Source organism: Pseudoalteromonas nigrifaciens (assembly GCF_002221505.1).
GTDB classification, from domain to species: Bacteria; Pseudomonadota; Gammaproteobacteria; order Enterobacterales; family Alteromonadaceae; genus Pseudoalteromonas; species Pseudoalteromonas nigrifaciens.
This window is the reverse complement of record NZ_CP011036.1, coordinates 1,211,102-1,326,444: the sequence shown is the minus strand read 5'-3', so window position 1 is coordinate 1,326,444 and position 115,343 is coordinate 1,211,102. Positions and strand designations below refer to the sequence as shown.

Annotated in this window: 105 protein-coding genes, 6 tRNA genes and 4 pseudogenes (2 of these 115 running past the window's edge); 40 read left to right on the top strand and 75 right to left on the bottom strand. The window is 40.0% G+C overall.

The window, feature by feature from the left end; translation table 11 throughout:
- The 4 genes from PNIG_RS06420 to pyrC form a co-directional block, all read right to left on the bottom strand.
- A protein-coding gene (locus PNIG_RS06420; protein WP_086993326.1) for a MotA/TolQ/ExbB proton channel family protein crosses the window boundary here: on the bottom strand, positions 1-808 show its 5' portion. Its footprint begins 557 nt before the window's first position; only the first 808 of its 1,365 coding nucleotides appear in the window; its start codon is at positions 806-808; its stop codon lies off the left edge, out of view.
- 6 nt (positions 809-814) lie between these two features.
- On the bottom strand, positions 815-1,585 hold the full coding sequence (locus PNIG_RS06415) for a DUF3450 domain-containing protein (RefSeq protein WP_058373057.1): 771 nt from the start codon (positions 1,583-1,585) through the stop codon (positions 815-817).
- Positions 1,586-3,050: 1,465 nt separating this feature from the next.
- Positions 3,051-3,254: a cold-shock protein gene (locus PNIG_RS06405; protein WP_002961702.1), complete on the bottom strand. Its 204-nt coding sequence runs from the start codon at positions 3,252-3,254 to the stop codon at positions 3,051-3,053.
- 493 nt (positions 3,255-3,747) lie between these two features.
- The gene (pyrC, locus tag PNIG_RS06400) at positions 3,748-4,800 is read right to left on the bottom strand and encodes a dihydroorotase (protein WP_086993324.1); all 1,053 of its coding nucleotides are present in this window, start codon (positions 4,798-4,800) and stop codon (positions 3,748-3,750) included.
- Between the two features lie 206 nt (positions 4,801-5,006).
- Between pyrC and PNIG_RS06395 the strand changes: the two genes are divergently transcribed.
- Positions 5,007-7,376, top strand: coding sequence for a GGDEF domain-containing protein (locus tag PNIG_RS06395; protein WP_089368024.1), 2,370 nt, complete (start codon positions 5,007-5,009; stop codon positions 7,374-7,376).
- Between the two features lie 124 nt (positions 7,377-7,500).
- Here PNIG_RS06395 and PNIG_RS20145 read toward each other — a convergent pair whose 3' ends face one another.
- A complete protein-coding gene (locus PNIG_RS20145; RefSeq protein WP_231613568.1) occupies positions 7,501-7,566 on the bottom strand; it encodes a hypothetical protein in 66 nt (21 codons plus the stop codon).
- Positions 7,567-7,944: 378 nt separating this feature from the next.
- Here PNIG_RS20145 and PNIG_RS06390 point away from each other — a divergent pair, with 378 nt between their 5' ends.
- Entirely contained in the window at positions 7,945-8,832 is an 888-nt protein-coding gene (locus PNIG_RS06390; RefSeq protein ID WP_011327866.1) for a LysR family transcriptional regulator, read from the top strand.
- Positions 8,833-8,885: 53 nt separating this feature from the next.
- On the top strand, positions 8,886-9,650 hold the full coding sequence (locus tag PNIG_RS06385; RefSeq protein ID WP_080516809.1) for a YdcF family protein: 765 nt from the start codon (positions 8,886-8,888) through the stop codon (positions 9,648-9,650).
- Positions 9,651-10,034: 384 nt separating this feature from the next.
- Here PNIG_RS06385 and PNIG_RS06380 read toward each other — a convergent pair whose 3' ends face one another.
- The 4 genes and pseudogenes from PNIG_RS06380 to PNIG_RS06365 form a co-directional block, all read right to left on the bottom strand.
- Positions 10,035-11,216, bottom strand: a complete 1,182-nt coding sequence (locus PNIG_RS06380; protein WP_086993320.1) for an MFS transporter — start codon at positions 11,214-11,216, stop codon at positions 10,035-10,037.
- A gap of 106 nt (positions 11,217-11,322) precedes the next feature.
- Positions 11,323-11,726: pseudogene (locus tag PNIG_RS19895) on the bottom strand (VOC family protein).
- Between the two features lie 107 nt (positions 11,727-11,833).
- Positions 11,834-12,157, bottom strand: a complete 324-nt coding sequence (locus PNIG_RS06370; RefSeq protein WP_011327860.1) for a YnfA family protein — start codon at positions 12,155-12,157, stop codon at positions 11,834-11,836.
- A 309-nt stretch (positions 12,158-12,466) separates the two neighbouring features.
- Positions 12,467-13,219, bottom strand: coding sequence for a Nif3-like dinuclear metal center hexameric protein (locus PNIG_RS06365; protein WP_089368023.1), 753 nt, complete (start codon positions 13,217-13,219; stop codon positions 12,467-12,469).
- A 150-nt stretch (positions 13,220-13,369) separates the two neighbouring features.
- Between PNIG_RS06365 and PNIG_RS06360 the strand changes: the two genes are divergently transcribed.
- On the top strand, positions 13,370-13,711 hold the full coding sequence (locus tag PNIG_RS06360) for a hypothetical protein (protein ID WP_011327857.1): 342 nt from the start codon (positions 13,370-13,372) through the stop codon (positions 13,709-13,711).
- A gap of 127 nt (positions 13,712-13,838) precedes the next feature.
- On the opposite strand, the gene PNIG_RS06355 is transcribed toward PNIG_RS06360, so the two are convergent.
- From PNIG_RS06355 to PNIG_RS06330, 6 genes are all read right to left on the bottom strand, one after another.
- Positions 13,839-17,021 (bottom strand): amidohydrolase family protein, encoded by a 3,183-nt coding sequence (locus PNIG_RS06355; protein WP_089368022.1) that lies wholly within the window; start codon positions 17,019-17,021, stop codon positions 13,839-13,841.
- Between the two features lie 99 nt (positions 17,022-17,120).
- On the bottom strand, positions 17,121-17,945 hold the full coding sequence (locus tag PNIG_RS06350; protein ID WP_011327855.1) for a M90 family metallopeptidase: 825 nt from the start codon (positions 17,943-17,945) through the stop codon (positions 17,121-17,123).
- Positions 17,946-18,003: 58 nt separating this feature from the next.
- Positions 18,004-20,892, bottom strand: coding sequence for a ligand-binding sensor domain-containing diguanylate cyclase (locus PNIG_RS06345; RefSeq protein WP_089368021.1), 2,889 nt, complete (start codon positions 20,890-20,892; stop codon positions 18,004-18,006).
- A 136-nt stretch (positions 20,893-21,028) separates the two neighbouring features.
- On the bottom strand, positions 21,029-21,667 hold the full coding sequence (locus tag PNIG_RS06340; protein WP_080516808.1) for a chloramphenicol acetyltransferase: 639 nt from the start codon (positions 21,665-21,667) through the stop codon (positions 21,029-21,031).
- Between the two features lie 123 nt (positions 21,668-21,790).
- A complete protein-coding gene (locus PNIG_RS06335; RefSeq protein ID WP_089368020.1) occupies positions 21,791-22,831 on the bottom strand; it encodes a Leu/Phe/Val dehydrogenase in 1,041 nt (346 codons plus the stop codon).
- Positions 22,832-23,483: 652 nt separating this feature from the next.
- Positions 23,484-25,010 carry a fumarate hydratase gene (locus PNIG_RS06330; RefSeq protein ID WP_089368019.1) on the bottom strand — a complete coding sequence of 509 codons (1,527 nt, stop codon included), beginning with the start codon at positions 25,008-25,010 and terminating at the stop codon, positions 23,484-23,486.
- Between the two features lie 165 nt (positions 25,011-25,175).
- Here PNIG_RS06330 and pabB point away from each other — a divergent pair, with 165 nt between their 5' ends.
- The 3 genes from pabB (at position 25,176) to PNIG_RS06315 (ending at position 28,585) form a co-directional block, all read left to right on the top strand.
- Positions 25,176-26,516: an aminodeoxychorismate synthase component I gene (gene pabB / locus PNIG_RS06325; protein ID WP_089368018.1), complete on the top strand. Its 1,341-nt coding sequence runs from the start codon at positions 25,176-25,178 to the stop codon at positions 26,514-26,516.
- A 16-nt stretch (positions 26,517-26,532) separates the two neighbouring features.
- The gene (locus tag PNIG_RS06320; protein ID WP_011327849.1) at positions 26,533-27,108 is read left to right on the top strand and encodes an NUDIX hydrolase; all 576 of its coding nucleotides are present in this window, start codon (positions 26,533-26,535) and stop codon (positions 27,106-27,108) included.
- Positions 27,109-27,208: 100 nt separating this feature from the next.
- Positions 27,209-28,585, top strand: a complete 1,377-nt coding sequence (locus tag PNIG_RS06315) for an L-serine ammonia-lyase (RefSeq protein ID WP_011327848.1) — start codon at positions 27,209-27,211, stop codon at positions 28,583-28,585.
- Between the two features lie 94 nt (positions 28,586-28,679).
- Here the strand turns inward: PNIG_RS06315 and cysB are convergent, their stop codons facing one another.
- Entirely contained in the window at positions 28,680-29,657 is a 978-nt protein-coding gene (gene cysB, locus PNIG_RS06310) for an HTH-type transcriptional regulator CysB (RefSeq protein ID WP_011327847.1), read from the bottom strand.
- 286 nt (positions 29,658-29,943) lie between these two features.
- On the opposite strand from cysB, the gene PNIG_RS06305 reads away from it, so the two are divergent.
- Entirely contained in the window at positions 29,944-30,702 is a 759-nt protein-coding gene (locus PNIG_RS06305; protein WP_011327846.1) for a hypothetical protein, read from the top strand.
- 75 nt (positions 30,703-30,777) lie between these two features.
- Here PNIG_RS06305 and PNIG_RS06300 read toward each other — a convergent pair whose 3' ends face one another.
- A complete protein-coding gene (locus PNIG_RS06300; protein WP_050754470.1) occupies positions 30,778-32,070 on the bottom strand; it encodes an NCS2 family permease in 1,293 nt (430 codons plus the stop codon).
- Positions 32,071-32,506: 436 nt separating this feature from the next.
- Here PNIG_RS06300 and PNIG_RS06295 point away from each other — a divergent pair, with 436 nt between their 5' ends.
- Positions 32,507-32,941 carry a SulA-like leucine-rich domain-containing protein gene (locus tag PNIG_RS06295; protein ID WP_011327844.1) on the top strand — a complete coding sequence of 145 codons (435 nt, stop codon included), beginning with the start codon at positions 32,507-32,509 and terminating at the stop codon, positions 32,939-32,941.
- 40 nt (positions 32,942-32,981) lie between these two features.
- Entirely contained in the window at positions 32,982-33,461 is a 480-nt protein-coding gene (locus PNIG_RS06290) for a YchJ family protein (RefSeq protein WP_011327843.1), read from the top strand.
- A 211-nt stretch (positions 33,462-33,672) separates the two neighbouring features.
- Here PNIG_RS06290 and PNIG_RS06285 read toward each other — a convergent pair whose 3' ends face one another.
- The 3 genes from PNIG_RS06285 to PNIG_RS06275 all read right to left on the bottom strand — a co-directional run bounded on the left by PNIG_RS06285 (position 33,673) and on the right by PNIG_RS06275 (position 36,018).
- Positions 33,673-34,593, bottom strand: a complete 921-nt coding sequence (locus tag PNIG_RS06285) for a GGDEF domain-containing response regulator (protein WP_089368017.1) — start codon at positions 34,591-34,593, stop codon at positions 33,673-33,675.
- 306 nt (positions 34,594-34,899) lie between these two features.
- Positions 34,900-35,202 carry a DUF6172 family protein gene (locus PNIG_RS06280; protein WP_011327840.1) on the bottom strand — a complete coding sequence of 101 codons (303 nt, stop codon included), beginning with the start codon at positions 35,200-35,202 and terminating at the stop codon, positions 34,900-34,902.
- A 288-nt stretch (positions 35,203-35,490) separates the two neighbouring features.
- Positions 35,491-36,018 carry a VC2046/SO_2500 family protein gene (locus PNIG_RS06275; protein ID WP_011327839.1) on the bottom strand — a complete coding sequence of 176 codons (528 nt, stop codon included), beginning with the start codon at positions 36,016-36,018 and terminating at the stop codon, positions 35,491-35,493.
- A gap of 112 nt (positions 36,019-36,130) precedes the next feature.
- Between PNIG_RS06275 and PNIG_RS06270 the strand changes: the two genes are divergently transcribed.
- Both PNIG_RS06270 and PNIG_RS06265 read left to right on the top strand, forming a co-directional pair.
- A tRNA-Tyr gene (locus PNIG_RS06270) sits at positions 36,131-36,215 on the top strand.
- Positions 36,216-36,264: 49 nt separating this feature from the next.
- Positions 36,265-36,349: transfer RNA gene (locus tag PNIG_RS06265), tRNA-Tyr, on the top strand.
- Positions 36,350-36,414: 65 nt separating this feature from the next.
- Here the strand turns inward: PNIG_RS06265 and PNIG_RS06260 are convergent.
- On the bottom strand, positions 36,415-37,101 hold the full coding sequence (locus PNIG_RS06260; protein ID WP_089368016.1) for a M48 family metallopeptidase: 687 nt from the start codon (positions 37,099-37,101) through the stop codon (positions 36,415-36,417).
- A 162-nt stretch (positions 37,102-37,263) separates the two neighbouring features.
- On the opposite strand from PNIG_RS06260, the gene PNIG_RS06255 reads away from it, so the two are divergent.
- Both PNIG_RS06255 and PNIG_RS06250 read left to right on the top strand, forming a co-directional pair.
- On the top strand, positions 37,264-40,590 hold the full coding sequence (locus tag PNIG_RS06255; RefSeq protein ID WP_089368015.1) for an MHYT domain-containing protein: 3,327 nt from the start codon (positions 37,264-37,266) through the stop codon (positions 40,588-40,590).
- Positions 40,590-41,585 carry a response regulator gene (locus PNIG_RS06250; RefSeq protein WP_011327836.1) on the top strand — a complete coding sequence of 332 codons (996 nt, stop codon included), beginning with the start codon at positions 40,590-40,592 and terminating at the stop codon, positions 41,583-41,585. The genes PNIG_RS06255 and PNIG_RS06250 overlap by 1 nt, the downstream gene beginning before the upstream one ends.
- Position 41,586: 1 nt before the next feature.
- Here the strand turns inward: PNIG_RS06250 and PNIG_RS06245 are convergent, their stop codons facing one another.
- Together PNIG_RS06245 and PNIG_RS06240 are read right to left on the bottom strand one after the other, a co-directional pair.
- Positions 41,587-42,018, bottom strand: coding sequence for a VOC family protein (locus tag PNIG_RS06245; RefSeq protein ID WP_089368014.1), 432 nt, complete (start codon positions 42,016-42,018; stop codon positions 41,587-41,589).
- Positions 42,005-42,664 carry an HD domain-containing protein gene (locus tag PNIG_RS06240; RefSeq protein WP_011327834.1) on the bottom strand — a complete coding sequence of 220 codons (660 nt, stop codon included), beginning with the start codon at positions 42,662-42,664 and terminating at the stop codon, positions 42,005-42,007. Before PNIG_RS06240 ends, PNIG_RS06245 begins: the two co-directional genes overlap by 14 nt.
- Before the next feature lie 152 nt (positions 42,665-42,816).
- Here PNIG_RS06240 and PNIG_RS06235 point away from each other — a divergent pair, with 152 nt between their 5' ends.
- The gene (locus PNIG_RS06235; protein WP_011327833.1) at positions 42,817-44,007 is read left to right on the top strand and encodes a class I SAM-dependent methyltransferase; all 1,191 of its coding nucleotides are present in this window, start codon (positions 42,817-42,819) and stop codon (positions 44,005-44,007) included.
- Positions 44,008-44,390: 383 nt separating this feature from the next.
- Here PNIG_RS06235 and PNIG_RS06230 read toward each other — a convergent pair whose 3' ends face one another.
- The 11 genes from PNIG_RS06230 to PNIG_RS06180 form a co-directional block, all read right to left on the bottom strand.
- Positions 44,391-44,687, bottom strand: a complete 297-nt coding sequence (locus tag PNIG_RS06230) for a PilZ domain-containing protein (RefSeq protein WP_086998101.1) — start codon at positions 44,685-44,687, stop codon at positions 44,391-44,393.
- A gap of 8 nt (positions 44,688-44,695) precedes the next feature.
- Positions 44,696-45,076, bottom strand: coding sequence for a response regulator (locus PNIG_RS06225; protein WP_058373030.1), 381 nt, complete (start codon positions 45,074-45,076; stop codon positions 44,696-44,698).
- A 76-nt stretch (positions 45,077-45,152) separates the two neighbouring features.
- The gene (gene hrpA, locus PNIG_RS06220) at positions 45,153-49,040 is read right to left on the bottom strand and encodes an ATP-dependent RNA helicase HrpA (protein WP_172459233.1); all 3,888 of its coding nucleotides are present in this window, start codon (positions 49,038-49,040) and stop codon (positions 45,153-45,155) included.
- Positions 49,041-49,167: 127 nt separating this feature from the next.
- The gene (locus PNIG_RS06215; RefSeq protein ID WP_089368012.1) at positions 49,168-50,202 is read right to left on the bottom strand and encodes an isoaspartyl peptidase/L-asparaginase family protein; all 1,035 of its coding nucleotides are present in this window, start codon (positions 50,200-50,202) and stop codon (positions 49,168-49,170) included.
- A gap of 122 nt (positions 50,203-50,324) precedes the next feature.
- Positions 50,325-51,029, bottom strand: a complete 705-nt coding sequence (locus PNIG_RS06210; protein ID WP_011327828.1) for a SapC family protein — start codon at positions 51,027-51,029, stop codon at positions 50,325-50,327.
- Positions 51,030-51,371: 342 nt separating this feature from the next.
- The gene (pgl, locus tag PNIG_RS06205) at positions 51,372-52,082 is read right to left on the bottom strand and encodes a 6-phosphogluconolactonase (RefSeq protein ID WP_011327827.1); all 711 of its coding nucleotides are present in this window, start codon (positions 52,080-52,082) and stop codon (positions 51,372-51,374) included.
- Positions 52,082-53,557: a glucose-6-phosphate dehydrogenase gene (gene zwf, locus PNIG_RS06200; protein ID WP_011327826.1), complete on the bottom strand. Its 1,476-nt coding sequence runs from the start codon at positions 53,555-53,557 to the stop codon at positions 52,082-52,084. The genes pgl and zwf overlap by 1 nt, the downstream gene beginning before the upstream one ends.
- 299 nt (positions 53,558-53,856) lie before the next feature.
- Complete coding sequence (gene pgi / locus PNIG_RS06195) at positions 53,857-55,503, bottom strand: glucose-6-phosphate isomerase (protein ID WP_011327825.1); 1,647 nt, start codon at positions 55,501-55,503, stop codon at positions 53,857-53,859.
- Positions 55,504-55,775: 272 nt separating this feature from the next.
- Positions 55,776-58,034 (bottom strand): aminotransferase class V-fold PLP-dependent enzyme, encoded by a 2,259-nt coding sequence (locus PNIG_RS06190; RefSeq protein ID WP_089368011.1) that lies wholly within the window; start codon positions 58,032-58,034, stop codon positions 55,776-55,778.
- Positions 58,035-58,167: 133 nt separating this feature from the next.
- Positions 58,168-59,241, bottom strand: a complete 1,074-nt coding sequence (locus tag PNIG_RS06185; RefSeq protein WP_011327823.1) for an AI-2E family transporter — start codon at positions 59,239-59,241, stop codon at positions 58,168-58,170.
- The gene (locus PNIG_RS06180; protein WP_011327822.1) at positions 59,234-59,452 is read right to left on the bottom strand and encodes a hypothetical protein; all 219 of its coding nucleotides are present in this window, start codon (positions 59,450-59,452) and stop codon (positions 59,234-59,236) included. Before PNIG_RS06180 ends, PNIG_RS06185 begins: the two co-directional genes overlap by 8 nt.
- A 146-nt stretch (positions 59,453-59,598) precedes the next feature.
- Here PNIG_RS06180 and PNIG_RS06175 point away from each other — a divergent pair, with 146 nt between their 5' ends.
- The 5 genes from PNIG_RS06175 to PNIG_RS06155 are packed head-to-tail and all read left to right on the top strand — an operon-like array spanning position 59,599 to position 63,124.
- Positions 59,599-60,264 carry a hypothetical protein gene (locus PNIG_RS06175; protein ID WP_089368010.1) on the top strand — a complete coding sequence of 222 codons (666 nt, stop codon included), beginning with the start codon at positions 59,599-59,601 and terminating at the stop codon, positions 60,262-60,264.
- Between the two features lies 1 nt (position 60,265).
- On the top strand, positions 60,266-61,723 hold the full coding sequence (gene bepA, locus PNIG_RS06170; protein ID WP_011327820.1) for a beta-barrel assembly-enhancing protease: 1,458 nt from the start codon (positions 60,266-60,268) through the stop codon (positions 61,721-61,723).
- A gap of 53 nt (positions 61,724-61,776) precedes the next feature.
- On the top strand, positions 61,777-62,124 hold the full coding sequence (arsC, locus tag PNIG_RS06165; protein WP_011327819.1) for an arsenate reductase (glutaredoxin): 348 nt from the start codon (positions 61,777-61,779) through the stop codon (positions 62,122-62,124).
- Positions 62,124-62,678, top strand: coding sequence for an NAD(P)H:quinone oxidoreductase (gene wrbA / locus PNIG_RS06160; protein WP_011327818.1), 555 nt, complete (start codon positions 62,124-62,126; stop codon positions 62,676-62,678). Before arsC ends, wrbA begins: the two co-directional genes overlap by 1 nt.
- A complete protein-coding gene (locus PNIG_RS06155; RefSeq protein WP_011327817.1) occupies positions 62,675-63,124 on the top strand; it encodes a DUF2069 domain-containing protein in 450 nt (149 codons plus the stop codon). Before wrbA ends, PNIG_RS06155 begins: the two co-directional genes overlap by 4 nt.
- 161 nt (positions 63,125-63,285) lie before the next feature.
- Here the strand turns inward: PNIG_RS06155 and PNIG_RS06150 are convergent, their stop codons facing one another.
- Together PNIG_RS06150 and PNIG_RS06145 are read right to left on the bottom strand one after the other, a co-directional pair.
- Positions 63,286-64,623 carry an ankyrin repeat domain-containing protein gene (locus tag PNIG_RS06150; RefSeq protein ID WP_089368009.1) on the bottom strand — a complete coding sequence of 446 codons (1,338 nt, stop codon included), beginning with the start codon at positions 64,621-64,623 and terminating at the stop codon, positions 63,286-63,288.
- 221 nt (positions 64,624-64,844) lie between these two features.
- Complete coding sequence (locus tag PNIG_RS06145; RefSeq protein ID WP_011327815.1) at positions 64,845-65,438, bottom strand: MlaC/ttg2D family ABC transporter substrate-binding protein; 594 nt, start codon at positions 65,436-65,438, stop codon at positions 64,845-64,847.
- Between the two features lie 245 nt (positions 65,439-65,683).
- Here PNIG_RS06145 and PNIG_RS06140 point away from each other — a divergent pair, with 245 nt between their 5' ends.
- Together PNIG_RS06140 and PNIG_RS06135 are read left to right on the top strand one after the other, a co-directional pair.
- The gene (locus tag PNIG_RS06140) at positions 65,684-66,211 is read left to right on the top strand and encodes an acyloxyacyl hydrolase (protein WP_011327814.1); all 528 of its coding nucleotides are present in this window, start codon (positions 65,684-65,686) and stop codon (positions 66,209-66,211) included.
- A gap of 94 nt (positions 66,212-66,305) precedes the next feature.
- The gene (locus PNIG_RS06135; RefSeq protein WP_011327813.1) at positions 66,306-66,452 is read left to right on the top strand and encodes a DUF2897 family protein; all 147 of its coding nucleotides are present in this window, start codon (positions 66,306-66,308) and stop codon (positions 66,450-66,452) included.
- 37 nt (positions 66,453-66,489) lie between these two features.
- On the opposite strand, the gene PNIG_RS06130 is transcribed toward PNIG_RS06135, so the two are convergent.
- A complete protein-coding gene (locus PNIG_RS06130) occupies positions 66,490-67,905 on the bottom strand; it encodes a YjiH family protein (protein WP_011327812.1) in 1,416 nt (471 codons plus the stop codon).
- Positions 67,906-67,970: 65 nt separating this feature from the next.
- On the bottom strand, positions 67,971-69,029 hold the full coding sequence (bamC, locus tag PNIG_RS06125; protein ID WP_089368008.1) for an outer membrane protein assembly factor BamC: 1,059 nt from the start codon (positions 69,027-69,029) through the stop codon (positions 67,971-67,973).
- Between the two features lie 353 nt (positions 69,030-69,382).
- On the opposite strand from bamC, the gene PNIG_RS06115 reads away from it, so the two are divergent.
- The gene (locus PNIG_RS06115) at positions 69,383-69,919 is read left to right on the top strand and encodes a glycine cleavage system transcriptional repressor (protein ID WP_011327809.1); all 537 of its coding nucleotides are present in this window, start codon (positions 69,383-69,385) and stop codon (positions 69,917-69,919) included.
- 14 nt (positions 69,920-69,933) lie between these two features.
- Positions 69,934-70,413: a thioredoxin-dependent thiol peroxidase gene (gene bcp / locus PNIG_RS06110; protein WP_011327808.1), complete on the top strand. Its 480-nt coding sequence runs from the start codon at positions 69,934-69,936 to the stop codon at positions 70,411-70,413.
- 254 nt (positions 70,414-70,667) lie between these two features.
- Here the strand turns inward: bcp and PNIG_RS06105 are convergent, their stop codons facing one another.
- The 4 genes from PNIG_RS06105 to queE form a co-directional block, all read right to left on the bottom strand.
- Complete coding sequence (locus PNIG_RS06105; protein WP_011327807.1) at positions 70,668-70,910, bottom strand: DUF2789 domain-containing protein; 243 nt, start codon at positions 70,908-70,910, stop codon at positions 70,668-70,670.
- Between the two features lie 103 nt (positions 70,911-71,013).
- Positions 71,014-71,475, bottom strand: coding sequence for a flavodoxin family protein (locus PNIG_RS06100; protein ID WP_089368007.1), 462 nt, complete (start codon positions 71,473-71,475; stop codon positions 71,014-71,016).
- 427 nt (positions 71,476-71,902) lie between these two features.
- Positions 71,903-72,646: a class I SAM-dependent DNA methyltransferase gene (locus tag PNIG_RS06095; protein ID WP_089368006.1), complete on the bottom strand. Its 744-nt coding sequence runs from the start codon at positions 72,644-72,646 to the stop codon at positions 71,903-71,905.
- Between the two features lie 194 nt (positions 72,647-72,840).
- Positions 72,841-73,506: a 7-carboxy-7-deazaguanine synthase QueE gene (gene queE / locus PNIG_RS06090; RefSeq protein WP_089368005.1), complete on the bottom strand. Its 666-nt coding sequence runs from the start codon at positions 73,504-73,506 to the stop codon at positions 72,841-72,843.
- A 146-nt stretch (positions 73,507-73,652) separates the two neighbouring features.
- Between queE and queC the strand changes: the two genes are divergently transcribed.
- Positions 73,653-74,309, top strand: coding sequence for a 7-cyano-7-deazaguanine synthase QueC (gene queC, locus PNIG_RS06085; protein WP_011327802.1), 657 nt, complete (start codon positions 73,653-73,655; stop codon positions 74,307-74,309).
- A gap of 47 nt (positions 74,310-74,356) precedes the next feature.
- Here queC and PNIG_RS06080 read toward each other — a convergent pair whose 3' ends face one another.
- Positions 74,357-74,806 carry a methyltransferase family protein gene (locus PNIG_RS06080; RefSeq protein ID WP_089368004.1) on the bottom strand — a complete coding sequence of 150 codons (450 nt, stop codon included), beginning with the start codon at positions 74,804-74,806 and terminating at the stop codon, positions 74,357-74,359.
- A 185-nt stretch (positions 74,807-74,991) separates the two neighbouring features.
- Between PNIG_RS06080 and PNIG_RS06075 the strand changes: the two genes are divergently transcribed.
- The gene (locus tag PNIG_RS06075; RefSeq protein WP_089368003.1) at positions 74,992-75,234 is read left to right on the top strand and encodes a hypothetical protein; all 243 of its coding nucleotides are present in this window, start codon (positions 74,992-74,994) and stop codon (positions 75,232-75,234) included.
- Here the strand turns inward: PNIG_RS06075 and PNIG_RS06070 are convergent.
- The 4 genes from PNIG_RS06070 to PNIG_RS06055 form a co-directional block, all read right to left on the bottom strand.
- Positions 75,229-76,275: a hypothetical protein gene (locus tag PNIG_RS06070; RefSeq protein WP_089368002.1), complete on the bottom strand. Its 1,047-nt coding sequence runs from the start codon at positions 76,273-76,275 to the stop codon at positions 75,229-75,231. The two genes, PNIG_RS06075 and PNIG_RS06070, sit on opposite strands and share 6 nt — an antisense overlap.
- A 309-nt stretch (positions 76,276-76,584) precedes the next feature.
- A complete protein-coding gene (locus PNIG_RS06065) occupies positions 76,585-77,523 on the bottom strand; it encodes a class I SAM-dependent methyltransferase (RefSeq protein ID WP_086998148.1) in 939 nt (312 codons plus the stop codon).
- A 2-nt stretch (positions 77,524-77,525) separates the two neighbouring features.
- Positions 77,526-79,520, bottom strand: coding sequence for an excinuclease ABC subunit UvrB (gene uvrB / locus PNIG_RS06060; protein ID WP_011327796.1), 1,995 nt, complete (start codon positions 79,518-79,520; stop codon positions 77,526-77,528).
- On the bottom strand, positions 79,517-80,893 hold the full coding sequence (locus tag PNIG_RS06055; RefSeq protein ID WP_011327795.1) for an MATE family efflux transporter: 1,377 nt from the start codon (positions 80,891-80,893) through the stop codon (positions 79,517-79,519). The genes uvrB and PNIG_RS06055 overlap by 4 nt, the downstream gene beginning before the upstream one ends.
- A 1,049-nt stretch (positions 80,894-81,942) precedes the next feature.
- On the opposite strand from PNIG_RS06055, the gene PNIG_RS06050 reads away from it, so the two are divergent.
- From PNIG_RS06050 to PNIG_RS06030, 5 genes and pseudogenes are all read left to right on the top strand, one after another.
- A tRNA-Asn gene (locus tag PNIG_RS06050) sits at positions 81,943-82,019 on the top strand.
- A gap of 21 nt (positions 82,020-82,040) precedes the next feature.
- Positions 82,041-82,117: transfer RNA gene (locus PNIG_RS06045), tRNA-Asn, on the top strand.
- Between the two features lie 22 nt (positions 82,118-82,139).
- Positions 82,140-82,216, top strand: a tRNA-Asn gene (locus tag PNIG_RS06040).
- Positions 82,217-82,241: 25 nt separating this feature from the next.
- Positions 82,242-82,318 (top strand) — tRNA-Asn (locus PNIG_RS06035).
- Between the two features lie 150 nt (positions 82,319-82,468).
- Positions 82,469-84,097, top strand: a pseudogene (locus PNIG_RS06030) (bifunctional diguanylate cyclase/phosphodiesterase); the annotation flags it as partial.
- A 50-nt stretch (positions 84,098-84,147) separates the two neighbouring features.
- Here PNIG_RS06030 and PNIG_RS06025 read toward each other — a convergent pair.
- Positions 84,148-85,155 carry a reverse transcriptase domain-containing protein gene (locus PNIG_RS06025; protein WP_244181029.1) on the bottom strand — a complete coding sequence of 336 codons (1,008 nt, stop codon included), beginning with the start codon at positions 85,153-85,155 and terminating at the stop codon, positions 84,148-84,150.
- A complete protein-coding gene (locus PNIG_RS20140) occupies positions 85,152-85,502 on the bottom strand; it encodes a reverse transcriptase family protein (RefSeq protein WP_244181028.1) in 351 nt (116 codons plus the stop codon). Before PNIG_RS20140 ends, PNIG_RS06025 begins: the two co-directional genes overlap by 4 nt.
- Before the next feature lie 536 nt (positions 85,503-86,038).
- Here PNIG_RS20140 and PNIG_RS06020 point away from each other — a divergent pair.
- The 8 genes and pseudogenes from PNIG_RS06020 to nth all read left to right on the top strand — a co-directional run.
- Positions 86,039-86,380: pseudogene (locus tag PNIG_RS06020) on the top strand (EAL domain-containing protein); the annotation flags it as partial.
- 263 nt (positions 86,381-86,643) lie between these two features.
- On the top strand, positions 86,644-87,225 hold the full coding sequence (rsxA, locus tag PNIG_RS06015; protein WP_011327791.1) for an electron transport complex subunit RsxA: 582 nt from the start codon (positions 86,644-86,646) through the stop codon (positions 87,223-87,225).
- A gap of 1 nt (position 87,226) precedes the next feature.
- Complete coding sequence (gene rsxB / locus PNIG_RS06010) at positions 87,227-87,781, top strand: electron transport complex subunit RsxB (protein WP_011327790.1); 555 nt, start codon at positions 87,227-87,229, stop codon at positions 87,779-87,781.
- A gap of 8 nt (positions 87,782-87,789) precedes the next feature.
- Positions 87,790-90,216 carry an electron transport complex subunit RsxC gene (gene rsxC, locus PNIG_RS06005; protein ID WP_089367999.1) on the top strand — a complete coding sequence of 809 codons (2,427 nt, stop codon included), beginning with the start codon at positions 87,790-87,792 and terminating at the stop codon, positions 90,214-90,216.
- Positions 90,213-91,271, top strand: coding sequence for an electron transport complex subunit RsxD (rsxD, locus tag PNIG_RS06000; protein WP_089367998.1), 1,059 nt, complete (start codon positions 90,213-90,215; stop codon positions 91,269-91,271). The genes rsxC and rsxD overlap by 4 nt, the downstream gene beginning before the upstream one ends.
- Positions 91,268-91,909 carry an electron transport complex subunit RsxG gene (rsxG, locus tag PNIG_RS05995; RefSeq protein WP_089367997.1) on the top strand — a complete coding sequence of 214 codons (642 nt, stop codon included), beginning with the start codon at positions 91,268-91,270 and terminating at the stop codon, positions 91,907-91,909. The genes rsxD and rsxG overlap by 4 nt, the downstream gene beginning before the upstream one ends.
- The gene (locus tag PNIG_RS05990) at positions 91,906-92,604 is read left to right on the top strand and encodes an electron transport complex subunit E (RefSeq protein WP_089367996.1); all 699 of its coding nucleotides are present in this window, start codon (positions 91,906-91,908) and stop codon (positions 92,602-92,604) included. The genes rsxG and PNIG_RS05990 overlap by 4 nt, the downstream gene beginning before the upstream one ends.
- Before the next feature lie 39 nt (positions 92,605-92,643).
- Positions 92,644-93,306 (top strand): endonuclease III, encoded by a 663-nt coding sequence (gene nth, locus PNIG_RS05985; protein ID WP_089367995.1) that lies wholly within the window; start codon positions 92,644-92,646, stop codon positions 93,304-93,306.
- Positions 93,307-93,669: 363 nt separating this feature from the next.
- Here nth and PNIG_RS20135 read toward each other — a convergent pair whose 3' ends face one another.
- The 4 genes from PNIG_RS20135 to PNIG_RS05965 form a co-directional block, all read right to left on the bottom strand.
- Positions 93,670-93,885 (bottom strand): GDCCVxC domain-containing (seleno)protein, encoded by a 216-nt coding sequence (locus PNIG_RS20135; protein WP_089367994.1) that lies wholly within the window; start codon positions 93,883-93,885, stop codon positions 93,670-93,672.
- Positions 93,873-94,262: an organomercurial transporter MerC gene (merC, locus tag PNIG_RS05975; RefSeq protein WP_024601094.1), complete on the bottom strand. Its 390-nt coding sequence runs from the start codon at positions 94,260-94,262 to the stop codon at positions 93,873-93,875. The genes PNIG_RS20135 and merC overlap by 13 nt, the downstream gene beginning before the upstream one ends.
- A gap of 65 nt (positions 94,263-94,327) precedes the next feature.
- On the bottom strand, positions 94,328-94,705 hold the full coding sequence (locus tag PNIG_RS05970) for a MerR family transcriptional regulator (protein WP_010557530.1): 378 nt from the start codon (positions 94,703-94,705) through the stop codon (positions 94,328-94,330).
- Positions 94,706-94,989: 284 nt separating this feature from the next.
- Entirely contained in the window at positions 94,990-95,607 is a 618-nt protein-coding gene (locus PNIG_RS05965; protein ID WP_089367993.1) for a cation efflux transmembrane domain-containing protein, read from the bottom strand.
- Positions 95,608-95,686: 79 nt separating this feature from the next.
- Here PNIG_RS05965 and cadR point away from each other — a divergent pair, with 79 nt between their 5' ends.
- On the top strand, positions 95,687-96,076 hold the full coding sequence (cadR, locus tag PNIG_RS05960; RefSeq protein ID WP_024606396.1) for a Cd(II)/Pb(II)-responsive transcriptional regulator: 390 nt from the start codon (positions 95,687-95,689) through the stop codon (positions 96,074-96,076).
- 362 nt (positions 96,077-96,438) lie between these two features.
- On the opposite strand, the gene tnpC is transcribed toward cadR, so the two are convergent.
- From tnpC to PNIG_RS05850, 22 genes and pseudogenes are all read right to left on the bottom strand, one after another.
- Positions 96,439-97,983: an IS66 family transposase gene (gene tnpC / locus PNIG_RS05955; protein ID WP_086960352.1), complete on the bottom strand. Its 1,545-nt coding sequence runs from the start codon at positions 97,981-97,983 to the stop codon at positions 96,439-96,441.
- 39 nt (positions 97,984-98,022) lie between these two features.
- Positions 98,023-98,376 carry an IS66 family insertion sequence element accessory protein TnpB gene (tnpB, locus tag PNIG_RS05950; protein WP_254910727.1) on the bottom strand — a complete coding sequence of 118 codons (354 nt, stop codon included), beginning with the start codon at positions 98,374-98,376 and terminating at the stop codon, positions 98,023-98,025.
- Positions 98,373-98,678 carry an IS66 family insertion sequence element accessory protein TnpA gene (gene tnpA, locus PNIG_RS05945; RefSeq protein ID WP_010555472.1) on the bottom strand — a complete coding sequence of 102 codons (306 nt, stop codon included), beginning with the start codon at positions 98,676-98,678 and terminating at the stop codon, positions 98,373-98,375. The genes tnpB and tnpA overlap by 4 nt, the downstream gene beginning before the upstream one ends.
- An 81-nt stretch (positions 98,679-98,759) precedes the next feature.
- A pseudogene (locus PNIG_RS05940) lies at positions 98,760-99,065 on the bottom strand (site-specific integrase); the annotation flags it as partial.
- A gap of 180 nt (positions 99,066-99,245) precedes the next feature.
- Positions 99,246-100,976 carry an LA2681 family HEPN domain-containing protein gene (locus PNIG_RS05935; RefSeq protein WP_089367992.1) on the bottom strand — a complete coding sequence of 577 codons (1,731 nt, stop codon included), beginning with the start codon at positions 100,974-100,976 and terminating at the stop codon, positions 99,246-99,248.
- 466 nt (positions 100,977-101,442) lie between these two features.
- On the bottom strand, positions 101,443-102,471 hold the full coding sequence (locus tag PNIG_RS05930) for an IS630 family transposase (RefSeq protein WP_004589647.1): 1,029 nt from the start codon (positions 102,469-102,471) through the stop codon (positions 101,443-101,445).
- Between the two features lie 273 nt (positions 102,472-102,744).
- Complete coding sequence (locus PNIG_RS05925; RefSeq protein ID WP_004589646.1) at positions 102,745-103,095, bottom strand: hypothetical protein; 351 nt, start codon at positions 103,093-103,095, stop codon at positions 102,745-102,747.
- Between the two features lie 50 nt (positions 103,096-103,145).
- Positions 103,146-103,517, bottom strand: coding sequence for a heavy-metal-associated domain-containing protein (locus PNIG_RS05920; protein WP_028834964.1), 372 nt, complete (start codon positions 103,515-103,517; stop codon positions 103,146-103,148).
- Positions 103,518-103,527: 10 nt separating this feature from the next.
- Positions 103,528-103,950 carry a hypothetical protein gene (locus tag PNIG_RS05915; RefSeq protein WP_004589270.1) on the bottom strand — a complete coding sequence of 141 codons (423 nt, stop codon included), beginning with the start codon at positions 103,948-103,950 and terminating at the stop codon, positions 103,528-103,530.
- Complete coding sequence (locus PNIG_RS05910; RefSeq protein ID WP_004589269.1) at positions 103,934-104,599, bottom strand: methyltransferase family protein; 666 nt, start codon at positions 104,597-104,599, stop codon at positions 103,934-103,936. The genes PNIG_RS05915 and PNIG_RS05910 overlap by 17 nt, the downstream gene beginning before the upstream one ends.
- Positions 104,600-104,690: 91 nt before the next feature.
- Positions 104,691-104,927 (bottom strand): DUF2933 domain-containing protein, encoded by a 237-nt coding sequence (locus tag PNIG_RS05905; protein ID WP_089367991.1) that lies wholly within the window; start codon positions 104,925-104,927, stop codon positions 104,691-104,693.
- Positions 104,928-104,936: 9 nt separating this feature from the next.
- Positions 104,937-105,290 (bottom strand): cupredoxin domain-containing protein, encoded by a 354-nt coding sequence (locus PNIG_RS05900; RefSeq protein ID WP_004589267.1) that lies wholly within the window; start codon positions 105,288-105,290, stop codon positions 104,937-104,939.
- Positions 105,291-105,301: 11 nt separating this feature from the next.
- On the bottom strand, positions 105,302-107,545 hold the full coding sequence (locus PNIG_RS05895) for a heavy metal translocating P-type ATPase (protein ID WP_004589266.1): 2,244 nt from the start codon (positions 107,543-107,545) through the stop codon (positions 105,302-105,304).
- Between the two features lie 101 nt (positions 107,546-107,646).
- Positions 107,647-108,060: a MerR family transcriptional regulator gene (locus tag PNIG_RS05890; protein WP_004589265.1), complete on the bottom strand. Its 414-nt coding sequence runs from the start codon at positions 108,058-108,060 to the stop codon at positions 107,647-107,649.
- 306 nt (positions 108,061-108,366) lie between these two features.
- Positions 108,367-108,789 carry a hypothetical protein gene (locus PNIG_RS05885; protein ID WP_024605466.1) on the bottom strand — a complete coding sequence of 141 codons (423 nt, stop codon included), beginning with the start codon at positions 108,787-108,789 and terminating at the stop codon, positions 108,367-108,369.
- A 401-nt stretch (positions 108,790-109,190) separates the two neighbouring features.
- Positions 109,191-109,424 carry a heparan-alpha-glucosaminide N-acetyltransferase domain-containing protein gene (locus PNIG_RS05880; RefSeq protein WP_024605464.1) on the bottom strand — a complete coding sequence of 78 codons (234 nt, stop codon included), beginning with the start codon at positions 109,422-109,424 and terminating at the stop codon, positions 109,191-109,193.
- The gene (locus PNIG_RS05875) at positions 109,415-110,290 is read right to left on the bottom strand and encodes a copper resistance protein B (RefSeq protein WP_089367990.1); all 876 of its coding nucleotides are present in this window, start codon (positions 110,288-110,290) and stop codon (positions 109,415-109,417) included. Before PNIG_RS05875 ends, PNIG_RS05880 begins: the two co-directional genes overlap by 10 nt.
- Entirely contained in the window at positions 110,287-112,125 is a 1,839-nt protein-coding gene (locus PNIG_RS05870; RefSeq protein WP_089367989.1) for a copper resistance system multicopper oxidase, read from the bottom strand. The genes PNIG_RS05875 and PNIG_RS05870 overlap by 4 nt, the downstream gene beginning before the upstream one ends.
- Positions 112,126-112,152: 27 nt before the next feature.
- Positions 112,153-112,623 (bottom strand): YybH family protein, encoded by a 471-nt coding sequence (locus PNIG_RS05865; protein WP_021032425.1) that lies wholly within the window; start codon positions 112,621-112,623, stop codon positions 112,153-112,155.
- 15 nt (positions 112,624-112,638) lie between these two features.
- Positions 112,639-113,526 (bottom strand): copper resistance D family protein, encoded by an 888-nt coding sequence (locus PNIG_RS05860; RefSeq protein ID WP_089367988.1) that lies wholly within the window; start codon positions 113,524-113,526, stop codon positions 112,639-112,641.
- Positions 113,527-113,545: 19 nt separating this feature from the next.
- Positions 113,546-113,893, bottom strand: coding sequence for a copper resistance CopC family protein (locus PNIG_RS05855; protein ID WP_008132134.1), 348 nt, complete (start codon positions 113,891-113,893; stop codon positions 113,546-113,548).
- 53 nt (positions 113,894-113,946) lie between these two features.
- Positions 113,947-115,343 carry the 3' end of an efflux RND transporter permease subunit gene (locus PNIG_RS05850; protein ID WP_016899201.1) on the bottom strand. It continues 1,768 nt past the right edge of the window, so 1,397 of the gene's 3,165 nt are visible here — the last part of the coding sequence; its start codon lies off the right edge, out of view; its stop codon occupies positions 113,947-113,949.

The window sequence follows — 115,343 nt, the reverse complement described above, 5'->3', positions numbered from 1 at the left end:
AGTATTCCATAAGTGTTGCTTTTTGAGTGTTAATACGCAAAATCGCGCCACGTGTTGGATCCACATATACACCAGCATAGTTGTCAGGTGATGTTTTTTCAAGGTCTGCAATACCGTCTAAAATGTAGCTATCAGGCTGCTTACCAAGTGGTTGAATCGACTTTGTTTCTGGTGAATAAATTAAGTAACCGTCATCTGTAACTAAGTTAAAGTTACCAATACGTGTTACTTTTTTCATTGACGGGTTACCGTCAAGACCAGCAACTTCAGTTTCAAAAGTAGAAACTTTAGCAGACTCTGTCATTTCAGTTTGAAGTGAAATCCAAAGCTCTTCTAACTCACGAACTGTAGGAAGCTCTTTAGCCGCAGCTAATGAACGTAATACTTCAGCACGACCTGGCTTTTCAGCACTTACTAATGACGCTTCGATAGAACCGATAGCATCTTGAGCTGCACGACGTACAACACCAAACATTTCACCAAGTGTACCTTGAGCATTTTGTAGTGCTTGCTCTTTCTCAGCTAGCGTGTTTTCGTTTTGTGCATATTCTTTAGTTAAACGATCGCCACGTGACTTTTCAGCAGCTAATTGGCTTTTCGCTTTATTAAGTAATGATTGCTTGTCAGCACGTTCTGATAAGAACTCTTGCTCACGTTGCTTATTGATTTTACCTTCAGAGATACGCTCTTGCTTTACTTGCTCAAGAATTTTATCTAATGCATTCGTATTTGCGTGTGCATTAAGCGCGGTACCTGCAGAAACAGTTAGTACTGCTGCAACAGCAAAACCTTTAAATAGTTTCTTCATTATTGATTACTCCGCGCCAAAAATTGGTAGTTTAACAAGTTCTAGTGTCGCTTGCTTACGTGCCATACGGATCACTTCTTTAACAGATTTTAGGTATTCTTCACCTAATTCTTTCCACTGTTTAGTGTTGTTATCCCAAACCCAAGCATGTTTTAAGTCAAAAGACTGCGCAACATAAGTAATACGACCTAAACGACCGATATCAACGTTAATGCTACGGCCATCAACATCAAGCGTACCTTGTGAAGCATTTACAGCTGAGCTGTATGATGTTTCTACTGTGTAAGCTTCAAGTACTTGACGGAATTTCTCAGACGTTGTTACAGAAGAAGAAGACATGATTTCACGTAATCTTTCAACACGACCTAAGCGCGTTTCAAGATTAAATGGAACGTCCGCTTTGATGAATTGCTCAAGCGTATCGATCATGCGATACATCAGAGGCACAACGTTTTGTTTAGTGTTATCAATAGTTGCTATTTGACGGTCAAACGATTCAATAGACGCGTTTTGGTCATCAACCAAACGTGCTACGTGATCGTTGTACACTTTCATAAGTTCAGTCTCATCAACGATGCTACGGTACTCAGCTATTAGCTCTTGAGTTTGACCATATACATTGTCAATTTTAGTTTGAGACTTAACTGCAGCCTTTTGAATTTGCTGACCTGCTTGTTGCACGTCATTCAAAGGATCTGCAATCACATTGCTGCTTGCAAATGCAAATGCGCCAACCAACGCAGTTGCTACAAGACTCTTTCTGATTTTAACAGACATAGTTCCCAACCAATTAAGTAATGTTACTTTTATAATTTAATTATCAACCTACAAGAGGAAGACAACCCTGATATCTTTTAATAGATATCAACCTTTCAATAATGCTAAATGCAGTAAGTCATGTCAACTTGATGTTTAGCATTACCTATAAATAAATATGCATATGAACTAGTTATTTAATATACCAACCCGATAACATTAACATTATTGCAACCACTTTACCGCAAATACTTTCATGAAACCCTTTTGCAATAACAACATTCATAATTAACAACTTAAAAATAAACATTATTATAACATTTCACGTTAACTATTTAGAGACTAAAAAAAAAATATAAATAACCTTCTATTATTTTATCTTTAACAACTTTTGAGCGTTTTATAGACGAAAACTCATTTGTACCATAGATAATCTACAACCCACTTCATAATAACTATTGTGTATTACATTATAAAAAACTAACCATAAAGGTAGAATTCAAACAATAAATATGGCTTATCCATTTTTTAAAATGCAAAAATAATATAAATCATTACCACCCTATTAGCACAATGTTTATTTTTAATGTTTGCTACTAAAGCGGTATCTGCAGGCTTATTTGAGAGTAGTTGATAATTACTACATCCCCTAAGGCAATAATATTAATATGCTTAATTTAAAGGGTTATTTTAATGACGAGCAAGCCTCTTGTTCTTAATCAAGGCTTTATATTTCGTTGTTCTGAATCATTACTTTGCCATCACTTTCACTTAGTACGCTCGTGTGGTGACTAAAAATTACTTTTAACGCAGCTAGTGATGATTTAATTCTATAGCCTGATCATTTTTTATTAATTTAAAGTGATGTGGATTGATTAACACAGCATTAAAGCTAAGGAGTGCTTACCCCTTAAACTATGAGGCTGGTAGTTTAATACCCTGTTGTAGCGCCTTTGTACGCTCGCAGCACTTACATACGCAACTTACATGCGTACACAAGTTACTTTTAATAACTTTGACGACCTTGTATCAGCTTATTAAAACTGCTTTAAATTCAGTGGGAGTAAATAACGAAGGGGGATTTAAATTAACTGCGCACAAACAAAAATTAGTTACTCTTTTTAAGTTACTTTCAACACAGTGAAGAAGCTATTTAATCTTTTTTAATAATATTACCATTAAACTTTATAACCCATGATTTGCTGTGTTTGTGGTTATTTAAACTACAAATAGCAAATACATAAAGAATGATTTTATTTATTGAGTAATGGAATTTTTAAAAATTGTAATTATTAAAATGACGCACAACAACAGAGTGTTTAAGTTGATAAGTGATAATTAAAATATTTAGAGGTTAATATTTGGAGGTTAATATTTGGAGGTAAAAATTTGGATTTTATTTGCGAGAATGTGAATTATTTAAAAAGAAAATTATGGTGAAACAGTAGCCTGTTTCACCACGTTGAACGAAGGTTCACATAATAAATTATGCTGCTTCTACGTTCTCAGCTTCAGGGCCTTTTTGACCTTGCTTGATGCTGAATGTCACTGCTTGACCTTCGCTAAGAGTGCGAAAACCAGAACCAGTGATTGCGCTGAAATGTACAAACACGTCAGGACCATTTTCTTGTTCAATGAAACCAAAGCCTTTAGCTTCGTTGAAAAACTTTACTTTACCAGTAACCGACATACTAAATTTTCCTGTAAGTCAATAATTAAAATTCAGCCATATTATTATGGCAATATCCTCCTTGAATCAATGCTCAAAAATATGGAGGTACAGTACAGGAAGAAGTAATAACCAAACCGGTAACCTTAAACGCAGCACAACATCCGTAAATTCATTAGGCAAAAACTCAAAGCAAGTTAAGATTAGCACATTAAATTTTATTTCGCTCTATTAATTAGAAAATATTTATCAATAATGCGTTGTTTCTGATTTTTTTTCTTAAACGGTTAATTTAAAAGCAAATAAATATAGATTTTACCCTGTAATTGTCACCTTGCTGGCAATACTATTAAACGCTTTAGTATTTTCTATAATCATCTAACAATAAATCTAAAGCGCTTTTCTAAAATTACCAGCTGATTCTACCTAAACTTTAAACTCCGTTTAAAAAATGAAAAAGCCGCTTAGCTAAGCTAAACGGCTTTAAAAATTTTAGGTATTGTGAGCAACCAGGCTACTTAACTTGCCAGTCAATTGTATCCTCTGCCTTTATAGGTACTACTTGTGAGTCGCCAAGCGTATAACTTGCAGGCACTTGCCACGGGCTTCTTTCTAAAGTAATGGTATCTTTATTACGTGCAAGGCCATAAAAGTCTGGTCCAAAAAAGCTTGCAAAGCCTTCCAGTTTGTCTAGTTTACCAGCGCCTTCAAATGCCTCTGCGTATAACTCAATAGCAGCATGTGCGGTATAAGCTCCTGCACAACCACACGCAGCTTCTTTTTTATCTTTATAATGAGGCGCTGAGTCAGTACCTAAAAAGAATTTTTTATTACCACTTACTGCAGCAGCCATTAAAGCATGTTGGTGAATATTACGTTTTAAAATAGGTAAACAGTAATAATGTGGGCGAATGCCCCCTGCCAGCATATGGTTGCGATTGTACAGTAAGTGATGAGCAGTAATTGTTGCTGCAACATTATCCGGCGCATTAGTTACAAACTCTACCGCATCTTTGGTTGTAATATGCTCAAGTACTATTTTTAGCTCAGGAAAGTCAGTTACTACATCACCTAAAATCGTTTCGATAAATATTTTTTCACGGTCAAAAATATCAATAGACGAATCTGTCACCTCACCGTGTATTAAAAGCAGCATGCCTACGTCTTGCATTGCAGCTAAAACAGGGTAAATATTTTTAATTGAGGTAACACCTGAGTCTGAATTTGTTGTTGCACCTGCCGGATATAGTTTTGCTGCAACTATTTTGCCAGTTGCTTTGGCTTTTATTATTTCATCTGGGGTTGTTTTATCTGTAAGGTATAGCACCATTAAAGGCTCAAAATTGCCTTGTGGGCCTGCAGCCATTATACGTTCTCTGTATGCTAATGCCGTATCTGTACAAGTTGCTGGCGGCATTAAATTAGGCATAATAATTGCTCGACCCATATAACGGCTAATATCACGAACCGTGTCTTTTAATTGATCACCATCACGTAAGTGTACATGCCAATCATCTGGCCTGGTAATAGTGAGTGTTGCTGCAGAGTCTGTATTTTTAACGGTCATGAGTTGGTCCCTAAGCTAAATTTATCCGATCATAGGCATAGGACGTTTTCGAGTAAAGATCTTATTATAAATAATCAACCTTTGTAGCGCTGCAATTAAACTTTACAGTTTACATAAAGCAATTGTCATTTTGTTTTGTAGGAAAGTTAATACCATGTTAAATTAGTACCCGTATTTATACTTAACTAAGAACTACATTATTTGCTATGCCTAACAAAGTAGATATCACTACAGCGCTCGAAGTTAAAACCGATCAGCTGAGTATAATTAATCAGTTCTCCTCAAGCTTGCTGCAATTAGATACGCTTGATGAGCTATTTGAATATGTAACTACCCAAGTGATTAATAGGCTTGGCTTTGTTGATTGTGTTATTTATCTTGCTGATACTGCCAATTTAACGCTTATTCAAGCCGCTTCTATGGGCGTTGCCAGTGAGCGCAAAGAATATCAAGCACAGAGAAAAGTGATCCGCTTTGATGAAGGTATCACCGGCTATGTAGCAACCACAGCTAAAGCAATCATGATTGGCGATGTAACCAAAGATAGCCGCTACATTGCTGATGAGCGCCCTGCTCAATCTGAAATATGTGTTCCACTTATATACAAAGATCATGTTTTAGGGGTAATAGATTGTGAGCACCCAATTAAAAATTACTTTACTAACTCGCACCTCGAAATACTCACTACGGTTGCTCACTTATTAAGTGCCAAAATAAACCAAGTTAATACGGTAAACAGCTTACAAACAACGGTTTTACAATTAAATAATGCCCAAAAGTTAGAAAATAGCCTGCTGCAAATTGCAAACTTAACTTATAAAGCTAAAAATTTAGACGTTTTTTTTGAATCGCTGCATTTAATTATTAATAGTTTACTCCCTGCCGATAACTTTTTTATAGCGCTATACGATAAACAAATTGACGTGTTAGATATTGTTTATATTGTTGAAGAAGGCATTAAAACCAACAGCCATCAAAAAATTTCAAAAGAGCAATTAAAAGATACTGCCTCGTATTATTTATTAGTTACGGAGCAATCTTTACTGCTCACTAATAGTGAGTTTTTACACCATGTAGAACAACAGCATTTTAAAATGGTGGGTAGGCGCGCAGAATCTTGGTTAGGTGTCCCATTTAGGGTAAACGATCGCCATAGCGGTGTTATAGTAGTGCAAAGTTACGATAAAGCGCTACATTACAGTCAACACGATAATGCGCTGCTGACCTATGTTAGCCGACAAATAAGTATGGCGATTGATCGCCAATTAGCTCGCCAAGAACTAGAGCACCGCGCCCTGCACGATGACCTCACTGGCCTAGCTAATCGCTCATTACTTATTGAGCGAATTAAGCATGCTATTTTACGCCTTGCAAGAGCAAAAAAAGGCACTAGCCACGCCTTACTCTATTTAGATTTTGATCGTTTTAAAAGTATTAATGATTCACTTGGTCATGAAGTTGGTGATCACTTTTTAATAAAAATATGCCAATTAATTAAAGGCACGGTGCGCAATACCGACACATTTTCACGTTTAGGTGGCGATGAGTTTGCTATTTTTATGGAAAACATCACTCACCGCAATCAGGTAACGGATGCGCTCAAACGCATACAACTTGCCCTTTCAAAGCCAATTAATATTGACGGCCACCTATTACAAGCATCTACAAGTATTGGCGTAGCATTAAGTGATAACGAAAACGACAAAGCCTATATTTTATTGCAACAAGCTGATGCAGCTATGTACGAAGCTAAATCGACAGGACGCGGACAAGTTAAGCTATTTAATAATATTATGCGCAAAAAGCTTAAAACACATGCCGATATTGAAAACGACTTACAACACGGTATAGAGCACAATGAGTTTGAGCTGTATTTTCAGCCTATATTTACCATTGCAACATGTGAAGTAATCGGTTTTGAAGCACTTGTTCGTTGGCATCATCCCAGTAAAGGGTTTGTACCGCCAAATGACTTTATCCCAATTGCTGAAAAAACCGGGCAAATAATTAATTTAGACTTACATTTATTAGATTTAGCCGCACAACAAATTAGCACTTGGCATCAACAAGGACACCGGTTTTTAAAAGTCACCGTTAATGTATCGTCTCGTCACTTTGCCAGTTTAGATTTTGTGGCACAAATTCACGCTATTTATAATAAATATCAGCTCCCACTGGGATCTTTGTGTTTAGAAATTACTGAATCGGGGTTAATCGAAAATTTAGACTTAGCTACGCAAATAATTGAAGGCTTATCGCCATTAAAAGTAAAGCTTTGCCTTGATGACTTTGGTACAGGTTACTCAGCGCTTGGTTACTTACATCAGCTACCTATTCATATTTTAAAAATAGATAAGAGCTTTATTGATCACTTACATGACTCAGCCAACCCACTCGTTGATGCTATTTTGTCGCTAGCAATATCACTTAATCTTGCAGTGGTTGCTGAGGGGATTGAAACTGCTGAGCAACTCGCTATTTTACAAACTACGCAGTGCAATTACGGGCAAGGCTATTTAAAATCAAAACCGGTAACAGCCCAAGAAGCTATTTTACTAATCGGCGCCCCACTATAATAAAAAAGCCAGCTAATTATTGCTGGCTTATTTTTACGATTATTTTTATATAAGTAATATACGTAAGCTACATTTTTAAGGTGTAGATCTAACCTTTAGCTCTTCACGCAGCTCTTTGGTTGTTTTAACCATGTTGGTAAGTGCTTGTCCCATGATCTGGTTTTAAACCACAATCTGGATTTATCCACAAACGCGCAACCGGTGCTTTAGCTGCTTTGTGAATAATTGCTTTTTATCCATGCAATACTGGGCATCTTAGCTGTATTAATATCCTAATACACTTGGTCAGTGTCATTCGGGTAATCAACATTTCAAACCTTTGTAATAAATCCATGCTCGCCCACAATATTTTTAGTAATCACACCAAAACCCAACATGAGCTAAACTCATGCAAAACCCATCAAATCTATTTTAAAATGACTTTCATGATTAAAAAACTTAATGTTAAGCATAGAGGTTACTAATAAAACACAATTAACAGCCTTCTAGACGTTGAAACGTTTTTTGTAAAAGCGTAATATGTGCTTACTCTGAGTTAAACTCACCTTTTTCATGAGAATTTTTAAAGATGATTGGTCTTAAACACTTAAAAACCATTGCTACCTTAAAAGAAACGGGATCTTTGGTTAATACCGCACGTGAGTTATTTTTAACGCAATCGGCTTTATCACATCAAATCAAAGATTTAGAGAACAAATTAGACTGCCAATTGTTCGAGAGAAAAACCCAACCAGTACGATTTACCCCCCAAGGTATGCTATTACTTGAATTAGCCCACGAAATATTACCAAAAGTAGAAGCAACCAAGTGCCGCTTAAAAGAAAGTTTAAACCAGCCTATTTCACAAATGCGCTTAAGTGTTGAGTGCCATGCGTGCTTTCATTGGTTATTGCCAACAATTAAAGAATTTAATAACTTTTGGCCCGATATAAAAATTGATTACGAACGCGGTTTTAGCTACGACGCCATCCCTGATTTATTAAGTGATGAACTTGACCTAGTGCTCACCTCAGATATACGCGAACCCGACCAGCTAGAATACGCCCATTTATTCGACTTTAAATTAAAGCTCATTGTTGCCCCCGACCATGATCTTGCTAAAAAAGCCTATGTAACTGCGCTTGATTTAAAAAACGAAACTATTATTTCCTACCCTATTCCGCGCGAACGCCAAGATATTTTTAAACACTTTATTCAAAATGCCCGTTTTGATGGCACACTTAAAACAGTTGACCAGGGATTACTTATTTTTCAACTCGTTAGTGCGGGCATGGGCGTGGCTGCATTACCCGACTGGCTGGTTACACCTTACGAAAGCCAAGGATTAATTAAGTCAATTCCGCTAGGAGCATTAGGCTTAACTCGCCCTATGTATTTAGCGATGAAAAAAGAAATGAAAGACAACCCTGTTTATCGTCACTTTTTAAATACCTGTAAGTTAAATAACGGTCGATAAACATCTTACACATGAGTAATATAAAGCTAACTTAGCTTTTTATATTACTCATTATGTTTGCCATTAAAAAATTATTGGGTGGTTTATTAATGCCACTGCCTTTATTGGGTCTATTTGCCCTTATTATGCTACTTTTGGCATTTAGAGGTAAAAGATCTGCTTTATTTTTATCTTTTATAAGCTTAGCGGCGCTGCTTTTAGTCAGCACACCGCTGGTTGCTAACCTAATTATAAAAAATAACGAGTCACCCGCACTGGCATTTAATTCATTAAAACAGCCAAAAATTGACAAAATAGTCGTACTCGGTTGCGACATTAACCCCAACACGGCTTTAAGTGCTAATAACCAACTTGGCAACTGCGCACTTACTCGTTTAGTCGAAGGCATAAAGCTAGCCAAACTCTACCCAAATGCACAACTTATTGTATCGGGCGGCGGATACCAAAAAGTCACTAATAGTAGCTTAATGTATAACACAGCAATAAATTTAGGCATTAATAAAAATCGCTTAGTGCAAAATCCAGCGGCTATGGATACCCCAGCCGAAGCAAGATTATTAGCCCCCACATTAGTTGACTACAAAGTGGCATTGGTTACTTCAGTTTTACATATGCCGCGCGCAAAAGATTTATTTAACGCCCAAGGTGTTGAGGTAATAACAGCGGCAACTGATTATCATAACTTTGCTGTATTACCTTGGCACAAACAACTCGTACCAAATGCCCAAGCTTTGCATGTAGTAACACAATACAGCCATGAGGTAGTGGGTAAAGCGTGGATCAGCATGCGCCGTTGGATAGACCCAGAAGCACTTTAACGTAAGTTCAACACAGTAAATTACAAATAGTGTATTAAACCGGATTACTTAAATAGGTGTCCGGTTTTGTTAATTTATAACACTTTTGCCAATGCGCCACATAACATCCCACAAAGTTACACGTGTTAGTGCACTTACCAAAGACAGCTTTGATTACTTTGTTAAGCAACAAGCAGTGACTTTCCATCGCGCTTAGAGTCAAATTCCAAATGCTAAAGCAGATACATAGGGAGCTCACTTTAGGCCATTTTGCTGCATGAACAAGCTATAACTATAACCATCATCATCCGGCACTAGAGGGAGTAATATTAGTTACACTACCTTTCAATTGGCCACTTCACTTTAACTGTATAGATTTTATTTTCTTAGTATCAATAAGTTTTTCTAAAACACTTTACTTAAAGTTTTTTTCGCAAAAAATGAGATAATAATACCCGGAATAGATAAAGCAACGGCAAAGTACACCAAGCTCATAGGTGAATAAATCCCCAGCAGCAGCCCAGCAACAGAAGATGCGATCATAACGGATAAATTAAATACCGAGGACTGAACTGAAGTAGCAACATCTTTAGCATTTTTTACCTGCCTGCTAACGGCGGCCTGCATTAAAGTGACTAAGGGACCAAATGAAAGACCCCAGATAAAAAAAGCAAAATGCCCTACACCTTTTACTTTGCCAAACATTAGTAATGTGAGCATAGAAACAATAAGTAATGCAAACATGGTTATTGTTAATAGCCGCAGGTATTTATCGATAAGTTTTATAGCTAAAAAAACAGAAATCATCGAACCTATACCAAAAAACAATAAAGCACTTTCAATCCCACCAGCTAAACCAATTTCCTCAACCAGGCTTGTAATGTAAACATAGGCACCATAATGTGCGGTTACACCAAGCAAGGTAAGCACAAGAATAACTAGTACAGCTGGATTTGTTAATACCGCAAAAGGTGAGGAGCTTTTGCTCAGCTTTTCACCGGGCGTAGAAGGCAAAGCAAAAAAGCTAATAACTGCAATAGCAATAATAACCAGCCCAAAGCCAATAAACTCACTTCGCCAGCCATATTCATTGCCAATAGTGGTCATTATGGGCATACCAAGACTAATTCCGAGCGTGGTGCCTGCCATAATAACCGCAATAGACTTGCCATGATGTTCCTCATCTACCAGTCGCATACCGTAAGCTGCAATCATTGGCCACATCACACCTGCACAAATGCCTCCGATAATTCTAAGAAAAATAATAACGTTATAATTATCAATCAGCCCAACCACAATGTTTGAAACGGCAAAGCCACTCAACAAAATCAGCAGTAAGTGCTTGCGATTAAATTGCATCGTCATTGAAATGAGCGGAATTGCAAATATCGCTGAAGCAATGGCGTAGTAGCCCACCAAATTACCTGTTTGCATCTCACTAATATTGAGATCGGCCATCATTAAAGGCATAACACCTGAGGGCATCAGCTCCGATAATATCCCTACAAAGGTCACTGACGACATCAAGATCATAATCAGCCATGGGAATAAGCTAGCGGTTTTTTGAGAAATATTTTCAGTGCTCATAATTTTTATCGGTTCTTAATTTTTTAAATTTATTGGCTTAGATGCTGCCAGATTAAGTATATGGTGAAAACAGCTGTTGTTCCTATAGTCTATTGTTAAGTGCATACTATTTGGTTGTGCTGTTGAGTTGCAGTAAATCCCATTTATTACTATATAGGTCTTGAAAAAACACTACTGCGCCATACTCTTCAACTCATGGCTCTTCATTAAATACAACATCATTTGCTTTCATTAGCTCATAGTCTCGCCAGAAATCGTTGGTCTGTAAAAATAAGAAAACACGTCCACCGGTTTGGTTACCAACAGCTTGTGTCTGCTCGTTTGTGCTCCTAGTAAATTCGTACCATTAGAATAGGGAAGATAAACCTAAACTCAGCGCTTCCCGCCACCTAAATCAGTATCTTCGAGGAGTGTAAATTGAAGTTTTTTAGTATACAACGCGATAGCACCATCGTAGCTTTTAACGATTAGAGCTACATTTTTAATGTGCGGTTGAACTGATTTAGACATGGTAATTTCCGGATATGTGCAGCTTTACTAACTACGCTGCAATTACAAACCTTAAAATAGGTGTTTTTTATTTTCCGTGATGGAAACTACCACCTCTGATACTATTGTTATACGCTACGTGGAGCAAACATTATTATAGCCATACCTACAAGTGCTACACCAGACCCCACAAGATCCCATGTAGTTGGACGAATACCATCAACAGCCCACAACCACAAAATAGCCATGAAAATATACACGCCACCATAAGCAGCATAAACCCTACCTGCAGCGGCTGGATGCAACGACAATAACCAAGCAAATATAGCCAAGCTTAGGGCTGCAGGAACCAGTAACCAAACCGATTTCCCCTCACGCAACCAAAGGTATGGTAAATAACAGCCAATAATTTCTGCCAAAGCCGTAATTAAAAAAAGACCAAATATTTTCATTTCGCTCAAAAGTGACTCCTCTCATTACTTATATTCGAGGCTCTAAAGTTTCTAGTTATAGAAAAACGGCTTCAAGCATTCCTCAAAAACGCGATCACGACTTAAATCTAAAGCAGCTCATAAATATAAAATAGCCGCATAGGTTAGTAGCTTAAGATTTATAGCTTAAGCTTTACCTGTCACTTTGTATTTAGTAAAAACCACCCAGCCGCAACCTTCACTAACACATGTATTAATATGGTTTTTTGTATTGTTTACCAAAGCCATGAGAGCTAATGATGATTTTATATTTATTGCATTTTTAACTATTTATACTGGGTTATCTATGTCAATAAATGTGACGTCAAAACCATGCTCTTGAGCGAGTAGCTCACCTAATGCTTTAATGCCGTAGCGCTCTGTGGCGTGGTGCCCTGCGGCAAAAAAATCAATATTTTGCTCGCGCGAGCTATGAATAGTTTGCTCCGAGGCTTCGCCAGTTAAGTAGGCGTCAAGGCCTTGCTCTGCAGCTAGGTCAATGTAACCTTGCCCGCCACCGGTGCATAACCCAATTGTCTCTATTTTATCGGTTCGTACTAAACTGCTCAGTGGTGTTCTGTTTAACACTTGAGCTATTTTATTGGCAAACTCTTCACCCGTTAACGGTGTTTTTAAACGCCCTTTCATTGCTACGCTGTTTGCAACAGGCTCTAAACCCGCTTCAATTTCAATATCTAGCAACAGTGCTAATTGTGCGTTATTACCAAGTACCGGATGTATATCGAGCGGTAAATGATAAGCAAATAAGTTAATGTCATTTGCTAATAACGCACCAATGCGGCGTTTTTTCATACCTGTAATTGGTTGCGATTCGCCTTTCCAAAAATAACCATGGTGCACTAATATTGCATCAGCATTTTTTTCTATTGCAGCATCAATCAGTGCTTGGCTTGCAGTAACACCAGTAATTATGGTTTTAATTTCATTTTTGCCTTCAATTTGTAGGCCATTTGGGCAAAAATCATTAATTGTGTGGGGTTTTAAAATGTCATTTAACAGCTGGTTAAATTCTCGACGTTGCATACAAGCTACCTTACTTAACACTGAATTTTGTGCAAATTTTGGCTGTTTATGAGCTAAAATGGAAGGAAAATCGCAAAAAATTGAAAAACACTTTTAAAATAGGTATAAATAGGACTTCTTTATCTGTGTTAACAACGTATAGGGTCTCTAATGAGCAAACTAGACAAAACAGCAGTGTTATCTGCCTTTGAATCAGCGTATGAAGCTGCCAACGGTAAAAAACCTGAAATCACTACAAAACCAGGCTGGTACAGCATCGATGGCGGCAAAAATTTACGCCTAGCTGATGTAGCAGAGTTAACTAAAAAGTTAACTTCTGGCAAAACTGCTAAAACGAAAAAAACTAAAGTGGCTGCGCCTGCTAAAGCACAGAAAAAAGCACCATTTACTGTTGTTACCGAAAATGAAGACGGTTATACAGCTGAAGAGTTTTGGATTGTAGAATTAGCGCGTAAAGAGCACGATTGCCGTTTACCGCGCGGTGTTGTTTAACATCCTAATGTGATTTTAAAATAAACCGCGTTAAGCGGTTTTTTTATGCCTAATAAAAGCGGCTAACTTAACACTAAGTTAGCCGCTTTTAAATGCGTTAACGTTATTTAAACTCTAACTTTAAATGTTATTTGTTGTTTTCAAAATAAAGTGGTTTACGCTGTTTTTTACCCACCTCAACCATAGTTGCGGCATTAAATAAGCGGCCGTTGATCATGGTGTAGTCAATTTTGTCTGAGTCGCGGATATTACTTAGCGGATCGCCATCAATTACCATTAAATCAGCAAGTTTACCTACTTCTAGCGATCCGACGTTTTTATCTAGCCCTAAGTACTTAGCTGGATCGAGTGTAGAGGCTCTAATTGCTTCAAGTGGGGTCATGCCACCTTGGGCAAACATCCACATTTCCCAGTGCGCACCTAAACCTTCACGTTGGCCATGCGCTCCTAAGTTAACTAGTACACCTAGGTCTTGCAGCTCAGCAGCTACGCGGGCATTGTTAAAATGGTTATAGTGATGCTCGGGTGCTTTAACGCGGCGCATTGAGCGCGGTAATAATTGGTTTTTAGGCACAAATTTACTTAACCGTGGGTGATTCCACACATCCGTTTTATCGTACCAGTAATTTTCGCCCCAAATACCGCCATAGGCTACAACAAGCGTTGGTGTATAACCTACATCACTTTGTGACCACAGCTGTTTTATATCGTCGTAAATATGCTCTACCGGAATTGAATGCTCAATGCCTGTATGCCCATCTACTATCATACTTAGGTTATGTTGTAGTAATGAGCCACCTTCGGGTACTACCATCATTTGCAGTTCACGCCCCGCTTCTATTACTTGCTGGCGTTGCTCGCGACGTGGTTGGTTGTACGATTTAACACTAAACGCGCCAACCTTTTTTAAACGCTCTAAATGAAATTTAGCATCATCTAACGAGTCAATATGCGAGGTATACCCTGGCATATTGGCGCCATACAAAATAGTACCGGTAGAGAATATACGTGGGCCAACTATCATGCCTGCTTTTTGCATTTCACTGGCGGTGAATATTTCAGAGGTGTCGTTTGATGGGTCGTGAATTGTAGTTACACCTAATGCAAGCCCTGCAAAGTTTTTCCAGTTTTGTTGTGGAATAATTTCATCACTTGCTTGCGAGCCATGTGCGTGGGCGTCGACTATCCCCGGCATAATCGTTTTGCCCGTTACATCAACTACTTTAGCACCTTTGGGAATGCTTACTTCAGCGGCTGTACCAATGGCTTTTATATGCTTACCATCGGTGATAATCACACCATTTTCAATAACTTTTTCGCCATCCATAGTAATAATTTTAGCGCCCGTTAGAGCTATCATGCCCTTTGGCTCAGCCATTTTTTTACTAAAACTAATGTTATCGCCACTTTTTACTTTAAAGTCTTTATCGTCAGCTTTATTAATAGCAAACATACCCTCAAGGCTGGCATGATAAAGCTCAGGACCTAAAGTCCAATACAGTTTATTGCTATTAGCGCTCCAGCTAATATTTTCTCCCGCACGAACAGATAACTGCTCAATAGGAAATTGGTTGTCTGTAGGGCTAATATTAAGCGTTTTACCGTTTTCTACAAACGGTGTTACAAATACTTTAAAGCGCTCAGCAAACGCAAGATATTGGCCATCTGGCGATACTCTAAATTCGGTGGCATGCTCAGATTCGTAAAGCTTACGCACTTTTTTAGTATCAAGCTCTACTACACTCAGCGTTGGTTTTGGCCACGGGCTCATGATGTACACTCGATCGTTAGCTGCGCCAAACTGTGGCTGATAGCCATTTTTTGAAATTAACTCACTTTTGCCGCCTTTAGTACTTACGCTGTAAACTCCTGGGTTTAGTGACCACTTAGGGTTTAAAATACTGCCACCGGTGGCTTTGCGATAAACCACTGTTTTACCGTCTGGGCTAAAGGTAGGCTCAACGTACTTACCCGGTTGCTCAGTTATGGTGTCACCACGGCCACTGCTCGCAGAAACCACACGTACTTGACCTTGCTCGTTATCGTCCCACGTGGTGTACACTATTTTTTTGCCATCGCGCGAGTACTGCGCAAATAACTCGTAATGATCGGTTTGTTTGGTTAAACGCTTAATTTTACCTGATTCTAAATCACGTTTATAAATGTGTCCTAACGCTTCAAAAATAGCCGTTTCACCATCGGGGCTAATTTGTACGTTACGCAGCATTTTTACATCAAACTCATCAGTATCGAGGTTTTGAGTAAAACGCACTGCTTTTTGAATTTTTTTAGTGGTTTGTACTTTAAAAGCAATGGTTTCTACCGATTTATCGCTAACATCGAGTTTATGTATTGTGCCACCAGCCCAAAATACCAGTTGTTGATTATCTGGCGTCCAAGCAATCGTGGGGTAAACACCATGAATAGCCCAAGTTTCTTGCATATCACGCTCTAACTTATCGTACAGTTTAGTGTGCTCACCGCTAGTTAAGTCGTATAAATACAGGCTAGTTTGAAAGTCGTCACGCTTTATATAAGCAAGCTTTTTACCATCGGGTGAGGGGGTTGGTCTTATTGCGCCCCCCATGCCACTAATCACCGTTTCAATTTCGCCGGTTTCACGGTCGTAACGTTTTATTTTATAAATTCCCGCTACAGAGTCTTTTGAATAGTGAAAGGTTTTACCTGGTGTTGCATCATGCGAAAAGTACACATAACGACCATCGGGCGAAAACATCGGCTCACCCAAATCTTTTTGATCGTCAGCTCGCTTGGTAAGCTGTACTCCTTTACCACCCGCTTTATGATAAAGCCATACTTCGCCTGCCCCTAATGAGCGACTTGCGGTAAAGTGTTTACGTGCAACTAGGTAGTCGCCATCAGGACTCCATGCAGGGCTGTTTAATAAGCGAAAGGTTTCGTCGGTTACTGCACTTTGGTTTTCGCCGTTTAAATCCATAATCCAAATATTATCGCCGCCACCTTGATCTGAGGTAAAAGCAATGTGTTTACCATTTGGGCTAAAGCGCGGTTGCATTTGCCATGCAATATCTGAGGTAAGTTGTGTGGCACTGCCACCACTTATTGGCATAGTATAAATATCGCCAAGCAAATCAAACACCAGTGTTTTACCATCAGGGCTAATATCTAGGTTCATCCATGTGCCTTGATCAACACTAATGGTGGCATCTACAAATTGCCCTTTGGGTGAATCTACTTGCCATTTTGGCTCATCGTCTTGTTGGGCTTGTGCGTTGCCTAGTGCCAATGACACAGATAAAGCTAGCACCGTTTGCAGCATTTTTTTCATGCAATTCTCACTTATTATTGTTGCTCTATGTAACTCTCTTACATGATTGCAACAAAAACGCCGACAAGTTGCCAGCGTTATAAGATGAAATGCCGTAAATTAATGCCAGACTATAGGGTCAAATTGATAATAGTCCACCAGCAAGCGATAAATTTCAGGGTCATATCGGCGCAGTTCTGCCGGCTTCTCTAAAAAGGTTTCGGTGATCACCGCAAAAAACTCAGCCTCATTAGTCGCGCCATAACTATGAATAACATGCTCCATACTATAAGCAACATGACTTTTTAACTGGTTAAAGGCACGACTAAATACACGCCCCCATTCTTTATACTCGGCTGCTGTTTTAAGTAACGGCGTACCGGTTGTTTTGCCGGTTTCTTGATCTAGCTGATGCGCAAATTCATGAAACACTAAATTATGGCCATCACTGGGTAATCTATTTCCCTCAAGAACGTCGTGCCAACTGAGTACTAATGTACCACCTGGCCACGACTCACCTAGCCTAATTGCATTATGATAGCTAACTAAGCCAGCGCTATCACGCGTTAACTGCGGCGCATAATAAGCACTTGGATAGAGGAGTATTTCTTTTACATTTTTGTAAAGTGGCCAAGGTTTATTGAGCACAAGCAAGCAGGCATCGGCTGCTACAATTAGCTTCATTGCACCTGTTAGTTTTAAGCCATCGCACCCTACAAAGCGCTTTTCACTTAAAAACCACATAATATGACGCTCTAACTTTGCTCTATCAGCATCGGTCATTTTTTTATAAATAGGCATACAACGCAGTAAAATATCTTTTTGCTGCGAATTAAGCTCAAGAGTTTTATATTTACGTTGCCATAATCTATTTTGAATAGCTGGCCAACGCCAAAAAATAACCACAAAAATAATTAAGATAACAATTAACAATCCATTTATCATGCTGATGCCTTCGCTCAATGTATACTCTCTATATGTGTGCGACTGAGGCACTTTTCAATTACATGATTTCGGTGCGATTACGGCCACCGTTTTTGGCTTTGTATAATGCCTGATCGGCTCCTGATAAAAGTCGGTCGTAATCGTCTATATTATTAGAATCAGAAACACCAAAACTCGCGGTTACTTGATGCAGCCCAGCAGCAATTACTGAAAAATCGTTATTTGCAATTTCTTCCCGTAATAGTTCACACATGAGTTTTGCTTCTGCTGCAGTTTTGTTAGGAAACACTAAGGTAAATTCCTCCCCGCCCCAGCGAGCTACTTGCTGCTCACCTTCGCAATGCGATTTGAGTATTTTGGCTATTTCACAAATAACTTTATCGCCAACAATATGTGACCAGCCATCGTTCACCCGCTTAAAGTGATCTATATCCATGATAGCAATAGCTAATATTTTATTTTGCTGCTTATAAGTGGCAAAATTTGCTGCTAACCAACTATCGAAAGCGCGCCGGTTTGGCATATCAGTAAGTTGGTCGTGAGTGGCTTGATAAGCAAAGGCGTTTGCCTGTTCTTGAAGGTCCTGTGTTTGCTTTTCTACTCGTTTAGTTAGCTCTGCCTCTACTTTTTTATAATGATATAAGCGGTACTTATAAATAGCATATATAGTGACTAAAAAAGTAAAAAACAGCATTAATTTAAAGCTCAACTTTTGCCAGTAATGTGCTTGAATTACAAAGCGAATTTCTTGCTCATTTTGCTGCCATTGTGTATTTGGATAACCGGCGCGCACCTTAAACGTATACTTACCTGCAGGTAAGTTGGTGTATTCTGCACCTGTCATGTGCTGGCGGTTTACCCACTCTTTATTAAAACCTTCTAACTGTGTTTGAAAACTTAAACGCTGCGGCATAATAAAACTCAAACCCGCATACTGAAAAGATAATCTTGAAACATTAGGCGGCAATAATACTGTTTCACCATCTAATGGGAGCGCTGTTGCTCTGCCGTTAACGCTAAAGCTCTCAATCATAGTAGGCAAATCTACTTTGCTTGATGCTTGCAATAACTCAGGTTTTAGCGCGCTTACTCCTTTTGCAGTAGCAAACCAAATGGTGCCATCTTTATGCACTGTTGCTGATGGGGTCGAGCCGCCATTAACTTGTGCACTGAGCATGCCATCGCCCTCGTCATAAAGTTGAAATACGAGTGGAATATTTATATTTTTTTGTTTTTCATCAAGAACATGATTAACGTGCTGGCGATCAACCTGAATAACCCCGCGGTTACTCGATAACCAAAATGAATCTTTATGAGCCACAATTTGAAATAACTTATCGACTGGCAGCCCTTGCTCCCGCCCTAAAATAGCCATTTTGCCTGCACTGTGCTCATAGCGCATTAATCCACGATCTGTCGTCATCCATGTGTAGTCGTCATCAAAATAAAAACCAAATCCATACTCGGCAGCAAATTGCGCTGGAAAGCTTATAGCACTAAATTGCTCAGTTAGTATATTAAACACCACAACCCCATTGCCGGTGCCAATCCAAACATTGCCTTTGTTATCTTCACTGAGTGCTAAAATAAAACCGCTAGGCAGCTCTTTTTCATTGGTAAATTGCACTAATGAGCCATCTTTTTCAACTCGCGTTAACCCCATAGCAGAGCCGATCCATAATCGCTGTTTGGAATCGAGTAATAGCCCTCTTACTTCGTTACTCCCAAGGCCATTACTACGATTTAAATAAGGCGTTATTTTATTATTACTGACCTTTAATACACCCGATGTATAAGTGCCTATCCATACATCGCCATCCTCGCCCTCCAGTAAACTCAATACCGAATAGGGAGAACCTTCTTTAGCACCTTCTATTTGAGTTACATTATTATTTTTAATTTTGTTAAGGCCGGCACTACTCCCTACCCATAAGCTACCATCGGAGTGCGATAATACCGTTCGCACGTAATCCCCAGCTAAACCCCGCTTAGTAGTCCAGGCGGTAAATGGCGCCTCCCTTAATCTAAACAGCCCGGCATTAGTGCCCACCCAAATACTGTTTTCTCTATCTTGTAATAAAGACAATATTCTATTAGCAGGGAGTCCGCCTTTCGCATCTAATTGCTCAAGCCCAGCCACACTGAGTCGAAAAATACCTTTATTAATAGTGCCAAACCATAAATCACCGTGGTTATCTTCTAATAAACTAGAAATAGACTCGACACTAAGCTGTGGATGGATGGCAGTAAATACTGCGTCTTTGAGAATATAAGCGCCGCGCTCACTGCCAATAATTAATTTCCCTTGGCGAGTAAGTAGTAGAGTATAAACTGCTGCATTGGGTAGCCCATCATCGGCTGTTATTAAGCTTGCTTGCTGATCAACAATTTTATATAAACCATCGCTAGTAGCAGCCCAAATAACGCCATTGGCATCCTCGAGCACACGATAGGCGCTAACATTATGAACAATGGCCTGATCGTGTTTACTATTAGCCCCGCGGTAAAATACGCCATCGTTTTCTAATGCCAGCCAAAACCCGTCATCGTTACTTTTAATTATGTGATTAACCATAGCTGAGGCACTCGGCTGAGTATTCCACTGTCTATATTGATATAAGCTGATACCACCTCTTGAACCGGCTATTAATAAGCCGCCGTCATCGGTAGGAGTAAGTGCACGAAGCCCTGAGTCGGGAAGATTATTTATTTCAGCGCGAGTAAATAGTTTAAATTCTTGGCCATTAAAGCGCGCTAAACCCTCCCATGTTGCTATCCATAAATAACCGTCTTGAGTTTGCGCTAAGCTATTAATACTATTGTGAGGCAGGCCTGAGCGGGTATTCCATGTTTCAAAAAAATAATCACTTAAAGGTAAACGAGTTTGTGACTGCACCTGACACGTGAACATGACGAAAAATACACATAAAATCCCTAAATGCTTCATCACTGCGACCTTTATAATTATTATTGATTAATTAGTATTACCCACTAAATTTAACGCAATCCTAAGTGATTAAAAACCAACCAAAACCAGCTAAACTAAGAAAATACTACCACAGCCTGCAGTAGCATTTCATTAACTAATCTTTACAAAAGTTATCAAATGTATCTTGTAAAATGTTTATAAACTTTGCTACGTGTAAACCATCCATTAAAGAGTGATGTACATCAATAGCTAAGGGCATAGTTTGCTGCTGTTTATTAAGCTGACCAAATACAAATTTAGGGATCCCTAAACATTTCCCTTCACTAAACGCATGCGAAAAAGCACTAAAATTTAGCCAAGGTAATACCGAAATATGAATTAAGTCGGCCTGCCCTTCGGTTTGTGCAAAGGCGTCAGAAAATAAAGGCTGCGATTTAGCATTAAAACTAACTGCGCTGGCATGCACGGCAAACTCAGTAAAGTTGGCCTTATCACTAAAGTAACTAAACCTGAACGAGTCATCTGCTGCCAGCTCAACCACACTAGCGCGGGTGTTACTTAGTAGCCATGGCTTATCATTAATAATACGCAGCATAATTGGCGGGTACGCATGGCACGCTTTAAGTGTGGCATAAGTATAGGCCTGAAAAAAAGACAGCTGATGCGCTTTACAGTAATTATATAAGGCCTTCGCGTTTAGCTGTACACACACATTAAAGTAAGGTTGAGAAAAGTGTTTAAACAACTCAAAATGTTGTTTACGGGGCCAGCTATCAAAATCAATAGGCTGCATAGAAACAGGCGAAGAAGACATAGATAAATAAACACATAAAATAAAAAATTAAGTTTAACGTATAAACAAAAAAAAGGCGTGCAATTGCACGCCCTAATATTTACGGTTAACTTATTTAGCCGATTAAAGACCGTTTTTAAGGATCTCTTGTGCAAGCTCATCAGCAATTAAATGCGTAGATTTTTGCTCTTTTTCACTACGCGCAAAAATTTCAGTTAGGGTATCAAAAATACCTTCAACATGTTTATTTGACGCAGCAGCACTGTACCCTTCTGGTAGCGTTTCATAATAAACATTAATAATACCACCGGCGTTAATTACGTAATCTGGTGCATATAAAATACCTTTCTCACGAATAATTTCACCATGGCGCGATTGTGCCAACTGGTTATTGGCACAGCCTGCAATTATAGTAGCTTTAAGGCGCGGTATAGTTGCATCGTTTATAGTTGCACCTAGTGCACAAGGTGCGTACACGTCTACGTCTAAATCGTAAATTTCGTCAATGCCAACGGCTGTAGCACCAAACTCATTAACAACACGGTCAATTGCTGCTTGGTTAATATCAGTAACATATAGCTCAGCGCCCGCCTCTGACAAATGCTTACATAAAGTATAAGCAACAGTCCCTAACCCTTGTACTGCTACTTTAATACCAGCAAAGTTTTGATGACCACGCTGATGGTTTAATGCCGCTTTTATACCTAAAAACGTACCGTATGCTGTAAATGGTGATGGGTTACCACTTTTGCCTTCAAGGCCAAGTACATAACTGGTTTCTTTGTTCATCATTGCAACATCGTCGCAGTTGATATTTACATCTTCAGCAGAATAGTAGCTGCCGTTTAATCGCTCTAATTGACGACCAAAAGCACGGAATAATTGCTCAGATTTAATTTCTTTAGCATTACCAATAATCACAGATTTACCGCCACCAAATGGCAAGCGCGCAACTGCATTTTTATAGGTCATGCCTTTGGATAAACGCAGCACGTCGTAAACTGCATCTTCATCATTTGCATAATCCCACATTCTACATCCGCCCACTGCCGGACCTAGGTTAGTATTATGTACCGCAATTATTGCTTTTAAACCCGACTCTTTATCAGTACAAAAAACCACTTGTTCATGGTTATCAAATTCAACTTGATTAAACACAACCACTTTAAATACTCCGAAATAGTTAACCCTAAAGGGTATGCATGCATGAAATTGCCGAGACTTTATCACTTCGGATAACGCTTCGCTATACCACGAGAGGATAAACCCAAGCGCAAAACAGCATTGAATTAAATAGCCAGCTTTAATGGTAAGTGCACATAAAAATTCCACAAAGGTAAAGCAATCAAGTATTAAAAGCTAAAAATAACAAACACCGCAAGGTTTACGCTTACGTGAACGTAACGCAACTAATAACTGTAAAGTTTAAATTACACGCAAGCATAATATGCAAACGCTTATGCTACATAGGTTTGCCTTATAAAGGGGGTGGTTTAAGAGAACTGGTCAGAGCTGTTCACTCTTTTGCTAAGCAAATTAAATTACGGGGAGTAGAACAGGTTATTTAACCTGAACTCTGGTTAAGAGATTTACTAACGTATTGAATCATAGTTATCTTTATTTTCTCTAGCCAGAGATTTTCAGTGAAAACAAGACGAATTCACGCGTCAATAGCTGGCCTATTGCAAGTGAATTCAACGCAGTTAGCGCTGAAAATAGCTGCTTGAGATAGCTTTATTATCCAGAGATCAGGTTACTTAGTTTAAGTTAAACAAAAAGCGAGCACAGGGCTCGCTTTGTATATTAGTAAGTTAGATTACTTTAGCTTGCTATCTAGCTCTTCAATTTTAGCTTTCCAAATTGCAGGGCCTTGCGTATGCGCATTAGCACCTTCGCTATCAACAGCGACTGTTACCGGCATATCTTCTACTTCAAACTCGTAGATGGCTTCCATACCTAAATCTTCGAAAGCAACAACACGTGCTTTTTTAATTGCTTTAGATACTAAATACGCCGCGCCGCCAACTGCCATTAAGTACACTGACTTATGCTGCTTAATAGACTCAACCGTAGCAGGGCCACGCTCTGCTTTACCTATCATGCCTACAATACCGGTTTTTTCTAGCATCATATCGGTAAATTTATCCATACGCGTAGCCGTTGTCGGACCCGCTGGGCCAACTGCTTCGTCACGTACAGCATCTACTGGGCCTACGTAATAAATAAATTTATTATCAAAATCTACGCCTTTAGGTAAACCTTCGCCTGAGTTGATCATGTCTTGCAAACGCTTATGCGCGGCATCTCGACCCGTTAAAATAGTACCCGAAAGTAAAACAGTTTCACCCATTTTCCACTCTTGCACATCTTTTTTGGTCAAGGTATTTAAATCAACACGACGTGTGCCTTCGCCCACTTCAAAGGTTACTTGTGGCCAATCTTCTAACTTAGGTGCTTTTAGGTTTGCTGGGCCTGAACCATCAAGGGTAAAGTGTACGTGGCGAGTAGCCGCACAGTTAGGGATCATCACGACCGGTTTTGACGCTGCATGCGTTGGTGCTGTTTTAATTTTAACATCAACAACCGTTGTTAAACCGCCTAAGCCTTGTGCGCCAATACCTAATTTATTAGCACGTTCAAATATTTCTAAACGTAGCTTTTCTTCTGTGGTTTCTGCACCGCGTTCCATTAATTCATGAATATCTACCGGATCCATTAACGACTCTTTAGCCATTACTGCCGCTTTTTCAGCCGTACCACCAATACCTATACCTAGCATGCCAGGCGGACACCAGCCTGCGCCCATTGTAGGTAGCGTTTTTTCTACCCATTCTGCCACATCGTCAGATGGATTTAACATAGCCATTTTACTTTTGTTTTCAGAGCCGCCGCCTTTAGCCGCTACCATTACTTCAACCTTACCGCCCGCTACTAAATCTATATGTACAACTGAAGGGGTATTGTCTTTGGTGTTTTTACGAGTACCTGCAGGGTCTGCAACAATAGAGGCGCGCAGCGGGTTGTCTGGATTTAAGTATGCACGGCGTGTGCCTTCATCAACCATTTGTTGAACGGTTAAATCGGTTTTATCCCAGTTAACATCCATACCTACTTTAACAAAACAGGTAATAATACCTGTGTCTTGGCAAAGCGGACGCTTGCCCTCAGCCGACATACGCGAGTTAATTAGAATTTGTGCGATGGCATCTTTTGCTGCTTTACTTTGTTCTTTGTTATAGGCTTTTTCAAGCGCTTGAACAAAATCAAGGGGATGATAGAAGGAAATATACTGCAAAGCATCTTCAATGCTATCTATAAAGTCTTGCTGACGGATTGTACTCATAGTGGTTCCTTAAGTTACCGTTACGCGGTGTCGCGTAAGCTATATCAAACCGGTGACGGTGGTTTGCACTGTTTTTAATTTGGGAAGCAACTAAACGCTGCCAAAAAAATTTGACTTATGATACCCTCCTCGCCCGTTTCGAGCCAGTTCTTAAAGGGGTAGTAAATGCTAAACAATAAAAATAATTGTATAAAATTAGCCATAACACAAAGCTGTATTGATGTATTTGCGCATTTTGCCCACTTGCCTTATGCCATTTTACTCGATTCGGCCAATAGTGAGCATGTAGACAGTCGTTTTGATATTATTGCCATCGAGCCCAAAAGCACACTGGAAGTACAAAACAACCTCAGTATTTTAAATAACCAACCCGATGCAAGAAGCTGCTTTGAAATAATGAACAGCGAACTGCTAAAACTTAATAACAACAAAGCGGCCAACAACCTACCCTTTAGTGGTGGCTGGCTGGGTTATTTGGGTTATGACTTAGGCCGCACACTTGAAAACCTCCCAAGTAGCGCTATAAACGATATAGACTTGCCACAAATGGCCGTTGGCTTGTACTTAGATGCACTCATATACGATAAACAACAAAACAGTTGGTTTTATATTGCCCAGCCTAAGGTTAATCGCTTAGCACTTTATCAGCAGTATTTAGCACAACCTGCCATTATGCCTAGCTTTGCACTTAAAACTGCGTGGCAATCTAATATGAGCCGCGCTGATTATGCGCAAAAATTTGCCGTAATTGAAGATTATTTAAAAACAGGCGATTGCTATCAAATAAATTTAGCACAACGTTTTAGTGCCCAATATGAAGGCTCGCCTTGGGCTGCCTACGTTAAATTAACAGCAGCGAATAAAGCGCCGTTTTCTAGCTTTATAAACCATCCGCAAGGCGCAATTTTGTCTATTTCTCCGGAGCGTTTTATATTAGTAAGCGATAATCAAGTGCAAACTAAGCCGATTAAAGGCACGTTACCGCGAAAAGCGGATCCGCAGCAAGACGCCCAGCAAGCACAATTATTGGCAAACTCTGCCAAAGATCGCGCCGAAAATGTAATGATTGTTGATTTATTACGAAACGATTTAGGTAAAGTAGCCAAACCAGGATCGGTACAGGTGCCCTCATTATTTGCTATTGAGAGCTTTCCGGCGGTGCATCATTTAGTTAGTACAGTTACTGCCACATTGGCAGAGGGTAAAACGGCGGTTGATCAACTCGCTGCAGCATTTCCTGGGGGCTCGATTACTGGCGCGCCTAAAGTGAGAGCAATGGAGATTATTGAAGAACTTGAACCGCATCGTCGCAGTATTTATTGTGGTTCAATAGGCTATTTAAGTGCTTGTGGTAACATGGATACCAGCATTACTATTCGCACTTTAGTATGCCACGCTCAACAAATACACTGCTGGGCCGGTGGTGGCATAGTAGCTGATTCTAAAGTTGCATTGGAATATCAAGAAACATACGATAAAGTAAATAAAATACTTCCATTATTATAAATAACAGTAGGTCGCTTTGAATAGTGAACACATTATAGCGCGGTTTCAGTTAAGCCCTACGGCAGCGCCAGATCAAGGAATAGATACCCCTAAAAAGCGTGCCAGCGCAGTCATGTTGCCGCTTATTGATGTAGATGATCATGCGCATATTTTACTGTGTAAGCGCCCTATTTATTTGCACCATCATCCCGGTGAAATTTGCTTGCCCGGTGGTAAGTTTGAAGCAAGTGATATTACGCTTCGCACTACTGCCCTGCGTGAACTACATGAAGAGCTAAATATTACGCCCAGTAATGTTAAAGTATTTGGCCAATTACCTTTGTACTCAACACTCACCGGCTTTAACATTAGCCCTTTTGTTGGCATGCTTAATAAACACACTATTTGGGAGAACGATCATAATGAGGTACAAGCTAGTTTTTTATTACCACTGCGTGATTTAACTAACGAGGCTAATTGGCAGCCCCTGCCTTTTCAGCGTTTTGGTAAAACCATTATTTTATATGGTTACAATACCCCACATGGTTTACTTTGGGGTGCAACTGCAAGCATCATTAAAAACTTTACAAAACAACTCGCCTTACCAGTTTAAATGTTCTTGATTAATGGTTACATAGTCACAATTTAGCGTTACTATACACGACCGTTCAAAAAAGCAGCCTAGTGCTGAGTAAACACAGAAGAGACACATTATGATAAGTGCATTTGATATGTTTAGTATTGGTATTGGCCCTTCTTCGTCACATACCGTTGGCCCAATGCGCGCATCTCGTTTATTTGTTAATGACCTACAAGAAAAACAATTATTAGCAAACGTTACCGACATTAAAGTAGAGCTATATGGATCGTTAGGCCAAACTGGTATTGGCCACGGCTCGGGTAAAGCAGTAATACTTGGCCTTGCTGGGTATGATCCTGAAACCATCGACGCCGATTTGGTTGATACTATTTTAGCCACAATTGAAAAAGAACAAGTTATTTATTTAAATCAAACGCATAAGGCTAAATTCCCAAAGCAAGGGGCTATTGTTTTTCACCGTCGTAAAACGCTACCTAAGCACTCTAATGCAATGGAAATTATTGCCTCTAATAATGGCGAGAAGGTTTATAGCCAAATTTATTACTCAATTGGCGGTGGCTTTATTGTTACTGACCAAGATTTTGAAAACGAAAAACAAGCAGCGCTTGATATTCGTGAAGAAAACCCTGCACCTTTTCCGTTTGGTAGCGCACAAGAATTACTGGAAATGTGTAAAGAGTCGGGTTTCAGTGTATCTACTTTAATGATGCATAACGAAAAAACACTACGCAGCGAAAACGACATTAAAGACGAGTTATTTAATATTTGGCAGGTAATGAAAGCCTGTATTGAGCGTGGTATGCGTACCGAAGGGATTTTACCAGGCGGTTTAAAAGTAAAACGTCGTGCTCCTAATTTACATTTAAAACTTAATGTTGAAGTAAGTAACGACCCCCTACGTGCTATGGATTGGGTCGACTTATTTGCTTTAGCTGTAAATGAAGAGAACGCCGCAGGCGGGCGTGTTGTAACCGCGCCTACCAATGGCGCAGCGGGTATTTTACCAGCAGTACTTATGTATTATCATACTTTTATAAAAGAAGTTGATCGCGACATAGTTACGCGTTATTTATTAACCGCCGCCGCTATCGGTATTTTATATAAAAAGAACGCCTCTATTTCGGGTGCCGAAGTAGGTTGCCAAGGTGAAGTGGGCGTGGCTTGCTCAATGGCTGCAGGCGCACTTACCGAAATTGTAGGTGGTAATGTAGTGCAAGTAGAAAATGCCGCCGAAATTGGCATGGAGCATAACTTAGGGCTTACGTGTGACCCAGTTGGTGGCTTAGTGCAAGTACCGTGTATTGAACGCAACGCCATGGGCGCGATAAAAGCAATTAATGCGTCACGCCTTGCAATTCGTGGTAGTGGTGAGCAAAAAGTATCACTCGATAAAGTGATTAAAACTATGCTCGAAACCGGTAACGATATGAAAACTAAATATAAAGAAACCGCTCGTGGTGGTTTAGCCGTTAATATAATTGAGTGTTAACACACTTAATTATAATTAAAAAAGGCGCCTGTTTAAAAACAGGCGCCTTTTTTATTAGCTACTTTTAACAGTTAAGTATTAGATACCGAAACAATTATTTAACTGGCAATTCTATATCAGCAAATAACTTATCAACATCTTCTTGGTTGCGTAATAAGTTAGCACGCTCTACTCGCTCTTTAGTTAAGTGTGGTGCAAAGCGTTCAATAAAGTCATACATATAAGTGCGTAAAAAACTGCCTTTTCTAAAACCAATTTTAGTGGTACTCGCTTCAAATAAATGGCTGGCATCAATACACACTAAATCAGTATCACTGACCTGGTCAATCGCCATTGACGCAACCACTCCAACGCCTAATCCTAAGCGTACATACGTTTTAATAACGTCGGCATCGGTGGCGGTAAATACTATGTGCGGCTCAAGCCCATGAGCACTAAATGCTTTATCTAGTTCTGAGCGGCCAGTAAAGCCAAATACATAAGTAATAAGCGGATATTTTGCAATATCAGCCACGGTTATACTATTGGCTTTTTTAGCTAATGGATGGTCTTTTGCCACCACAATACTACGGTTCCAATGATAACAAGGTAGCATAACAAGGTCTGAATATAAGTGTAGTGCTTCTGTTGCAATAGCAAAGTCGGCATCGCCACGTGCAGCTGCATCTGATATTTGCTGCGGTGTACCTTGGTGCATATGAAGTGACACTGCGGGGTATTTTTTCATAAACCCTTTAATAACATTCGGCAATGCGTAACGTGCTTGGGTATGAGTAGTGGCAATATTAAGCTTACCTTGATCAGGTAAAGTATGCTCATGAGCAACCGCTTTAATACCTTCCACTTTTGAGAGGATTTCGCGCGATATATTAATGACTTCTTCACCGGCACTCGTTACATGCGTTAAATGTTTACCACTGCGACCAAAAATTTGAATACCTAACTCATCTTCAAGCATGCGCACTTGCTTAGAAATACCTGGTTGTGAGGTAAATAAACTTTCAGCTGTTGCTGAGACATTTAATTTATGATTTTGAACTTCTACAATATATCTAAGTTGTTGTAATTTCATAGCTATGTATTTTCGTTATTATTCGTTTTTGAGGGGGTAAATACTTTATCTTTAAAAACTGACCACCCGACAAATGGTAGGTTTTAATTGATAATATCGTATTTAATAAATATAGGCTTAGGCTAGCACAATAAATATACTTCAGATAGCAATGATTATCATATAAAGCATTAAGATTTAAACGCTTTCTTAGCCTGCTTTTATAGTTAATTAGCGCAAAGTTTTCCTGTTCTTATATATTTAATGTAAGATTGAGCAATTAGGTTTAGAACCCGAGAACTGTAACATGATCGTCTCTATTATAATTATACTCATTGTTGCTCTTATTGTGATTGCGCTTTGGGTAAGTGCGGTGCAACAGCATAAAGAAAAACAAGAAGCTGATCGCCGTAAAGAACTAACCAAACAAAAAGCTATCATTGAGGAAACCGAGGAAGCGTTAATGAATAACGCTAATATCCCGTTTTCAGATAACACACTACGTGTTTTACAGCGTCGTAATCATGATGCGCTTAGTACCATGGTATCGCTTTCACCTGGTTCTAAAATATTAAAAAACCGTTTAAATGAAGCGAAAGAGCGTTTGAATAACCCAGTTCAAGGAAGCAATAGCGAATCGCTTTCACTGCCAAGTAACGATAAGCAATTGGTATCGCTAATACAGGGCATAAAAAAATTACGTATTATTCTACGCTCTGAGCACAATAAAGGTAACCTCGATAGCCAACTATTTGTAATTGAAGACAAACGAATGGAAAAACTGCAGTTACAAATAAATATTGAAAGCCAAATTAAACGTGGTTTATCGGCGCGCTCTGCAGGCATGGTAGGTTCAGCTAGGCAGTATTTTGAAAAAGCCCATGCTTCACTCAGTGCGGTATCGTATAGCGATCCATATGTAACTGCTAAATACCAAGAAGTAGAAGGCTACTTAGAAGCTATTAGTGTTGAGTTAAGAGCATCGAATGCCAATGCACTTAAAAAGAAAACTGAGCAAGAGCAAGATGACCTAGATGTTTTATTTGCTCCGAAAAAGAAATGGTAAATTAGTACTAAAACTTATAAAAAAAGCCCATACAATTTTGTATGGGCTTTTTTTATTGATAGATAAATAAGTTTTTTAAGATAAAAATGCAAACTTAACAATAAACAATGCCGTTAAAATCCACACACTAATACTTACTTGATCCTTTTTACCGCATAACACCTTAACCGCGGTGTAAGAAATAAACCCAAGCGCTATACCATGAGCAATAGAAAATGTCAGCGGGGTCATTAATAACACCACACTAACAGGAATGGCATCTGTCATGTCGTCCCAGTTTACAAACTTTAAGTTTTGTAGCATAAGTACCGAAACATATAAAATAGCACCGGCAGTGGCATACGCTGGCACCATTTGCGCTAGTGGCGCAAAAAACATCATCAATAAAAAACAAATACCCACAACAACGGCTGTTAAGCCTGTGCGTCCGCCTACAGAAACGCCAGCCACCGACTCTATGTAAGATGTAGTAGTAGATGTACCAAGCATTGCACCAGCAATAGTGGCAGTGCTATCAGCGCTAAGAGCGCGCCCTAAACGTGGCATATTGCCTTTTTCATCTGCAAGCCCTGCTTTTTGCGTGACCGCAACCAAGGTGCCTGAGGTATCAAATAAATCTACAAATAAAAATGCAAAAATAACACTCAACATTGAAAGCTCAAATGCCGCACTAAAATCAAGTTGCATAAAGGTTGGTAAAATTGACGGCGGCATAGACATAACCCCCTGATATTCAACCAAACCAAAAGCCAAAGCAATACCTGTTACCAGTAAAATACTAATTAACACACCACTTTTAAAATCGCGATATAACAATGCCGCAATCACAAAAAAACTTAAAATAGCAAGTAATGGCCCAGGTGCAGTAATATCACCTAGTTGCACTAAGGTTGCAGGGCTAGATACTATGATCCCTGCACTTTTAAGCGCAATTAGCGCCAAAAAAGCACCAATACCGGTCGCTATTGCTTGTTTTAGCACCAGTGGAATGGCATTAATAATCCACTCTCGTACTTTAAATAAACTTAAAAATAAAAATATACAACCCGACATAAACACAGCACCTAATGCCGCTTCCCAGGTATAGCCCATTCCTAAAACAACGCCATAGGTAAAAAAAGCATTTAATCCCATACCCGGCGCTAACGCTAACGGATAATTGGCCCATAGGCCCATAATAAAACAGCCTATTGCAGCTGCAATACATGTAGCTACAAACGCAGCGCCTTGATCCATTCCTGCTTGGGCAAGCATTGCTGGATTAACAAAAACAATATAAACCATAGTAATAAAAGTAGTCATACCGGCAACACATTCACGTTGTACTGAGGAATCATTTGCGCGGATTTTAAATAAGGCTTCGAGCATAACAAACTTAAGGTAGTAAAAAGTGGCGAGATTTTAGCATAAAAATAGCGAAATACCGGACATTTTACCTTGTTATGCATTAAGTTATTGAAGTAGCTGAAATAATAAATATGACACGGTAATACGTATGTACTTCAGGTTTTAAAAATAATAATTACCGTGCTTATATGCTGAGCAATCAGCTTTACTTTAACGTAAATAATAGAGCATAAAGTACTGTATAGGTGCTATTCGCCGCATAACTTTAATAAAAAATATAAATATATACCTAAAATATTAACGCTCTGTTTTTAATAGTTATTTTTGTTTTTTTATCCGTGTAAAAATTTAAAACTGAATGACTGTACAAATAATTAGCAAAAAAACACTTGCACCATAACACTGTATAAACTACTGTATATGGGTACTGTATAAAAACCCAGTGAGTGAGAAATTTATGTTACAGCCTATTACCGTAAGAACCGTTAAAAGTTATCAGCAAGACGATAAAAGTGATTGTGTAAATTTAATTCAAATTGAAGATGAAATTTCAGCAACCTTTGAATTGCTTAAAGTATTACACCAATACAACAGCTTAAATGCATGGACACTGCTGATTGCCCCTGACCATGTACCGAGTAAAGCCTTGCTTGATTCATGCTCCATTGACACCAGCAAATTACTGGTGATCAGGCAAAAACATTTAGTAAACTTAGAGTATGTACTTAGCTCGGCGCTGCACAACGGAAACTTTGCTGCGGTTATTACCTGGACTGATATTATTAATGATCAACAGCTGACACAGCTATCATTAAATTTAAGCACTACAAATACTAAGCTTTACTGTTTTACTAAAAATACTCACAACCTTGAGATACCACTAACTCAATAAGCTTGTTAAACTCGTGTTTTAAACACTTTATATTAATATTATGACCTCATTAACGACTTCTCCTTGCTTTTGTGGCAGCCAGCAAAATTATGCTGACTGCTGTGAACCACTTCATTTAGCATCAAAAATAGCTGAAACACCTGAGCAACTTATGCGTGCTCGCTACAGTGCATATGTACTTAAAAATGCAACTTATGTTTATCAAACTTATGCAAGTGAAAAACAGGCAGAAAACCCTGTAAAAGAGATTAAAGACTTTGCTGATAGCTGCCGCTTTATAAAGCTAACCGTCATCGACACTGAGCACGATGCAAGCGAAGGCTTTGTAACATTTAAAGTAAATTACTTTTACCAAAACCTATATTGCGAGTTGCACGAAAAGTCGTTGTTTATTAAACAAGATGGGCAGTGGCGCTACCTTGAAGGCACACTATTTCCGGTAGCCGATATTAAAATAAGCAGAAATGACAACTGCCCTTGCCAAAGTGGCAAAAAATATAAAAAGTGTCATAGCGTATAACAAACTGCAGCTGTGCGGTGAGTAAAGTAGGTAATTACAGGCAACTGAACCTTAAATACATCCAATAGCCATGCCTAGGGTTGGCTGTTACAGGCGATGTGTATGGCTAAAATAAAATTTTACTTTCGAGCAACTATTGGCAATTTACATACCTATAGGCCTGTGTTAATAACTGCTCTACCGTATATTTTGGTATTGGGTTCGCTGCGCTTTAAAAGCACACTGTATTTCGCCCTTGTGCTTTAGCGGCGTACATTTTTTTATCTGCGCGTTGCAAAATATCCATGTTGCCTTCGTCTGATTGCAATAACGTAGCTCCACCTATACTTATAGTGACAAATTCAAACTCTGAGTACTTATGTAAAACACCTAAGCCATATATGTTATTTTTAATTTTTTCAGCAACACAGCGAGCGCCTTCCTCGTTGGTATGGGGTAGCACAACCACAAATTCTTCGCCGCCATAGCGGGCAACAAAATCGCTTGGCCTTTGCAGGCTGTTGGCAATTGTTTGAGCAACTAAGTGTAAAACAACGTCGCCTTCTACGTGTCCATAAATATCGTTGTATTGCTTAAAGTAATCAATATCCATAAGTAATAAAGCATATTGTGTATTCTCTCTTAATGCACTCAATTGTATTTTATTAATATGAGTATCAAAATAACGACGGTTAAATACTTTAGTTAAGTCATCAAGAAACACTTTTTGACTTAATAAGTCATGTTGCAGCTTAATAGTTAAGTGCGCTCTTACTCTTCTGTATAAGGTTTCTGGGTTAATCGGTTTTTGAATAAAGTCTACCGCACCCGCTTCCCAGCAGTCCTCTTCTTGCTTTTCAAAGGAGGTAACAAATATAACGGGAATGTCTTGGGTTTGTGTCGTCGTTTTAAGTTTTAAACAGGTTTCTATACCGCATATGCCATCCATTGAAATATCCAGCAGTACGATATCGGGAGTATTAGATTTACATATTTCAACTGCTTCTTCACCGCTGTTGGCGGTGTTAACAATAAAGTGCTTTGATAATATTTTTTTCAGTACAATTATGCTAAGTAACTGATCATCAACAATGAGAACTTTTGAGGTTTTAAGGCTAAGTTTTAAATCGCTATCGGCATAATTTAATGGCATAAATACTACTGTTTTCTATAATTATCAACTAACACAGTATAATACAGTCTTATGTTATGCAAATGTATTAAAGTTGGGTTTTTAATCAAACTTACAACCAAATATAAAAATGGCGATACAGAGTTGTTGTTAATTGTTTTAGAAAATCACGGCCATAATTTTCAGGGTAATACTGAAAGTAAGCACTGCTTATAAGCTGCTTGTACTTGAATGCTCAAGGTTTAAATCGCGTTTGTATAAACGTACAAACAAAAAATGGGCCACTAGGCCCATTTTAAAAATTACGCAAATTACTTTATAAGCGTCTTATTCGTCGTCATCCAAATCTGGTTGTTGACGTTGAGCTGGGCGCGCTAATATTTCTACATAAAAAGAAGTTAAGCTTTGCTTTTCTATTTCGCTTATATGATTACTAAGCTCTGCAACGTGCACTACTTGTGCATCTTCAGCGGTATTACCAAACTTACAATCAAACGCCCAGTAATCAGCATCGAGTGGTAGAGTTTTGTTACGCTCTCTTTTCAAATATTTTTTCACTTCATGCTTTGCGGCGTCAACCATACGAGGATATTTGATTTTCTCGTGATTTAGCGTGAATATTTTCTTCATTACGTTCCTAATTACCTTGGTTTAATGATAACGGCATTTAATGTCATACCATTTGAGCCTATTATAGCAATTGCATTTAATTTTTGGATGCTTTTTTTATATTAAATCAATTATTAATCCATTAATAAAATAAAGTATCGCTAAAATGCGCTTAAGTGTAGAGAGTTAGCGGCTTTATATTACAGACAAGTAACTTAATAGTTAGAGTGATGGCGCAATCGTTTGCCAAGTTCTATTAATATGATTGGTTATTGCAATATCAAAGCAGTTACAGCGTACGCTTTATAATTAAGCGCTTACTAAATGCAATGGGTGGTGAAGCGCATCATTATTTAGGCTTTCGTAAAAGGCAGCAGCATCGAGTTGCGGGTTAGATAGTTGCGTTTGTGTGTTATTTATACGCCTGCGCACTGCTAATTCACAATTATCACGCACCTGAAGCGGAATATGGCTTACATCATCTCTTATAAACAATGGTTCAGGGTTTAAACAGTGATTTAATTTAATATCGCTCATTCCAGCGCGTTCCCCTGCTTGCATTAATAGTGAGGCGTTAAACTGCCCTATCAAGATATCAAACTTATCTGGCGCTAAAAGTTGCTTTGGACCTGCTCCTATTTGTTTGCGAAGGGTATCTTCGCCAACAGTTGAATCTTCAATTTCTGTTTTTGGTAAATGGAATTGGCTAAAATCGAGTGCATCATGAGATAGCATAGCGAGTAAAAGCGCAAACTCTCCTCGGCGCTTTTCATGCACACTTTTATTAAGTCGAGTGTTGAGCTGACTCTCTGTGATTAACAAATCACCGATTTGCATAGACTTTAGCCGATTGAAGTAAGTAATACCTATTTATCGGCTTTATTTCATTTTTCTTTAGCTTTTTTCTTTACTTAAATACGATGTTTGCTATTATCAGCGCCGTTGCATTGGAGGGGTTCCCGAGCGGCCAAAGGGATCAGACTGTAAATCTGACGGCTCAGCCTTCGCTGGTTCGAATCCAGCTCCCTCCACCACTTTTCTTACCGCTAAGTTAAGTGGGGCCAAATGTAACAAAATTAGTGTGGAGGGGTTCCCGAGCGGCCAAAGGGATCAGACTGTAAATCTGACGGCTCAGCCTTCGCTGGTTCGAATCCAGCTCCCTCCACCACTTTTCTACTTATATAGTTACTACATTCCTTGTTAGTAATCTCCGTGTTTTTTCTTAGTAAAACATTAAAATACCCATTGTAAACTCATACCATATTGTTTTAGCCATAACGTACTTGCTTTATAGTCGGGACAAAATTGTGCTACGCGCTGCCAAAATGCTTTGCTATGATTTAAATGTCGTAAATGCGCCAGCTCATGCACTATTACATAATCAATAATGCTATGTGGTGCACCAATCAATAATAAGTTAAATGTTAACGCCCTTTTACTATTACAACTTCCCCATTTGCGTTTATAAACTGCAATATTTAAATCGTTAGGCAGCGCTTCTTGCATCAGCGTGCAAAAGTCATTAAGTCGCATTTCAATGTATGCGGTTAACTGCTCTTTTAAATACGCCTCTAAAAGTAATTGGTACTTTTGCTGCTGATGCTTAACACGAGCAGAAACGGTAATAAGCAGGCCATCTTGTTGGCGCTCCACTGTAGAGGTATTGCCTTGCTGAAACGTTAAATTAATTGCTTCTGAAAAAACCCAGATCTTTTTGTCCTTAAGTGGATACTGTTTTGTATCAACCAAAGTAAGCTGTTTTTGCAGCTGCGCCTCAACCCATGATTTTTTTTCTAATAACCAGTTATCGAGCACTTTTTTTTGTACGTGATGGGGGGCATATACCGTCACATTTTGATTATGCACTTTAATAGCAACGGTCTTTCGTCGGGTACTTTTTTTTAGTTGGTAGGCAAACAAATTAATCTCTCACACTATACTAGCTAGGGGCTACTTTTCGTCTAATGGTTAGTTAATGCCGTGTTGTTTATTTATAGCTTAATAAGCAATCATAAAATTAACGGTTTATTAATTAATTAATTCTATTAAACTACACGATTAAAATGCCTATTTAGAGCCGCCATGTTATCAGCTTTCTTTATTACTGACCAAGATCCTAGTTTAATTATAAACGGGGTTTACGATCCCCTTTTGGTTTCTCTTTCAGTTTTAATAGTCATATTTGCCGCTTTTTTTACTACAAAACTCATTGATTTAGCTAAAAAAACTACTTTCCCAAGCTATCAACGTTTAGCTACTGTAACCGCTGCAGCTGTTTTTTCTGCGGGCATTTGGAGCATGCATTTTATTGGTATGTTAGCTTTTTCCTTGTGTACTAACATTAAATATAACCCAACTATTACCTTACTCTCTTTTATACCGGCATTTTTGGCATGCCAATATGCTGTATCTATACTGGTAAAAAGTAATGGTAACTTTAAAGTATTAGCTGTTTGCTCAGTATTATTCGGCTCGGGTATTGGCACTATGCATTACAGTGGTATGGCAGCGATGGAGCTTGCGCCTATGCTACGGTATGACCCAGTTATGTTTGGGTTGTCTATTTTAGTGGCCGTTGCCCTATCGTTTATAGCTTTATATAGCCACTTTAACCTTGAAAGAGTTTTCCCTCGGTTATCACAGTTACAAATTCGTTCAACCAGCGCCGTTATATTAGGCTTTGCTGTTACTGGTATGCATTATATGGGTATGGCAGCAACCCGTTTTGTAGCAACTTCCCCACTAATTTACGCAGACGAAAATGCGTCTGCTGGGCTTACATTTGTTGCAATTGCGGTTGCCACTGCAACTGTTGCAATAACCAGCGTGGTTGCTGTAATTAATGGCATGGTACGCTATAAACTGCTGCTTGAAGAAAAGTCAGCCGACGAGTCGCGGTTAAACGCCATATTAGAAACAGCAATAGATGGCATTGTGACTATTGATCATCAAGGTATTATTTTAAGCTTTAATGAAGCAGCAAGTAAGATTTTAGGTTGGCACGAACATGAGTTACAAGGTAAAAGTGTACAGATTCTTTTAAATGATAATAACGCTCTAAATAATGCGTCATCATCTGGTGATATGACTCTTGATCTAAGCGCTATTATAGGCATAAACCGCGATACTTTTGCTAAACATAAAGATAACCATTTGATCCCTGTGCGCCTTGGTATTGGACAAGTGACGCAAACTGGGCAACCTCCTTTGTATGTTGGCTTTATTACTGACTTAACGCAGCAACGAGCGCTACAAAAAACGGTCGTTGAAAATGAGCAAAAATATCGCTCATTAATGCAAAATATGCCAGGCGTTGCCTTTAGATGTAAATTCGATACTAACTACACCATGCTATTTGTTAGCCCAAGTATATTGGATTTAACTGGCTATACACCAGATGAATTTATTGAGCAACACATTGAGTTTACAGACCTGATTTTAAAGTCTGATCAACAAATGATTATTACCACGCTCACTAATGCCGTTACCGAAAAGCGTCAATACTCTGTTGAATATAGAATTCGCCATCGCAACGGCGCAACTGTATGGGTATTAGAGAAAGGTAGTTTTGACTTTAATAATACCGATGTTGCGCAGTGGATTGATGGTGTACTTGTTGATATTACTGAGCGCAAAGAGTATGAAGCAAAATTAGAGCACGCTAAACTGCAAGCAGAAGAAGCTGCAAATGCTAAGCAATCTTTTATGGCAAATATGAGCCATGAAATACGCACCCCTATGAATGCAATTATTGGCTTTAGCGATCTGCTTATGGATACACCGCTAAGTAAAGAGCAGCAAAAGCACCTTGTTACGGTTAACAATGCAGCACGCTCTTTGCTACGCCTACTTAATGAAATTCTCGACTCTGCAAAGTTAGAACGAGGAAAGCTAACCATTGAGCCTGTGCATTTTAATTTAAAGCCCGTTATCGACAGTATTATTTCAACTTTTTGGTTAGAAGCTAAAAAGAAAAACCTTAATTTAACGCTTAATATTAATAAATCAGTTAGCACCGCATACTACGGTGATCCCGACCGCCTTAGGCAAATACTTACAAACCTTATTGGTAACGCTATTAAATTTACTGAGCAAGGCGCTGTTACTGTTACCGTAAGTACCACACAAAATAATCACCTATTTTTTGAAGTACAAGATACAGGCATTGGTATTGCTAAAGATCGTATTAAAGCGGTTTTTCAGCCTTTTGTGCAAGCCGATGGCACGACCACACGTCGATTTGGTGGCACAGGTTTAGGCACAACAATAAGTAAACAATTAGTAGAGCTTATGCATGGCTCAATTGATTTAGTGAGTGAAGTTGATAAAGGCAGCTGCTTTTACTTCTCATTACCTTTTACTGTTGGTGATGAAAATAAAATAGATTATTTTGAAGGCCTACATACCGAACTACCTCCGCTTAGAATATTAGTGGTTGATGATATAGAACAAAATACAGAGCTACTTTCTATATTACTTTCGCGAGATCAACACACAGTAACCACTGCAAGTAATGGTTTAGAAGCCATTGAGGCGTTTAATCAGCAAGACTTTGATGTCATTTTAATGGACATTCACATGCCTGAATGTGACGGTATTGAGGCCACCATTAAAATTCGTGCATTGGAGCAACTAAAACAAATAAAATTTACGCCTATTATTGCCTTAACAGCCAGCGTGTTACAGCAAGATAAACTAACCGCTAAAAATGCAGGCATGAATGGGTTTGCTAATAAGCCGGTTGATATCAACCAACTGAATCAAGAGATAGCACTGGTGCTTGGACTTGGCTTAGCAAAAGAAACATTAATTGCGCAAACCGACCCCGATGCCAAGCACATAGATTTTGAAAAAGGGTTAGCTTTGTGGGGCTCTAAATGTAAACAGCTTACCGAAATTACTAAATTTGTTAATACCAACGAAAAGCAATTTATAAGCTTATTTAAGCTGCAACTAAGCGATATTAAAAGTGTTTATACGCTTATTCACACGTTAAAAGGCGTGGCTGGTAATTTAGGGTTATTAACCTTAATGACACTGTTAACGCGTTTAGAGAACGCAGACGATGAAGCTGTGCTAACCAGCGTTTTGGCAGATATAAAAACTGAATTGGCGCTTATCGGCCAATTATTAGCAAGCACTATATGTAAAGAGCCCGCCAAACTTATCGACAATGCTGAGCCGTTATCAACAGCTGAGCTAATAGAAATTTGCCAAGAACTCTATGCTGATGCACAAAATGCCGAACTTAATGATGATCTTCTCGAACAGTTACAACGTAAATGTATAGTATCAGTACAAGTAGATATAGATGAAATAGCCAGTGCCTTTGATGAATTCGACTTTGATAACGCGCAAGTTAAATTAGCAAATTTACTTAAAAAGTTAACCCTAAGGAGAATTAATTAATGGATTTTATTCTAGATAAGCCGCGCATATTAATTGTTGACGACGAGCCTGCAAACTTAAAAGTAATGCGCGAGGTGCTTGGTAATCAATATAGAATGTCGTTTGCTAAATCGGGCGCTGCCGCTATAGCATTACTTGAAAAAGAACTACCAAAGCTAATTTTACTCGATATTATGATGCCTGATATGAATGGCTTTGAAGTATGCCAAATTGTTAAAGCTAACCCTGCAACATCGCATATCCCTATTATTTTTGTTACTGCGCTAAGTGATGAAAGTGATGAATTTAAAGGTTTTGAACTAGGCGCTGTAGACTATATAACCAAACCCATTAGCCCTGCTATTGTACGGGCACGTGTTAAAACTCACCTGTCGTTAGTGCAAGCTGAGCAGCTAAAACAAGCTCATGTCGATTTAGTACAGCGTTTAGGTCGTGCTGCAGAATATAAAGACACCGATACCGGTGAGCATATTATACGTATGAGTCAATACAGCAAAGTACTTGCATTGGCGCTGGGTATGGATGAGCAACACGCCGAATTATTACGCCAAGCAGCCCCTATGCACGATGTGGGTAAAATAGGTATTCCGGATGCCATTTTGCTAAAACCCGGAAAGTTAACTGCCGATGAGTTTACCCACATGAAAGAGCACGCTTTAATTGGTGCACAAATTTTAGCAAATTCATCATCGCCACTATTACAACTGGCGCATGTGCTGGCAATTGAACATCATGAAAAGTGGGATGGTACTGGCTACCCCAATGGCCTAAAAGGAGAAGCCATATCGCTGGAAGGGCGTATTGTTGCCATTGCCGATGTATTTGATGCACTTACCTCAAAACGCCCCTATAAAGAGCCTTGGAGCATAGAGCAAACTCTAGAACATATGCAACAACAAGCCGGTAAACACTTCGACCCGCAATTGGTTGAGCTATTTATTGGCAAAATTGACGATATTATTGCCATAAAAAATGCTCATCAGGAGCGATTTTAATTTAGCTCTTTTTGGCTGTATTCGAGCCTAATAATACCTGCTGATACACAGTTTTAATCTGCGTATAGTCATGAGAGGTAATTTCATGGCTATTTCCGCTGTTATCTTTAAAATAAATTGAAAACGTAACGCCGTGATCAGCTAATACTGTTTTAATATTTAGGTGTTCAAAATGCTCAAGCCATGCAATAAATTGCTCCCCAGTGGCTAAAAAAGCAATGCCTTTACTACGTCCCTGTGCAGTAAATAACGCTAAACGCGTGGTAGCATTTGCATCTTCAAGGGTTAATGGCCCTTTGCCATCTTCATTCCAAAAGGCGAGCGCTTCAACCACACTAAAACCTAAAACACGCTCATACCATTTAACCGCTTGCGCTAAATCATCCACATTTAAATGACAATGATCAATCCCAGCTAGCTTAGGTATACTCACGCTGCTCTCCTATTTCAGACTTTAGTTGCTCTAAAAAGTCATGCATATACTCTGTACGTCTTAGTGCTTCGGCCTTAGCCGAGGGAGTATTCATGCTTTGAGCTATGTGTAATAACTTAATAAAAAAATGATCAAGCGTGTATTTTTTATCATCTGCTTCGCGTTGTAGGCAAAATGGGTCATCCGGGTTATATAGTAATCGACTTATTGAGCCACCTACTTTCATGCAGCGGCTTATACCAATCGCGCCTAGTGCGTCCATTCTGTCTGCGTCTTGCACTATTTGTGCTTCTACTGAGTTCACTTTAATATTGGCGCTAAAGCTATGCGCCGCTATTGCATGATGAATTTGAGTAAATAATTGCGCGTCGTAATTAATAGAAGCTAAAAAAGCAATCGCTTTATCGGCGGCCATAGTAGAGGCTTTAGCCCTATCTGGGTGGTTTTTAGCCACGGCTACACAGTCGTGTAACCATGCAGCCGGGAGCACTACCTTCATATTAGCTTGCTCTGCATCGCACAATTTAATAGCAACCCGAACTACGCGTTCAATATGGGTTATATCATGCGCCACATCGGCATGAATTAGTGTGGTAATAAAGGCTCTGCACTGTAAATTGAGCTGCTGCAGCTCAGGGCTTAACATTATGTCTGTCACAACGTGTTCCAAATACCTAATTAACATATTGAATTAGCCATACTTTACCGCGATTTATGGGCTCCATGCAAAACATTCATTGTATGTTGCCCTTGCCTTGACTAAAATACAGCGCTTATTTATTACTACTGAGAAGCTTTATGACATCTGCCGTTTACCTGCAAGCTGGCCGCGATAAATCATTAAAAAGAAAACACCCTTGGTTATTTTCCAAAGCCATCAAAAAAATTAAAGGTAAACCAGGTCTAGGTGACACAGTTACTATTCACGATAGTGAAGGTAAATTTTTAGCAACAGCAGCTTATAGCCCACATTCACAAATTCGTGCCCGTGTTTGGAGCTTTGACGAAAAAGAAGTTATTGATCAACACTTTTTTGAACGCCGCCTACGTCGTGCACTAGAAGCCCGTAGCCAAGTAATCGAAGAAGGTGGTTTAACTGGCTTTAGACTCTGCGCCGCAGAATCAGATTTTTTACCCGGCGTTACCATAGATAAGTTTGACAACGTATTAGTGTGTCAATTACTTAGCGCGGGTGCTGAGCGTCATAAAGGTGAAATTGTTGGCGCGTTAATGGCTATATTCCCTGGTATGAGCATTTACGAGCGCTCAGATGTAGAAGTGCGTACCAAAGAAGGCCTTGAGCCAATTAAAGGGGCATTATGGGGCAATGAACCAACTGCCCCAGTACTCATTGCAGAAAATGGCTTTAAAATTGAAGTTGATATTATTGATGGCCATAAAACCGGTTTTTATTTAGATCAACGCGATAGCCGCGCTGCACTTGAACGCTTTTCTAAAGACAAAACCGTATTAAACTGCTTTAGCTACACGGGTACATTTTCGTTGTATGCCCTACGTGGCGGCTGTAAACACGTAACTAACGTGGATGTATCGCAGCCAGCCCTCGATACAGCTAAGCGCAATGTTGAGCATAACAATCTTGATTTAGATAAGGTTGATTTTGTCAAACAAGATGTATTTAAGTTACTGCGTCAATACCGCGAAGACGGTGTATTGTTTGACACTATAGTAATGGATCCGCCAAAGTTTGCCGACAACAAAGCACAACTTACTGGTGCGTGTCGTGGCTATAAAGATATAAACATGATTGCTATGCAAATATTAAAACCAGGTGGCACCTTATTAACCTTCTCGTGTTCGGGCTTAATGGAGCAAAACTTGTTTCAAAAAGTGGTGGCTGATGCAGCCCTTGATGCTGGTAAAGACTTACTTATTATGGAGCGTTTAAACCAAGCCGCCGATCACCCTATTGCGGGTAGTTACCCTGAAGGTTTTTACTTAAAAGGCTTAATTTGTAAGGTTTACTAACGCCTAGGCTTGATTAGGGTCTGTTGATCTTTCAAGGTTGAATTTGCAGCAGTGTGTTTGGTATTTAGGCAAAGCAGAGCCTATGTGGTGTGGTTATTCCCCATAAATAGGCGATAACGTAGCATCAATGCCAAACAGGCACTGCCCGAAGGGTTCTGCCTAGGGGCGATTGACTCTTTGTTGCCTACATGGATGTAGGTAAGGGGCGTGAGCAGGACGCGGAAGCTTTGCTCGGTTTTTACTTAGCCCACTAGGTTACAAACCTCGCGCCGTGATTAAATCGCCCCTAGTTTGAACAAATTTCAATCCGCAAAGGTCAACAGACCCTAGTATTTATACGTGGTTATTACCTATTTATATGGGCAATAACCACGCTACCTAAGCTAATTAAACTGTATTATTTCAAGTCCGGCAGTTATTGTACCGTCATCTTCTTTGCTGGCGCGTATCACCTTAGCCGTTGCGTCTAAAGGCGCAATACTCGGATGAGTTGAGTCTATATGTACCAATAAAATAGTGTTTGGCTCAAGTAACTCATCTAAATGCAACGACAACCCAGTTGCACTCAAATCTACACATTCTGCATTATAATTTAAGCCAGCAATCGGCTCTATTGTGGTTAGCTTTGCTGGTGTATTGATCTGCATACGTCGAAAATTTCGCTTATCATCTGTAAACATAATTTTTCCTATACTATTTTATTAATTTGCTCTAACAACAGTGGTACAGAAAACGGCTTAACCACATAAGCATCACAGCCCGCGTCAAACCCAGCTTGCTTTTCAAGCGGTGACTCTAGCCCTGACACCATAACAATAGGGATGTTTTTTGTCTCAGGTGTATGTTTAAGCATTCTACACGTATCGTAACCATCCAGCCCTGGCATACATACATCAAGTAAAATAATATCGGGCGGATTAGCAATAGCAGAGGCTAAACAGCTTGTTCCAGAATCGGCATAATTAACATCAAACTTTGCGCTAAGTGCTGCTTTGAGTATTTCATAATTAAAATACTCGTCATCTACCACTAGTAGTTGTTGTACTTTATGTTCTATTGATGAGGACATGGCTATGTCGTTTCCTTCTCAAAACAAAAAATAAGTTCTACTATTAAGTACTTAAGCTTAATAGTAGATACACCTTTTACTCTATTTCTTTTATTGCATTTAACACACGTTTCGCCGAAATTGGATACGGAGTACCCAAGGTCTGTGCAAATAAAGACACTCTCAGCTCTTGCTGCATCCAAAAGATAGCTTCTACCTCTTTTGGAATTGGCATCCCTTTAGGGGTTTTGTTTGCTTGCTTTTTATACTCTTGAGCCACTTTATCAAGCTCAAGTACACATAATCTATCGCGATTTGGATCTATGGGTAACTTTTCTAAACGTTTTTGAATCGCTTTTAAATAACGGATTAAGTCACTTAGCTTAGTTGCCCCATGTTGGCTTACAAAGCCTTTAAAAACAAGAGACTCTAATTGCGATTTAATATCTCCATGCGCAGTGATCATGGTTAAATCTACCCGTCCTTTCATTTTTTTATGTAAGGCATGGGCTATACTTAACACTTGCTCTACTTGCGTGGCAATTTCAACTACAGCGTCACCAAGCTCACCACGTATATGCTCTTTTACATTTTCAAACGCGTCGCTGGTGCGAATGTCACCGTACTTTAATAATAAGCTATCAACACCGGCGGCAATGCAGTCATCAATTAAATCGGCTATTTTACCAAAAGGATTAAAATACAATCCAAGCTTAGCCTTATTTGGTAAGTTTTGCTGCAAATACTTTATTGGTGAAGGCACATTTAATAATACTAATCGGCGCAGCCCTTGTTGATGGGCAACCTGTGCTTTTACTTCGTTATCGAAAAGCTCAATAGCAGCAGTTGATTTTTTATCCACCAGCGCCGGATACGCTTTAATTTCGTATTGCCCTTGTTTTTTTACATATGAGTTAGGTAGCTCGCCAAAATCCCACTGCGTTAAGTCTGCTTTTTCTATGCCTTTATCGGCTACTTTGGATAATGTTTGCGTTACTTCGCCTTGTAGCTGCGCTTTAAGTTTGGCTAAATCTAGGCCACGCGCGAGTAACTTATCGTTATCGCCACGTACTTCAAACTGCAAACGTAAATGTGCTGCCAAGGCACTTAAATCCCAGGCATCAGGGTCAACTCGCACCCCTGTCATTTTTAATAGTCGATTACTAAGTGCGTCAATTAAACTCCCCTGCAATGGCTCAATAGCCGCCAAAACAGCATCGGCATAGTTAGGCGCAGGTACAAAATTACGGCGCAGTGACTTAGGCAATGATTTAATTAAACCACTTATTAACTCATGTCGAAACGCAGGTATATGCCAGTCAAAGCCGCTTTCTTGCACTTGGTTTAATAGCGCAACCGGTATTTGTACCGCCACACCATCAACCGCTTGACCGGGATCGAAATGATACGCTAAAGGTAAAATTAAATTATCTTGCTGCCAAGTATCTGGGTAGTCAAACTCGGTAATACTGCTTGCACCATGCTGCATTAAGTCATCGCGGCTCATTTGCAAATAGTGTTTATTGTGTTGTTTTTGCGTTTTATACCATTTTAAAAATGCTGCACGATTATTAATTTCTTTTGGAATTTTTTTATCGTAAAACTCAAATAAAGTTTGCTCATCAACTAAAATATCGCGCCTGCGTGACTTGTTTTCAAGCACTTGAATATCTTCAATCAGCTCGCGGTTAAACTCTAAAAAGCTTTCGTTTAAACCCAGTTCTTGCTCAACTAATGCGGTGCGAATAAACAGCTCACGGCTCACTTTAGGATCAATATTGCTATACACGCAGCGGCGCTTATTGACGATTAGCAGGCCATATAAGGTTTGTTGCTCAAAGACGATTACCGCACCGGGTTTTTTCTCCCAATGTGGCTCTGTATAACTGCGCTTAACCAAATGCTGCGCCAGTGGCTCAACCCAGTTAATGTCTATTTTGGCGTTAGTGCGGGCATATAATTTACTGGTTTCTACCAGCTCTGCCGACATTAGCCATTTTGGGCTCTTTTTAAATAACCCCGACCCCGGAAAAATATGAAACTGGCTATTACGCGCGCCTTTATAAATTTGTTTTTCATCTTTAAAGCCAATATGGCTAAGCATACCGCTCAGTAATGCTTTGTGAACTTGCTCACCGTCGGCAGCATTCGATGTGGCTTTCATACCCATTTCGTTGCATACGGTACTTATTTGATAAACAATATCTTGCCACTCACGAAGGCGCATATAAGCGAGGAAGTCTTTTTGGCAGAGTTTTCTAAACTGGCTATTAGTCAGCTCGCTTTGTTGCTCTTCTAAATAATTCCACAAGTTTAAAAATGCAATAAAGTCTGAATCAGGATCATCAAAACGGCCGTGTTTTTCGTTTGCCGCAGCACGTTTTTCTTGCGGGCGCTCACGGGGGTCTTGAATAGACAGTGCCGCCACTATAATAATTACTTCACGTAGCGCACCGAGCTTATGTGCGGTTAACACCATTTTAGCTAAACGCGGATCGACCGGTAAACGGCTTAATTCTCGGCCTGACTGGGTAAGCGCTGTTTTGTCGTTACGTTTAGTGGGATGTACTGCTTGGAGTTCCTCAAGCAAGGTTAAACCATCGCTAATATTACGACTATCTGGGGCTTGCACAAACGGAAACTGCGCCATGTCGCCTAAACCCAGCGCTAGCATTTGTAAAATAACCGAAGCTAAGTTAGTACGTAGTATTTCAGGATCGGTAAACTCTGGGCGTGATAAAAAGTCATCCTCAGCGTATAAACGAATACAAATACCCGCCTCTACGCGGCCACAACGTCCCATTCGCTGATTTGCACTGGCTTGCGATATTGGCTCTATAGGCAGGCGCTGTACCTTGGTGCGGTAACTATAACGGCTAATACGCGCCGTACCCGGATCAATTACATAACGAATCCCCGGTACGGTTAACGATGTTTCGGCCACGTTGGTCGATAAAATAATATGGCGGCGCGAGTGCGGTGCAAATATGCGGTTTTGCTCGGCGTTTGATAGTCGCGAATAAAGCGGTAATATATCAGTGTGTTTTAAATTACGTTTACTGAGAGCATCGGCGGTATCGCGTATTTCACGCTCACCATTTAAAAATATTAAAATGTCGCCAGGGCCTTCTGCACACAGTTCATCTACAGCATCAAAAATACCTTGCAGTTGGTCGCCTTCGGCTTCCATATCCTCTTTATTTATCTCAGTAACTGGGTTGTAACGTACATCAACCGGGAAGGTTCGCCCTGATACTTCTATAATTGGCGCATCATCAAAGTGCTTTGAAAAACGCTCTGGATCGATCGTTGCTGAGGTAATTATTATTTTTAAATCGGGGCGCTTAGGGAGTAAGTTTTTTAAATAACCTAAAATAAAGTCAATGTTTAAGCTACGTTCGTGCGCTTCATCAATAATAATGGTGTCGTATTGATTTAAAAATCGATCTTGTTGAATTTCGGCAAGTAAAATCCCGTCGGTCATTAGTTTAATATAGGTATTATTCGAGACCTGATCACTAAAGCGTATTTTAAAACCAACTTGTTGGCCAAGTTCACACTGCATTTCTTCTGCAATACGATTAGCCACCGTTCGTGCTGCTAGTCGCCTTGGTTGGGTGTGGCCAATTAAGCCATCAACCCCACGCCCTAGCTCTAAACACATTTTAGGAATTTGCGTGGTTTTACCTGAACCGGTTTCACCTGCAATAATAACCACTTGGTTATTAGCAATGGCGTTTTTAATCACATCCTTTTTTTGACTCACCGGTAATTGCTCTGGGTAAGTCACTTTAGGCAGAGCCGCTAAACGCTGCGCGCGCAGTGCTTGGCTACGGGTAATGTCGGCCGCTATTTTTTCAAGCGCGTTGGCATGCTTATTCTCATCGGTTATTTTTTTTACGCCATGTAAGCGTTTTTTAAAAATGAATTGATCTTTTTTCAAGCACGTCTTTAGCTCGCCAAACAACTGACCTAGGTTTACCACCCGCATACCTTATAAAATTAGTAAAAGAGCCGCAATTGTAGCAAATTAAATGGCTGGGGTTAATCCTACAAAGTGCATAACGCTTAGTAGTTTGTTATATAAGCCACCAGCCAAACAAATAAAGCGCTTATTCGCCTTTAAAAATGCCTACATAAGTGGCTTGGGTATTTGATTTACTGGCTCTGTACATACCTGAGGTATTAAACGGCAAACTAATATTACCTTTAGTATCCACTATAATAACACCGCCCGTACCGCCTATTGGTGCAAGTACCCCATTAATCACTTCGTCCCCTGCTTGCGTTATGGTTTTACCTTGGTATTTAACGCGCGCACAAATATCGCTGGCTACATTGTAACGAATAAAATACTCACCATGGCCGGTAGCCGATACCGCACACGATTCATTTTCCGCAAACGTTCCTGCACCAATTACCGGCGCATCACCAATACGGCCATAGCGTTTGGCGGTCATACCGCCGGTTGATGTACCAGCTGCTAAATTGCCATTTTTATCCAGTGCTACCGCACCAACCGTGCCCATTTTATAGTTATTTGGCAAGGCTTTATGCGCCGCTTGATAGTCTTTACTGGTTGCTTTGGCTTTATCTAATTTTTGCTTTGCTTTTAATAATGCTTTATAGCGGTGCTCGGTATCAAATAAGTTATTTTCGATTAAGGGAATACCTTGCTCTTTAGCAAACTCTTCAGCGCCTTGCCCACTGAGCATGACGTGTACTGAATTATCCATAACCAAACGTGCTAAATTAATTGGGCTCTCTACATGCTTAACACCTGCAACTGCGCCCGCCTGACGATTACGACCATCCATAATTGATGCATCGAGCTCATGGCTGCCATCGTAAGTATAAACCGCGCCACGCCCTGCATTAAAATAAGTAGACTGCTCCATCACTTGAATCGCTGCCGTTATGGCATCTAAGCTTTCGCCGCCTTGCTCAAGTACTTTATAACCGGCCTCTACCGCTTGGGTTAATTTAGCACGATAAGCTTGCTCTTCTTTGGGCGTAAATTTACTTTTTTCAATCGTGCCCGCACCGCCATGAATGGCAATAGCAAAAGGTACTTCTGCGCTTAAGGCGTTATTGCTTACGCTAATAAAACTAGTGGCGATAAGCGCCATTAAAAGTGATTTTTTCATAATGAGCTCTTATAAACTTCAGTGAAACCAATGTGGATGGTCGCTAACTATTTATCAAGTAAAGTAAGTTTAAACACATAAAAAAAGCGCCCAAAGGCGCTTTTTTTTGCTGGTTTAAATTATTACGCTTGTTGCGCTTTTAAACGAGCTAAACGTGCTACTTGATGCGTAGACGTTAAAAAAGAATAAATTGGTGCTAAATAACCACGTTTACGTAGCTCTAAAAAGTCAGCATCACTTAATTCATTAAGTTTTTTCTCATCGATAAGGTAAATACCGTTAATGTCTTTTTTCTCGCCTTTAATATCAACTGTTAGCGTTTGCGCTACTAAAAGCTCTTTATCGGCTAAAAACTTAGTAAAAGCATCTGTGATCTGAGAAAACTCAATAAACGATACTAATGCTTCTTTACGACGCTTTAAGTAGTCAGTTTCTTCGCCGTTTTCAAACAACGCATTACCTTCTTCTTCGCCAACTAATGGGCTCGCTTCGTCAATAACAATACCGTATTGATCTTGATCTGGGTGTTTTACTAAACCTAGTGGGTAGCGCGTCGTAGCCATTGGTGCAAATGCTGCCGTCCACTTATCGCCTTCAACAAACAAGTTTTCGCCTGGCTCAAGGCCAAACATAGCAACTGCTTGAAAAGTGCCTGTTTCGTTATTTTTAACGAAAGACATTGGAAATTCATTCGCTATACGCGCAAATTCATGTGCAACTACTGGCACTAAATGTTGCGTTTTCATAAATTCTACATTGATGCCGTTTTTAATTTTAGTATTGGCATGTTTTTCGTTGTGTAAAGGCTGTACTTGTTGCTCCGCCATGTTACTGCTCCGTTTATTTTTAATTTGTATGTTTCTTTGTTAATACCTTTAGGCTAATGCTTTTGAGCAAAAAAAGGAAGGGAAACTTTTATGACAACCGTTTTGATAAAATAAAATTTAAATAAATCTGCACCTTGCCAAAAAACGTACACATAACAAGGGTTAAATCTGCTTAAAAAGCACACACGGCAAGGCTATTTAACATACAGACTTGCTTTTAATGTTAATCAGTTTTAACAAAATCACGTTACTAACTACGTTATTTTGGATAATAATTACACAAATAAAAAAAGCAGCTAGTTATAGCTGCCTTTTTATTTGTTCATTCGCACTCATTTTAAATTACGGCGCCCAATAAACCTCAATATTAATACTTGGGTGATTTAGCACTGCGCGCAGTGGCATGTCGTTTACATCTCCGCCCGCTTTGGCTTGCTTATACACAGCGAGTTTTTCATCACCGCTAATAAGTAGCTTAACCACTTTAGATTGCGCTATCGCGTTTAATGTAAGTGTCATACGCTCAGTTATACTGCCAGTTACATCACTTTCAATGGCATTAATTGCACACACCAGTTGATCCGAGTTTAGGCCTACGTCTAAACCCTCTGCATGTGGGAATAATGACGCAGTATGACCATCTGGCCCCATACCTAAAATAGTCACATCATACGGGCGTTTTAACGCAGCATAAGCAGCTTCACACACTGCAGTGCCTTGCTGCGCTGTTTCGGCGCTATTTTTCATCGTGACAAAGTTAGCCGCAGCACCATAGTTTTGTAATAACGTGCTGTTAATAAATGCTTCGTTACTTTTTTCGTGGCTCGCATCTACCCAACGCTCGTCAACCATAGCAACATCAACATGTTGCCAATTTAAATCAAGGGTTGATAAATGCTTATACGCAGCAGCAGGGGATGAACCGCCCGATACCATTAATACTGCACGGCCATCATTGCTTATGCCATCACGTAATGATTGTTCAAGTGTTGCTGACAGCTCTGCTGTAAGCGCCTCTTTACTATCAAAAAACTTTTCAATTATTGTTGCCATTATGCTCCCTTATCACCGGTGTTAAACCATACATGGTTGTTCTCTGCTAATAATTCGTCAGCATCTTCTGGGCCCCAGCTACCTGCACGATAAAGCGCCGGTTTGCCTTTTTCTTGCCAGCGGTCGATGATTGGATCAATCCACTTCCATGCTTGGCGTACTTCATCACGATGGATAAATAACGAAGGATTATTAGCGGCTGCATCTAGCATTAAGCGCTTGTAGGCATCTGAGTGAAAACCATTGCTATAGGCTTGTGAAAGCTCAATATTCATCGTTACTGGCTCAAGCTGCATTTCAAGGTTATCTAAGCGTTTAGACATCAATGTTAGCTGAATAGTTTCCTCTGGTTGTAGGCGAATCACCAAGCGGTTTGGCTCTATTTCGCCTACGCTGTCTTCGTATACATTGTGTGATACTTTTTTATATTGCACTACAATTTCAGCACAGCGTTTAGCCATGCGTTTACCAGTGCGCAAATAAAATGGCACACCTGCCCAACGCCAGTTATCAATATGCGCTCGAATACCTACAAAGGTTTCGGTTTTACTTGAACCTTCATTAAGCTCTTCTAAGTAACCTGGTACAATTTTACCGTTTAGATCACCTGGTACATATTGGCCACGAATAATATTTTTATCTACGTCGCTGCCAATAAGTGGACGCAGCGCTTCTAATACTTTGAGCTTTTCGTTGCGAATACTATTGGCATTAAGTTTATGGGGTGATTCCATTGCTACTAAACATAACAGTTGTAACAAGTGGTTTTGAACCATATCACGCAGCGCACCGGCTTTGTCGTAAAAGCCTGCACGGGTTTCAAGGCCCACAGTTTCTGAAATGCTAATTTGAATATTATCGATTGATTTAGCATCCCACATGTTTTCAAACAACGAGTTTGAAAAACGCAGTGCCATTAAGTTTTGAACAGTTTCTTTACCTAAGTAATGATCAATTCGGAAAATTTGCTCTTCGCTAAAATACTCTGCGATTTTTCCATTGATAGCCTCAGCAGATTCACCACAATAACCAATAGGCTTTTCAACCACTACACGTGAAGTAGGCGTTATTAAGTTTTTAACAGATAATATTTCACAGCAAGTGCCGTACACAGCAGGTGGTAGTGATAAATAAAATACGCGAGATTTAGTGCTGTCGTGCTCATCTAAAATACCTTTTAGCACATCCCAGTTATCGTCAGGGGCTGTTACATTGCTAACAACAGGTACTAAAAAAGTAGCAAAGGCTTTCCAATCTTTAGCATTAAACTCATCCTTTGCTAAAAACTCTTTTAAGGCTTTGTGTGCTGTTTCTATGTACTCAGCACGTTGGGTTTCTTCGCGTACCGTTGGCAAAATACGTGAGCCTTCAGGTAAATTACCTTCTTGATATGCTCGATACATTGCAGGTAGTAATTTGCGTAACGCAAGGTCACCACCGCCCCCAAAAATTATAATATCAAAAGGATTAAGCATAGTTACTCTCTACGTTTGTGCTACCTGGCACTACCCGTTAGGTAATCAGATATAGCGGTTTATTGCTTGAATGATGTCGGTTTTTATAAATATGTTTGCACAAAAACCTGCTTTGTTATGCTGTGATGATGATGTTTTTTATTTAACCACACTGCTGGCTATTTATTTTTAATTTTATCATCTGCGCTTAAAAATGGGCCTTAGGGAACTGTAATTCCTCTCACAAAAATACAGTCCCTAAGTACACCAGCGCTACCCGTTCAAAGGTATTTGGTTGCTTATGTTACTAAGCTAAATTTTTACTGCGTACGATGTTGCTTATAATACGCCATTAAACCATTAGTTGAACTATCATGAGCATATTTAACGCGCTCATCAACTAACTCTGCTTCTATTTTTGATGCTAATCCTTTACCTAGCTCAACACCCCATTGATCAAATGAGCAAATTTCTAAAATAATGCCTTGGCAAAAAATCTTATGCTCATACAACGCAATTAAGCGCCCTACCGTTTTAGCGTCTACGCTATCTAGTAACATAGAGGTAGTTGGGCGGTTGCCTTGATGAATTTTGTGCTTTAGTAACTCATCTATTTGTGCCTGAGATTTACCCTTAGCGGTTAAATCTGCGGTGATCTCTTGCTCATCTACGCCATTCATTAGTGCTTCTGTTTGCGCAAAAAAGTTCGATAATAAAATATCGTGATGTTTATCAACGTTTACTTGCGGCTTAATTGAGGCAATAAAATCAGCCGGTACAATAACATTACCTTGATGCAAACATTGGTAAAATGCGTGTTGCCCGTTAATCCCGGTCATACCCCAAATAATTGGCACTGTTGTATAAGGCACAGTTTCACCCGCAAAGTTAACATGCTTGCCGTTACTTTCCATTTCGCCTTGTTGTAAGTACGCAGGCAACATGTGCAGCGCTTGGTCATAAGGTAAAATAGCTTGCGAGGTATAACCTAAAAAGCTGGTATTCCACACACTTAATAATGCCATAATAAGCGGAATATTTTGCTCTAGTGGTGCGTTTTTAAAGTGCTCATCAACTTCGTACGCACCCTCTAAAATTGCTTCAAAAGCGTCATATCCTGCATATAATGCAATCGGTAAACCAATAGCGCTCCATAATGAAAAGCGACCACCAACCCAATCCCACATCGTAAATACGTTGTCGTTACTAATGCCAAACTCGGCTGTTTTTTCTAAATTAGTGCTCACCGCAACAAAATGCTTAGCAATAGCGGCGTTATCTTTAGCTGTTTGTAAAAACCAATCAACCGCTGTTTTAGCGTTGGTCATTGTCTCTGACGTGGTAAACGTTTTTGATGCAATAACAAACAAGGTTGTTTCAGCATCAATATTTTTTAATACCGAGGCAATTTGTACCCCGTCAGCATTCGACACATAATGTACATTTAAGGTATCGTCACTTAATGCTTTTAATGCTTCGGTTGCCATTTGCGGGCCAAGGTTTGAACCACCTACACCTATACTTACTACATCTTTTACTGGCTTACCACTGTAGCCTAACCACTTACCACTGCGTACTTTTTCAACAAACAGTTTAATTTTAGCAAGTTCGTTATCAACCAACTCAGTTACATTTTCACCATCAACAATAAGTGGCGTATGAGCGCGGTTACGTAATGCTGTGTGTAACACTGCTCGGTTTTCGGTGATATTAATTTTTTCACCATTAAACATTTTTTCACGCCAAGCGCTAATGTCACACTCTTTAGCTAATGCAATTAACTGCGTAAAAACATCTTTATCAATACGTTGTTTTGAGTAATCAAATAATAATCCAGGGATTTGCGTAGAAAATTGAGAAAAACGCGCGTCATCTTTAGCAAATAAATCCCTAAGATGGCTTTGTTTCATCTTGGTTGCACTTTTTTCAAGCGCTTGCCAACTTGCTAATTGCGAACGGTTAGTCATGTAAACATCCCCTAAAATATTAATCTATTGATTTAAATGTATTTATTATATAAAACTTAGTTAATTAACATATATAGCAAAGTTAAAAATGAGCTGTTTTTATATTTTATGCTGTGAATGATAACGTAATTTTTTGCTTTTGACACCGGTATCATAAAATTAATATATTAATTTAACAACCCATTCAGAGGCGACTCAGTTAGCTTAATTTGGCAAATAAATAAAAAGGCCGACAAATGCCGGCCTTAATTATATTTATTTGCTAACTAATTTTAACTTCCCAGTGCCAAACCGCCATTTAAATTATAAACCGAGGTATAACCTAGCTCAATTAAATTAGCTGCTGCCAACTTTGAGCGGTTACCACTGCGGCACACTAAAATATATTGATTATTTTTATCTAGCTGCTGCTCTACTATTGCGTTTGCCATACGGCTAAGCGGAATATTTAAGGTTTTAGCCGTAGCAACATTTAACAGCGATGAAATATTATTAGCGCCATGCTCATAGGGTTCGCGCGTATCAATTAAATATACATTGCCGTGGCTGAGCATTTCTTTTGCCTGTGAATAACTCAATTGCTGTGTATTTGTATCTGGTTGCGCATTTACATAACCACAAAGCTGGTTGTTATTATCTGTTTGTTTTTGCTCATCGCGCTGCTGCTTTTTAGCAGCAAATTCATCTTTCGTTATTTGCTTAGATAATAATGCGCTCAATAAAGGAGTTTGCTGTTGTTGCACCGCCCAGTTCATAGCAAAACACTGTTGGTAATCGTGTCCTGAGCAAATAACCGCCTCTGGGGTTAACTGCTGCGCTAATAATATTAACGAGTCAGACATTTGCTCTGCACTACCACCAAGCAAATGAGTATTACCCAGCCCCGCTGGTAAAATGAGATCACCACAAAAACAATAGCGAACCTCACCCGAGGCTTCTTTTAATAAGTAACTCACACTGTCTTGGCTATGCCCAGGTGTGGCAAGTTTTTCTAGGCGTTGCCCATTTAAATTAATCACCGTTTTGTTAACTGGCCAACCCAATTGATCAACCTCTCCTGCTACTAAACGTGCTGCTAACACACTGCGTAATAGGGTAATTGCACTATTACGCTCTTGGTGAGCATGGGTGTCTAAAATAGCGGCTATGGTTAAATTTTGCGTATTGGCTATTTTTTCAAAGCGCGGTATTAACTCTATAATAGGGTCGATGATCACCGCTTGGTTGTTGCTATTAACATATAACCAGCTGCACGCGCCTTGGTGCCTAAATTGGGTTAAGCCTAGTGCACATAATTCCTGCGTAGGTGTAGCGCTGTCAGATACTACCAGGCAATTTGCTTGTAATACTTGTTTAAGGGCGCGAATTCGCTCACAGGCATGGTCAATATCTTGTTGCGTGGCGGCAGGTCCAAACGATAAACGTATGGCGTTTTCACTTTGCCACTGGCTTGCACCCATTGCATCTAGTACAAAACTTTGTGAAGCACCAGTACTACACGCAGAGCCGCCGCTCACGCGTATGCCGGCAGCATCAAATAAATCAATAACTTCTTTACTGGTTAAGTCGTTAACCGCAAAATTAAGCGTGGTGGGCACTGAGTATGAAAAATCATGGTTAAAGGTAATGGCACCAAATGTATCGCTTATTGCATTGTGTAATTGGCTGCGATATTGCGCAAGCACAGCACTTGATTTAAACGTGCCATCGGTTTTATCTAATAACAAACTAAATAACTTATTAAGTCCTGCAATACCAGGGAGATTTTCAGTACCTGAGCGCATACCACTTTCTTGCCCGCCACCGGCTATAAATGCCGTATAAGCACTGCCTTGACGAATATATAATAAGCCAATGCCTTTGGGAGCGTAGAGTTTATGGCCCGAAAACGGTGCGTAATCTATTGTTGTTTCGCTCAACATAAGCTGCTGCTTACCTAATGCTTGAACGCAATCGACCATCCAAGACACGCTGCTATTGCGATTACGAATAACCTGCTCTATTGCCGCTAGATCTTGGTATACACCGGTTTCATTATTAACCGCCATAGTGCAAATCATCAGCGCATCATCAATATGCTGAGCAATAAAATCTAAGTCTAAAATACCGTTACTATCAACCGGAATAGCAAGTACTTGAGCGTTAATCTCTAGCACTTGATTCCAATGTTTTAGGGTATTTGGTACTGCTTTGTGCTCTGTAGCGCCATAAAGTAACACCGGATTTTTTTTATTATGGGTTTTAGCATTTATCAGCGTAGACACTACAGCCGTTTGAACACCTTCGGTTGCCCCTGAGGTAAATAAAATATCACCATTATTAGCGCCAATTACCGCGCGTGCTTTTTGTCGAGTTTGCTCCAATAAGTGCTTAGCTTGAATACCCGTTATGTGTGGGCTAGAAGGATTACCAAAACAGGTTTGCATTGCATGGCACACCACATCAACTATGCATGGCAACACAGGGGTCGTTGCATTTGCATCAAGGTAAACTTGTTTTACTGGCTCATCGGGTAATAAATACTCAGACATTAAAAAACGCACCTTATTACTAATAAATATATCTTATACCAATATTACATAGTTTTGGCTGCAATAGATAATAATCAATTAGTTTTAAAGATGCGTTTTCTATGCTTTTTTATACTTAAAGCGGTGTTAACTTTTAGCTCAGCTCTTTAATGATTTCTTCTTGAGTAGATGACCACGCATTGATCAGCGCTTTGACTAATGACGCCAGTGGAATGGCAAAAAATACGCCCCAAAAACCCCACAAGCCACCAAAAAACAATACCGCTACAATAATAAATACCGGATTTAAATCAACCGCTTCAGAGAACAATAAAGGCACTAGTACATTGCCATCAAGCGCTTGAATAATACCGTAAATAATTAAAATGGTCCAAAATTGGGTTTCAATTCCAAACTGAAACAACGCCACTGCCGCCACCGGAATGGTTACCAATGCCGCACCCACAAAAGGGATCAACACCGAAAAGCCCACTAATACTCCCAATAACGCAGCATAGCGTAAATCAAGTACCGTAAAGGCAATAAACGACACCGAGCCAACAATCAGTATTTCAAACACTTTACCGCGAATGTAGTTCATTATTTGCTGATTCATTTCATTCCACACCTGCATTATTAAGCGTCGTTGTTGCGGAATAAGTTTAGCAATACTGTGGCTAAGCTCTAGTTTGTCTTTAAGCATAAAAAACACTAACAAGGGCACTAAAATTAAGTAAATTAACCACGCAACCGCATCTTTTAAAGACGTGAGCGACACCGACAGCACTACTTGACCAAATTCAATTACTTTAGTCTCTACTGTTAATACAATTGTTTGTACTTGTTCTGCAGTAATTAAACTAGGGTACTGCGCAGGCAAGGCCAATAAAAACGATTTTCCTTGCTCTACCATATGCGGTGTTTCTTGAAATAAATTACTGGTTTGCTGCCACAGCACAGGGCCAATAACTAAAATAAGTGTCAGCATAATACCTGTAAATATAAGCATAACAATTACTGTAGCGGTAAAACGCCTTAACCCAAAACGCTCTAAGTGCAGTACCGGCCAATCGAGTAAATAGGCAATAATAAGTGCCACCAATACCGGCACTATCAAAGATCCAATAAAATATAATAAGGCTACTAACGCCAATAATAAAAATAATAAAGTAACTGAATGAGGATCAGAAAACTTTTTTTCGTACCACGCTTTTATATATTCAAACACGTAATGGCTCCACTAATAACATTCCTTGGCGCTTATTTAAGGTATAACAATATGCATGCTTTTGTAAAAATCGTTCAATGTCGTTTATATTTTCTGCATTATTAAAACTAAAAGTAATACTTTGTTGTAACGACACGGCTTTACGCAGCCCAAGTTTAAATTGAATAAACTGCTGTGGGCATTTATAAGCTGATAAATTTTGCTCTAGCATACTCGTTTCACCTTGAGTTCACATCAATAATAAGTCCCATAGTCACCACCTAAAAATGTATTAAGTGTGAACATGCATAACTTTTCCTTAAAACAACCTCGGCAATAGTTTATCCTTAGGGCATAATTAGCAGTAAGGATAGGTTAATGCCTGGCACGCATAATAAAGCGCAATTACCCAGTAATCCAACACTCAAAGAGATTAATTGGTATAAAAAACAAATAAATTGGGGCGAATTACCACCTTTTTATCACCTTGTTGCCTCATCGGTCAGCGAAGCTGAAGGTATTTTAGAACATGGGTTTGATAATGCAGTAAAAAGCCTTTTAGACAAACGTAATTGGAACCTTGATCTACTTGACGGCTACGAAACCGAGCTAGGCGAAATTCAATGTAATAAAAAGCCACGCATTGCACTGCATCAAGTATTTACCGATCGTGGTTTTGAGCTTTGGGCTCAACCGTACGCTAAAGATGTTATTATTGATCAATACGTTAAAAATAATCGTTTTATGGAATTTAAAGTATGGGATCCACTTTCCATGAAGTGCTTAATTAGAATAAATCAATTACATACATTTATTGGCTTTTATTTTGAACGTGGAGACAAAGCCGATAAAGCTATTATTTTACACGCACACAAGGTAGTGCATAAAATTATTACTTTTTTACAAATACAATTGAACGTAGTAAAGCTAGATGGGGTCACAATAAAAGCGCTTTATCAATTATGTGAAAAAGACAGCCGTGCATGCAGTGACGAAATAAACATTGCCAAAATTGCTCTTGGTGAACCAATTAACAGGGAATAAAATGCAGCTAAAATCAGCCTTTATCACTTTATGTAGTGCCGCGCTTACATTTAGCCTATTAGTAAGTGAGCCTTTAAAGGCGCAAACAAACTTTAAATTGCCAGATTTAGGTACCTCAGCCTTACAAGTGCTGCCGCTCGAAAAAGAACAAGCGATTGGCGAAGTAATGATGATGCAAATTAGAGGCTCGTCGCCAATAATTAACGACCCTGTGCTTGATGAGTACTTAACCACAGTGGGCCGTAAACTTGTGGCTAGCGCCAATGATGTGCGGTTTCCGTTTTCATTTTTTTGGTTAAATAACTCTGAAATAAACGCCTTTGCATTTTATGGCGGCCATGTTGGCGTACACACCGGATTAATTGCGCAAGCTGATGATGAAAGTCAATTTGCATCGGTACTTGGCCATGAAATTGCCCACGTTACCCAGCGCCATTTAGCACGGCGCCTACAGCAGCAACAAGACAACAGCGCAATGACTATAGCCGGAATGATTGCCGGTATTTTAGCCGCTGTCGTCGTGCCCGATGCTGGTATTGCTATTATTTCAGCAAGCCAAACACAATCGGCATTTAGCCAACTAACGCATAGCCGCTCAGCAGAGCAAGAAGCCGACCGTATTGGTATGCAAACGCTTAATAATGCAGGCTTTGATCCGCGTGCATCAAGTGAATTTTTAACTAAACTCGCTGCGCAAATTCGTTATAAATATAAGCCACCTGCGTTTTTACTTACTCACCCGCTTCCTGAGAGCCGTGTGTCTGATGTAAGATTGCGTGCGCAGCAATACCCTAAACGCCAAGTAAACCCGAGCCTTGAGTTTAACTTAGCAAAGAGTCGCGTGCTGGCAAGATACGACAATAAACCAGAAGCAGCAGAATCGCTGTTTAGAAAATTAATTCGCGAAAATAGCTACAATAATGCCGCCCTAAAATATGGCTTAGGCATTAGTTTGCTGGATCAAAAAAAGCTTGATGAAGCGCAGCCTATTTTAGATGAACTACTAAAAAGCGATCCTAAAAACTTATTTTATATAGATACCTATACCGATTTATTAATAGCGCAAAAAAAGGCCGCTGAAGCCGTTACCTATTTAGCAGAATTAAACAATTACCGCCCTAACAATCAGGTAATTACGCTAAACTATGCCAACGCAGCCCTAGAAGCAAAGCAATACGAGCTTGCCGAAAACATCTTAAAAAGCTTTTTACTAGAAAAACCAGATCACAGCTTAGGTAAGCAACTATTAACCGACGCCTATAAAAAGCAAGAAAAACTCGCCGCCTATCACGAAGCCAATGCCGATGTATTATCGCAATACGGCGCTTATTTAAAAGCTGCCGACGAAATACAAAAAGCACTCAACTTTATTGAGCCAAACGAGCTAGTTAAACAACAAAGGTTAAAAGCGCTACTTACACAATACCGACTTTTACAAAAAGAGCTTGCTAGGCTTTAAGTCTACAAGCGCTTGGCCTAAAATGGCCGCAACTCATTTATTGGAAGCATTTTATGTCTGTAACTATTTATCATAATCCGCGCTGCTCTAAATCGCGCGAGACCCTAGCTTTATTACAAAGCAAAGCTATTGAGCCAAGTATAGTTGAATACTTAAATACGCCTTTAAGTAGCGAGCAGCTAACTACATTAGTTAAGCAGCTGGGTTTTACATCTGCACGCGAGTTAATGCGCACCAAAGAAGACATTTACAAAACGCTAAACTTAAAAGATGAAACCAGTGAAGCTGCACTTATTAATGCTATGGTACAAAATCCAAAACTAATTGAGCGCCCTATTGTGGTTAACAATGATAAAGCTGCTGTTGGTCGCCCTCCAGAAAACGTATTAAGCGTTTTATAATGAGCACGACCATAGTGGTACTTTACCATTCAAGCCATGGCTCAGTTGAAGCTATGGCCCATGAAATTGCCGAGTCTATAGAGCAACAAGGGGCCAGCGCTTTGCTGCGCACTTTTGTTGCTAAAAACCCACACGACATTATTATCACTAAAGACGATTTAATAAACTGTGATGGCCTTGCCTTTGGCACACCTACTCGCTTTGGTATGATGGCCTCTCAAGCAAAAATGTTTTGGGAAACCACCAGCGAATTATGGTTAAAAGGGCAATTAATTGACAAGCCAGCCTGTGTTTTTTCGTCGTCAAGCAGTATGCATGGCGGCAACGAAGCCACATTACTGAACTTATCGCTACCGTTACTGCACCATGGCATGATGTTACTCGGTGTACCTTACGATGTACCCGAATTGCTGGCAACACAAACCGGTGGCACGCCCTATGGTGCAACACATGTTGCTGGTAGTAGTAATAGTACTGAATTAAGTAAAGACGAAATTAAAATATGCCAAAGTGTTGGCAAACGCCTCACTCAAATTGCGAGAAAACTTCAATGAAAACAGCTGAAATTCCAGCTAAAAAGCCAATTACTATTAAATTTCAACGTACCGCGATTTTTGGTTATGTCGGTTTATTAATTTTAATGCCGTTATGGATGTTTGTATTTGCACCGAGAGAAGGCCACAGCAATGGCTTTATTTTTGCCGTGTACATACTGCCATTATTATTTCCTCTTAAAGGCATAATTCAAGACAAAGCGTATACGTATGCATGGGCAAACTTTATTGTTATGCTTTACTTTATTCATGGCCTTACATTGCTTTGGGTAGCGCAAGATGAGCTGGTATGGGTATTGTTAGAGCTACTATTTGCCTCTGCTATGTTTATTGGCTGTACCTACTATGCTAGGCATCGTGGGCAAGAACTTGGCTTAAAAATTCGTAAATTAAAAGACGATCTCGCCGAAGAAAAAGCAGCGCACGAGCACGAAAAAACAGATTAAATTATAATTTAAACACAAAAAACGCGCTAATTAGCGCGTTTTTTATTTATGCATCGTTATCGCCTATTTATGGGGAACAGCCACACTACATAGGCTCTGCCATGCCTAACGGCCAAACACATTGCTGCAAATTTAACCTCGAAAGATAAACTTGTAAATATTTAAACTAAAGAACTTAATGCGGCAAGGGTTACAATAGCGGCTAAACCTAACTGCCCTACTAGGCTAACTAAAGAAAAGCCTCTTAATACAAATAATCCCCACGGGTGTTTAATGTGCGGGTACAGCGCGCAGCGCTTTAAAGTAGCCGCAAAAAAGAAACACACCGCCGCAATCATAGTTAGAGTTAATGTTAATTCGCTTTTTATGGTTATTGTTTCATCAAAAAAGAAAAACAATTGCACCGGCAATAATAAAGTAACCAGAGCATGCAGCGCATGCACTTTTTTAATGCGATCAAACTGCCCTTCAGGCGACAACTCTTTAATACCAAAGTCGCGCTCAAGGCACTTTACTAAGTTACTCGCTTTTATGCTCACCGCTAAGCGATAACAGCTAAGCCCTTCGTTATTACGCACTCTAAAGTCATACCCCGCCTTTAGCAGCAATACCATAAGCGATTCGTTTTTAGAGAGCACAGCATAATGCAAGGCAGTATTCCCCTTATCATCAACTGCTTTTTTATCTTGTTGGCTCAGCAGGGTTTCAACTACATTTACGTAGCCTTTTTCAGCAGCCCACATAAAGGCTGTTTTATTGTGCTCATCGGCAAGCGTACCTGTTGCGCCTTGCTCAATAAAGCGCATGGCCATCATTTGCTTAGCGGTTTTTTTATTTAAATGAGCAAGCAAAGCTTTTTCAAGTAGTACCACAGAATCTACATCCGGCGATACTTGAGTGAGTAAAGTAAAGTAGTCTTTGCCTTTAGCCACTTTTTCACTTGCCAGTTCAGTTAAATGCTCAAGATCGGCAATTGAACCTGGAATATAAGCACTCAAACGCTCTCTAAAATCAACTTCTTGCCACAGAGCTAGCGTGTCAACCGCCGATAATTTACTGCGATTATTTAACGCATGCTCAATTAGAGTAAAGTAGCGTTTAGCAAAAAATAAACTAAATAACGACTGCGGTGTATCAATCTCATTTTGCGCCGATACATTCGCGTATTTTTCGAGCCGTTGGCAAAGCATAAGTACTAAGCTTTCGGGGGTATATTCGTTATCAAAATAATGTTCTTTTACCGCGCTTATATACGTTTGTGCACTTTCGTCATACTCGCAAATATGTTGAAAATAACACTCTTCAAAAGGCTCCAGCGGAGTAAACCACGCTAAATAAAATATGGGCGGTAAAACAGTAGTACATACTCCATCATCTTCATGGGTAGAACGACAGGCAGGCCAAGCTTCTAAAGCATCTAAAATAAAGGCACCATTTTGTTCTACAAGTCCTTTGATAAGTAATGGGTATTCCTTTGGCCAAATCAGTACATTTTCCATTAAAACAACACAACTCCAGTGTAGCTTGGGACAGTGGTCAGTTATAGCAGCTTTTAGCTGACACCACGCTTAATCGACGAGCCGATATTCTAGCACACCTTGATCGCCACGCTAGCGCAAAGTAACGCAATACTTATAAAATAAAAAAGCAGCCAACTACATAACTAGTTGGCTGCTTATTTGGTTGGAGCTGGACTTAATCAGGGTCACATAATCTACTATTAGTTGCTTTTTAATTCGCTAATAACGCTCTCTATACCTACATCAGAAATACGTTGTATAATTTCTTTTTGCTTGGCGCTGAGCAATGAAATGCCTTCTGCAACTATGTCGTATACTTTCCATTGTTCATCTTTCCCTAAGCGCAATTTAAAATGTAAATCTATAGTAGGCGCATTTGCTTGTATTATCTGGGTTTTAACCGTAGCGTACTGTGAGTCGCTCAAAGCGTTATCTTGCTCAAAAACTACTTTTTGACCAGTGTACTTCATTAAAGCACCGGCATAAGTGCCTGTTAAATAATGCTCTACTGCATCAATAAAATTAACTGCTTGCTCGCGCTCAATGCCCTTTATATGTTTGCCTAATAATTTAAATGCTACAAATTTTATATCAATATGCGGCATTAAGCGCTGCTCAACAATGTTAAACATGTCTTCTTTACTTGCATCGCCTTTGGCATTAACTTGGGCTATATCGGCAAATAAAGTATCGGCTACGCTTTTAAGGAGTTGTTGTGGAGATTGTTGCGTTTGAGCAAAAAGTGAGCCGCTAAAGAATACAGCTACAACGAGAAACAGTTTTAAAAACTTCATAATAAATTATTGTCTGTGTGATTAAGATGACGCTAATTTACGCGATAATTACACCTTTAAATAGACTTAAATAAGCAACTTATTAATGCCCATTTAGCACCAATAAAACAAAGTAAATAAATTCAATTAGTTAATCAACCTCGGTTAACACCCTATATACAAGCGTATTTTTGTCCCATTGAAAACACCCATGTTGCGCCCTTACTATTTAGTCACTATTTAACTCAGGTACAGCACTGACACCTATGAAAACGTCATTTTTATCATTATTTATATTTGTTTTATTATTCACGAGTCAACACGCATTCGCACAATCGCAGCACGGCTACGCAATTGATCTGCTCAAGGGAGAAGGTGGCGTAAATGGCTTTAAACTAGCCCATCAATATTATCCTACAGGGTTGCAGTCTTTACTTGGCGATACGCGCTTTTATTTCGAAACCAGTGTAAACCTTTGGCAATATAACCATGGCGATAAAACACAGTCTAATGTAGTGCTTGCCATGTCGCCTGTGCTGTTGTTCCCAGCATTTAGCATTAACAATACCCCCATATATGTAGAAGCGGGTATTGGTATTTCATTGGTTGATGAAACCTATTTTGCGGGTAAAAACATTAGCACTCACTATCAGTTTGAAGACAGAATTGGCTTAGTTGCTGATTTTGGCGAAACCAACGTGGCGCTAAGAATTATTCATTACTCTAATGCGGGCTTTAAAGATCCCAACCCCGGGCTAAATTTTTTAACTCTATCGGTAGCAAAACGCTTTTAAATACAGCATTAGCACCATTTTTTAAGTCACTTTATTGCTGTTTTAAACTAAAACGCTCACACTTATACTTTGCTTATAATTAACGGACGTTGCTATGCAAACTTGGCACATGGTTGTTATTGTTATCATTGTATTTGCTATTATTATTGGTAATCTTGCACTGCTAAAGCACTCGGCAAATTTACCCTTTAAAAAAACAAAGCCCGATAAAACTAACTCTACAGATACAAAAAAGCCCTGAATATCAGGGCTTTTTACTGCTTAATCTTTATAACCAACTAACCAACTAACCAGTGCGCCATTAAGGCAATAACTGGTAAAGTGATTAAGGTTCTAAGAATAAAAATAATAAACAATTCAAAAATATTAACCGGTATTTTACTGCCTAGTAAAAGTGCACCCACTTCCGACATATAAATAAGTTGCGTTACACTCATTGCCGCAATAATAAAACGGGTTACGTCGCTCTCAATTGTGCCCGCTGCTAATATTGAAGGAATAAACATATCAGCAAAACCAACCATAATCGTTTGTGAAGCAAGCTCAGCTTCTGGTATTCGTAGCAGCTCTAAAAATGGAATAAACGGCATACCTAAATACTGAAAAACAGGGGTATATGTGGCAATAATTAACGCAAATGTACCTACCGCCATTACGACAGGTAATACAGCAAACACCATATCAAATGCATTGTGTAAGCCTTCTTTTAACGTGCCTTTAAACCCTGGCGATCTATGCGCTTTAGCTAACGCAACATCTAAAGAATGCCCAAACAAGGTTTTACCACTTGGTACAGACTCAGCATGCTCATCGCGTTTACTGCCATCTATAAAGCTATCTTTTTTGAAGCGTAACGGCGGTAAGCGCGGCACAATAATCGCAGCAACCACACCGGCTAAACACACTGTTAAATAAAACGGTGCAAAGTGACTCTCTAAGCCCACTTGTTCAATAACCACTAAGCTAAAGGTAATCGAAACTGCCGAAAACGTAGTACCAATTATGGCCGCTTCACGCTCAGTGTAATGTTTTTCTTCGTACTGACGCGCAGTCATTAAAATACCTACGCTGCCATCACCTAACCACGACGCCGCACAGTCAACAGCACTGCGCCCCGGCACACCAAATAACGGACGCATAAGTTTAGTAAACAAGGTGCCCACTAGCTCTAACAAACCAAAATTTAATAACAGCGGCAGTAATAACCCCGCTAAAACAAATACCGAAAACAAAATAGGCAATAAATCGTTTAAAACCAAGCCGCCCGTATCTGCCGAGGTAATAGCATTAAATACCGGTAATAAAAACGCAGGAAGCGCCGAGCTCACGTCTGCGCCGGTTTGACTAATAAAGGTCAAAACAATAAACAGCATACCCAGTAAGCGAATACCTAGCCAAAGCCAGTTAACATCAAATAAGTGTTTTAGTATAAAAGACTTTTTAATAAAGCTAGGCTTAACAACTTTAGCTAATAGCGAAAGCACACCCGTTACACAAATAATGAATGTAAGCAGCTCAATCATAACAGAGCTAATTCCCTCTTTAATTGCTTTAGCCATTAATGCAATGGGAATGGTCATACCATCAGCAATAGGGATTGGTGTCATAAATAAAAACAAACCAATTAGCGAAGGAACTAAAAAGGTAAGCCAAGTGCGCATATTATATTGCGACGAAGTGGGTAACTGAGACATATTTTTAACCTATAAAAACCACAAAAAGAGCAAAGTGCTCTTTTTGTGGTAAAAACTTATTATTATTAAATATTAATACCGCGCTGAATGAGTGCAGCCACTAATGCTTGCTGTAAACCATTCATAGTACCTGGCTCAAGCGTATCGCCTTGTTCATCCATCCAGGTCAGACTAGTGCCGCCTTGTTTGGTTTTACTTACTAATATTTGATATTGACCTTCATCAATAGGTAATTGGGTTACTTCGTCACCCCAAATAGAATCCCATACACTTGACTCTGGTTTTTTATAATCTGCCGTAATTAAGCCTGTATCTGGGTTAATTTCAACAATAGTGAACGACAAGCGCTCTAAAAACCCTGAAAAACGGTCAAATACAGCTTCATACGACTGCTCAGTTACAAGTGCTGCATTACCTTTGTTATCAAAGCCCATTTCTAAAGAAATAATACCTTGGCGTTTGCGCATATCAACTTCAAGTTGACGATAACGATAATCAAACTCGCTAATAACTTGGTTAAGTGCACGCACTTCTAACTGTTGCTTAAATAAATCACTTAAAGGCTCATCACCTTTAAAGTCAATAAGTTCAGCACTTAATGAAGCCGTACGCTGATGCGACTTTTCTTCAATTGTAAATTTAAAGCGTTCTAAATCAACACTTTCGTTGCTATTCCATAACCAGCTTTCTTCTGGCTTAATAATAGCGTACCAATCTGTTTCTATAATGCCTAGTAGCTTGTCTGCTTTAGTCGCTTGCGTGTTATTGTCGGCTAAAACCGCATTAATAGACTCCCAAATAAACTCATCTAGGTCATCAATACCATCGTTTTTATCAAAATAAACACGGGCGTTTTTATCTGTTTCTTCAACCCAACTACCCTTTGCTACTGTAAGTACTTGAGCAGGCGGACGGTAATTTGTAGCATCTGGATTATTACTATATTGGCCTACATCCATTTTATATGTTGGATCTTGAGCGGGTTGTGATAACGATGCAGGCACTTTTACTGCTTCATGAGCGCGATAATTACGCTCGTCATGTGCATCATTAGTAAATACACTACATCCTGATAAACTTACCAATACACTTACTGTTAGTGCTTTTGGGATCCAATACTGCACAGATATTTCTCCTTAGCATACCCTTTAATTGTTTTAACAAGTATATGAGTGGGTAATGCCGATTTGGTTCAGTGTAAAATCAATATTAACTTTACAGTTATAATTTGGTTGCCTGGTTGCTTAATACTCACCTCTGTTAACAAAAGTAAGCAACAAATAGACACATTTGGGCTATGGTACTTTCCCATGCTTGTAAAAACAAGAAACACTGTACTTTTAAACTGCTAAATTAGCAGCCTGTGTAGTTTAAACACGTTTTTGTGTTAAACTTCGCCGCCACGCAACTTTATGTGTTTACTTTTTGTGTTGCCAACTGCGCTGTTGTAATTCAAGTAACTTAGGTATTTAAACCCATGACTGCACACTCAAATCATCAAATTGTTTTAACAGCTATTGGCGAAGACAGGTCTGGCATAGTTAGTGAGTTAACTCAGCTAGTAAGCGATTGCCACTGTAATATAATAGATAGCCGCATTGCTATTTTAGGTAACGAATTTACATTTATCATGCTACTTAGCGGTGACATGTCGGCTATTAGCCGCATAGAACACACCCTGCCTACCAAAGCGATGGAACTGGGTTTGCTCACTATGATGAAGCGCACAGCAAGTCATAACCAAGGAGCGTTTCGCGCCGGTTACACATTAGAGTACACAGGCACCGACACACCCGGCACTTTGAGTAAAGTTACGCGCTTTTTTGCAGACAACAATATTATTATTTGCTCACTAAAGTCAGACACTTATGATGACGAAGAAGCAGTAATGAGAATGCGCTGTGAACTAGAGTTTAATATTCCTGTTGAAGTAGATGTAGACCAATTTAAAATTAGTTTTGAAAAACTTTCTCACCTTCTCAACGTAGACTATATATTTAGACGTATTCGTTAAATTAAGGAGCAAGCATGAACAAAATCAGCCCATTACAAGCCGGCGACAACGCCCCCGCTTTTAGCTTACAAAACCAAAACGACGAAACAATCACCTTAAGCGAGTTGTTAAAACAGCAACAAGTACTGGTTTATTTTTACCCTAGAGCGTCAACACCAGGCTGTACCGTACAAGCCGAAAACCTACGCGACCAGCAAGCAGAACTGGCAAAATTTAACACCCGCGTAGTAGGCATAAGCCCAGATCCAATTAAACGCCTTAAAAATTTCGAAACTAAAAAAGAACTTAACTTCGATTTACTCTCAGATGAAGATCACGCCATTGCAGATGCATTTGGAATTTGGGGCTACAAAAAATTTATGGGCAAAGAATACGACGGCATACACCGCCTGACATTTTTAATCGGTCAAGACGGCAAAATTAAACACCTGTTCGATAAGTTTAAAACCAAAGATCACCATCAGGTAGTGTTGGATTATCTCGCAGCAGAATAAGTTAGCGGCAGAGTAAGTTACTCGCTGTTAGAAATTAGACTTAAAAAAGCGTTGCTCAAGGGCAACGCTTTTTTGTGGGTGTTGATTAAATTATACTTTTCATCTAAAGGTAAACTCACAGTGACTATCAAACGCTCAATGATGATAATGTCTGAAGTCAAGATTTGACCCCTACGGCTTTCTATGGTTTTTGTTCTACATTCGCTACGCCTAAGATCGACATATCTATTATCTGATAATTACTGCAAATTTATTTACTCAGCGACGTTTGACAAAAGTAAATTTAAATCATCGATGACTTGAGTCCACATGCTGTTTTTATCCCATTCCTCTTGGAGAAACGTGCGTTGGCTATCATTCCAAATCTTAGATTCTTTTAATGATTCGCCTGCTGCTAATTGATTTTTTTCGATAAACTCATTAATGGCGTCATCCGAACTGTCTAATCCTAATTGCGCAAACAAGTTATTCATCGTATATTCTGATTCTGCTAACATTTTGTTTCTCCTACAATTATTTTAATTTAAACCTTAGCATATTGGCCCGGGTAAGTATACTCAGCCTGGGTAGAGCACGCGGCTTACCCTGTGTTTTGGTTCGTTAATAAATCCCCACATCAAGCCCAGCTGCTATGGTCATACCTAACGCTTCGCATTGCTCAAGAAACGCTGGTTGCCAGTCGCCACGACACACTAATGGTGGATGAGCCCAGTGCCAACGCAAGCCACTACAAATTGATTCAACTGCTCGGCAAGTACCAGTACCATCGTTACCAGCACGAACAAATAATGCACAAGGCAAACCCTGTTTTACATCTAGGCAAGGGTAATAACAACGGTCAAAAAAATCTTTCAATGCGCCACTCATATAACCGAGGTTTTCCGTCGTGCCCATAATTATCGCATCGCAAGCTAATACATCTTCAGGTGTGGCGTTTAATGGTGATACCCAGCGGGCTTGTACTTGCTCAATTTCTGGATGCTGTGCCCCTGTCAAAACAGCATTAACCATTAACTGGGTATTTTTAGAGGGCGCATGGGCAACAATTAACAGTGTTTTCATAGTTTTCCTGCTTTTGTGTTTTAGCGGCAACTGTTTTTCGCCAGCTATGTTACTGCCGATAGAGTAGAATTTTTATACTATAAGATAAAGCCATTGATAAGTTAATACTATGTCATTAGATAAAATACCGGCGCAAATTGCCACTGCTCGGCAAGGGCCGTGTGAAAAAATGCCGCCTGTAGAGACAAAGAGACAAGGGGGTCGAGACAAGGGGGTCAAATCTTGACTTCAGACATCACGATTAATTAACGAATGATCTCCAATCGTACGACAACGCTAAATGCTGATAATAATTGGCAAGATATTTTGCTGTGTCGGATGGCGCTTCGCTTATCCGACCTACGTTTTCAAATATATAATGCGGGTTTATTAGGGGGTGGGTATTCGTTGGGTTTCGCTACGCTCTACCCAACCTACGTCGTTTGTCTTAAATTTTTACGCAAGCAAAAATAGCATTGCCCGAATTACCATTCCACGGGGTTATTTGCTCATAGTTATGCTCAAATATATGGATTTCGAAATAAGGCTGCAAAACTGCTTTTAGCTCGGTGAAGCTAAGCGCCACCATGGGGTGTTCATCATTCCAGATGAATGTTTCATCGCTTGTGGTTTTTTCAATACGCAGTTTTAGCGACTGTTTTTCGCCCGTGCCACTGTAATGCCAGCCAGAGCTGAAGGTAAATAAACTATTTTCACTAGTTGCTGTATGTTTTACAAATGAATCGTTATTTATAGTATTTTTATCAACTGCGTTAAAACACAACATGCCACCGGCTTTTAGTGCGTTATGTACGCTGATGATACATGCTTTTAATTTTTCAATGCCATCACAGTAGTGAATTGAATACAAAAAACAGGTAATTAAATTTTGCTGCTGCGCTACGGTAAACTCGCTCATATTTTGCAATGTAAATTGTGCTTCTGGGCAGCGAATAGCGGCTCTATCTAGCATAGGTTGATTAATGTCGAGGCCACTGCTTGTATAGCCAAAATTAATAAAATGCCGTACATGCGGGCCTGTGCCACACGCTAAATCTAGGTGTGTATTTGCGCCATTACCAAAAATTTGGTGTAACCGTTTAATAAAATGGCTTTGAGCTTGATAATCTATATCAGCGCACATTAAGTCATAGTAACCAGAGAGATCTGTGTATAAAGCATTTGCGGACATATTGGCCTAGTTATTAAAGGGTAAGTAATTTGGGTGGCGCATAGTAAACTAGTTATTAGTATTAGCGAAGTAAGCTTTAGGGTAGATGTAATTAAGGGTGTCGGATGGCGCTTCGCTTATCCGACCTACGTAATATAAATTAACGCCGAGCTGGTATTAGCTCAAAGCTAATCACTTAAAACCCGGCTTAATTATTAGTTAATCCCTAAATACTTATGCACTTGAATTGATAAGCGCCAGTTTTTAGCAATACAGGTTTTAATAGCCAGTTTAGTTGCTGACTCTTTTTGGCTAATAGGCTGTAAATAAACCAATTTAGGGTTAACACCCGTTTTAACAAACAGCTCTTCTAGCTCCTCTACATGCTTTTGCATGGCAACGGGGTGTTTAATTTCGTTGGCGCGCTGCATGGCGGTTGTAAGTACCTCAAAACCGCCGCGCATATTAATTTTTGGCGATACAGTAACCCAAGTTTGCGCTGGGGCAAGTATTTCAAAGGTGCCGCTGGTTTCTATTTGCGTACTGAAGCCGTTTTCGTGCAATAAATTACACACTGGGTTTAAGTCGTACATGCAAGGCTCGCCACCTGTGATCACCACATGCTTTGCGGTATAACCACGTGATTGAAATAACGCTAATATGTTTGCTGCGCTGGCTTGTGCCCAATGATCTGAATCGGCTTTTTTTTCTACTGTTTCGTCAAGCGACACTTTGTACACATTATCAACATCCCATGTTTGTTTTGTATCGCACCAAGAGCACCCTACTGGGCAACCTTGCAAACGCAAAAATATAGACGGTGTACCAGTATAACTAGCTTCACCTTGGATGGTTTCAAACACTTCATTTATTTTGTACAAAAGAGAACTCACTTACGATCAAGCAGCAAAATTGCTACCATTAAGGACTAAATAGCGCAGCGCAAAAATTGTTATTTATGCCGTGGGCATGTAGTATATCGTGCCCTGATATAAACCTCTATTAAAACTAAAGAGCAAAACCAGATATGACGCAAAAAGTAGTAGTTATTTATTCCGGCGGTATGGATTCATTTACCGTATTAAATAAGGCCCTGCAACAAGGACATGATGTTTATGCCTTATCGTTTGACTATGGTCAGCGTCATGTAAAAGAACTTAAGGTGGCAGCCCAGGTATGTAAGCAATTAAATGTGCCACACAAAATTGTTGATATTTCGGCTATTAATCAAATTATTGGCGGCTCATCTTTAACTGATGATATTGACGTGCCAGAAGGCCATTACGAAGAAGACAGCATGAAAAGCACAATAGTGCCAAACCGTAATATGATTTTACTGTCTTTAGCGGTAGGTTATGCAGTGTCGCTTAAAGCGAGCCAGGTTTATTATGGTGCCCACTCTGGGGATCATGCGATTTACCCTGATTGTCGTCCTGAATTTGTGCAAAAAATGGATGATGTGTGCCGCATTGCCAACTACGATGCCGTAGAAATTTTTAGCCCGTATTTAAACAATACAAAAATTGATATTTTAACCGATGGTATTGCAATGGGCTTAGATTACAGCCAAACATGGACCTGTTATAACGGCCGTGAAAAAGCCTGTGGTAAATGTGGAGCATGCCAAGAGCGCTTAGAAGCATTTGAGGTCAATAACTTAACCGACCCGCTAGAATACGAATAAACAATTTATTAAGGCTATCATCGATAGCCTTTTTTATGGGTGCTTGTTTATAGCCAGCGTTTTACTTTGTTTTTGTATTGGATGTAATCCTCACCAAAGAGCTGAGTAAGCGCCCGCTCTTCAGGAATAATTTGAAACAGTGTTAAGTAGGCAATAAAACCCGCCACACACAAAAGTGCCCATAACGAGCTTAACCAAATACCCCACCCTAGTAGTATAAATACAAAACCCACATACATAGGGTTACGAGAAAACCTATAAACGCCACTGGTAACTAAACTTGTCGCTTGCTCTGGTTTACTTGGGTTTACTGTGGTGTTAGCCAAACGAAAACTAACCAATCCGGCAATACAAAATACGCAGCCTATAGTTACTAAACTCACCGTTAAATATAAAATAAAGGCACTAAAATCAATCACACTATAATGTGCAATTAAGGCCATTATTAATGCAAAAAAAAGCACAACAACAAGTGGAGGAATTTTATTATTTAACATAGCAGCTCACTTAATTAGTTAATAAAAGGGGCAAACTCTTTGCTTAATCATTACACAATATAGCCAATGTATAAACTACCAGCACACCGGCAATCAACATTTAGAAAAATAAAGTTACAATTAGGCGCTTTATCGTAAATGTATTACGGTTATACTTTAACCAAAGTAATTAACAGGAAGCGGTTATGTCGGGCACTACCATGATTGTATTAATTGTACTTATATCTGTTGGCTCTGGAGTTATATACGATATGTACAAAAAACATTTAGAATTTAAACACCGTATGCAAAATAATAATAGCGATGCTAATAAGCACCTTGCTGAAGTAAATGCGCAAGTTCAAGCATTAAAAGAGCGTGTGCAAACCCTTGAAACCATAGTTACCGATTCAAGCTTTGACGTAAAACAAGAAATAAATAAACTATAAATAATTTTCATATAAATGGGCGTTTTCTGGCTGCTCAATACCGTGGGCAGCTAAAAAACCACCAATAACCTGACCACAGCCCTGTGGTGCTCGGGTGCTGTCTATTTCAAAGTTTAATTGATTAGCGTGCTGCTTGCCCATAGAGCACAAGCCTAGCGCGTCTGGCGAACGTATAGCTACACTTAACTCCCCTATTTGCTCGGCCATTACCTGTTTGCTAAAGCGTGCAAAATTTTTATATTTAAAGTGCTCGCTTACATACTCGTTACTAATGGCTACAAGCGCTGTAATAAAGCCATGTAAAAAGCTATTTGCCGACGTATCGGTTATTAAAAATGCCATGGTTTTATTATTAAACTCATTTAATTGGCAATCACTACAATTAAGCTCAAGCGTATATAAGTGCTGTTTACTGGTTATTACTTGATGGTTTTTAATTACTATGCTCATACCGGCAAATATCAGCCGTTTAGCTATCGATTGAGCGCTCGCTTGATCAGTGCTATTACTTACCAACTCAGGGTTTTGCGCCATTAATGACAAGTCGTGATGGTTATTAAATGGCGTACTTGTTGCCCCTTTATGCGTTAATTGCAGCAGCTCTCGCACTTCGTGCTCTCGTGCTATTTTAAGTGCTAAAAACGCAGTTTGAATAAGCTCTGAGGTTGGTAGGTTTTTTTCTACTAGCCAGCGCCTGCCAAATAATAATTTTTTTGCGCGAGTGTGATTTTTGTTAGCTGCGCTATTTTTCTCGCAGTTTGAATTATTTGAATAGTTGTCTGGGCTAAGCACTGCCACTTGTAAGTAAAGCTGTTCATTTTGCTGGGCAGCAACCACTCTAAAGTGCGCCGAAAAGTCGATATTTTCAAGCACTGTATTAACACTTTCAAGTGTGTGTTGGTAGCGTAAAAAATGCTGTGGAACAACCCAATTATTATTCTTTAATTGCACCAAAGGGGCAAACGAAATTGGCTGCTCGTAACTGTATTGCCATTTTTTATTATTGACGAGAGGTATACGGTGGCTGTTTTTATTTGGCATAAATTAGTTCGCACATGGCAATGTATTGTCTGTAGCTATTTACGTTATTAGCGGCAATATTAGATCACATTTATGTGCAATTCTAAGTGGCTAATATTTAATTAATTAAGCTCTGCGTTTGTGATGATCGGGTGCAGGAATGCCTGCCTTAAAAGTAAAATTACCTATTACCCCCATAAACACTACTTTAGGTAAATAGCGCCTTAGTAATAAAAATGGCGCATGTATTATAAACATTGCGCCACGGCTCATTTTTTACTGGTAACTAATAACTAAAAACTGGTTATTAATTAAGAGTCATAATTTAAATTAGGCTACTGTTTGCGATGTTTTATAAACAAGCGCTTTTAAGCTTCTGTCACGATCTACTTCAATAAAACGCTCTGTAGCAGCTAACCGTTCAACAAACTCAATAGCGCCCTCTGTGTGCTCTGTAATTAAGGCTTTAAAAGCCTCTTCACTAAGCTCTGGGCTGTTAGCGCAAAGTAATAGCTGGGTTGTATCGCTTAATAGCTCAGGTAATCTGCGCAGTACTTTTTGATAGTCTTTCGTTAAAATAAAGCTGCCTTTTTGAAAGCTTGGCGGATCAACAATAATGAGAGCAAACGGCGCTGCTTTTTTTAATTTACCAAACGACTTTAAAATATCATGCGGTAAAAAGCTCACCCCTTTATTAAAGCCATTGAGCTGATGATTTTGTTTACCCACCCTAAGCACGCCTTTGCTCATATCCATGTTCATTACATGATCGGCTCCGCCTTGCATTGCCGCCAGCGAAAACCCACAGGTATACGAAAATAAGTTAAGTACTTTTGCCTGTTTACTGTTTGCTTGCACAAACTCACGGCCGCTGCGCATATCAGGAAATATTCCAGTATTTTGGCGGCTGGTTAAATCAACTAAAAAGCCAATACCGTTTTCTTTTACCACATGTTGGCTAGGCAATTGCCCATAAACCAGAGTATTTTGGCTTTGTACACCCGCGCGCTGCTGATACACAAGCGCAGTAATAAGCTCAGGGTGATGTTGCTGCGCCCATTGCCACAGCACACTGGTTAGTTCGCTCAGCGTTGGCTCATCTATTTCATCATAAGACACTAAAAACAAACTAGGTGGGTAAAAGTCTAAGTTAATATGGCTTAGCGCTTCTACGCTATGGCCGCGGCCATGAAACACGCGGCACAGCTCATTTTTTAATAAAGGGGCATCGGCTAATGCGTCAATAAGTGGAGTAAAATTAGGGGTCATAGTTAATTTATCAACTGTTGTTGGAGTTCGTGTATTTCATCACGCACTGAGGCTGCTTTTTCAAATTCTAGATCACTGGCGTAAGCGTGCATTTTACTGTCGAGTTGCTTAATTTGCACTGTGATTTCTTTAGCACTAAGGACTTTTTTAGACTCTTTACGAATGAGTCTAAGGTTATCTTTTGGCCCTGCTTCTTCGCCTACGTCCATCGAATCTAGAATCTTTTTGGCTAACGAATGTGGTTCAATACCGTGTTCAATATTATAAGCATGCTGAATTTCGCGCCTACGTGCGGTTTCGTCCATCGCCTTAGCCATCGATTTTGTAATTCGATCACCGTATAAAATTGCGCGCCCTTCTAAATGACGTGCGGCGCGGCCTACGGTTTGAATAATAGAGCGCGCTGAGCGTAAAAAGCCTTCTTTATCGGCATCAAGAATTGCCACCAGTGCTACTTCTGGCATATCGAGGCCTTCACGCAGTAAGTTAATGCCTACTAACACATCAAATACTCCAGCGCGTAAATCGCGAATAATTTCGACTCGCTCTACGGTGTCTATATCTGAGTGAAGGTAGCGCACTTTTACATTGTGCTCACTTAAGTAGTCGGTTAAATCCTCCGACATACGTTTGGTTAGCGTGGTAACCAGTACCCGCTCACCTTTCTCAACACTTTTATAAATTTCTGAAAGCAAGTCGTCAACCTGGTCCCCCACTGGGCGCACTTCAATAAGTGGATCAAGCAGTCCTGTTGGTCGAATTACTTGCTCTGCAATTGCGCCTACGCAGCGATCTAATTCAAAATCGCCTGGGGTTGCCGACACATAAATTGTTTGTGGCGAAATAGCTTCAAATTCTTCAAAGCGCAGTGGGCGGTTATCCATAGCCGATGGCATTCTAAAACCATATTCAACCAGGTTTTCTTTGCGGCTTCTGTCGCCTTTGTACATAGCGCCAATTTGCGACACTGTTACATGCGATTCATCAATAATCATTAATGCATCGTCGGGTAAATAGTCAAGTAAAGTTGGCGGCGGATCGCCCGGTGTACGCCCCGATAAGTAACGGCTGTAGTTTTCTATGCCCGAGCAATAGCCAAGCTCGCGCATCATTTCAATGTCGTACTGCGTACGCTGTGTTACGCGCTGCTCTTCTACCAATTTATTGGCACTTAATAGCTGTGCTCGGCGATCTTTTAGCTCTTCTTGTATTTTTTCGATAGCACCAAGAATTTTTTCACGCGGGGTTACATAGTGTGTTTTAGGGTAAATAGTGGTGCGCACTATGTGTTTTTCAATTGCGCCTGTGAGGGGGTCAAAAATACTTAAGCGTTCTATTTCGTCATCAAACATTTCTACACGTATCGCAAATGTGCTTGATTCTGCAGGAAATATATCAACCACTTCGCCACGTACTCGGTACGTGCCGCGGCTAAAGTCTACATCATTACGGGTATATTGTATTTCGGCTAAGCGGCGTAGCATATCGCGCTGATCCACTTTTTCGCCCACTTTTAAAAGTAGCATCATTTTCATGTATGATTTTGGATCGCCCAAACCATAAATGGCCGACACTGAGGCTACAATTATAGTATCGCGGCGCTCAAGCAGTGCCTTTGTAGCACTTAAGCGCATTTGCTCAATGTGTTCGTTAATAGATGCGTCTTTTTCTATAAACGTATCACTAGAAACCACATAGGCTTCTGGCTGGTAATAATCGTAATAAGAAACAAAATATTCAACTGCGTTTTTAGGAAAAAACTCTTTCATTTCCCCGTAAAGTTGCGCGGCTAAGGTTTTGTTATGTGCCATTATTATCGTTGGACGGTTTAAGTCGTTAATAATGTTAGCCATGGTAAAGGTTTTACCTGTGCCGGTAGCACCTAGCAAGGTTTGATGAGCAAGCCCGGCCTCAAGCCCTTCGCATAACTGCGCAATCGCGGTGGGCTGATCTCCCGCAGGCTTAAAGTGTGACTTTAGTTGAAAATGATCGCTCAATGACTGCACTCCTGTAACGATTGGTTACTTAATGTTTCAAGCTCTTTCATAAACCATTTATAGGCCACCAAAGCGGTAAACAAGTTACCCACAGCAGCGCCAATAAATAACCCCAATAAGCCAGCAAGTTCGTTGCCTATATACGCAAAGGGTAAATAAAAAATAAATAAACGAATAATACTTAAAAACAATGCGTTCATCGGTTTATGTAAAGCATTAAACGATGAGTTTGATAATATGATCACCCCTTGCAAGCCGTAACTTAATGGAATGGTGTAAATAAATAGTTTTATAACATCAATAACGGCTTGTTCTTTGCCAAATAACTGGCTTAACACGCCTGCACTAGCAATTAGTAATATATAAATAATAAACTGCCAAACCATTACAAATTTTAAGGTGCCGGTGTAGGCGTCTTTCACTCTGGATAATTTACTAGCACCAAAGTTTTGGCTTATAAATGGCGGTAATGTCATCGAAAGCGCCAATACTAACAAGCTGGCAATAGATTCTATTTTACTCCCTACCCCAAATGCAGCAACCGCTTCGGGTCCATGGTGAGCCACTAATGCGGTCATTACTGCCATTGCAACTGGCGTAAGCATATTTGCCCCTGCCGCAGGCAAACCAATTTTTAATATTTTACTAATAGAGCCAATAACCGTTTGTTTACCTGCTTTTAAACTCAATAAACGTTTTTTTAGTAATATATATAAAATAACCACTACCGCTACTGACCAGGCAATAACACTGGAAATAGCAGCGCCTTCAATACCTAATGCCGGAATAGGTCCAAAGCCAAAAATAAGTATAGGATCGCAAATGGCATTTATTAGCCCTGCCCCGCCCATCACAAAGCTAGGCGTTTTGGTGTCGCCGCTGGCACGTAATACCGAGTTGCCAATCATAGGTGTTATTAAACACACGCTGCCTAAAAACCATACATTCATATACTGATGTATTAGCGGTAATACGTTTTCACCAGCCCCTAGTAAAGTAAATATAGGGTCAATAAACACATAACCAAAAAAAGATAATATAAGTACCAAAATCACAGCCACCAATAAAGAAATACTGGCATCAAAACGCGCTTCATTTACTTTGTGGCTGCCCAAGGCTTTTGCAATAACCGCAGAAGTGCCTATGCCCAAACCAATGGCTAAGCTTATTACCATAAAAGTAACCGGAAATGTAAAGCTCACGGCTGCTAATGGCTCTGTTCCTAATAAGCTAATAAAAAACGTATCAACAATGTTAAACATCATCAACGACACCAAGCCAAATATCATTGGAATGGTCATTTTTTTTAGTGTTGGCGAGATAGGATCATTGAGTAAATCAGGGCGAGTATGTTTTTCTGAAATTACGCGCATAGAATAAGTTGGCCTCTTTTTACTGAGCTAAACATTTTAAAGCATCTGGGCAATTCAAGCCATGCTTTATTGAGTATAGAGGGCTAAATACCTAACTAAGGAGTAAAGCTTTGTTTTCAAGCCTTAGCGTATAAATTCACCTTGAGAGCGCCAAAAAACAAATATAGATCATTTAAATTACTTTTATAACATTTAACGCTTCATAAATGGTGCATTATCACACAACATATTTTTTTACTTTATCGTCACGAAAAGTTTTACTTATCGTTAGAGTCGCTTTCAGCATCAATTCGTAACACACTGTTTTTTAATGATTTAAAAAAACATTCTTAAAGACTTGAAATCGTTGCAGCCCCCTAAAATACTGGGGGTACTGAAGTTCATAAAGTTTAATAAACAGAGTTATCCACAGAAACCGTGGATAACTCATTCAAAGCCGCATTTATAAAGGGGTTACAGCGGATCAAATAAAATGCCGTATTAAACTTATCCACGTTACCAATATGAAAACTTTCTTGGGCTTTAATGTAAAGCTTGCTGTTAGCTGCAATCACCACCTTATTGAGCAACCTAAAGGTGTAAATAAAATTATTTAAGCTATTGATTGTGTTGTTTTTGTACAAACCTTTGCGATTGGCTAATTATTAACTAATAAGTAATTAAATAAAGATATTTTTAGTTTTTGCCGTATTCGTTTTTTATGGAATTTAAGTATTAAATCGATTTTAAGCGTTAAATTTTAAAAACCACTCTGCCTGTGTAAGCTCTTTACGGTAATGTTTTTGTAATATTGAGCGCTATTTTTAGGTGTAATGGCTGTTTTTTATATTTTAAATTAAGTAAATACGCCCTTTAATTTAATAATTTTTAAAAACAAAAGTACTTTTTCATAAAAATGACGCGCTTTAATTTTGGCATTTGTGCTATAAAACGTGCAGATCGAACACAAAAACAACGAATAGAGTTCTTTTTTGTATTTATGATCTTTTATGTGTTGACACTTTGCGGCTGGATCATTAATATTTCGCCCCGTTGAAAGGCAAGACGCTTCCCCCTTAGCTCAGTTGGTTAGAGCGACGGACTGTTAATCCGCAGGTCCCCCGTTCGAGTCGGGGAGGGGGAGCCAAGTTTTTCAACCATAAACGATTCCCCCTTAGCTCAGTTGGTTAGAGCGACGGACTGTTAATCCGCAGGTCCCCCGTTCGAGTCGGGGAGGGGGAGCCAAGTTTATGTTTATGATAGTAGTTCCCCCTTAGCTCAGTTGGTTAGAGCGACGGACTGTTAATCCGCAGGTCCCCCGTTCGAGTCGGGGAGGGGGAGCCAAATCATAAAATAGCACTACTTTAGTTCCCCCTTAGCTCAGTTGGTTAGAGCGACGGACTGTTAATCCGCAGGTCCCCCGTTCGAGTCGGGGAGGGGGAGCCAATTGCTAATAATTCCATAGACATTCCCCTTAATATCTACTACCCTTTCTGATTAATAACTAAAGTATATTCACTCAATTTTCGTGTTACGATTAGTTTATAAATCAAGGATTTGATTCCTTCCCTTTCTGACAATTAAAAGATTGAAAAAATGGCAGGCTTTAAAAAACTCATATTAATACAAATACTCTCTTGGTTAGCATGTGTTGCCGTTGGTAGTTATTTTATAGCTATTAGCTTTAATTACACAGTTAACGAAGCGCAAAAAAATGCACAAGCTACAGTCCAAAATTATATAGATGGTTTAACTTTATCTGATATATCAACAAACAATTTTAAACGCGCTATTACTAATAACGATACTTTTGCAAACTTCATCCTCAGAGACAATCAAGGAGCTGAAGTATTTAAAGTAACGCATTCCCCTGCACTGCCTTTTATTGCCGAATTTGTACAAACAAATTTTAACTCGGTACGTCCCCAGTTTGTAAGCGGTAGTAATACTGATATAAAAGTAGAATTTACACTTAATGTGCAACGTTTTGCACACTTATTACAAAGCGCGTTTTTTATTATTGTGCTTGTTAGTACTTTTTTAGTCCTTATTCCTATGGCGTTAATGAAGACCCTTTCTCATAGAGTAAATAAAAGAATTAGTATGGACGTGGCTGATGTTATTGATGTTTATATAAATCAAAACCAGTTAGATCATGACCTAGAAGTCAGCCTTGATACAAGCAGGCTCAAAAGCCAAGGAAAGAGCTTAGTTCCTAGCTTTAATCGTTTATCGCACTTTTTGAAAAGTAAAAATGAAGATCTGCAAAACGCAGCACTCACAATAAAACACCAAGCCTATAAAGATGGTGTAACCGATTTAGGCAATCGGAATATGTTTGTTGAGTATTATGAAAAAAATATAGAAAACAGCGAAAAAAGCACTTTTGGTACACTCGCTTTAATTAGGTGTAGTGAACTGCAATCTATTAACCAAACCCGCGGTTATCAAAAAGGTGATGAATACATTAAAGGTGTGGCTGATATTATTAAGCACATTAGTGGCACCTACACTGGCAGCCAAGTATTTAGACTTAATAGTTCTGATTTTGTAGCTGTATTACCTAATATACCGCTAAAAGAAGCCGAACGTTTTGGTGAAAACTTACAATCTCGCTTTACTCAGTATCAACAAACCCAAGAGCTCAGCTCAGTAGCTAATACTGGTATTGTGGGTTACGAAAAAGCAAAACCACTTGGTGAGTTACTTTCGGTAGTAGATAACGCCATGAGTATGGCGCAATCAAAACATGCAAACGCTTGGCATGTACAGCGCGAAAGCGATTTAATTAATAATGTAAGTGCTGGATTTGGTAATCAAAATTGGCGCAAAGTTATAAATGAAGTAATTGAAGCAAAACGTGTGCATTTAGTAATGCAAAATATTATGCCTTTGGGCAAAAATATTAAAGCGTATGCTGAGATTCAGGTACGATTTAAAACCGAAGATAATCAAATGCTACCTACAGCCTCATTTTTAGCCATGGCCGAAAAACTTGATATGGCTATAGAAATCGACAGGCTAATTATTGACTCATCACTTGAGAAAATAAAAAGCCGAAATCTTTCAGAAAAGTTTTTTGGTTTAAATGTTACGCCTTCAAGTGCGCACAACGACCAGTTTGTAATTTGGTTAGAACGCCGATTATTAAAAGATACCCATATTGCATCAAAACTTGTTTTTGAAGTAAGTGAATTTGGGCTACAATCGGGTAGCCGGAGGTCTCTAACCTCCAGCCCCCACACCACCCATCATGCGGGTCCGCAATGGGCGGTTCATCTCCCGTAATGAATATTGATCCAAATATCTTTCAATGACACTAAACCTTGTGATGCTAAATAGTCATTACCTAGCGCAATGTTAATTCCTTTTGTTTTTGAGCTTCTACAAGGGCCTTTACTGGTGATACCACAGGCTATGGCGAGTCGCTCGCTAACACCCAATTTCATTAAACTGCGTACTTTGGTGCGAGGTTTACGCCATTGCCGCCAGTAGCACATTCTTATCCTACGACGGATCCAATGATCTAAATCCACTGTTAGTTGATAAGCGTTGGCTATTAGGTAGTAGTGTCCCCAGCCGCGTAAATACTGCGTGAGTTTATGAATTTGTAGGGTCATTGAGATCCCCCAGTTGCGGTTAGTGAGTTCTCTTACATTTGCTTTAAATTTCTTTAGCGCCTGTTCGTGGATCTGCACTTGAGCGTAACGGAATGTGAACCCGAGAAATTTCGAGCCTGATACGGGACCGACTCGACTTTTCGATTCATTCACTTTGAGTTTTAATCGCTGAGTGATAAACGCAGTAATTTCCCGTTGGATTATGAGTCCTTCGCTTTTCGTTTTTACTAAAATGATTATGTCATCAGCGTAACGTGCAAACTTAAGGTGTTTGTAGGTTAGCTTCTTATCTAATTCATCGAGTAAAATATTGGAAAGTAAAGGGGATAATGGCCCACCTTGAGGGACTCCTTTGGTTGACTCAAACCACAGACCCGTTTCGCGCTCTGCGATCCCCGCTCGGAGGTATTTACCAAGTAGGCGCATGAGTGCTTTGTCTTTGACTTTACGACCAACACGATTCATCAGCATGTCATGGTTTACTTCATCAAAGAACTTAGACAAGTCAATATCAACTGCTGTTTTATAACCTTGTTTAACACAAGATTGAACATGATTTACTGCTTGGCTGGCTCTTTTATGAGGGCGATAACCATAACTATGTGGTGAAAATAGAGGCTCAAAGTAAGGGCTAATCACTTGAGCAATAGCTTGTTGGATCACTCTGTCGATAACAGAAGGGATCCAAGCATTCGCTCACCGCCATCGGGTTTGGGTATCATCACGCGTTTGACTGGCAAGGGTTGATAAGTGCCGCTAAGTAATTGTTGTTTAATACCCAGCCAATGTAACTTAGCGAAGTGATTAAATTCCTCAATACTCATATTATCAATACCCGCAGCCCCTTTATTGCGCTTAACATGTTGCCATGCTGCACCAATATTGTGGTTGCTCAGTACCCTTGCCATCAGGTCACGATCTGTTTGGTTGTATTCATTCGAGGTATTATTCACAGTCGAACGCTGTTCATCACTATCACAACACGGTGATCTATGTGAATTCAAGTTCATTTGTAGTATCTCCTCTGGTTAAGATGTTCAGGCCTTCACCGTGTCCCCTCCATTACGATGGGCGTTTGGCTACTATGCCGTCTGCTGACTTCTGATAAATCACTCTAGCGATTACTCGATAAAGCGCGTCGAAACTAACGCTTGTTTACTGCTATTTCGCTCGCTGTAGGTCGCAGCAACCAAAGCGCCAAGGGTTGAACAACCAGTCCCTAACTGGTAATCTCCAAGCGTTAGCGCGGATGCGTGTTTATCAGATCTCCCCGAATAAGGTGCATCGACTTTCTCTGCACAACTGCATCATTTACGGTGGCCGTTAGATCACATGACTTCGCTATCTTGTGCTAGCTCGTCTCCAGCCTACGCCTCATATGATGTTTTTGTTCATCAGCTCACAGATTTGCTAGCGGCTTCCTCTAGACTATCTCTCGCGATTTAGCCCTTGCCATTCGCTAGTAGTTATCGTTTAATAACAGTGTGTTATTTAAACGGTGATCTTCCTACAGAGGACTTTCACCCCATAAGTCAATGCCCATGTCGGGCGTACACAAAACATTAAAGCGAGTAAACGCTTTATTGACATGATTCATCGCGTGGGTGCTCGCATAACAGTTGAGCGTTTTGGTGTTGGCTTAACATCGTTTAAGTTTTTCCGCGATTTAAAACCAGACTTTATTAAAATGGATGCCAGTTATACCCGCGGCCTAGAAGATGATAAAAACAATCAATATTTTATGCGCTTAATGGTCGATTTAGCACACAGGATTGGTGTAAGTGTTTTTGCTGAAGGGGTCGAAAGCCAAGAAGAAAAGCACATTATAGAAACCCTGTGCTTAGATGGTGTACAAGGTTACTACATAGAAAAACCTAAAGACATTTGATATAAGGGCGTAGTTAACCCAAGTTCAGGTTATTTAATTAATAAAAAGAGCACTTGTTGCTCTTTTTTGCTTTATTTTCAGTACTGTCACCCATACTAAAACCATAACGTTAAATAAACTCTACAAACAAATTACAGTAATTTTACATCTTCATTATGCGTTAATTATTTTACCTTATTTATTTGACTGATAACTACTCCACATGTTGTTTATCTCGGCAGAAAAAAGGATAATGCATTGGATTTTAATAGCGCGAGGCACACATGACAGAATATGTATTGTTATTGATTGGCACTGTTCTGGTTAATAACTTTGTATTAGTACAATTTTTAGGCTTGTGTCCGTTTATGGGCGTGTCGAGTAAACTAGACACGGCTATAGGTATGTCTTTGGCTACCACTTTTGTGCTTACCCTTGCCTCTGTAACCAGCTACTTAGTTAACCAATATATTTTAATACCGTTGGATATTACCTATTTACGTACCATGAGCTTTATTTTAGTGATTGCTGTAGTAGTACAATTTACCGAAATGGTAGTACGTAAAACAAGCCCTACTTTATATCGCTTGCTGGGTATTTTTTTACCCCTTATAACCACAAACTGTGCTGTGCTAGGCGTTGCATTACTTAACATTAAAGAAGATCACTCCTTTTTACAGTCGGCGGTTTATGGCTTTGGTGCCGCAGTTGGTTTTTCGTTAGTACTTGTATTGTTTGCTGCCCTGCGAGAGCGCCTTGCAGCGGCCGATGTTCCTACCCCCTTTAAAGGTGCCTCTATTGCCTTAATTACCGCAGGCTTAATGTCGATGGCATTTATGGGATTTACCGGATTAGTGAAGTTTTAATATGACCTTGTTTTATGCATTAATAGCACTAGGCTCACTGGCATTAGTTTTTGGCCTAATTTTAGGATTTGCCGCTATCCGCTTTCGGGTAGAAAGTAACCCTATTGTTGAGCAAATTGATACCATTTTACCGCAAACTCAATGCGGCCAATGTGGCTACCCTGGCTGTAGGCCATACGCCGAAGCGATTGCCAATGGCGACGAAATAAACAAATGCCCACCTGGCGGCGAAGCTACTATGAAAAAGCTCGCCGAATTAATGGGCGTTGATCCCAAGCCCTTAGCTGGCGGAGAGCAAGCTGAACCAATTAAAACTGTGGCATATATTCGCGAAGACGAATGCATTGGTTGTACCAAGTGTATACAAGCATGCCCAGTTGACGCCATTGTTGGTGCAACTCGACAAATGCATACTGTATTAATTGACGAATGTACTGGCTGCGATTTATGCGTAGAGCCCTGCCCTGTAGATTGCATTGATATGCTCCCTGTAGCCGAAACTAAACAAAACTGGAAATGGCAGTTAAATGCAATTCCCGTTACACAAATAGATTAGAGGTTTGAGTGGATAAGTTACTTGAACAAATAAAAAAAGGGGTCGTTTGGCCATTGCCTGGCGGCGTTCACCCACCACAACAAAAATCACTCTCTAATAGTGCCAGTATTACTCGCTTGCCATTACCCGACAAACTCGTAGTTGCACTTAAACAACACATAGGTGCTAACGGTAAACTTATTGTTGAGAAAGGTCAGCACGTTTTAAAAGGCCAAGCTTTAACCATACCTAAAGCTAACTGGTCGGTGCCTATGCATGCGCCAACCTCAGGCACAATAGCCGACATAAAGTTAATGCCTTCGGCGCACCCTTCGGCCCTACCTGAACTTAGTGTAATAATTGAGCCCGATGGTAAAGATTTATGGTGCGAGCTTAACCCAATTAAAAACCCAGCAACGCTAAGCCACGATGAACTTGTTAATATTATTCATCAAGCGGGCATTAGTGGTATGGGAGGCGCTGGTTTTCCAACTTATGTTAAAGCCGATACTAAGCAACCTATCGAGTTTTTAATTATTAATGCGGTTGAGTGCGAACCTTATATAACAGCTGATGACATGCTAATGCGCGAGCATGCCAAGCAAATAGTGCAAGGTATTGAGCTAATGCAACAACTGCTCAATCCTACGTTATGCATTGTGGGTATAGAGGACAACAAGCCAGAAGCAATTGCTGCAATGATACAAGCAGCGGAGCATAATAGCTTAATATTGGTGCAAAAAGTGCCCACTATTTATCCCTCTGGTGGCGAAAAACAGCTTATTAAACTGCTTACTAATCGCGAAGTACCTAATAATGGCATTCCGGCAGATGTTGGTATACTGGTACATAACACCGGTACTTTATTTGCTATACAACAAGCTGTTTATGAAGGTAAACCCTTAATTGAGCGCGTAGTCACAGTAACGGGTAATACTATTCATAAACCCGGAAATGTATGGGCTTTATTAGGCAGCGAAATAAAGCACTTGCTCGATTGCCAAGGTTTTTCGCCTGTACCACAGCAACAAGTAATTATGGGCGGCCCAATGATGGGCTTTACCCTACCAACAATTCGTATTGGCGTGGTAAAAACCACTAACTGTATACTCGCGCCCGATCATAAAGAGCTTGCAGAGCCCGGCCCAGAAAAAGCCTGTATACGCTGTAGTGCCTGTGCGGATGCTTGCCCTGCTTCTTTATTACCTCAGCAATTACAATGGTTTGCTAAGTCAAAAGAATACGACAAACTACAAGAACACAATTTGTTTGACTGCATAGAATGCGGCGCGTGTGCCTACGTTTGCCCAAGTGAAATACCGCTAGTGCAGTACTACCGGGTAGCCAAGGTAGAAATAAAAGAGCAGCAGGCAGAAAAAATTAAAGCAGATCGTGCTAAAGAGCGTTTTGATGCGCGAAAAGAGCGCCTTGATCGCGAACAAGCTGAGCGACAAAATCGCCATAAACGTAAGCCTGCAGTTAAAACACCAGACGAAAAACAAAAAGTAGCCGATGCTTTAGCAAGAGTTAAAAGTAAATCAGCTAATAGCGATGAAAAATCAGCCGTAGCCGCTGCTATTGCCCGTGCTAAAGCTAAAAAGCAACAAGGCGATGCACTTGAACCTGATAATAGCGAAGTAGCAAAAGAACGCGCATTGCGTAAAGAACAAGCTCGACAATATAAAGAGCAAAAAGCACAAAGTGATGAGCCAGCAAGCCCTGATGATAAAAAATCAGCTGTAGCCGCAGCCATAGCTCGCGCTAAAGCTAAAAAGGCCGCTAAAGCGTTAGCCGATGCTGAAAGTACAACTGATGATGCGCTGCAAAACGAGGCCCCCGTTGATGACAAAAAAGCTGCTGTAGCCGCTGCCATTGCTCGCGCCAAAGCGAAAAAAGCCGCTAAAGCGTTAGCCGATGCTGAAAGTACAACTGATGATGCGCTGCAAAACGAGGCCCCCGTTGATGACAAAAAAGCTGCTGTAGCCGCTGCCATAGCTCGCGCTAAAGCGAAAAAAGCCGCTAAAGCGTTAGCCGATGCTGAAAGTACAACTGATGATGCACTGCAAAACGAGGCCCCCGTTGATGACAAAAAAGCTGCTGTAGCCGCAGCCATTGCTCGCGCCAAAGCGAAAAAGGCCGCAAAAGCATTAGCCGATGCTGAAAGTACAACTGACGATACACCGCAAAACGATGTACCCGTTGATGACAAAAAAGCCGCTGTAGCCGCAGCCATTGCTCGCGCCAAAGCGAAAAAGGCCGCAAAAGCATTAGCCGATGCTGAAAGTACAACTGATGATGCGCAAGTAACGAGCGCTGTTGAGAATAACGACGCCGCATCTAGTACTAAAGCCGACGAGCCTAAAGCGAACGATGACAAGAAAAAAGCCGCAGTAGCTGCTGCTATTGCTCGAGCAAAAGCCAAAAAGTCTCAAAAAGAAGGAAATGATCAGTCGTGAAATTAACCATGGCCAGTTCGCCTCACAGCCATAGCCATAAATCGTTAACCCGATTAATGCTTTGCGTTATTGCTGCGTGTATTCCTGGGCTAATTGCTCAGATCATCTTTTTTGGTACAGGTGTGCTTATTCAGCTCATATTAGCGCTGATTGCTGTAAGTGTATTTGAAGCTGCAGTAATGCTACTTCGCAAACGCCCCGTTTGGCCTGCGTTAAGTGATGGCAGCGCGTGGCTTAGCGCAGTACTACTTGCATTGAGCATTCCGCCATTAGCCCCTTGGTGGATAGTTATTATTGGCTGTTTATTTGCCATCGTTATAGTTAAGCAGCTCTATGGTGGTTTAGGGTTTAATTTATTTAACCCTGCTATGGCCGCTTATGTATTATTATTAATTTCGTTTCCGGTACAAATGACCGCGTGGATGCCAATTACCGAGTTATTAAATACTCCGATTGGTTTTACCGAGCAGCTTAGGGTTGTTTTTACCGACTTTACTGCCACCGGTTTTAGTTTAGATCAAGTACGTGCAGGTATAGATGGCATTACTATGGCAACCCCACTGGACACTATTAAAACAGATATTGCCCATGGTTTAACCGTAACCGAAAGCATGCAAAAGCCGATATTTAATGAGTGGGCTGGACATGGATGGGTGTGGGTTAACTTAGGCTTTTTAGCCGGTGGTTTATACCTTTTAAAAGAAAAAATAATTAACTGGCATATCCCAGTAAGTTTTATTGCAAGCTTAGCGCTGTGCAGTGGCATAGGTTATATAGCAGCGCCCGGTACAGAGCCTGGCATAATACTTCATCTATTAAGTGGTGCCACTATGATGGCTGCATTTTTTATTGCTACCGATCCGGTGTCGGCTGCCACCACCAATAAAGGGCGCTTAATTTATGGCGCAGCTATTGGCTTATTAGTGTATTTAATTCGCACCTTTGGTGGCTTCCCTGATGCTGTTGCTTTTAGTGTATTACTGCTCAATATTGCTGTTCCCTTAATTGACTACTACACACAGCCGCGCACTTATGGCCACGGAGCAGCAAAATGATACTATCCTCTATGGCTAAAAACGGCGCTATTTTAACTGCTTTTGCATTAGTGACTACAGGGCTGGTTGCCTCTATTAATATGCTTACCGCCGATAAAATAGCAGAGCAAGAGCTATTGCACCTTACTTCACAATTACAAGAAGTGCTCGACCCGAGTACTTACGACAACGAGCTAACAACAGATTGCGTTATTATTTCAGATGAACGACTAGGCCCTTACGCTAATCAAATAGTTTACCGTGCCCGTAAAAACAATGAACCTGTAGCCCTTATTGTAAGGCACGTAACGCCAAGTGGTTACAGTGGTGATATTAACTTACTAACCGCGGTTTTAAGTGATGGTAATATTGCCGGTGTGCGTACCACTAAGCACGAAGAAACTCCAGGCCTAGGCGATAAAGTAGAAGTTAAAAAATCACCGTGGATCACTAGCTTTAAAACGTTAACTGTACAAAGCAGTAGCGATGCACGTTGGGCGGTTAAAAAAGACGGTGGCCAGTTTGATCAATTTACCGGTGCAACTATTACACCTCGCGCTGTGGTTGGCTCGGTAAAAAATGCCGTATTATTTGCTCAAAGTGAATTTGATGCTATTTTTGCAGCACCTAATGCCCAATGTGTAGAGGTAACTAAATGAGTGAATTAAAAACACTATATAAAGACGGTATGTGGGTCAACAACCCTGCCCTAGTACAGCTATTAGGCCTTTGCCCATTGCTTGCTGTTACGTCTACAGTTACTAACGCACTTGGCTTAGGGCTGGCTACACTGCTTGTTTTAGTAGGTTCTAACATTAGTGTATCAATAGTGCGAAACTGGGTACCTAAAGATATTCGTATACCGGTATTTGTCATGATTATTGCCGGCTTTGTAACTATAGTGCAGCTATTAATGAACGCTTATACCTATGGGCTTTATCAGTCGTTAGGTATTTTTATTCCGTTAATTGTTACTAACTGCGCCATTATTGGTCGCGCTGAAGCATACGCATCTAAAAACCCAGTTCACTTATCGGCGTTTGATGGGCTAATGATGGGTTTGGGCTTTATGATTGTGCTTGTTGTTTTAGGCGCAATGCGCGAGCTAATTGGGCAAGGCACTTTATTTGATGCCGCCGACTTGTTACTTGGCCCTTGGGCACAAAGCCTACGCATTGAAGTATTTAGCTTTGATAATCAATTTTTACTCGCAATTTTACCACCGGGTGCCTTTTTAGGTCTTGGGCTACTTATTGCCGCTAAAAATGTAATTGACGCACAAATAAAGTCAAAACAAGTTACCCCACCAGAGCCTGAAAAAGGCCCTCGTGCTCGTGTTACTAGCTTAACTTAAAGGAAAAGCGCACATTAATAAGGTGTGCGCTTAAGTAATATGAATAAAGAAAAACGCCACCAAATTCTTACTCGCTTACGCGACGATAACCCGCATCCAGAAACCGAGCTTGAATACTCAAGCCCGTTTGAGTTACTTGTCGCTGTAACGCTCTCAGCGCAAGCAACCGATGTAGGCGTTAACAAAGCTACTCGAAAGTTGTTCCCTGTGGCTAACACACCACAAGCCATTTTAGATTTAGGCCACGATACACTGCGAGATTATATAAAAACCATCGGCTTATTTAATTCTAAAGCCGCAAACGTTTATAAAATGTGCCAAATTTTGGTGGATGAACACAACAGCATAGTTCCCGAAAACCGAGAAGCACTAGAAGCCCTACCAGGCGTCGGCCGAAAAACCGCAAACGTAGTACTCAACACCGCGTTTGGCTGGCTAAAGGATAATGAAGGTAGATACTTTTTAGCAGTAGATACTCACATCCAACGTCTTGCAAACCGTTCGGGTTACGCTAAAGGTAAAACTGTTGAGCAGACAGAACAGGCCATAATTAAAAATACGCCAAATAAAAAAGAGTTTATGTTTAACCTCCATCATTGGTTTATTTTACATGGGCGCTATACGTGTACAGCGAGAAAACCAAAATGTGGAAGCTGTATAATCGAGGATTTGTGTGACTATAAAGAGAAAACTGAGTCATAGCTAAGAGTAGTTACTTTTTAGTTAGTATAAACCTTTTAACAGCCACATTTTTTAGTTTCCATTTAATAAGTTGGCTATTTGGTTCTCATATGAGCCTTTATTAGGCCAGCACCAGTTAAATTGAAAATTTGCGTTAACTTAAGAATAATTTGAATTTAAGCAAGGTGTTGCAATTAGATTATGATTTATTAATTAGAGCCCAGCTTAAACCTAAAATTTAAATACAGAATTCATTGGAAGCTATTTCTGGTTTGTGCCAAAAGCAGCCCTTGAGTGACTTAGTGATAAAGGCTGCAATGATACGATTGCTGACATTTCACTATTTCTTTTTATGCCTTCTCATTGCCATTAATAGACTGTCATTTAGCTATCGCAACAACTTTGACCTTCTTGAATTGGCGGGCATTTCACTGTTCCATAAGAGCAATATACGCAACAATCGCCTTTCAAAGGCTTTAGGAGAACTTTGCAAGATTCACATTCATAATACCACTGGCAAGCGTTGATTGGCATTTCTTCAGTTTTACTGAAGCCACACTCAGGGCAAGTAATGGTAGAATTTAACTCTATACTTTGCATGTTTGCTCCTTCAAAGGTTTAACAATGTCTAATACGGACATTACAATCATCAAACAAATACCTACATAAAACAAATAAGTGCTCCATTCGTATTGCCATAGTGGATAGAGGGTTAACAAAACCGCTATAGGGCCAATAACCCCAAGAATACCTCTCGCATGATTTTGGTTTTTATACCAGTTATACAAATTTACCAACAATGCCAGAGTTGCAAATATAGGTAACAAGGTATTTACAGCAATTCCCTCAAAGTGAGAGAGAAAGCCTAATCCTAATGCTGATGCTAACGAGCCGAGTGCGGGGAAGCACCCCGTACAACTAAGAGCCGCAAGCCAAACACCACCTGAGCTAACTTTATCTAAAATCTTATTAATCATTTTTAACGTCTAACATTATTTGAATGATTTGAGTATGAACTCCGTAGGTAGGTACGGAGTCAATACTATTTTAGCGAATCGATTATTGGGCAGTGGGATTGATCGTTATTGTTGCGGCATGAATTAGTCATTTCTTTTATGACGACTTCTAAGCGTTGAAGGTCAGCTATCTTATTTTGAATTACGTTCAATTTCAGCAAGCCTAGGGATTCTACTTTGGCACAATCGCCATCCATTGACATCAATGAAGCCACTTCTTTTAGAGTAAAGCCAAGTGCTTTGGCCTTACAGATGAATTGTAATTGTTTGGTGATTGAGTCGTCATAGACACGATAACCATTTTGAGGTTTTTGAGGCTGTTTTATCAAGCCTTCCCGCTCATAAAACCGTATAGTTTCTACGCCTATATCAAGTTCTTTAGCCAACTTGCCTATTGTTTTCATCGTCCAACCATAAAATCAACTTTAATCATGACATTAGTATATCAATACGAAGTAAAATTGCTCGAACTACAATGACTGGTTTTCGCTCTTTTGAGGCATTCGCCTCAACACGTTTTGGGGCAAAGGTGAGTTATATTGATAAATCGTCGATGGACAAAAACGTTTTAGAGTATTCATCGCATTGAGCGGCGAACGAAAAGCCCGATTGACACATGAGCAAAGTAATAAGTAGCCATGCCAACCTACGCAGTTTTGATGTGCAATTAAAAATTGGCATTTTCTTATCAACTTTGCGCATTAAGCGCTCGCTGTCTTTCATTTCCAGCATCTTCGAGGATCATTTTTGCCCCGCGCAACACAACGCACGAAACTATCACACCGATAACCAGATCAGGCCATCGAGAATCGAGCCAAAACACCAAAGCGCCAGCAGAGATAACACCTAAGTTGGCAATCACATCGTTGGCTGAAAATATCCAGCTTGCCCGCATATGCACTTCTTCATTTCTTTGTTTGCGTATGATCACAAGACAAATGACATTAGCAACCAGTGCAACTGCCCCCATAGCCATCATTAGTCCCGATACAGGTTCGCTACCGTAAATTGACCGTCTTACAATATCAATGATAATCAACACACCCAGTGCCATCTGAAAAAAGCCGCTAATTCTAGCCGCATTGGCTTTGTGCAATAGCGATTTACCAATAGCATAAAGGGCAACACCATAGACAACTGCGTCGGCGAGCATATCAAGTGAATCGGCTATTAATGCGGTTGAATTAGCAAGCAACCCGATCCCCATTTCTATAACAAACATTGTCGCGTTTATTCCCAAAAGCCAATACAAAACCTGTCGTTGAGACTGGTCTTTTATTTCAACTTCGCACCCACATCCGCTCATTAGAAACACACTCTTTACTGATGAATAGTATGAGTATAAAGTCTATACTTGGTATAGAGTCAACGGTTAGGAGAAAAAAATGAAAATTGGTGATGTCGCAAAGACGACAGGTTGTAGTATTCAGACCATTCGTTTTTATGAAAAGAAGGGGCTCTTGCCTGAGCTTAAGCGCTCAAGTGGAAATTATCGTGTCTACGACAAGGGGACTATTGAACAACTCCTGTTTATCAAACAGTGTCGTTCATTAGATATGTCTATCATGGAAGTAAAAACGCTAATGGACAGTCGTTCGAGGCCAGATCAGAGCTGTTCAAATATCAATACGTTAATAGCTAAGCATTTATCAGACGTCATTATTCGCATTGAAGAGCTAAACGTATTAAAGTCATCACTCGAAAATATGGCGTCATCGTGTGACCAAGACAAAACCATTAGGGACTGTGGTATTTTAAATTATTTACACACTTAAAATTGTAAGAAGAACACAATTTCACTGTGCGCGCTCACCTTAACTTGTATCTATCGGCTAACATTCGTCATTTGTGTAGATTTATAAGGCAAAAATCAATAGCCTGAACTTTTGATACTGAGTCAGCCATGCATATTCATATGTGGCCCTACAAAGCGATTTACATCGGAATCAGTCCTGATAATGATGTTCATGCACATCATGCTGTCCAAATTTGCAATCAAGTCCTAATTGCTCAGCCCAGCTCCTGATGATAGACCTGTAATATGAATAGCTTATTGGTTGATTGGAGCGGCGTATACTCCGAAACAAATAATCACTGGGTTGCAATTTAACTGTAAGCGCGCATTTAAGCAGTGCGCTTAGCTATAATCGAAGTCTAGCTGCACATTCCACGGCATTAGGTCGGTAAAATCATCATCACCCTCATCTCGATTCGGCAACGTTTTAAATAAATGCACAAAGTAGTAATAAGGATTGATGTCATTGGCACGGCAGGTCATCACAATACTATAAAGTATCGCGCTGGCCTGAGCACCATTAACCGATTTTGAGAATAGCCAGTTTTTTCTACCAGTGGTAAACGGCCGAATATCTCGCTCAGTAATATTATTATCAATCCCTAGTTCGCCATCTTCACTATACCGCATTAATTTCGGCCATTGATTAAGCGTGTATTTTATCGCTTTGCCAATATAACTCCCCGCCGTTACTTTACCTTCGGCTTCATCAAGCCACGCTTTAAAGTGCATTAATATGGGTAAGGCTTTTTCTTGTCGTAACTGATACCGCGCTTGAGGAGATAACTGTTTGTTTTTAGCGTGGGTTTCCAGTTTATATAATTGGCTGATAAAGCTGATGGCTTTATGCGCTCGACCTTTGTTTTTCGACTCTGCTTTTAAGGCATCGTTATATTTGCGTCTAGCGTGTGCCCAGCAACCAACAGGGGTAATGCCTTCAATACCGTCATAAACACGGTAACCGTCGCACTGTAAATAGCCTTGATAACCGGCAAGAAATTCTTTTGCGCAAGCGCGACTTCGACCTGCTTGGTAATCGTAAATCACGACAGGCTCACGGCTGACCTCATTGCTGCGATAAACCCACATGTAGGAATTGCTGCTAGGGTTGTCACCTTCATCTAACACTTGTGTACGGGTTTCATCGGCACATAAACTATGCTCACTAAGCAAGTGACGTTGCATGGCTGCCACTAAGGGGCTGATTAGCAGGCCCGCTTTAATACACCAATTAGCTAATGTTCCGCGCGATAGTTCAAGGCCGCCACGGCCCAGTATGTCAACGAAACGATAAAGCGGTAAGGCATCGCAGTATTTGCCCGTAACAACCGCCGATAACGCTTCTGGACTCGCAATGCTGCCAGGAATAGGCTGCTTGGGTTTAGGCGCGGTGATTATTTTACTGGCCAATTGTTCATGCTCGCAATGTCTGCAAGCATATTTAAATTGTTTGTGCTTAATGACACTGACTTTCGCCGGAATAATCTTCACTTGCTCGCTGTCTTCACTACCACATTGATGTAGTTGTTCACCGCAACACTGACACGTTAACTCGGTTAAGGTGTGCTCAACTTCTTCTCGTTCAAAGTGCTCAGCCAGTATTTGTTTACCTTTCTTATGGTGTTTAGGCGGCTCAGTCGTTTTATGCTGCTCCGCTTCGTTGAAGGTACCTCGCGGGGCTTTTTCACTTTTTTTACCGTATTTTTGGGATTTACTTAACTTAAGCTCAGCAAGCAAGTGGTCAATCCGCGATTGCATTTCAACCTTATCTTCTTGCAGTGAAATTTTATCTTTTTCTAAGCCATCAAGCTTAGCCTGCATAAGTGCAAGCTGATTTTGTAGTTCGGTGATGAGAATAGTGTCTGGCATTTTAATAGCATGACACATGGGAAAGATCGTTCAAGTAAAAAAAACGATCTGGTTAATTTATATCACTGATAACCCTGATAAAGTTGAGTGGCGGGTTTTATTATTTACCGGTAAGCCAGATAATAACCATTGTAACTGCCGTTGTTCAATCCCCATGGCTACGTGTGCTTGAGCATGATTTGGCCATTGAAATCGTCCTTGCTCTAAGCGACGATAATAAAGCCAAAAACCATTGGTATCCCAAAACAAAATTTTTAATTTATCGCGTTGTTTATTACAAAAAACGAACCACGCTTGGCTTAAAGGATCGAGAGATAGGGTATCGCTGACAATAATACTTAACCCATTGATTGATTTTCGCATGTCGGTGAATCCCGTGACCAAGTAAACTTGGTGGGTGCAAGGTGTCACAGTACGCTCAATAATTTGGCGAGTGCTTGGTGCGCTAATGTCGACTCGAAGTCTATTTGATAGCCGTTTGGTGTGGTGAGTTTAATGATTGAAGGGTGTGTAAAGGCTTGCTCATGAATAACAAACGGGATCACCTGTTGCTTTTTAACCCTTATCGTTTCGTCAGAAAGGCGTTTACGCCAAACATAGAAAGTCGATGCGTTAATGTTGTTATCACGACAAAATTGAATGATGGCTAAACCACTCGATTTTTGCTGCTCAAAAATGCCTTGCCAGTGTTTTATTTTTTGCTGTTTATTCATAATTACCTCAGGTTAATATGCTGAGTAAATTATGCATAGGTAGCATTAATATTGGTATGTGGGTTTAATTGCGCGCTTACATTTAACTTCTTGAATCCAATGGATAATACTTTGTTGTGTTCTCGGAGTTATCTCAAATTGAACTTCGATCCCAGTTTTCTTCTGCGTTAATTGAACCCTTTCAAATACTTGATCGAGAGTAGTGACGTCTCGAACTTTTAAAGAGAGTAAGTCACATGATCTTAGCTTGCTATCTATAGCCAAATTAAGTAAAGCTAATTGCATCAAGTTATTTTGAATTTCAATTCGAGTGCGAATACGCCAAATCTCTTCAAGCTTGAAAGGACGTTTCACACTAGTAGCATTGTGATTTAGTTCTGGTTTCATAGTGACCTCCTATTTAAAAGTCACTATGAGGATAGTGGATGTATTACTGATTAGGATTTGGGCAAAAGTGGCTTAGGATAAGTTGTGAAAAAAAGCTCACATGTGTCTACTGAGTCGATGGCGATTCAAGAAATGATTCAGCCATACTTTCCTAAAAAAATATTTATAGGATACAATGCTCTACTTCAAAGGTACTTCGATAGGCATCATCACTGCACCATTATCTGGCTTATTTTTCTCTTCTACATGAATTGCTAGTGAAAGGTACATAATCGAATTTCGAGCGAGCTTTATCAGCGTCATGAGCCTTGATTCAAATTCGCTCTCTTTTATCAGCACAGAATGACTTGAAAGCTTTTGGTGCTCATAAATTTTTGACTGTGCTTGACGCAAACCTTCATCAAGTAATTTTTTTTTGGTCTCTAGTTCGGCTTTAAGAGTTATATTATGAGCCTTTTTCGCCGAAGCAATTTCACCATACAGCTCTTGAAGTTGTTCTTCAAAGTCACCTATATCACCATTAAGCTTTTCAAGCTGTGATTGCTTAAAAGCTTTACCTGATTGAGTTAGGGTATAACCAAAATCATCAACAATCTTTAAAGAACGATGCTCTATAGCATTTCTAATTTCAGAAAACGCCTTTGCATCAGGATCAAGCCACCGACTGACAGAAGTCGAATCTTTCACATCTCGAATGTCTTTCAGGATGTAGAATAAGGCATGGATAAAGCAATTCTGACTGTCTTTAAGCTTACTGTGTGGTTTCCAGCTCTTACTTCCTTTCAGCTCACTAAAAATACTGTCAAAGCTGATTTTATGATCATACTTGATATCATTCAGATCAAAAAAGCGATTGATAAAGTAAGCAATTTTATCAAATAGCGAGTAAAGCGTTCTGAACGCGCTTTTATAATGACTAGCTTTTAGGTTGGTAATGGAGTGTGACATATCATCAACGTGAGGATATGTTTTGTTGAAGAAATGTGTATGGTCACTAGGTATGTTTCTAGCCGAAAAAATTAGATAACGCGCATAGCAAAAATCGTTCTTTAATTCATCGAAGTTTCCATGATACATAAGCTCTTCATGCATCGATAAAACGAAGTTTATTTGTTGAGAAAAAGAGGGGAGAGTCATAATGTCTTGATAGACAATTTCAGATACGCAAACGTCATTTAAATCATTTATAAAAAGCCTGTTATCTCCACACCACTTTAAATATTCCCCCTGCTTTCTTGTCTCAACTTCCTCTTCAAATGACTCAAAATAGTCAAAATCTTCTGGTTTAAAAGTATCTTCAAACCATGCTTTAAAATTCATAAAATTGCTGTTTTCTGAATAAGCAATTATTTGCTCAGGATGGAGCTGCTCAAGGCTTTCAAGACCTAAATTTATGAGTAGGTATGCAGTAAAGTAGTGGTAGTGCTTATGACTAGGATCGTAAACATTACTCGCAAGAAAAAGCTCGTTGTTTGCTTTAGATATTATAGAGACAGGATTTTGTATGCAATTAAAGGCATTATCCCATAATGGAATACAGCAGAAAGCACGACCTTGAGAACTTAGATTATTGCCTAAATTGGTTTCAATGCAGCTTTGCAGAAAAAGTTCTTCATCAGTTGGAAAGTTGATTTGTCGTATGACGTATAGAGCTTTTCTGAAAAATATAACGGATTTACTTAGTTCATCAGAAAACCAATCTAGTTTATGGTAACTAAAAATCGCTGCTGAACAATTACCCAATATATAGTAAAAACGAGCTTCATCAACGAGATTTTCAAACTTATAATCAACGCCTAACAACGGTTCTAAGAACGTTTTAATCTTTTCATGATCATTACCTATCAAAAACTCATCAGCCTTCATTGACAGCACTTCAAGAGCAGTTGAATTCAAGACATTTTCTGACATACATATAGCGCGCCGTTAAATTAATTTCACATCATAGTAACGCATTGAGAATTTATATTCATTTTATAACCATAAGTCAAATATGCTAATGGTCTTAACTAACTCAAACTGTGATGCTCACTATGTCAGTAGCTTGGGGGTTGCGCAATATTATGCTATTCCAACCCTGTTCAATCCTTACTGACATTACGAAAAGTAAGTCAAGTGACGATTTGGCTAAGCTAGTTCTCAATCGCTCGCAACTCACTTTGGGGCAGAAACGAGTTAATCATGAATGACTGCTCATGGCACTTAGCCAAACTTCGGCAAAGAGCGAATAGCGGACATCAACGTTCACTTCAGCATTACCGAATACTGAACGGTTTTGAGCTAAAGTTTTTGCGCGGCACATGGAAAAGAACTGCGTAGAGTTTGGTGCCAGATGCAAGTCCATGCTAGGGATTTACTGCTGACTAAATAACTGATCCTAATTGTGATACACCTGCTTCAAGCCATGCTTGCCACCTGGGAACGGAGCCGCTGTGTCCATAAAGTGGTATACCTGCTCCAGTAAGTCATCCATGTTCTTACACTGATGGTTACGGGTTATCGTTTCATGCAACGCATGCCATAGCTTTTCAATTTTGTTGTGCCACGGGCTGTATACCGGTAAAAACAAGAGCTTGAACTTTGGGTTCTCATTCAGCCATTTCTGCGTTTTTTTGCTCTTATGGATGATGTAATTATCCACAATTAGCGTGATACTTTTCGCTCGCCGGTATTGCCCTTTCAGTTGCTCCAACAGCGCAATAAACAAATCACTGGTCTTGCGCTCACCACCAACATAACTGATTTGTCCTGTCTGGCTGTGCAGTGCCCCCGCCAGATAGTGTTTCTTATTCTGGCCGGGTGTAGCTACCTTACGCTGTTTACCTTTAAAGCCCCAGTCGGCACCAATCTTCGGATTCAGGTGGATATCCACCTCATCCTGATAAAACACCGGATGGTCCACGCTGCAATTTTCAAGTGCCTCCCGCATGGCTGCTAACTTAGCTTCTTTATCTGGGTCTTGGATATACAGCGTCGGTGCCGCACGACGCCAGACGATGCCGACTTGTGGCAACCACCGCCTGAGAGTTGAGCTATGAATAACGATACGGTAAAGCTTATGCAGTAGCAGTGCGAATAATTCACTACTCCAACGCGACCGCTGATAACCCAGTGTCCTCACCAACAGTTTTAAAACACCGCAGATAAAGCCTTTGGGCTGACTTGGTGGTCGCCCAGCACCCTTGGTTTTAAGGCCATCTATACCTGCTGCTTCATACCAGGTTACCCACCGGTTTACTGATGAACGGCCTGCTTGCAAAACACGGGCTACTTGCGACTTGGTTTCACCTTTTAGCACCAATAACACCGCATTTGCCCGGCGGCACAGGTCTTTATCTCGGGTTTTATGTACAATTTTCTTCAAGCGGCGGGTTTCTGCGCCGTATAAAAATGCTATTTTGTTCATACTCAATGCGGTTGTTGATTGGTTATGTTTGGCGACTGATCTGATCGCGCAAACCGCATTGAGTTCCCTTCCTCGGGTGATCTACTATTTGGAACAGCTATTTAGGATGCCAGCCCATACCTTTCTAATTCATATGTAACATTTTTTCTGTCGTACTGGCATCAAGATAACCAGAACTGAGCAAACAATCTCAAAGGTTGTACAAAATAACACTAAAGTTTTTTCATTAAGTTTTATTGTTATGCTCTTGTGGTGGCTTTCGCCACCACTTTATTAGTTTTCAAGTTCCACCATATCTTTCGCTGCAATGTCACCAGACACTAGCTTTACAGTTGCGAAATGATCATTCACAATTTTAGTAATTTGTACCGTTCCTACCTTTTCGATAGTGTAGGGATCTTCACCTTCACTCAATACTATTCTTTCATGGAATCTAATAACACTGTATTTTTGCCCAACCTCTGCGCCATGCTTAGCACCAATACAGATTAGAGTTCGATTATCAGAACTTTCTACTACCTGACCTCTCATCATGTATTTATGATAAAAAGTGGTATTGGAACAACCCACTAAATATAAACCGAATGTAAGCAATAAAAGAGCTTTTATATAGGGTGTTTTCATCACTGTTACCTCATTTGACTAACTAATTATCTATACACTTTTTTATGAATTCATTTGTTTTTCCGGCCAGCCCCCGAAGGTGCTTGATGACAACTCCAAGGCTTATGAACAGAGTTATCTTTGATGTTCCGATCAACAAATTTATAGTAACTTTCTTTAGTATGTGTCCACCAATCATCATGAACATCTGCGCCATACTTACGGATTACCTCCTCAATCCCATCAAGGCTTACGTTTGCGGCATCATAGGCAAGGTGTATTTCACCTTCTTTGATGTTGTAACTAACTTCATCTATACCAAAAAGCTGATCTATTTCTTTTACTAACTCGTCACAGCTTTCTTCTGTGACATTGCTAAGCTTTAGATTTCGAACAACTAAATTTTGCTCTCTAACGCCAACTCTATGATTTAAATCGCTCATAATTTTTCTCCTAATGTTTGTGTGAATGCTGTTGATTGCTATCTTTCATTTCTTCCATTTTGCGGTTCATCTGCGGCATCATGTTCCCCATCATTTCTAAATGATGTTCAGCCATCTTGATTTGTTGATGCATTGGCATTTCTTCCATGTTTTTATGCATGGATTGCATCATCTTCATCATTGAACGGTGATGTTCAACCATCATCTGCTGTTGCTTTTCAGGATCTTTTTCAGTTTTAATGACATGGACTTCCTTTTTCATTTCCATCATCTTTTTGTGCATTTCTCCCATGTTCTCATGTGGTATTGCCATGCCTTGATGCATATCAGCTTTGTTCGCACCTTCATGTTTATGCTCATTGTTTTGGGCAAATGAGCTAGTGGTTATCAGTAGTGAACTAATAAATAAAATTGATTTAGTTAACGTTTTCATGATTTTTACCTTCTACACTTTTATTAAAATTTGGGATCCAACTCGGTGTCGATTCCATATACCTGTGGTACTCCGAACCAAACTCAGCAATCGCTTGTGCTTCTTCGCGTTTCGCTAGCTCGACGTAAACAACGACTAAGATCGGAAACATCGCAAGTGTTGGGATTGTCGGCCACTGCAATAAAAAGCCGAACATGATTAGAATGAAAGCTACATACTGTGGGTGGCGACACCTTGCATACCATCCAGTTGTAGCCAATTGATGATGTTTTTGCGCGTGATGCAATACATTCCATGCTGAAGACAACATAAAGAAACCTGCAACAATAAACACCATACTCACTATATGAAATGGGTCCCAATGGGCATCACCTTGAAATCCAAAGAAAGTATGTAATAAATGCCCATTTTCATGCGCAAAGAAATTTACTTCTGGATAGGTCTCCGTCAGCCACCCCGACAGAAAATAGATAGTTAAAGGAAAGCCATACATTTCAGTAAATAGGGCAACAATAAAGGCAGAGAACGCGCTTAGACTTCTCCAATCAGTTGATGTTTTTGGTTTGACAAAACTAAAGGCAAAAAAGATAAAAATTGCTGAGTTCAGTATCACCATTGACCATAAGCCATAATCATATGTTTCATTCATCACTGCTCTCCTTTTTATGTGATTCCTTACGTGCCTTTTCTAACCCTTGTATGTAGCCATCGTGATAGGCTGCATTTTTATCCGTGAGTTCTTAAGAGCTCTCTTCCTTTTTTTTATCAGGCGCATGTGAATGATCGTGACCATGTTTACCATGACTGCCATGCATAAATACGTGCATCAAGGGGCATAGCAATAAAATCAAGTAGGGAAGAAATTGCAGCATATGTTGACCATGCTCAAGCACTAAGAAGTAGGTCACTGCGGCAATAAGTGCCAGTGCAGCCCAGCCTGTAGGTGTTGACCAAAAATTAGGGTGTTGATTTTTCATATTGCCCTCCTAAACGACTTTTAAGACACCGCGATACATTTGCATCTGACAGTGAAACTCATGCTCTCCCGGTGATAAGTTCAATAGGGTAATTTGAGTAATTTCATTTAATTTAAGCTGTTCGCTTATATCCAATGAAGGAATAAGCATTGTTTCAGCGCAGGGGGATTGATCTTTGCGCATAAACTTCAGAGTGACAGGTTGGCTAGCAGACACCTGAATTGAGGATGGGGAATACACACCATCCCTCACTTCAATGAGTACTTCATTACCTTGAACGATTGTTTTATTGGGTTTATATAGCCAAAACCACCAAACAATCAGCGCGATTAACATTAAGCCTAATAAGTTAATAACCATCATTGTGATTCTCCTTAATGCTCTTTTGCTTTAAAAAAGCGAAGTCGATTTGCATTTGACACTACAGTCAATGACGAAAACGCCATTGCAGCACCTGCAATTACAGGGCTAAGCAGAATGCCAAAGAAGGGATATAGAACCCCCGCAGCAAAAGGAATCCCGGCTACGTTATAGACAAACGCGCCAAACAAGTTTTGTTTGATATTTCGTAAAGTAGCTTTGCTTACCGCTATGGCATCAGCAAGGCCATGAAGTGAACCACGCATTAGGGTAATGTCAGCACTTTCGATAGCTACATCAGTCCCTGTGCCTATGGCGAAGCCAACATCGGCTAACGCTAGCGCAGGAGCATCGTTGATGCCATCTCCTGTCATACCAACAATTTCGCCGCCTTCTTGTAGCTCTTTCACCTTGTTGGCTTTATCTTCTGGCAGCACTTCAGCAAGAAACTCACTAATACCCACTTTTTTAGCTACGGCGGCAGCGGTTTCCTTGTTATCACCCGTTAACATGATGACGCGTATACCATTAGCCTGAAGCCGTTTGATAGCAGAGATTGAGTCTGACTTGATAGGATCTGCAACAGCAATGATTGCTGCAAGTTCACCATCTACAGCAAAGTACATAGGTGTTTTGGCTTCTTTGGCTAAAGACTGTGCTTGTTCAACAAAGCCTGTGAGGTCTATGCCTTTTAACTTCATTAGTTTATCGTTTCCGAAAAGCAGGGCTTTGTTGTTGCAGCTTGCTTCTACACCAAAACCCGTAATGGCGTTAAAGGCTTCAATTTTTAGTAACTCAATATCCTGATCTAACGCACTTTCAACAATCGCTTGCGCTAAAGGATGCTCTGAGCCGCTTTCTAAACTTGCTGCAAGCTGTAGTACGTCTTTTTCGTCAGTAGCTTTTGCTAAAATAATATCGGTTACCTTAGGTGCCCCTTCAGTAATAGTGCCCGTTTTATCTAAAATCATGGCAGTGATTTTAGAGGCGGTTTGCAGTGCCTCACCGTTGCGAATAAGCACTCCGGCTTCTGCTGCTTTTCCTACTCCCACCATGACAGACATGGGTGTTGCCAAGCCTAAAGCACACGGGCAGGCAATAATAAGCACAGTAGTTGCTGAAACGATGGCAAAAGCAATGGCTGGCTCAGGTCCAAAGTTAAGCCATGCTAGCGCACTTAAAACAGAGGTGATCATCACGACAGGTACGAAAAAAGCTGAAATAACATCGGCCAAACGGCCAATCGGCGGTTTCGAATTTTGTGCTCGTTTCACCATATTGATGATCTGTGCAAGCGCCGTGTCTTTACCAACGCGTGTGGCTCTAAATAAAATCATGCCTGATTTGTTCAAAGTACCTGCGACAACCTCATCTTCTTCAGCTTTTTCAGCAGGCATAGGTTCGCCTGTCAGCATGGACTCATCAATAGAGGTGTGTCCTTCCAATACCACGCCATCGACGGGAATTTTTTCACCCGGTTTTACCTTCACAATATCGTTAAATAAAACCTGCTCAATACCTATCTGAACTTCTTTGTTGTCACGAACCACGGTTGCTGTTTTGGCTTGCAAGCCGATAAGACGTTTAATGGCCTCAGAGGTTTTACCTCTGGCTTTGATTTCTAATGCTAAACCTAAATCAATTAAGCCAATGATCATGGCGGTAGCTTCAAAATAAACATGCCGTGCCATCAATGGAACAGCGTCAGGTGCAAACACGACAACCATCGAATACAACCAAGCCGTGCCTGTTCCTAAAGCAATTAGGGTGTCCATATTGGCTGAATGATTTTTGAAGCTCTTCCATGCTCCTACATAGAAATGCTTGCCTGAAAAATACATAACACCAAAAGTTAAAATGCCTACAACCAACCAAGAAATTCGTTCAAGGTTTGTTTCAACCGTCATTTCTCCAACTACAATGCTGTAGATCATCAAAGGAACGCCGAGTGAAAGGGCAATAAACGTATCGCGCATTAGCTTCTTATAATATGCCCAATCAGCCGCCTCTTTCTCATCAAGCGCATCTGTTGCTGAGCTATCATCAATTGGCTTCGCGTTATACCCCACTGACTCAACAGCTTTGATCAATTCTTTTGTTTTAGCTGTCCCATAAACTGTTACTGTCCTATCAGCAAAATTCATTTCCGCACTGACGACTCCAAGAGTTGCCTTCAACGCCCCTTCAATTTTGCCTACACAGCTAGCACACCCAGCACCTTCAATGATAAGCTGTTGGTTATGTGATACTTTCTCCAACGTATTCTCCTTACTTTTACACGAAGAGGATTGAGCTTTTGCCTGACAGCAACAGCCTGATTCAGTTTTTATATTTGTGTTAGTAGCCACCCTTTTTCCTCCTATGCTTTTTTAATTTGCTCAAAGTTTTCGATGAGATGACAAACCATGTTTGCAGTCGGTGCTTTGTCTTCCATTTCTTCCCATCGAGAAAGCGCAGAAGACATTTTTCCTCGAAGTGCCAACATTGCTTGAAACTGCTTTTCTGTTTCTTCAAGCCGCTCTTTGATCAGGCTTCTGACTAATGGGCACGCACTTTTACCATCTTCAGATTCATTAATAATTTCCTTGATATCTGCAACAGAAAAACCAAGGTTTCTGGCACTTAAAATGAATTTAAGTCTCGATACTTCTTTATTCGAGTATGACTTGTAGCCGTTCACTGACTTAGCAGGTTTTAACAATCCCAATCGCGAGTAATAGCGCACCGTATCAGCAGTCGTTCCAAGGCTTTTTGCCAGCTCTGCAACTTTCATGTTCACTCCTTAGTTCTTAACCTAAGTTTGTAATCTCACCTACAGCTTAGGCCTGTGTCTAAGACACAGGTCAAGTGATTATTCGTGATTAATAATGCAAAAGCTAAAAACTAATTTTTGGTAAAAAGAGGAATCTCGGCCAAAATCGACAGTATTAATTACTGTAAATGGCAATAACTTGAGCATTTTCATAATGCCTTTCCAAATATCGTACTAATCGTTCAAAACAATTGATTATTTAAATCAATGAATAAGTCATTCTATTTTTGATGGGAGTGGCGAAAAAAAGACGCACTGATCCTGTGATTAGCCAATAATTGGTGGACGATAAAGTAAGAGATGGATACCAGGTTTTGGTAGAGGTGTACGCTGTAGAAGTAGCTCAGAGTAAATATTGCAAATACCTTCCTCTTGCGCTTGCACAAGATAGGCATTTAAATGAAAGCTTGTACAAAAACCGCCTTCACAACAAACACAATCACCAGCTTTACATTTTTCACAGTCTTCATCACCATGACGGTTTTTAGAATCTTGCGAATTTTCAGTGTGATAGTGACTATTGTCAATCATTGATTGATGATGCATATTTTTGCTTGGTTGTATAATATGCGTGTCGGATGAGCCATTATGATGCTCTTCACAATTCATTGGTTTAGCAATAGCAAAGCCATGCTGCGTAAGCAACACAGTTATTATTACTATTTTAAACCACCTGAAAAGTCCAAACATTATCATTCCTTCTTTAGCACCTACAATATTAGCCACTTTATAAAAATAATTTTATGATCTTGATCAACCTTTGAACTAAAACCTAAACTTTTTACTTTTTACTTTTTTAAACAGCTTAAACTTCACAAGTATAAAAGGGGTGTCTAATTTATACTCATGAGATTGAAGCCAAGCATGAGCACCATTAAAAGAAATAAAAACCCTACGCTCATAACTAGGTATTGAGTAATGGGTCATTTTTCCAATTGTTCAGCTTTAAGCGCAGTACTTTGCAACAATCGGTTCTATTATCCCGGGCACATCCAATTCCCGTTCATCAAAAGTGATAAAATGGCCTATTGTACGTCTTTCAATGGCGATGTTTTTTGCCTTTACTCTTTAACCTTAACCATTCGCCAACTTTACTTCTTAGCTGATATTCCACCTTGATAGGTATACACCAGACTGGCACCGACTGAAAACAAGAAGTAGCTTACTATTACTGCTCTTAGCTCTTTCCAGAAAAAGCCGTTAGGTATGTCTGTTCTAATATAACCAAAATAGTTTAAATCCCAGACAAAATGAAAAGCTACCATCAATATAATTGCGGTAGCTCTCATTAAATCAATGTAGTTATTTCTTCGTATTAAAACCAAAATCTTAAACCGGCAACAAACTCAGTATCGTTGCTGCTCTGCTCGTTTAGCTTGGCGTAATCTGCTGTGCTACCAAATTTATTAGTCCACTCTACACCTACATAAGGTGCAAATTGGCGAGTAAATTCATAACGAACCCTAACGCCAATAGCAGTACTAGATAGCCCACTGCCTAGCTCATTTTGTTCATCGTCTTTACCATAAAATGTTATTTCAGCACGAGGCTGTATAATGAGCCTTTGTGTTAAAAGCAGCTCATATTCAGCTTCTGCTGTAAATGCTGTATTGCCGCTCTCACCTACATACGCTGTCATATCAAGCTCAAACCAATAAGGTGCTAAGCCTTGAATACCAAACGCTAACCATTGACGGTTTTTGCCTTCTTTATAATAATCGTAGCGAATACCGACTTGCGTATCCCAATAAGCCGAAATTGCATGACCCCATAAAATATCAGTTTGATTTTCTTCAAGCTTGCCATAACTAACATCGCCCTCGGTTTTTATCACTAATCGATTAAAGGTGGTGCCGTACCAAGCTTGTAAATCGAAAACAGCAGCATCGGCTTGTTCGTTATACTCAAGACGATCACCTAAAATAGCGTAAAACTTATGCTCATCCGCAAGGGTTAAGCGCTCGCCATCTGCTAAAGCATATGGCCCTTGCGTTAAGGTTGTGCCATTAGCATAAGCGTGTGGATCGCGAGCATTTTTAGGGGCATCGCCGCCTTGCGGCTGCATTTTATCGCCCGCCATATCGCCAGACATGTCACCCATTTCAGTTTGAGCAAACACATGCAGGCTCAATAACGGTGCGCTAATTAATAGTGCACTAGTAAGTACTGTTGATAAGGTTAAATTTCTCATGATACAACCACCTCTCTAAACATACCTGCATCCATATGAAACAGTAAATGACAATGCCAAGCCCAACGACCAACATCATGTGGCGTAGTTAAAAAGCTAATTCTTTGGGCGGGCTGTACCATTATGGTGTGGCGGCGAACTAACACATCACCTTGATCGTTCTCCAAGTCGCTCCACATACCATGTAAATGCATAGGGTGTGTCATCATGGTATCGTTTTGTAAAATAACTCGTACCCGCTGATTATGCTTCATATGCACAGGGGTACTTTTACCAAACTCTAAGCCATCAAAAGACCAGCTGTAGCGTTCCATGTTGCCGGTTAAATGCAGCTCAATTTCGGCTTCGGGTGCTTGGTGGTCAACTATGCCATCAAGAGAGCGTAAATCTGCAAGTGTTAAAACTCGACGGCCGTTATTGCGCAGCCCAATACCAGGATCGTCTAAGTTTGTGCGTGGCGTATCAACGCGCATATCAATTGAGGCGCCATATTCTGTTTTAGCGTGGCGAACTTTCTGACTTGGAACAGCCAGTGGGTTTTTACCCATATTATGCTTACTATGGTCCATTGCCATTGCACCGTGGTCCATTGTGCTATGATCCATTGCCCCCTGATCCATACTGGTTTTGTCCATGCTAGCGTGGCCCATAGCGCTGTGATCCATTCCAGGCATAGCAGAGTGATCCATATTGCCCATCATATCCCGCATTGCTAACCACTCAACTGGGTCAAGTGCAGGCACTGGCGCATCAATATTAGCAGCGACAGACAAAGTCCCTTTGGCATAACCTGAGCGGTCCATGCTTTGTGCAAAAATTGTGTATGCGTCATTTTTAGGCTCAACAACCACATCGTAGGTTTCACCTGGACCAAAGCGAAACTCATCTACGGTAACGGGTTCAACATTTTGTCCATCTGCTTGTACCACAGTTAATTTTAACTCTGGGATACGTACATCAAAAAAGGTGTTACTTGAGCCATTAATAAATCTTAAACGTACTTTTTCACCCGCTTTAAACAGCCCACGCCAATTAGCCATTGGCGCAGTACCATTCATTAAATAGGTCATTGCCGAAGCCGATAAATCAGCTAAATCGGTTGGACTCATTCGCATCTGGTTCCACATTTCACGTCGTTGAAGTGCATTAGCAACGCCGCTTGTTGCTATGTCATCAAAAAACTCAGGTACAGTGGGCTGATTAAAGTTAAACACATCCCCCTGAATTTTTAATTTACGGAATAACTCCATAGGATCATCATCAGTCCAATCAGAGAGTTGAATAATATGTTCATTATCTGCGCTGATAACATCTTGCTCACGAGGCTCAATAATTAACGCCCCATACATACCGGTCATTTCTTGAAAGCCACTGTGTGAGTGATACCAATAAGTACCGCTTTGTTGTAACTTAAATTTATAAACAAACGTTTCGCCAGGCATAATGCCTTTAAAGCTAATGCCCGGTACACCATCCATTTGATACGGAAGAATGATCCCATGCCAATGAATTGAACTCGGCACTGATAATTTATTAGTTACCCTGATAGTAACGTCATCACCTTCTCTGAGGCGCAAGGTAGGAGCTGGTATTGAGCCATTGATTGTTGTAGCCATTCTTACAACACCTGTGAAGTTTACGGGTGACTCATCTATCACTAAATCTATTACTTCTCCACTTAGTTCGGGCGCAGTACCTGTTGAAGTTCCAGCAATCAAAGATGAAGCTGCATGAAGAACACTTGGAAAAGCAGCTAATACACCGCCAGCAATTACACCTTGTACAAAGCGTCTACGTGGCGTAGAAACTTGATGTAATGGACTTTTAATTCTCATTTTGTACTCCGTTATTTAACCAATAAATTAATGTGACCAATGAATGTGCTTAATCTTCCATTCACCATTTTGTTTTTCCAGCACTATCGTTTCCATGCCTTGATAATCGCGTTCAACACCTTTATGAGTACCTGTAGTTTGACTACGCGACGCAGAGATAGCGGTATTTCCAAGTATCGTCACTTGATGTTCAAGTGTGTCGCTCTTCATCGCTGCTAAATACTTCATATCCGACAACATATGATGATGAGCATATTCATCAGCGCTCCTTTCAACGCGGCCTCCCTCGAAAATGGTGACATCATCCGCTAACTGCGCTCTAGCCTGTTTTTGATTGCCAGTTTCAAGTGCTTGATGAAATGCCAAAACAACTTTTGCGGCAGGGGTATCTATACCTTTAAACAAACCTTTGTCTTTGTTCTTATCACCATGAGCGTTTGCTGCGAAACTAAACGTCATTAATAAAACGAGTAATATATTTATTGTTTTCATTTTCATTCTCTCTTTTAGGTTTTAATTTGCAGGGCCAACAACACTAGTAAGCCCAGCCGTTACAGATAAAATGGCAAAAGCTACTAGCATTTCTATCGAGATAGATTTAGATAAAGCCTCTCTGCCTTGACTATTTTTAAGTTGTGGAACGAGTATTAGTTTATGTTTAGCAGCAAGTGCCAAAATAGACACTACAAGGGCCAATTTAAACAACAGTGTTTGTCCGTAACTTGAGCTTATTAGTGCATCAAGACTTCCGACCAATTGAATCACGAGCCAGAGGCCTGCTACCAACAATAGGCTCACTGTAAAACTTGCTTGTTTGCCAAAGCTTTCCATCAGCAAATGAAGTTCTGCATAACTTAGCTGATGGCAAGCCTGTTTTAGTGGCAATAACGCCCCAAACCACCATGCCATAACGAGCACATGCAAAATAAGCAAGCCTTTTTCAATTGTGCCTAACTCAGAAATATGACCCAGTAACGTGAATGAGTATGCAAGGATTAATAAACTCAACATTAAAGCGCTTTGTTTTAAGTACGAGTTCACAGCGAGTTTGAACCTTAAAGCTAAAGCGATTATTGCGGTAACTAGCCCAAGCGCTCGAAGCAAAGCTCCAGTGCCGACAGAGGAGTCCCACATAATAGCCAATATATCAGCGTCTATCACCCCCTGAATTCCCTCTTCTGCCATTGCACCAGTACTGGCAAAGAACCAAGTAATATTAGCGATCAAAGCCATAACTATATAAGTTCTTGTCCACGTTAAATTCGCTATTACAATATTAGTATGAGATTCATTATTCTCAAATATTTGCCTGAAAAATGTATAACCAGCAATACAGGCAAAGCCGACGTAAAATACAATTTTTGACAGTACAATGACTGTATTCCAGATATACATTTCCATATCAATCACACCGCCTATTTTAGTGAACCATAAAGCCGAAGCTATGTTTCATTTTATGACCATCGTTACCTAAGAAGGTTACATCCACAGTATAGTTTGCAGGAGCTAATTTAGGTAGTTTCCATGTAAATTTGCTAGTAGCGACTTTAGAAGGCTCGAATCCAAATTTAAATTCTTCGCCTTGTTTATTGGCCAATGAAACTTTTACAACACGTACCTCTTTGGTGAACACCAAAGTTAACTCTTCTGGAGGATTCATTAGCATTGCATTATCAGCAGGCACACTTTTTTCAAGATGCACATGCGCAAATACCGCACTACTAAAAACGACACTGATTACGGTTAAAAATTTAATTAGTTTTTTCATATTTACCTCTATTTTAGTTTATTGAAATTGCTATTTATGGTTTCTTAACTTCGCTAAGCATTACTTTTTAGCTCCGCCTTAGAAAGCTCCTTGTTAAAGGCGTTTAATTCTGGCTTTTTAACGATTGAGTAAATTACTGGGAGCACAATAAGAGTGAGTAGCACAGCACTTGTCATTCCGCCTACCATAGGTGCAGCAATACGACTCATAATCTCCGAACCTGTTCCTGTACCATATAAAATGGGCATCAAGCCGATAATGATTGTTGCAACTGTCATCATTACTGGACGAACTCGTAAGCCTGCACCGTGCAATAATGCATCTTGATATGCATCATCAGAGATAGGTTCAGCTCGCTCTTCAGCTTTTTCCTTAAGCTCAGCAAGTGCCTGATTGAGATAGACCAACATTATCACACCAATCTCAACCGCTACCCCAGCTAGAGCAATAAAGCCCACGCCAACAGCCACAGAGAAGTTAAACCCTTCCAGATACATCAACCATAAGCCACCAATCATCGCCATCGGCAAGGTAACGATAATGATAGCCACCTCACTAAACGCTCTGAAGTTTAAGTAAAGTAGAATAACAATAATGGCGAGTGTTAAAGGCAATACATAGGTGAGCTTTTCTTTCGCTCTTTCCATATATTCGTATTGCCCAGCCCAAGTAATTGAATAACCTGCTGGTAGTTTTAGATTATTAGCCAAGTGTATTTTTGCACTTTCAACATAAGTACCTACGTCAACACCGTCTATATCGATAAACGTCCAGCCATTTAAACGAGCATTTTCACTCTTAATCCCCGGCGGACCGTTCTCAACTCGAATATCTGCGACATCACCTAGTGCAATGCGTTGACCACTTGGTGTTACAACAGGTAATCGTGATAGCTGCTCAGGAGAGTCTCGATAGTCTTGCGGATAGCGTAAGTTAACAGGGTAACGCTCTTGACCTTCTACCGTTTGGGTAACGTTCATACCACCAATAGCTGTAGAAACCACTTGTTGAACATCTTCGATGTTTAACCCAAAGCGACTTGCCTTATCGCGTGAAATATCAACCTTGATATATCGTCCACCTGCAACTCGCTCTGAGTAAACTGATGCTGTGCCTGTAACTTCGGGTAAAATTTGCTCTATTTGTTGGCCGATTTCCTGAATCACATCAAGCTCTGGTCCGGCGACTTTAATACCCACAGGCGTTTTTATGCCTGTTGCTAACATGTCGATTCGGGTCTTGATTGGCATAACCCAAGCATTCGTTAAGCCCGGAAACTTAACCAATTTATCAAACTCAGCTTTTAACGATTCAGTAGTCACACCCTCTCGCCACTGCTCTTGTGGCTTCAATTGAATAAAGGTTTCAATCATGGTTAAAGGTGCAGGATCGGTTGCAGTTTCAGCTCTTCCTACTTTACCAAATACAGTTTCAACTTCTGGCACAGTGC

Excerpts from the sequence above, each read along its gene's own strand:
- PNIG_RS20135 (WP_089367994.1), bottom strand. The coding sequence starts at position 93,885 with ATGCAAAGTATAGAGTTAAATTCTACCATTACTTGCCCTGAGTGTGGC.
- PNIG_RS06280 (WP_011327840.1), bottom strand. The coding sequence starts at position 35,202 with ATGAAGAAAATATTCACGCTAAATCACGAGAAAATCAAATATCCTCGT.
- PNIG_RS06355 (WP_089368022.1), bottom strand. The coding sequence starts at position 17,021 with ATGAAAAAAATGCTGCAAACGGTGCTAGCTTTATCTGTGTCATTGGCA.
- PNIG_RS06130 (WP_011327812.1), bottom strand. The coding sequence starts at position 67,905 with ATGTCTCAGTTACCCACTTCGTCGCAATATAATATGCGCACTTGGCTT.
- PNIG_RS06180 (WP_011327822.1), bottom strand. The coding sequence starts at position 59,452 with ATGCTAGAGCAAAATTTATCAGCTTATAAATGCCCACAGCAGTTTATT.
- PNIG_RS06075 (WP_089368003.1), top strand. The coding sequence starts at position 74,992 with ATGTCGGGCACTACCATGATTGTATTAATTGTACTTATATCTGTTGGC.
- PNIG_RS05885 (WP_024605466.1), bottom strand. The coding sequence starts at position 108,789 with ATGTTTGGACTTTTCAGGTGGTTTAAAATAGTAATAATAACTGTGTTG.
- PNIG_RS05870 (WP_089367989.1), bottom strand. The coding sequence starts at position 112,125 with ATGAGAATTAAAAGTCCATTACATCAAGTTTCTACGCCACGTAGACGC.
- PNIG_RS06115 (WP_011327809.1), top strand. The coding sequence starts at position 69,383 with ATGACTGCACACTCAAATCATCAAATTGTTTTAACAGCTATTGGCGAA.
- arsC (WP_011327819.1), top strand. The coding sequence starts at position 61,777 with ATGTCTGTAACTATTTATCATAATCCGCGCTGCTCTAAATCGCGCGAG.
- PNIG_RS06300 (WP_050754470.1), bottom strand. The coding sequence starts at position 32,070 with ATGCTCGAAGCCTTATTTAAAATCCGCGCAAATGATTCCTCAGTACAA.
- bepA (WP_011327820.1), top strand. The coding sequence starts at position 60,266 with ATGCAGCTAAAATCAGCCTTTATCACTTTATGTAGTGCCGCGCTTACA.
- PNIG_RS05965 (WP_089367993.1), bottom strand. The coding sequence starts at position 95,607 with ATGAGCGGATGTGGGTGCGAAGTTGAAATAAAAGACCAGTCTCAACGA.
- PNIG_RS06150 (WP_089368009.1), bottom strand. The coding sequence starts at position 64,623 with ATGGAAAATGTACTGATTTGGCCAAAGGAATACCCATTACTTATCAAA.
- PNIG_RS06055 (WP_011327795.1), bottom strand. The coding sequence starts at position 80,893 with ATGCGCGTAATTTCAGAAAAACATACTCGCCCTGATTTACTCAATGAT.
- PNIG_RS06145 (WP_011327815.1), bottom strand. The coding sequence starts at position 65,438 with ATGAAGTTTTTAAAACTGTTTCTCGTTGTAGCTGTATTCTTTAGCGGC.
- PNIG_RS06295 (WP_011327844.1), top strand. The coding sequence starts at position 32,507 with ATGTTACAGCCTATTACCGTAAGAACCGTTAAAAGTTATCAGCAAGAC.
- PNIG_RS06215 (WP_089368012.1), bottom strand. The coding sequence starts at position 50,202 with ATGAAAAAATCACTTTTAATGGCGCTTATCGCCACTAGTTTTATTAGC.
- nth (WP_089367995.1), top strand. The coding sequence starts at position 92,644 with ATGAATAAAGAAAAACGCCACCAAATTCTTACTCGCTTACGCGACGAT.
- tnpA (WP_010555472.1), bottom strand. The coding sequence starts at position 98,678 with ATGAATAAACAGCAAAAAATAAAACACTGGCAAGGCATTTTTGAGCAG.
- tnpC (WP_086960352.1), bottom strand. The coding sequence starts at position 97,983 with ATGTGTCATGCTATTAAAATGCCAGACACTATTCTCATCACCGAACTA.
- PNIG_RS05875 (WP_089367990.1), bottom strand. The coding sequence starts at position 110,290 with ATGAGAAATTTAACCTTATCAACAGTACTTACTAGTGCACTATTAATT.
- PNIG_RS05890 (WP_004589265.1), bottom strand. The coding sequence starts at position 108,060 with ATGAAAGTTGCAGAGCTGGCAAAAAGCCTTGGAACGACTGCTGATACG.
- PNIG_RS06390 (WP_011327866.1), top strand. The coding sequence starts at position 7,945 with ATGATTGGTCTTAAACACTTAAAAACCATTGCTACCTTAAAAGAAACG.
- PNIG_RS05990 (WP_089367996.1), top strand. The coding sequence starts at position 91,906 with ATGAGTGAATTAAAAACACTATATAAAGACGGTATGTGGGTCAACAAC.
- cadR (WP_024606396.1), top strand. The coding sequence starts at position 95,687 with ATGAAAATTGGTGATGTCGCAAAGACGACAGGTTGTAGTATTCAGACC.
- PNIG_RS06415 (WP_058373057.1), bottom strand. The coding sequence starts at position 1,585 with ATGTCTGTTAAAATCAGAAAGAGTCTTGTAGCAACTGCGTTGGTTGGC.
- PNIG_RS06275 (WP_011327839.1), bottom strand. The coding sequence starts at position 36,018 with ATGCAAATCGGTGATTTGTTAATCACAGAGAGTCAGCTCAACACTCGA.
- PNIG_RS05935 (WP_089367992.1), bottom strand. The coding sequence starts at position 100,976 with ATGTCAGAAAATGTCTTGAATTCAACTGCTCTTGAAGTGCTGTCAATG.
- PNIG_RS06285 (WP_089368017.1), bottom strand. The coding sequence starts at position 34,593 with ATGCCATTAAATTATGCCGATAGCGATTTAAAACTTAGCCTTAAAACC.
- rsxB (WP_011327790.1), top strand. The coding sequence starts at position 87,227 with ATGACCTTGTTTTATGCATTAATAGCACTAGGCTCACTGGCATTAGTT.
- PNIG_RS06230 (WP_086998101.1), bottom strand. The coding sequence starts at position 44,687 with ATGTTTACAGATGATAAGCGAAATTTTCGACGTATGCAGATCAATACA.
- PNIG_RS05910 (WP_004589269.1), bottom strand. The coding sequence starts at position 104,599 with ATGAATGAAACATATGATTATGGCTTATGGTCAATGGTGATACTGAAC.
- PNIG_RS06135 (WP_011327813.1), top strand. The coding sequence starts at position 66,306 with ATGCAAACTTGGCACATGGTTGTTATTGTTATCATTGTATTTGCTATT.
- PNIG_RS06360 (WP_011327857.1), top strand. The coding sequence starts at position 13,370 with ATGAGCAAACTAGACAAAACAGCAGTGTTATCTGCCTTTGAATCAGCG.
- pabB (WP_089368018.1), top strand. The coding sequence starts at position 25,176 with ATGCTAAACAATAAAAATAATTGTATAAAATTAGCCATAACACAAAGC.
- PNIG_RS06070 (WP_089368002.1), bottom strand. The coding sequence starts at position 76,275 with ATGCCAAATAAAAACAGCCACCGTATACCTCTCGTCAATAATAAAAAA.
- PNIG_RS06100 (WP_089368007.1), bottom strand. The coding sequence starts at position 71,475 with ATGAAAACACTGTTAATTGTTGCCCATGCGCCCTCTAAAAATACCCAG.
- PNIG_RS06065 (WP_086998148.1), bottom strand. The coding sequence starts at position 77,523 with ATGACCCCTAATTTTACTCCACTTATTGACGCATTAGCCGATGCCCCT.
- PNIG_RS06385 (WP_080516809.1), top strand. The coding sequence starts at position 8,886 with ATGTTTGCCATTAAAAAATTATTGGGTGGTTTATTAATGCCACTGCCT.
- bcp (WP_011327808.1), top strand. The coding sequence starts at position 69,934 with ATGAACAAAATCAGCCCATTACAAGCCGGCGACAACGCCCCCGCTTTT.
- PNIG_RS06140 (WP_011327814.1), top strand. The coding sequence starts at position 65,684 with ATGAAAACGTCATTTTTATCATTATTTATATTTGTTTTATTATTCACG.
- PNIG_RS06380 (WP_086993320.1), bottom strand. The coding sequence starts at position 11,216 with ATGAGCACTGAAAATATTTCTCAAAAAACCGCTAGCTTATTCCCATGG.
- PNIG_RS06105 (WP_011327807.1), bottom strand. The coding sequence starts at position 70,910 with ATGTTAGCAGAATCAGAATATACGATGAATAACTTGTTTGCGCAATTA.
- PNIG_RS05855 (WP_008132134.1), bottom strand. The coding sequence starts at position 113,893 with ATGAAAAAACTAATTAAATTTTTAACCGTAATCAGTGTCGTTTTTAGT.
- merC (WP_024601094.1), bottom strand. The coding sequence starts at position 94,262 with ATGATTAATAAGATTTTAGATAAAGTTAGCTCAGGTGGTGTTTGGCTT.
- PNIG_RS06080 (WP_089368004.1), bottom strand. The coding sequence starts at position 74,806 with ATGTTAAATAATAAAATTCCTCCACTTGTTGTTGTGCTTTTTTTTGCA.
- PNIG_RS06290 (WP_011327843.1), top strand. The coding sequence starts at position 32,982 with ATGACCTCATTAACGACTTCTCCTTGCTTTTGTGGCAGCCAGCAAAAT.
- PNIG_RS06155 (WP_011327817.1), top strand. The coding sequence starts at position 62,675 with ATGAAAACAGCTGAAATTCCAGCTAAAAAGCCAATTACTATTAAATTT.
- PNIG_RS05925 (WP_004589646.1), bottom strand. The coding sequence starts at position 103,095 with ATGAAAACACCCTATATAAAAGCTCTTTTATTGCTTACATTCGGTTTA.
- PNIG_RS06370 (WP_011327860.1), bottom strand. The coding sequence starts at position 12,157 with ATGAAAATATTTGGTCTTTTTTTAATTACGGCTTTGGCAGAAATTATT.
- PNIG_RS06305 (WP_011327846.1), top strand. The coding sequence starts at position 29,944 with ATGATCGTCTCTATTATAATTATACTCATTGTTGCTCTTATTGTGATT.
- PNIG_RS05930 (WP_004589647.1), bottom strand. The coding sequence starts at position 102,471 with ATGAACAAAATAGCATTTTTATACGGCGCAGAAACCCGCCGCTTGAAG.
- PNIG_RS05920 (WP_028834964.1), bottom strand. The coding sequence starts at position 103,517 with ATGAGCGATTTAAATCATAGAGTTGGCGTTAGAGAGCAAAATTTAGTT.
- PNIG_RS06255 (WP_089368015.1), top strand. The coding sequence starts at position 37,264 with ATGTTATCAGCTTTCTTTATTACTGACCAAGATCCTAGTTTAATTATA.
- PNIG_RS06175 (WP_089368010.1), top strand. The coding sequence starts at position 59,599 with ATGCCTGGCACGCATAATAAAGCGCAATTACCCAGTAATCCAACACTC.
- PNIG_RS06345 (WP_089368021.1), bottom strand. The coding sequence starts at position 20,892 with ATGAAGCATTTAGGGATTTTATGTGTATTTTTCGTCATGTTCACGTGT.
- PNIG_RS06395 (WP_089368024.1), top strand. The coding sequence starts at position 5,007 with ATGCCTAACAAAGTAGATATCACTACAGCGCTCGAAGTTAAAACCGAT.
- PNIG_RS06315 (WP_011327848.1), top strand. The coding sequence starts at position 27,209 with ATGATAAGTGCATTTGATATGTTTAGTATTGGTATTGGCCCTTCTTCG.
- pyrC (WP_086993324.1), bottom strand. The coding sequence starts at position 4,800 with ATGACCGTTAAAAATACAGACTCTGCAGCAACACTCACTATTACCAGG.
- queC (WP_011327802.1), top strand. The coding sequence starts at position 73,653 with ATGACGCAAAAAGTAGTAGTTATTTATTCCGGCGGTATGGATTCATTT.
- PNIG_RS06225 (WP_058373030.1), bottom strand. The coding sequence starts at position 45,076 with ATGTCCTCATCAATAGAACATAAAGTACAACAACTACTAGTGGTAGAT.
- PNIG_RS20140 (WP_244181028.1), bottom strand. The coding sequence starts at position 85,502 with ATGAACTTGAATTCACATAGATCACCGTGTTGTGATAGTGATGAACAG.
- PNIG_RS06240 (WP_011327834.1), bottom strand. The coding sequence starts at position 42,664 with ATGTTAAGCCCTGAGCTGCAGCAGCTCAATTTACAGTGCAGAGCCTTT.
- PNIG_RS06235 (WP_011327833.1), top strand. The coding sequence starts at position 42,817 with ATGACATCTGCCGTTTACCTGCAAGCTGGCCGCGATAAATCATTAAAA.
- PNIG_RS05860 (WP_089367988.1), bottom strand. The coding sequence starts at position 113,526 with ATGGAAATGTATATCTGGAATACAGTCATTGTACTGTCAAAAATTGTA.
- zwf (WP_011327826.1), bottom strand. The coding sequence starts at position 53,557 with ATGCTTAATCCTTTTGATATTATAATTTTTGGGGGCGGTGGTGACCTT.
- PNIG_RS06330 (WP_089368019.1), bottom strand. The coding sequence starts at position 25,010 with ATGAGTACAATCCGTCAGCAAGACTTTATAGATAGCATTGAAGATGCT.
- PNIG_RS06210 (WP_011327828.1), bottom strand. The coding sequence starts at position 51,029 with ATGGCGGAGCAACAAGTACAGCCTTTACACAACGAAAAACATGCCAAT.
- wrbA (WP_011327818.1), top strand. The coding sequence starts at position 62,124 with ATGAGCACGACCATAGTGGTACTTTACCATTCAAGCCATGGCTCAGTT.
- PNIG_RS05915 (WP_004589270.1), bottom strand. The coding sequence starts at position 103,950 with ATGAAAACGTTAACTAAATCAATTTTATTTATTAGTTCACTACTGATA.
- PNIG_RS05900 (WP_004589267.1), bottom strand. The coding sequence starts at position 105,290 with ATGATGGTTATTAACTTATTAGGCTTAATGTTAATCGCGCTGATTGTT.
- PNIG_RS06365 (WP_089368023.1), bottom strand. The coding sequence starts at position 13,219 with ATGCAACGTCGAGAATTTAACCAGCTGTTAAATGACATTTTAAAACCC.
- pgi (WP_011327825.1), bottom strand. The coding sequence starts at position 55,503 with ATGACTAACCGTTCGCAATTAGCAAGTTGGCAAGCGCTTGAAAAAAGT.
- PNIG_RS06095 (WP_089368006.1), bottom strand. The coding sequence starts at position 72,646 with ATGTCCGCAAATGCTTTATACACAGATCTCTCTGGTTACTATGACTTA.
- PNIG_RS06250 (WP_011327836.1), top strand. The coding sequence starts at position 40,590 with ATGGATTTTATTCTAGATAAGCCGCGCATATTAATTGTTGACGACGAG.
- rsxG (WP_089367997.1), top strand. The coding sequence starts at position 91,268 with ATGATACTATCCTCTATGGCTAAAAACGGCGCTATTTTAACTGCTTTT.
- PNIG_RS06350 (WP_011327855.1), bottom strand. The coding sequence starts at position 17,945 with ATGATAAATGGATTGTTAATTGTTATCTTAATTATTTTTGTGGTTATT.
- rsxA (WP_011327791.1), top strand. The coding sequence starts at position 86,644 with ATGACAGAATATGTATTGTTATTGATTGGCACTGTTCTGGTTAATAAC.
- cysB (WP_011327847.1), bottom strand. The coding sequence starts at position 29,657 with ATGAAATTACAACAACTTAGATATATTGTAGAAGTTCAAAATCATAAA.
- pgl (WP_011327827.1), bottom strand. The coding sequence starts at position 52,082 with ATGGCAACAATAATTGAAAAGTTTTTTGATAGTAAAGAGGCGCTTACA.
- PNIG_RS05865 (WP_021032425.1), bottom strand. The coding sequence starts at position 112,623 with ATGAAAATGAAAACAATAAATATATTACTCGTTTTATTAATGACGTTT.
- PNIG_RS06405 (WP_002961702.1), bottom strand. The coding sequence starts at position 3,254 with ATGTCGGTTACTGGTAAAGTAAAGTTTTTCAACGAAGCTAAAGGCTTT.
- PNIG_RS06190 (WP_089368011.1), bottom strand. The coding sequence starts at position 58,034 with ATGTCTGAGTATTTATTACCCGATGAGCCAGTAAAACAAGTTTACCTT.
- PNIG_RS05970 (WP_010557530.1), bottom strand. The coding sequence starts at position 94,705 with ATGAAAACAATAGGCAAGTTGGCTAAAGAACTTGATATAGGCGTAGAA.
- PNIG_RS06340 (WP_080516808.1), bottom strand. The coding sequence starts at position 21,667 with ATGCAGCCTATTGATTTTGATAGCTGGCCCCGTAAACAACATTTTGAG.
- PNIG_RS05905 (WP_089367991.1), bottom strand. The coding sequence starts at position 104,927 with ATGAAAAATCAACACCCTAATTTTTGGTCAACACCTACAGGCTGGGCT.